The sequence below is a fragment of the Paenibacillus sp. JJ-223 genome (assembly GCF_927798175.1).
GTDB classification, from domain to species: domain Bacteria; phylum Bacillota; class Bacilli; order Paenibacillales; family Paenibacillaceae; genus Paenibacillus; species Paenibacillus hubeiensis.
Map to the genome: position 1 here is coordinate 115,344 of NZ_CAKMMP010000004.1, position 115,343 is coordinate 230,686.

Genomic DNA, 115,343 nt, shown 5'->3' on the forward strand with positions numbered 1-115,343 from the left:
TCTCCTGGACGCGTGCCACTTTCCACGATCGATACGTCCGCCACGCCCGAATCCTCGATCAGCACTTCAGCCAGATCCACGATTTTGCATGTCGGCATCGTCATCACGAAAATTTCGCCGCCCACGCTCTCCACGGATGCTTTGAACAGCAGCGAGATGGCATCCTTCAAGGTAAGGAAGAAGCGGGTCATTTTCAAGTCGGTGATGGACACCTCGCCCTTTTGGCGAATCTGGTTTTTGAACAGGTGCACCACGCTGCCGTTGGTACCGAGCACATTGCCGCCGCGGACCGTAACGAATTTGGTATTGCTGTTCAGCAGATTGGCATACACGATCAGCTTCTCGCCGATCGCCTTGGTCATGCCGTAAAAGTTGGACGGATTGGCCGCTTTGTCTGTCGAAATATAGATCACTTTCTTAACATGGTTTTCAATGGCCGCCTCAATGACGTTTTGCGTACCGATCACATTCGTTTTCAACGCCTCATATGGCTGGTCCTCGCAGACCGGCACGTGTTTGAGGGCTGCGAGGTGGAACACATAATCCACGTTCTGGCACGCCGCGCTGATCGCTTCCTTGTCGCGAATGTCACCGATCCGGAAATGAAGACGGGAATCCTCGAATTCGCGGCTCATCGCAACCTGGCTTGATTCGTTGCGGGAGTATACGACGATTTGTTTCGGCCGCTGGGGAAGCAGCTGGGCGACCAGCTCATACCCCCACGATCCGGTCCCGCCAGTCACGAGTATACGCTTATTTTCAAACATTCAATTTCCCCCCAAGCAGAAATTTGACCACAATGCCGGATACATTCTTTGCTTTATAGCCGTCGGGACATTCCCAGTCGGCTGGAAGAGCGGTCATGACTTTGACGCAATCGGCAATGCGGTCTGCATCGAGTCCGGATACCACATTGCTGCCGCAATCCACGGTTTCGGGACGCTCCGTCGTGCGGCGCATGGTGACGGTTGGCACGCCCATAATGCAGCATTCTTCCTGCACCGTCCCGCTATCGGTCAGCGCGCACCGGGCGTGCCGTTCCAGCATGACAAAGTCGAAAAACCCGAAAGGCTCATGGAATTCCACCAAGGGATGCATCTCCAATTCCAAATGCTCGGCGATCCGGATGGCCGTGCGAGGGTGAATGCTGCAAATGATGCGCTGCCCTTGTTCTTTGGCTACGCGGTTCAACCCCTTCATGATCTCCAGCAAATGCGGAGGATGGTCCACGTTTTCGGCTCGATGGGCGGTAACCAGAAAGTATTGGCCGGGTTTGAGTTTTAGCTTGTTTAGAATATTGCTCGCGCTCACCTGCCGATCATAATGTTGCATCACTTCATATATCGGATTGCCCGTCAGCACGATGCGGCGGCTCGGCACGCCTTCCCTGACGAGATGTTTCTTGCTCTGCTCCGTATAAGGCATGTTGATGGTCGATATGGCATCGATCACCCTGCGATTTTTTTCTTCGGGAACGTCGAGATCGAAGCAGCGGTTGCCTGCTTCCATATGAACGACGGGAATGCCCATGCGTTCTGCCAACACGGCGCAAAGCGCGCTGTTGGTATCGCCGAGGAGCAGCACCTTGTCTGGCTTCTCTTGGCGCAGGATATCCTCCATTTGGGTAAACATTGAGGATAACTGTCTCCCAAGCGAGGCTGCCTCATCCTGAAGCACGTAATCCGGCGCACGCAGACCCAACTCCTTGAAAAACAGGCCGCTCAGGCTTTCCGTGAAATTCTGTCCGGTATGGACCAAAACATGTTCGGCTGCATACTGGTCCAGCTTGGAGATGATGAGGCTGAGACGAATGATCTCCGGTCTTGTGCCCAGCACCGTCATGATTTTCATCGCTATCCCTGCCTTCGTCGTAAAATGGATGTCGGCTGTCAAGCCAGCCTTCGCTTACGGGTTTTAACTTTTACGGCTCGCGAGGGGCGCTTCCTTTTGCTCGCCCGCCCTTTTCTGCCTCCGGTCCTTGCTTTGCGGCCCAGCATCCTCCGTTTGGCCAAACGGTTGCCGCTTTCCCTGCGCTTTCTTCTTTTCTTGCCTCGCTTGACGGCCGCGGGATACATGAGCGGGCCATCCCCTCCCCCGCTCCCTCCCTCAATGGCAAGCGGGGGAAGAGGAGATTTGGGCAGGGCCTCGATGACGGATAGCGGGAACCGCTTTGCACTCACTCCGTTCCGTTCAGATACCAATACGGTACGAAGCCCTCCTTCTCCCCATCCATATACAGGACCCGTGGGCGACTGAATATACGGGAACCATCCGGGAAAACGCAACAACCACCGGGTCACCATCGCGTGCAGCGAGGTTCTGTACGCATCGTTTCCATACAGCCGTTCGGCCTCCGCCCGGTTTCTCCACCCCGTATCGGAAGCTAATTCCTCATTGTCGATCAGACGGGCGGCCAGCTCCGCGAGCGCCGCGCTGTCCCCTGGCGGCGCAAGAAACTCGCCGCTGCCGACGCCCTCCATCAGTTCAGCCAGCCCGCCCTGCGTGAAAGCGATGACCGGTTTGGCAAAGTGCATGCCCTCCAGCGCGGTCATGCCGAAACCTTCCTTCACCATGCTTGGAATGACCAGAATATCCATGGCAGGATAGGCCATCGAAACGTTTTCCACGAATGGGGTCATCTCGAATCGACGCTGGTAACCCGATTTTTTGACCCGCGATATGCATGCATCGTAATACTTTTTGTCCGCCGGCGTGCCGATGATCCAGAAACGGGCCCGCGGATGCGTTTCGCAGATTCGCAGGCACATATCCACGAAAGGTTTCAGTCCCTTGGCATCATGGATGAAAGAGGATATATAACCTATGCAGACATGCGACGATTTGAAGCCGAGTTCCTTCCGCTTCCGTTCCCTGAAGTACAGCCATCGGTCCGGGGCAGGCAGAGAGGAATCCCACGTAGGAGGCAGAACCGTGAGTTTGTCTTCGATCCCGGCTTCTCGAAAAGGCAAGGCCGCTGCATTGGAGATCGTAATGATCCAATCGGAGTAGCCGGCGATCAAGCGAATGGCGTCCTGCAGATGATCCGTGGACTGCATAATCTCGGTGATCTTCCAGATGACGGGGATTTGCAATGATTTCGCCGCAATTGCAGGCAGGACGTTGACGCAGGTATTGGTCAGGACGAGATCAGGGCCGGTTTCCCTGATCAGGGAAACCACGGCCTGGAATTCAGGTTTATGGCGCAGTTGTTCAGCATCGTCCCCAATGCCCTTATATGGCGTATAAACGTCATATAACAGCGGGAACTCGCAGACCTTGACCCGGATCCCCGATCTTTGGGCAAGCCCGGCAAGCTTCCCTTCACGGGGAACGACCAGCACGCAGTCGAAAATGGTGCCCATCTCCCTCATGAAATGAAGCAGGAGCTTTTCCGCTCCCGTAATGCTGCGGGTATTGCATACATGGGAGAACAACATCAATTTCGGTCTAGTCTCCATGGCCGCACGGGCCCGTGCATGTCGGCATGCAGAGCCCTATGCACACCTCCTCTAACCTGAATTTAAGAGAAGACGACGGACAGCAATTCATTGATCCGTTTGCCGTACGTGTGATCCTTCAAGGTCCGTTCGAGCCCGCGCAGCGCGATCTCTCGGCGCTCCTTCTCGTGGGTCAGATAATATTCGACCTTTTCGATCAATTCCTGCGGAGAGGCATACGTTTCGATCTCCACTCCCGGCTGGTAAAATCTCGTTAAGTCATCGCGCGCATCCGTGAGTTGGAGCGTCGCACACGCCGCAATTTCGAACGTTCTTGGGTTCGGCGAGGCCGGAGGTATCCGCAAATGGTTGTTGTTGACCGAATCGTCTTCATGCGAACGGTGCAGGTTAATGACGAGTTTGGTGCCGTTGTATACGTCGTTGGTTTCCTGGGGATTCATCCAGCGGCCAAGCTCTATTTTTTCGCCGTAAGCCTCGTAGCCGGGCAGGCGATCCCACCAAATCCCGTTAAATACCGTGTTGTGGGACATTAATTGGGCCATGATCGGATTGAAGAAATACACCCGGTTCCAATAGGCCGAGCCAATGAAGCTTACGTCGCGTTTCAGCGGGGACGGGGTAGTAATCGGAAAGTAATGCGACGTATAAGCCGCAAACGGCAGGTAATGCACCGAAGCGCAACCGTTCTGACGGTAAAGCTCCACGCAATTTAGTTCTAATGTAAAGACATGATCGAAATGCTTCGATACTTCCAGCGTCATGTCGGTGTAATAAGGATCGTCGGTCAACCAGATGGCTGTCGGTATGCCTGCCTGACGGATGGCATCGATTTGGTCCAGCGGCAGGTCCATGCCGTCCAGGGCAAGCACAAGGTTCGGACGGGTCGCCAATGCAGTTTCGGCAATGGGTTGACGCGGATCGGATAAAGTGACTTTAGCCACCATACTCTGCAAGGTTGCGGCGATCGCTTCATCCAATGGGGAATACGGGAAGCCTTTGCCCGATGAAATATACATGATATGCACGGGGCGAAAAGGAAGCGGCTCCTTAGCACAATTGACAATATAGTTTGCGCGTCCGCGCAGATAGCCTTCCTCCTTGCCAGCTTCGTATCCGGCACGCTGCCCGTTTTTGCGTGCCTGGTCAGCCAAACCGAGCACCGGGACATGAGACTGTCTGTGTTTACGGTGTTTGATAGGCATATTGCCACTCCTTTGTATGGGGATCATTCCGATCCCTGAATAAGAACCTACAGATGTTCCAGAAGCTGAGACATGCGTCTCGCAAAAGTATGGCGACTCATCGTGGTGATCAGTCCGCGCATCGCTATAGCCAGGCGCTTATCCTCGTTCTCGAGGTAGTATTGGATCTTGTACCGAAGTTCGGACGCGGAAGCGAAAGTTTCGATATCGTATCCTGGCCGGTAATATAGCGGGAGATCGGCGCGCAGGTCCGTAATTTGCATCGTTCCACACGCGCTGATTTCATAGGTGCGCGGGTTGATGGACCGGCCTTCGATCTGGTGCACATTGCGATTGTCCTCCCCGGACTTATCCGTGCGATGAACATTGATAACGATTTTGGCTCCATTGTAATAATCCACCGTCGCGTTGGGATCGATCCAACCTTCATGCAGAAAACGTCCCAACAGATCCGAGCGCTTCAGGCGATTCCACAGACCTCCTGCGATGAATACCTTTTTTCCGGCAAGAAAAGGAGCCAACTCGTCGAACAGTGCGATTCGGTTCCAGAAGCCCGTTCCAATAAAACACACGTCATACTGGTGCTGAGGCTCGGCCCTCCGCGGCTGAAACATTTCCGGATTAACCGCAAGCGGAAGATAGATGACCCGACTGGCTCCGTGTTGATGATAAAAAGCGACCGTCGCTTCCTCATGGGTGAATACCACGTCGTAATGACGGCAAATTTCCAGCGTGTCCTCGGTAAAATAAGGATCATCCACAAACCACACCGCCGTTTTGATCCCCAACCCACGTATGCCGTTTACCTGCTCCAGGTGGTCCGCAGGAAATACATGCAACCCATTCATGACCAACACAACATCCGGCCTATGCTGAGCCGCTTCCTGCAGCATCGCTGCAGGGGAACCGACGATGCATTCGCGTACCGATTGCTTCAATGCTCCAATGACGCCAGCATCGATGGCATCGAACCCCTGAGGAATGTAAAGCACCTTTATATCGCGCAATGGCGGCTTGAACCCCTCCACTCTTGCCATCACGGCCTGACAACCACCGAATCTGCGGCCTTCCGCGTATCCGCAGCGATATGCCGCTTCCGATTCCGTCAATGGCCGGTGCCTTTTTTTTGTCACATCCTTCACCCTGACTTCCTGCAGGAGAACCCGAATTGGATTCTCCCCGAGATTTGATCTTCCCTCTAAAGGATATGCCCTAGGGTCAGATGCATCATGGACGGCTGTCCTGCTGAGCGCAAAATTGGCGCATGCCCGAGCCAATAGCCTGTACGGGCATGTCCGCTCCTGCGGGGACGCAAAAAAACCCGGGGGAAATATCCCGCCGGGCAACATCATGCCGCTGGTCCGGATGAATGAGACGGTCTGGAAAATGACTCCATTAGTCTGTTACTGCGCCTTGTACGCCAGTTGATGTCCGTCCTCGAATCCCTTCGCGAAACCCGCGTTGAATCCCTCGTTGTAAGCTTCGTTGTATCCCTGGCCGTACGCATTGTCCGGATTGGGGTCGGTGGGCGTAGCCGGCGCGACCGATTGTACGGGATCTTGGCGCCGTACGGCCGTACGTTTCTTTTTTCTAAGCCACGCTTTGCGTCCCCGAAGCGTGCGTTTGCGAAGCACGGGTTTGCTTTTGGCGGCTCGCGGCTTGCGAACTTTGCGCAGACGAGCACCGCGAGCTACGAGCGCTCTTTTTTTCAACCCTACTTTTTTCTTCTTCAACATCTCAACATTCCTCCTGTATGCCCGGAACGATGCGTACTGCATATCCGGGTTCTTTGAGCCACGGCACGCTTGGCTCTCCCTGCTGAATGCGGGCCAGCCTGATTCCCGTCACCATACAGGACATTTCTTCCTGATACCGGCTCAGCAAACGAATATTCTCGGCAATACTGCGAGCGGACAGCTCCGAAATGGCGGATACGCTGGCTACGCTGTCCAGAATACGGGCTAACGCCTCCTGGCTGTGCGCAATGGATTCAATGAGAGCCAGCTTGACTTCCTGTTCACGCCTCAACAGATTCATTTTCCCATGTCCCCCATGTCCATACCGCCAAACATGCCTCCGTCCATGCCGCCTTCTTGCTCATTCTCATCCTTGACCATCAGTGCTTTCAGGTTGTTGCACAGGCCGGTCTCCATCCGTGTTAAGCCTTCCAGCACTTCAATGAGCTGATCATGTACTTTGAGCGGCTCTGCCACCTGATCACCGTGGGTCAGAAACGTGTCGCCGTTCAGATGATTCAACATCCATGTCCTCACCTTTTCGGCCTCGATCGCCTTGGCCTCCAGAATAAGCGCAATATTCCACTGCATCTTCGCTGCCGCATCCAACATCTGAATCAAGCTCTTCTCTTTGCTCATGCCCCTTCACCCGCCTTCCGGGCCCTATTCTTCTTCTTCTTGATCCGCCATTTCACGCATAACCTGGGTCAATGTTTCGGCTACCGCCTCCTCCAGATCCGCCAAGCCTCCCAAGTAGGAGATGATGCTTTTGTTGATGTTTCCCGAGCTGCCCAACAGACCCTCAACGCCATCGAGCTCCGGCTCGATATCCGGCAAATGATTGATGATTTCAGCCATGCGCACAGCGACTTGGCGCTTGGCATCCAGCACGCGTGCAAGCTGTTGGTGGGATTGTGCAATGTGCGAGAATATTTCATCGATCTTGCTCTGCATGGTTCTCCTCCTAACCGATGCGGCCTGTTCAATCCATACGAAAAACCCGGCCTATCAGCATTTGCCTGCTACAGCATATGCCGGGCCGGGATCGTCAGTTACTCCAGCTTGCGCCTATATATCGTCAAATCACATAACTCCAATCCGGCGAATACCGGCTGAGGAACTGGCGAGTTCGTTCCTGCTTGGGCCTCACAAAAATTTCCTCGGGCGCGCCTTCTTCGACAATGCTGCCTCCATCCATGAAAACGACGTGATTCGCCACCTCGCGGGCAAAACCCATCTCATGCGTAACCACAATCATTGTGATCCCTTCCTGGGCAATGGAGCGGATGACGGACAACACCTCGCCTACCAACTCCGGATCGAGGGCGGATGTCGGCTCGTCGAACAGGATGACTTCCGGATTGAGCGCCAGCGCCCGGGCAATACCCACCCGCTGCTGCTGTCCACCCGAAAGCATGCTGGGATAGGATGCGATTTTGTCCGATAAGCCCACCTGATCCAGGACGCGAAGGGCACGCTGGCGAGCCTCCTCTTTAGGGACCCTTTGGGCCACGATGAGTCCTTCCGTCACGTTCTCCAGCACCGTTTTGTGTTTGAACAGGTTATAATGCTGAAACACCATTGCCGTCTTGCGCCGAAGCTGCAATATATCCTGCTTCTTTGCATGTTTGCAATCGACGGTTAATCCGCTGATATCGACTTGCCCCTCATCTGCCCGTTCCAAAAAATTGACGCACCGCAGCAGCGTGGTTTTGCCTGAACCGCTCGGGCCGAGAATCGCCACGACGTCCCCTTGCTCCACGGTGAGGTCTATGCCTTTCAGTACCTCCTGTTTGGCAAACGATTTGCGTATGTTGGTCAACGTAATCATGAGACCCCTCCTTTGCTGTACCTTGCAACCCTGCGCTCAAGCAGCGCCGTGATCCGCTCGGCAATGATGGTCAATCCCCAGTAAATGAAAGCCGCGGCGATAAAGGCCTCCAGAAACTTCAGGCTGACCGAGGCCACGACGTCCGCCTTGCCCAAAATATCCATCTGGGATACGGTAAAGGCCAGCGTCGAGCCGTGCAAAAAACCGACAAACATGCTGCACAGATTCGGCAGCACTGCCCCGATAGCCTGCGGAATAATGATCCTCCGCAATGCCTGGAGCGTGGTCATTCCTACGGCGCGTGCCGCTTCCATCTGTCCCGGGTCCACCGCAAGAATGCCGGAGCGGATGATTTCGGACATGTAAGCTCCCGCCGTGAGAGAGAAGGCCAGCAGCACGAAAACTAGAATCGGAATCGATGCCGAATGAAACCCCCAGCCGTAACGCTCCGACAATTTGTCGATAATCATCGGGATGCCGTAATAAATGAGAAACAAATGCATCAGCATCGGTGTGCCGCGGAAGAACGATACATAGAACCCGGCCGCCCGATGAATCCATCGCACCCGGTAGATACGGATCAGCGCGGTGGCGAGCCCGATGCCCAAACCGGCGATGAGCGGAACAATCGTAATGACAAGCGTCAGCGGCAATGCCTTCAGGATCTGGAAAAAAGACGTGAATATAAAATGGAAATCAATCGACATAGGTTCACCCCGCAATCCGTTTCAGCCATTTGGCGCTGGCTGGCGGCAGGCCCGCTTCGTTTTTGCGCTCATGGCGCTGCAACCTGCGTTCCGTGCGCGCGAAGCCTTTTTCCAGCACAATGACGATGATGTAATAAATGATCGACAGGCTGATGTAAACCTCCAACGCGTGGGAGGTTGCCGAAATCAGCGTTTGGCCTCTGCCCACCATATCCATGACGCCGATGGAAAAAGCCAGCGATGTATCCTTGAGCGAACCGATCAGCGTATTGGCCATGTTGGGAAAAGCGACGACCAACGCCTGCGGTACTACGATCCGGCGAAAAGATTGAAATGCCGTCATGCCCGCAGCATAGGCTGCCTCGGTCTGTCCTTTGTCCACGCTGCGCACCGCGCCGCGGAAAATCTCCGCAAAGGATGCCGCGTCGCTCAGCGCATAAGTCACGATGACGAACAGCAGCGGATCTGCCCGCGAAAGGTCAATGCCTAGCGGCTTCAACAGTTCCGGCAAGCCGTAGTACACCAGAAACAGCTTGATCAGAATCGGCGTGCCCCGCATAAAAGAGACATATAGGGTGGCCAGCTGGCTCAGCACCGGAACCCGATACAGCCTGGGGACAGCCAGCAGCAGTCCACCGACTAATCCTAGCACGATGGAGCCGCCGAGCACGATGAGCGTAATATGCAAATATCGCAGCAGTTCAGGCACGAAGTCCAGAACAAGCGACAGATCGAACGATTTTCCCATGTCTTCCCTACGCTCCTTTAGGTCTACTCCTCAACCGTATAATCCGCGCCAAGCCATTCGGTGCTTAGCTTGCTCAACGTGCCATCCTCTTTAATAGATTTGAGCGCTTCGTCGATTTTGCTCTTCAGTTCTACCTCATCCTTGTTCAGGATGAAATACACCTTGGAATTGGATAGGGTATCCCCCACCGTTTTCAATTGCGCATCCACGGCCTTGTTCTGATAATCGATGGCAAACGGCGTGCTGATCGTTGCGTCCACCCGGCCTGTTTTGATCTGGGTTATTGTGTCTTCACCGGCACCGGAGTAAACGATGTCGATGGCGTTGTCGTGCTCCGCATTCCACTTTTCAGCCAATACCGCCGCATTGCTTGTGGCGCCTACGATCAATTTTTTGCCTTTCAGGTCGTCGATGGATTTGACGTCCTGGTTTTTCTCGCTCACGACCACTTTATTAGGGAAAATGTTATAGGCTTCGTCATTGAACAGGAACTTGGCCTGCCTTTCCTCATTCACTTCCATCTGATGGGCGATGATGTCTATTTTTTTCGTTTCGAGGCTGAGCAGCAGGTTTTTGAACTCCATCGTGCTGAATTCGAATTCGTATTCCGGCAAACGTTTGTCGATTTCACGAATCAATTCCACGTCATAACCCGTCAGCTTGCCGTTTTCGTCAATGAAGCAAACGTTGGGAAACTGCGTGCCGGTCCCGACGATAATTTTCTTTACCGTGCCCTGACTGGAATTTGCCCCAGAGCTGGCCTCATCCGCTCCTCCTCCGGCACTGCAGCCTGCAAGCACCGCCAGCATGGTGATGAACAGCATCGCTGTCCGCATCTTTTTGATCCCCTTTTGCTTACCCATTCCCGATCTCCTCCAATGGCTTTGGCGCCAAATATGATGTGTCCTCCCATTCCCCTCTTCCGATTTATATTAACAACCATTCTTACTTGTATAGTCGGAATTAGATTGAACCAAGAATATCATCGCGCCCATGTCCAGGCAATATGCCAGGCAATAGGAGATGTTGATATCGTTATAGAATTTCTCTATTCCTGACGGTGGCCCCTCGCCAAAAAAGCCGCTCCCCTTGGACTCGTCCGGGAAACGGCTTCTTTCATTCATGATGCTATGCTATCTGCGACTGGCCCATTTGATTTTGCGGGCGATCTCTTCCCGCTGCACCTGCAGCAGTCCGATCCGTTCCTCCCATTTCTCCCGCTCATCATTCGATTGAGCCACTGGGAGCTGGCCCAGCAACCCAGTCAGTCGACTGTTGATTGTCGTAAATCTCGTCCATAATTCATCTTCAGGCGATTCCTGCCGCTCCACCCCGGGCTGAAAAATTTTGAGCTGATGGATAAGGGACTGCTGCCATTCCTGATCCTGAATTTGGATGGCAAAATGCAAAAGATCCAGATAGTCGTCGATTTGCAATGATACGCCGCAATCAGGTTTCGTTCTCATAGTCGTCTCTCCTTAGTTCAGTGCTTTGGTTGGAGTCAGTCTCTTCTATTTTACAGGATGAAGGTTCGTTTAGGCGATAGTTTGCAGAAGAAAAGTTGTAAATTTTTTGTTTAATCAGATGGTGATTTGCCACAATTGGATCCGGGCTTGCCGGATGCATAGAAGCTTTCAATGAACATATAGACATAGTTTGATTCCCCCTACACCCTATGCGAACATATTCGCGCAATCTCACACCAAATAACCCGCCTCAAGGACATCTTCCCTTGGTGCGGGTTATTTTGGAATCGATACAACGTACCCTTTCAGACCTGTCTGCACAGTTCAAGAGCCGTCTCGATGAGACTGCCTCGTACATAACAGCATTAAAAACGAAATGACGATGACGGCTCCCGTCCATGCCCAGGCCATGGGCTGATTTCCCGAATCCACAGCCACATAGATCGCGGTAGGCACTGTTTGCGTTTTGCCCGGAATGTTTCCCGCAATCATTAACGTAGCTCCGAACTCCCCAAGCGCCCGGGCAAAGCCCAGGATAAAGGCCGTCATGAGCGCCCTCCCGGCGAGTGGCAACGAAATATATCGAAATACTTGCCACTCGTTCGCACCGATAGATCTCCCGGCATCCTCCAGATCGCGGTCGATTCCCGCAAAACCGGACTTCATCGTCTGATAGACCAAAGGAAAAGCCACCACAACCGAGGCGATGACCGCAGCCCACCAGGTAAAAATGACCGGAGCGGAGAAAATCGCTTCAATCCATCGTCCGAGCAAGCTTTTGCGTCCGAGCAGCACCAGCAGCAAAAATCCGACGACCGTTGGCGGCAGCACCAAAGGGAGCATAAATGCCGTCTCCAGCAACACTTTGCCCCGAAACGAACGGCGGGACATGAACCAGGCTACGGCAATGCCCAGAACGGCCGCAACGATGCTGGATAATAACGCGACCTGCAACGATAAGCGAACGGGAGGCCAGAATGCCCCCCAATCGATGGTCGTTCCGCTCATTCCGCGATGGAGAAACCGTATTTGGTGAACACGTCCAGCACCTCGGGCGTTTGCAAATAGGCATAGAATTTTTCGGCTTCCGCACGATGCTTCGTAGCTGTGATAATACCTGCCGGGTAGTTGGCTGGCGTATAGCTGGCCTTGTCCACTTCAAAGGCAATCTTTACCTGGTCGGATGTCAAAGCATCCGTTTTGTACACGAAGCCTGCATCGGCATTGCCTGTCTCCACATATTGCAGCACCTGTCTAACATCCTTGCCCTGCACCAGCTTGCTTTCCAACTGGTCCCACAGTTTGGAGTAAGTCAGGGCTTCCTTGGCATATGTACCCGCAGGCACGCTTTCCGGAATGCCGATGGCTACGGTACGGATCGCATCAGATGTCAGATCCTTTTCGCTCGCGATGTTGTTTTGGCTATCTGCGGGCACGATGGCAACGAGTGCGTTTTGCAGCAGGTTTTTCTGGTCTGCCGAAGCGATCAGCTGTTCATCGACCAGTGCGTTCATGTTTTTGGTCGCAGCGGACACGAACACATCGGCCGGGGCTCCTTGTTCAATTTGCTGCTGCAGCGCTCCGGATGCTCCGAAATTAAAGCTTAAATCGATGTTTGGATTTTCGCTCTCAAATCCTTTTTCAATCTCGCCCATGGCATCCGTAAGACTTGCCGCCGCCGAGATGGTCAATGTTACTTTTTCCTGAGGCTCCGTACTGCCTGCAGAAGCGTTATCGCCAGTCGTTGCCGTCGTCGAAGCCGCTTGGTCACCCGTGGTGGCCGATTCTGCAGCATTGCTGTTTGCTCCGCAGCCGCTCAGCACCAACGCCAATCCCAATGTCATGCTTCCCAATATGTAACCCAATTTCTTTTTCATCCGGTCTCCCCCAATGTTATGTTTCGTTATAACTAGTTATAATTAATTATAATTCATTATACATAAGATCGATCAAATGAAAAGGTGACATAAAGCACACTTGCCCTATTTTTGGCTTTCTTTATGGCTCGCTGCGTCCCTTTTGGTTTATCGCGCCCGGCAGGAATGGTATAGTACAAGAGGCACGGTAAATTGAACACGCCCCCAACCGGAAGCGGAATCGCAGCAACGAACCATAGATGACATACATGTACCTTTTTGAAGGAGGCGCTTCACCATGACAGAGGAGCAGTCCTATACCACGGAGGAAATCTCCAAGCTGTTGAAAATATCCAAATTGACCGTATACGATCTGATTAAAAAAGGGGAACTGGTCGCCTACCGCGTCGGCAAACAGATGCGTGTCGATGCCACGGACCTGGAAGCCTATAAACGTCGCGCCAAACAGCTGCAATCTTCGGGGCAACGGGGACAGGACACCGGAGCTGCAGCCCCGTCCGCTTCGAGGCTCATTCACGAACATGCCGAGATTGCTGCCCATCCTGCGGCGGCGGCATCCGGGGACCTAGCGTTTTCGGCGCCACTTGCCCCTTCCCGCCCGGAGCAGGGTCATTTGCCCGGGGCGGGAGCGGCAAGGCATCTTGTCATAACAGGACAGGACGTTAGCTTGGACATTCTCATGCGGCATATGGAGAAACACACCGGAAACCTTCGTCCCTTGCGCTCCTTTATGGGCAGTCTGGACGGTCTTGTCTCGATGTATCGGGGAGAATCCGATCTGGTCAGCACCCATTTGCTCGACGGAGATACGGGGGAGTACAACTTGCCTTATATCCGCAAAATTTTGACCGGCAGGTCTTACTTCGTGGTAAACCTGTTGTCACGCCCTGCCGGCTTGTACGTGCAGCGCGGCAATCCCCGAGGGCTCCGGAACTGGACAGACCTTGAACAGCAGGGGCTCAGGCTCGCTAACCGGGAAAAAGGCTCCGGGGCCAGGGTTCTGCTCGATGAGCAGCTTCGTTTGCACGGCATCCCCGCCTCCAGCCTCTGGGGCTACGACCAGGAAGAAACCAGCCATATGGGCGTAGCGGCCAAAGTAAGCTCTGGCGAAGCCGATGTCGGAGTCGGCATCGAGAAGGCTGCGCGGATCGTAAGCGGGGTCGACTTCGTCCCATTGGTGCGGGAACGATACGATCTCGTCATGCTCAACACGAAAGGTAACGAAGCCTGGACGGAATCGGTGCTCCGCATCCTGCAGTCCCCGGAATTCAGGCAGGAACTTCAGGCCTTTGAAGGTTACGACGTCTCCCGGACCGGCGAAATTTTATTTGAAGCATAGGGCGGCGAGGCAAACGGAAGCAACATGATCTTTCTTATGCTTCATCTCGAACCCATACTATGGCTCGGATGATTGGAGCAAGAACCGTCCGTTTGGAAGTTTGGTCCCCTGCTCGCCTCCAAACATGCAAAAAACGCCGCTGCAGCTTCTCGCTGCGCGGCGTTTTCTTCTTTGCGGGCATCATGATGTCGTAACATTTGTCGCCATCCAGCGTCTTCCCGCCGTCATTGCAAATTCGCAGGGCTCTATTCTTATCGCCAAAACAGGCCTGCTTCATCCCGCTCCACTTGTTCAAGCAAATCCTCGAAGCAGGCTTGGGGTCCAATTCCATCTACCGTATGCCATGTGCACCCGCCTTCCGCAGGCGCATACACCTTCCACTGCTCCGATTCCCAACAAAAGCGTGCAATATGCTGTTTCTCCCAAGGGGTCTGCCTGTCTACGGGACGTTCTTCCGTCAGAATCAATTCGTCATTGTTGAGCTCGTATGTCAGCTTGACCATCGTTCGAAGCGATGCGGGAATTTTGGCGTCAATGTACCCGTTCAATAGTGCCTGGATATTGTAGAGGGTGAAGTCATCCACGATTGGTCTCATCTCCCGCAGCAGTCCAAATTTTAACGATTCATGATCGTTTTTAGGTTGCAACATATGCTTCATCTCATCGCACGTTCCTCGCTGCCCGTTTCATACATGAACAGGCTTTAACAAAACATGGCCTCACCAGCTCGATTTGGTTACCCCGGGAATTTGCCCTTTGTGGGCAAGCTCTCGAAACGCAATCCGGGATACTTTGAATTTGCGCAGATATCCTCTCGGTCTGCCGGTCAGCTCGCAGCGGTTTTTCAACCGGGTCGGAGAAGCGTTGCGGGGCAATTTTTGCAGTGCTTCATAATCTCCTTTTTCCTTCAGCTCCCGGCGGAGTTCAGCGTATTTGGCAACGGTTGCCTGTCGTTTTTGTTCACGGACGATTTTCGATTTTTTGGCCATGGTTGTACATTCCTTTCTGTTATATTTAAACCGCACTATCAATCACACAAGGCCAATGCAAGTGCAGCACCTTCTTCCGATCGCCTGTTATTCCCAGATTTTTTGTTTCCCCTTTTTAAAGGAGAAAGTCCGGTGATAAGCCTATGCTTCCGATGCAGCTTTCTTTCAGAAAGCTTTTGGCGAACGCTTCGCTTCTCCAGATTGGTTCTGCCTCTCCGTTGACGTGTGTATGTTTTTTGCAGTTTATATGCATGGTTTTATTGCAACAGGGGCTGCGCGGCTTCGATCGGCCATGGCAGCGGATTATCAAACCGTGCCCAGTCCGCTTGCATTTCTTCGTCGTTCAACAAACATTGGTCCAACTCTTCTTCGATCTGCGCACGTTCCATCTCGATGCCGATCATGACCAGTTCGGTTTGGCGGTCTCCCCACTCGGCATGCCACTGCTCCATGATCTCCGGTTCGGTCTGCAAAATGGCTTCCCTGTCCGCTTCGGGCAAAGCCGCCGTCCAGTACCCTGCCGGTCCGAATTGAATGGATGGCCCGGCTTGACTGAGGCTTGCGGCGAGATCTCCCTGTGCGGCGAGCCACACCAACCCTTTGGCTCGTACCACTTCTTCCGGCCAATGGCTCATGAATGCGGCCAAACGAGCCGGATGAAACGGTTTGCGGCGACGGTACACAAAAGAGCTGATGCCGTATTCTTCGGTTTCCGGCGTGTGGGATTCCCGTGCCAGCTCCTGGATCCAACCGGCCGACAGGCTTGCTTTTTCAAAATCGAACAAACCGGTATTCAAAATTTTGGACGGGTCGATCTGCCCCTTCACGGTACGGATCAATTTGGCATTGGGCTGCAATTTGCGGATAACATGTTCCAGCTTCAGCAATTCGGCCTCGTCCACCAGATCACATTTGTTTAGCAGAAGTACATCGCAAGTCTCGATCTGATCGATCAGCAGATCCACCACATCGCGGGTATCGCCTTCATCCGTTGCTTGATCCCGGTCCAGCAAGCTTTCGCCCGAGGCAAAGTCATGCCAGAAACGGTGGGCATCCACTACCGTCACCAGACAGTCCAGTCGCGCCAGCCCTGTCAGGTCGATGCCGGTTTCCTCATCCGCATAAGTGAACGTCTGCGCCACAGGTACCGGTTCGCTAATCCCGGTCGACTCAATCAGGATATAATCGAAATCACCCTCATTGACCAACTTTTCGATCTCCTGCATCAAATCGTTGCGCAGGGTGCAGCAGATGCAGCCGTTCGACAGCTCAACCAGCTTTTCTTCCGTACGGGACAAGGCTGCTTCTCCCTTTACCAGCGCCGCATCGATATTGACCTCGCTCATGTCGTTGACGATGACGGCTACTTTAAGCCCTTGCCGATTATGCAACACATGATTGAGGACCGTTGTTTTGCCTGATCCGAGGTAACCGCTAAGAACCGTTACCGGGACTTGTTTTTGTACCATGAAATTCTTCTCCTTTTGAAACGAGTAATGAATTGTTTTATCTTTTTTTGTTTAATAGTAATTATTACGATTAACAACAATGACTATACTCTGCTTGCTTTAAGATGTCAAATCCCTTTTTCATGTAAACGTGCGGGCAACATTCCATAAAAATGTTGTGAGAAGAGCCATGAATCGGCCGATTCATGGCTCTTTGGTTCACTTTTCCTACCACGCTACATCTTTAATGCAGTACCTGTGACTGAAAATCGTCCCGGCTGGATCGACCCGCATCGTAAAAGACCACATCCCCATCCATCAAAGGCCATGTGTTTCCTTGGCCGTTCAAAGGGCGTGTATCAAAACCCTCCAACTTCCACTGATTCATCAGCGGAGCGTGGATATATTGCAAATAAGGCTCGTTCACATTGCCGTTACGCAATGTCTCGATATTAAAATTAACCACGATATACCCGTCTCGCAGAAACACGGGCGACTTTTCATCCAATGACTGCTGTCTCGCAACGGCCTCCAGATCGGTGCCTTTGGGAACGGCATATACATCGGCCGGCAGGCTGTACTCTCCATACCAACGCTGGACAGAGGCTAAGGCCCGGTCGGCATTTACGCTTGCTGGCAGATCTGTCTTGGGCCCGATCAACGTCCGGATGGAGTCAGGCAGTATCATCCAGTCGTAACGGCCGACCCACGTCTTTCGCCGCGATTCTTGTTCGGTTTGCTGGACCATATACTCGGCCAACGTCCGCCGCCCTCGTTCCTCGGCCGTGAGTTCGTTGGCATATCGATAGCGGGCCGTATCCCCAAGCTCGGTTCCGGGGACATTGCGCAGCCGTTCGTTAAGCACGACGTACCGTTTCTCCAGGTCCTGTTCGGAACCGATCCGAATTAAACGCTCCTGCCCGCGATGGTAATACAAGTCCACCTCTTGCCTCGACTTGCCATCCCGGCTCACCACGTAGAAGCTCGGCGTGATTCGGATGCCATCCTGCCCTCCAAACATGTTGCCTTTGGTTTTCAAGTCGAACCGGAAAAGGTAACCCGTTTTTACCGCTACGTTGCCAAAGCCCTGCACCGGATGACTCCCTGGACGGATTGGCAGCATATAAGGCGTCAGGTTCCCACGCGGATCGCCATCAATACCGAAGGGACCTATCCAATAGTTATTTCCCGTTGTTTCAGGACGCCCGATTTGTTTCCGAAATACATTTTCCCAATAATAATCGGCAATATCCGTTATTTTAAAATCATACACTCGACCAATCACTTGCACAGGCACTGTATTCACGGCGACATGGTTAACCAAACCCAAATTTGCCTTATCCTCGTAAGTAAAGCCTGATTCGGGCGAGTTCTCTGCAAATGAGCGATAAGAAACCGAATAATCCCCCTCATCCACCCAGGTCGGCAAATAAAAGGTGGTTTCCGTCTGTGAAACCGGAATATCGATCCACGTACTTGCCGGATAAAACGTGGTTTTATTCGCTGTATACACGTCAAACGGGAATAACACCTGTTTGCGCTTGATATACTTTGCATAATCTCTGTCCCCGTAGCCGGGAATATTGCGATGCTGTCCATTGGTGGGCAGCGTTACGGTAAAAGGCCGGTCCAGAATAAAAGCTCTGCGCGCATAATCCGGCGTCGTTCTCTGATTGTGCTCCCGGTCATCGGAAGCATCGGAATACATAACGGTCGGTGTATGCACCGTTACCGTATTAATCCCCTGAATCGGATGCTCTTGATTGGCCCCTCCATTCACATTGCCTGAAAGCAATTCATAAGAAACGTTTCCGGAACTGCCCGTGTTTTCTCTGTTCAGCAGCGTGCTGCTGATCATGTTTCCAGGTTTGTATAGTACATCCCGCCCAACCGTTGTTGGATTCGGAATATTCGATGGGTTCGGTCCATCTTTCGTATATTCGGCCCCATCCATGATCGTCTGGTTGTTAAACTTGACCAGATCATTATTCACTTTGCTTTGCGGTGTATTGGTCTCGGCCATCCCCTTAAGCAGTTCGGTGTCATCACGAACATCAGGTGGAGCGTTGAGTCCCCCGGTTAATTTGGGCGGTGTATACGATATCGCTGCCGTTTGCCCAGGACGCACGTGGCGATCGACGGCTTCTTCATGCCTCGATTCCAGCGTTGGTGCGGTGTACCCCGCTGGCATCATCGTGACCGTGCCGCCAGGCAGCGCATAATTGCTCATCGTTGCTTTGGCGAGTTTGTACACTTCCAGATTGTTAATTTTCCAGTACGAGTAGTCGCGGGTCATTTGAAATTGGTACGATTTCGTAACGGTGTCCCGCTCCGGAACAGGATCTCCATCCGTACAGTTGCCCTCTTCATCACATACTTCCGGGCCTGGAACCGTCCATTCTCTCTCATACGTAATGGAACCACTGCAATTGTAGGTCACTTTTCCGCTCATTTTGGCCCAGGCTTGCTTAAACAGGTAATTATCCGTCAACGCATTGGTATAGAGCGATTCCGAGGTCGGGATTCCCTTCGTCACATCGAATTTCTCCGCATCCCGCTGGTCCGCGCGAATGACTCCCGTCGCATTGGGATCAAGGTCGCTCATGATCATCGTTGTGCCCGCAGAAGGCGGACCGATGGCGGGAGCACACACCACGTCGCCCCCGCCTGGATTGCCACCTCCGTCATCAGTACCTTGTCCGACCACAATATTTGTTGAGGTTGTCAAATGATAGCCATCTTTTACCCATAATACCGTAATCGTCGTCGTTCCTTCGGTTAAGGCATGAACAACCCCTGAACTGCTAACAGTAGCCACAGTTGGATTGGAGGAAGTCCATGTGATATCTCCATTTCCACTGTTTACATTCGTTTCTGGGCCAAAACTGCCATCGCCGGTTTTGGACTTTACTGTTGCATTCAGTTGTTTTGTATCATTCTTGTTAAGAGACCCACCATTAGTAAGGTTTATTTCTTTGGTGACCTCGGCTCTGGCTCTCCAATATAAATCAGTGTGGAAAATATAATCCGCCGACCACTTGGGTGAATTATATTCTCTTGCATCTGTTGGAGGAATAGCTCCTCCAATTTGCATGGTAAATTTAGTATTAAGCCCATCAAAAGATTCTACAGAAACTAGTATGGGTTTTCCTGGAGTGTAGTAATGGGTGTTGTCCATATAAAATGGTTCTAAAGAGATATCAGTAAATTCAGAAAAGGGGTGATCTATCCCTAACTTATCTGTATATATTGTTGGTTTATAGACATCTCTATCTAAATTCAGATTAATGCAAACTGTCGATGACTTGGGTAAATTTGTTACAGGGTCGTTTGTAAGTTTGATATCATTGCATTGTCCATCGACTCTCCAATCTAGATCATCAACCTGATAAATATAGATACCAATGTTAGTGTTCTTCTTTCCTTCAACTGGACTAATCTTAGTTTGTGATTTTGAGGGGATTGCAGGTTCCATGTAAGGCGCTACTAGCTCAGGTTTGTTTGGGCCCGGTCCTCCACCAGCATGTATGAAACCTGTTGGATACATAATGAAACATATGAAAATAATAAAAAAAATTAGTATACTTAGTTTTGATTTAATAATTACCTCCCCCTTAATCAAATGTAGCAACTACGCTGTACGTCAAACCTTCTTTTGTGACGAGGGTAACTGGTCTAACCAAATCTTTCCGAAAGTGTAAAAGACCATCTGCCCAATAAACTGGATTTTTATCAACGAATACACCTCTGCTTTTGGTGAAATCTCCTGTTTTTGGAGCGGAGTAAGCCAAGAAAGCTTTTGAATTTGGTGAAGTCATAGGATTGATAGTTGCTGAGTTGAGCAAACTACCTGCCTGTAATTGGTTCATAGTAGAACTTTTAATATTCAGTTCAAATTCAACAAATGAGAAATATGCCCCATGATATAGAGTGTAACCTTCATCAACGAAAACAGGGTAGTAGATACTTCTATCATTTCCTTTTGCAAAAGTATTGACGATGATCCAGTTTCTCACCTTGAGGTCCGCATAGTTAGTTTCGGTAATAAGATCTTTATAACGAATTTTAGAAAAATCATCTGTAACCTCACTATAATCAAACCCATCCACAAACTTTTCTTGAGGTCTTTTCTTATACGACGGCGCAATAATACTCAAGTTCGTGCCCGTTAAACCTACCTGGCGCAACTCATTCAAACCTTTAAAATCGGACGGCTTCGCCTTTGCCACCGAAGAATAGCGTTCAATGAGGACCGCTACCTCTGCGCGTGTGGTTGTGCGATCAGTTCCGAACATTTTATCATTCGCAACGCTCATCAGCCCCGTGCCCATCGCTACTGCCACCGCATTTTTTTCGGAAGCCGCGAGTTTACCTGTAAAATATTCTTTAGCTGGTACAACGGTATTGGTAACGTCAGACAGCGCTTGCTTGTAATCGGCATCAACAGTTGCCAAACCTTGAGTAAGCCAAACTGCCATTTCCCCTCTTTTAAGGGAAGCACCGGCATCCAGTTTTCCTTTGTAATCGGATGGATCAATGAACCCTTTTTGAATAGCCAAGTCCACCCCGTCTTTCGCCCATGCAGGAATGTCTGTAAATGTATTGGTTTGATGGATTGCCGAGTTCGGCTGGTCCCTCAGCCTTCCCAAAATGCTTGCCATTTCTGCCTTCGTTACAGGCGAACCGGGTTTAAACGTTCCATCGGTGTATCCTTTTAAATATCCCTGTTCCACTGCAGCATTAATGGCTTCCGATGCCCAATGCGTTGCCGGCACATCTTTAAATTTTACCGAGGAAGCAGCCTCCGAAGAGGACCCACCCGTTCCCATAACGCCAGCTAACAAAGATAATGCCATCAATCCGGAAAACAACCTCTTTTTCATGACATGCACTCTCCTTCAATTGAATTTTTCGAATCGATACCCGAAGCGTCTTGACCCATTTTTGCTAACTCCATGCTTTACTTCCTCGTCTGCCCTCAGCCTGTTTCTATATTGCTGCATGTTCCTATGTACCTGAAAGCAGACATATTCCCTTGCTCCACTTACTCCACCACGCTGTCCTCACCATTCGAAAAATCTAATTTTGTCAGAATCACCTATATTCTACCATGCAACATGGGAGATTGGGATTATTTTTCATTAATTCCATCCGACTAAAAACGCATCCCCCTCCTCCCAAAGACCCACCTCACCTCCTGTCAAACAACAAAAAAAAGGCCACGAATCCGCAGATTCATAGCCTTATGCTTTAAGGTCGTCGTCGATCATATTTCATGCTTGCAATCAAGCATAACCGATTTCTCGGTCTTTGAACAGAGGGCAACAGGAAAATATTTCATCTAAATCGTCCCATATCAATGACTCAACCCATTAAAACGACGCTTTCGCCGCCTCCATCCGCTTCCTGCAAACGACAACCGGAATCACTGCCAACACCGACAGCAACGTACAAATCATAAACATCGCGGAATATGACGCAGCCTGCACAATCACTCCCATAACAAGCCCGCCTAATGAGAAACCAAGGTCGTACGAGGACATGAAAATGCCCATAAGCACGTATCTTGATTCTGCCGGAAGCACAAATGATAGAAACGTCGTCAACGTTGGATAAAGCAATGCTACCGCAAACCCGCTGAACACCGCAGACAAATAAACCAACGGGCCGATCATTTCCATCATCGATAGCAGCTGGGTGCCCAGCGCGGCAGACAGCAACAATCCGGCCATCAGCCACGTATTCCAACTGCCGTCCGAAGGGATCTTTTTACGCAGCACGAAGCGGCAGACAATCACCACCAGTCCCTGGAGGGTCAAGAACAACCCTGCACTAGCCCCACCGTTCGCTACCATGTACAAAGGCAAAAAGGTCGCAGTCGCGCCGAACACGCACGAAGCAAACAGCATGACCACCGTGCTCACCAGCAAAGGAGTGCTCTTCCAAACGCCGCCAAGGGAACGGAACATATCCGTTAGCGTATACGATTTGTTTTGCACCGTGCTCTCCGGCAAATCCAGACGAAATCCGAACAATAGCGGTAATCCGGCCAGAGCAGCAAGCATCAGCACAAACCAGAAGCCGCTTGCCTGTTCCCAGATTTGGATCGCCAGCACGGGAATGACCAGCGAAGGAACCATCGTAAACAATGTGTACATTGACAATCCTTGCGCCCGATCCTTGTCCTCCAGCCTCTCCACGATCCCCGCCTGCATCGTCATCGAAAAAAAGGCCGTAGCCACGCCCTGCAACGCCCGCAGCCACAGGTAACTCTCCACGCCGCCCACCATGAACAGCAGCAGCGTCGCTGCATGCAAAACAAGCAGCCCCTTCATGACGCGAAGCGGCCCGCAGCGTCCAAGAAGCTGGGCTGCGAAAGGACGCAGCAGCATGCAAGTGAACATGTACGCGCCCATCATCAGACCGATTTCGGACTGGCTCAAGCCAGCCGCTTCGCTGCGGAGCGGAAGAATGATCGTCAATGCCGAATTGGCGGCAAAAAACAAAAAAGCCAATATATAAAACCGGATAAACGATAAGGAACCCGGATTCAGTTTTTCAGATTGCTGTGCAGCTCTATTCAACAGTGCGCCCTACTTTCTCTCTTTCAAATCCCGACTCCATCTTGATGAAACCGAGAGCTTCTCATCCCCGGCTTCACCCAACGATACAATCATTTGACTTTGGAAACAAGTAGGCGGGTATAATCATGGCGTTCTGCATCATAAATCCGTTCAGTTTCAAACAGGTCAACACGTCGCCCTTTCTTCATCACCAAGATGCGATGGCTAATAGAGGCTAACGAAGCAATGTCATGCGATATAAACAGGCAACTGATGCCCAGTTCCCGGCCGAGCCCCTTCAGCATACGCAAAATTTCGGCCTGCACCGTCACGTCCAAGCTGGACGTCGGTTCATCGCAAATCAGCAGTCGGGGATTCAGCGCAATGCCGCGCGCAATCGCCACCCGCTGCTTCTGTCCGCCGCTCAGTTCATGCGGGTAACGGTCCAGATACTCCGGGGAAAGCCCGACCATATCGAACAGTTGCCCGGCACATGCCCGGCGTGAACCCCGAGCTTCGCTCAAAAACGGTGGAACGATCTCCGGAAAGTTGTCCAGCGGCTCCATGACCGAACGCCATACGGGAAGCCGCGGGCTTAACGACGATGACGGATCTTGAAACACGACTTGCATATTTTTCCGCATTTGACGAAGCGCTTTTCCTTTCAAACCAGCCAAAGATGTGCCACCAAAGACAACCTCGCCTTCATCCGGACATTCCAGACAGAGCAGGATGCGCCCAATCGTGCTTTTGCCGCTGCCGCTCTCGCCGACAATCCCCAAACACTCGCCCTGCCTAATCTGCAAAGAAACATCCTGCAGTGCTGTCACCAAGTGTCCGGCATGGCGGTAGCTTTTGCACACGCCCCGAAGCTCGGCCAGTACAGGCCGCGAAAAATCCTGAACCGCTAAGCGTTCACCTAAACGGACAGAGCTAACCATGCTTCACCAACTCCCGATCCGAACGTTCTACAGTATCTCCACGCTCTTGGTCCTCAGCATCACCAGTGGACTTATCATCCTCCACATCATCCTTTACCGGCATTTTTGGGCAGCTGTCCAACAGTTTCAGCGTATATGGATGCTTCGCTTTCATGCGAATATCCGATGCCGTGTTCTGTTCAACGATCTGCCCCTCCTTCATTACGGTAACATGGTTGGCACGTTTAAGGACCATCTGCAGATCATGGGAAATGAGCAAAATGGCGCATCCTGTCTGCCCTTGAATGTCCTGCATCAGATCAAGCACGTTCTCTCCGCTAATGACATCCAATGCCGTCGTTGGTTCATCCGCGATCAGCAGCTCCGGCTCCAGCATCAACACCGCCGAAAGCGCTGCACGCTGCAATTGCCCCCCACTCAGCTGAAAGGAATAACTGGAAAAGATTCGTTCTGCCGGCAAACCTACCTTGTCCAGATGCTCCAGCACCATTTTTTTGCATGCTTTACGCGTGTATGCTCGGTGAGCGCGAATCGCATCCATCAGCTGGCTTCCGATCGTTCTGAACGGAGCGAAGCTGCCCCGATAATCCTGGAATACGTAACCGATGGATCGGCCCGCCAGTTTCCTGCGCTGTTTGGCATGCTGCTGCAACAGGTCCTGCCCCTGGAAAATCAGTTGTCCCTGAACGACCTTTATTCCCGGCGGCATCAGACCAATAATGGCATTGGCCGTCATGCTCTTTCCGCTTCCGCTCTCGCCAACCAGCGCCAATATTTCTCCGGAACGAATGTCAAAAGAAACGTCCTTCAGGATCATCCGCCCCCCGTCAGCCGAACGAACGGATAGATTCCGTACGCTTAAAATGGGCACCGTGCCTGAATTCATGAGTATCACCTCAACTTAACCAATTCATGATCAAAGTCATCCTTGTTTGCCACGAACGTCCAACCCATCTCTCAGACCTTCCCCGATCAAATTAAAAGCAATGACCACCAGCATAATGGCCACTCCGGGATAAATCATAAGTTCCGGTTGGGTTTGGAAAAACGGCCGGCCATCGTTCAGCATCGCTCCCCATTCAGGGGAGGGCGGCTGTGCCCCCAGTCCAAGATAGGACAGGGACGAGATGACCAAAATCGTTTTGCCGATATCGAGTGCGGCATAGACGAGCACCGGAGGGAGAACTGCGGGCAATAAGTGTCGCCACAGGACGGTCCATGTGTTTCCACCGGCGACCTCAGCCGCCGTAATGTAGTCTTTTTCCCGCTCGGACAGCACGATCCCACGTACAATGCGCGCATATCCAAGCCAGTTGATCAATACGATGGACACCACCATGTTTTCCATGCTTGGCCCCAAAAAGCCGGAGATGGCAATGACCAACAGAAAATCAGGCAGCACGCTAAGCCCATCCACAATGCGCATAAGGAACGTATCCACCTTGCCGCCAATGTATCCCGAAAGCAAACCCAGCGGAATGCCGATCAACATGACCATAACGATGACCATCGACGAAATGCCAAGAGTCGAACCCGCACCCTCTACTAAACGGGAGAACAAGCATCTGCCCAGCTGATCCGTACCGAAGGGATATGCCAGGCTGGGCCCCTGCAGTCTGATCGCCATATTGACCAGATCGGGGTCATTCCGAACAAACAACGGTCCGAACACAATCAGCAATATCATCAACACAAGTATGGACGAACCAGCCACGATGCCTGGTCTGCGCAGCAGCCTTTTGAAAGAAGGAGATTTGCCAGAACTCAGAGAGCTCTTCCCACGAGCTGTAGCCATTCTCACGAGGAGACTCCCCCTTTGCGCAAACGAATTCTCGGGTCGATCCAGCCATAGAGCAGGTCTACGAGCAGATTCACCAAAATGGTAAACGCACCTGTCATCATGAGATATCCCTGTATGAGCGGATAATCCCGCTGGAAAATAGCCTCCACCGCCATGCTGCCCAATCCGGGCCAGGAGAACAGCGTTTCAACAACGACCGAGCCGGCAATCAAACTGCCAAAGGTCATTCCAAACACCGTCAGCACCGGGATACACGCCGCACGCAGCGCATATTGCAGGACGATTTTGAATTCGCCGATGCCTCGCGCCCTTGCAGAACGGACGTATTCCGTGGACAAGCTTTCAAGCATGCCGGTTTTGAGCAGCTGTGTGTGGACCGCCGCCAGACCGAAACCAAGCGTAATGGATGGCAGCACCAGATGTTTAAATTCGCCCTTGCCCATCGTGGGCAGCCAGTGCATTTTGGTTGAAAACAGGTAGATCAGAATCAGACCGATCCAGAACGTCGGCATGGATGCCCCCAGCAAAGCAAACATTTTGCCAAAATGATCAGGCAATCTTCCCGGAAAACGCGCAGCCAGCAAACCCAGCGGGACGGAAATCAGCACCATCACGGTTATGCCGCCCATCGCAAGCTGTAACGTGGCTGGCAAACGATCCAGCAATTCGTCAAGGACCGGTTTGTTCTTCAACAGCGAATCGCCGAAGTCAAGCGTCATCACATTCGTCATCCAGCTCCAGTATTGAACGGCCAAAGGCCGGTTGAAACCAAGCTCCTCGCGCAGCGCCTCTGCCTGTGCCCGGGTTGCCTGCATTTCATCCGCTCGCAGCAAACTCATCACCGGATCGCCGGGAGCAAGCTTCATCAGCACAAAAACGACAATCGATAAAACAAACAACACGATGACCAGTTGAGTCAGCCGTCGCCCTATCCATTTCAACACGTCAGTTCACGTCCATCTTATTCGTCATAAAGTAGTAGTCCTCGGCGCCCGGTTTCCAGCCTGTGACACGGTCGCTCATACCCACGATGATATTCGGATAGACGATATAAGCATGCGGCATGTACTGCTTGGAAATTTCCACCGCTTCCTGCGTCAGACGGATTCGTTCGTCCATATCGCTTGCTGCATTCAACGTGTTAACCACGCCCGACAGCTCATCGATCTCGATATCGGCTGCGTTCAGTGCCCCGCCGGGCATCAATGCCGAATTAAGGAAATATCCACCATCGCCGCGAGGCGCGGACAGATTGCTGTACGTCACGATATCCCAGTTGTTATTGTCACGGATGGCCGTGTCTACATTTTCCACCGTTCGGATGTTGATCGTTACACCGGCTTTCAGCGCTTCAGATTGAAACACCTGGGCAATAAGCGGCAGCTCCGGACGTGCCTTGTACGTCAACAATTCCAGCGTCAACGGTTGTCCGTCTTTCACCATTTTCCCGTTCTCGAGCACATAACCGGCCTCCTGCAACAGCGCTTTGGCCTGCTCGACGTTTTCCGGTTGAACGGGATCTGTGCTGCCGAACGGAAGGCTCGCATTAAACGGACCGTTGGCTGGAGCGGCATACCCCAACATGACGTCATTCGCAATGCTTTGGCGATCCAGCAGCAAATTCAGAGCCTGTCTTACTTTCAATTCCTTCGTTGCCTCCCCCGCCGGGTTAAACAACAGGAAGTGCACGCGCAATCCCGGAAGTGATTCCACATGCAAATCGGAAGACTGCTCGATCGGTTCCACGGATTCAGCAGGCAACTGCGTGGCAATGTCGACCTCGCCCGATTGCAGCGCCAATGATCGCACGTTACCATCCTCGTTGAATTTGAAATCGACCTGCTGCAGCGGGGAAGCGCCATCCCAATACCCGTCATAACATTCCAATTGAATTTGGATACCTGGCGAAAAGCTCGTTACCTTAAAGGGGCCCGTACCCACGGGCGCCAGATTGAAATTTTTCGTACCCATTGCTTTTTCCGCTTCAACGTTAATGATCGAAGCATAAGGGTTGATCAGCTCCGATACGAGGGCAGGATTCGGTTTGTTGGTCACAATGGTCAACTGCTGCCCTTGAGCCTGCATGCTTTTGATATCGAGTGCATTTTTCAATGCCCCATTCACGCTAACAGCACGCTCCAGCGAAGCTTGGACCGCCGCCGCATCAAGCGGAGCACCATCTTGGAAAGTCACGCCATTCCTGATCTCAAAGATCCATGTATCATCTCCCTGTGCTTCCCAACGGGTGGCAAGCCAAGGCTGTACGGCCAGATTCTCGTCTAACCTGACAAGGGTTTCCGTAATTCCTGCCCGTACCGCCACAAGGTCATTGGAAGGGTCAAGCATACTGCTCTTGAAATGGAACAACAACGTCATCTTTTTAACCGCAGATTCACTTTGGGATGCTGAGCCCGCGGAGGTTCCTTCACCAGACCCGCCACCTGCCTTTGCGCCGCATGAAGACAATATCATTGCCGAGGCAAGCACCGTTAGCGTCAATAACAACCATTTTTTACACAACACTCGCTTTTTGTTTTTCAATGAATGGTCAATCCTTCCTTCTGCTTCTCTTAAAACCGCAATCAAAGCTATTAAGACAGTAATTTTCACACTATCGGAGAATCCCTTTATTTCCCTGTCATATTTTCTATCATTATATGTAATTCAATCTATGTTGTACACACAAAAAAAGACTGACACCAATGTGCCAGCCCTTGCTTCATTTATATTTCATTTCCGAAGTGTTCTTTCCGTGCTTGTCTCAGTGCGTTCTCCGCGAGAGATGCAAGCAGTTCAGCCCCCAGCGGCAGCGCCCGTTCATCCAAATCAAAAGCAGGATGATGCCATTCGTGCGACCCGGAAGTACCTAAGAAAAGAAACAGGCCCGGAACCTCCCTTTGATAAAAAGAAAAATCCTCGCCTGCCGGTGACGGCAGCGGCCTGACGCCATTCAATCCTACAGCTGCGGCGGTCTGTTCCGCCAAGGCTGCAAGCGAAGGGTCATTGACCACGGCAGGAGGTCCCTGAATCCAGCGGACCGTGGCGGTGGTGCCGTATGCCGCGGCTACGCCAGCCACCACCTGGTTGAAGCGCTCCCTGATGCGTGCCCGCACCTTCTCTTCAAACGTACGAACCGTGCCGTCGAGCACCGCTTCCTCCGGAATGACGTTCCAGGCCGTGCCGCTATGGATTTTGGTCACGCTGATCACGGCGCTTTCCTGCGCTCCGACATTTCGGCTCACGATGGACTGCAAGGCCGTGACGATATGGGATGCCACCACGATCGGATCAATGCCTGCCTCAGGTACGGCCGCGTGGCTTCCTTTGCCCTGCACCTTAACGACAAAGCCGTCCGCGGCGGCCATGAGTGCACCTTCGCGGATGCCAACGCTGCCTACCTGCAAGTCAGGTTTGTTATGCAGACCGAAGATGGCTTGAACATCCTGCAGCGCACCGGTTTGAACCACTTGTTTGGCCCCCGTCGCTTTTTCTTCCGAAGGCTGGAACAGAAGGCGAACCCTGCCCGGCAGCCGCGATTCGCGTTGCTTTAACAATTCGGCAGCGCCGATCAGTATGGCCGTATGAGCGTCATGTCCGCAGGCATGCATCTTTCCGGACACCTGTGACGCATACTCCAGTTTCGTTTCTTCCTGGATCGGCAGTGCATCAATGTCGGCCCTTAACGCAACAACCGGACCTTCGCCTTCCCCGATTTCGGCAACCAGTCCGGTGCGAAGCGAGTATTCCTCGGCAATGCGAATACCTTGTTCCTCCAGCCAGCCCCGGATGGATTCCGTCGTTTCCCATTCCTCGCCCGACAATTCCGGATGACGATGCAAATGACGACGGATAGCCGTCAATCGTTCCGCGAAGGAAAGATCCTGGCCGCGATCCGCCATATCCGATAAGGATTTTGGTTCTTTAGGCGCATCCTGCGAATCCTGCGCCTCTCGCTGCTCCAATTCGCTTTTCATGAAATGGCCCCCTTGGTTCAATTTCTGATCCATCAGATCGTTATGGAACACGTCATTTCGCCATCAAAGCTGCAACTTCTCTGGTCGTGATCCGATTCGCGGTAATTTAATTTTGGCACAACAGAGGTTAGCCGACAACGGTCTGGATAGCTTCATGCTCTGCCTCAAATGCATCCAGCCCTTGCTCTACCAACGCCTCGCGCAGCAGCTCGAAGGAACGCAGTCTTTTGCCGAAATCGCGGGTTGCCGTTGTTACGATCAGTTCATCAAAGGCAAAATCCCGCTGCAGCTTGGCCACAACCCGGCCTACGCTCTCCTTGTTGCCCTTGATCGTGCTTGGTTCAAGCACCTCGATCCGGTATTTTTCATTCGATTGCTCGCCAAACTGTTCCGCTTGTTCAATCGAACCGACCGTCAGCGTTTTGCCGCCTTCCAGGTGAATTTTAACGAGTTTGTGCTCGCTGGTCAGTTCCTTGGCCTCTTCCTCCGTCTCCGCCACGATGAGCGCCGCTGCCAATGCCACGTAAGGCTCGGAACCGCCGGAACGGTCGAATTGTTCGCGATACACGCGGAAGGCCTCCTGCGCCACCTCCGTGTTGCCGTTAATGAACAGAGAAAATACATAAGGCAATCCTAACTCGGCGGCCATCGCCGCGCTATCCACGCTGGCTCCAAGCACGTAGAGCTCGGCAGGCGCATCGACGACCGGTGCGGCACGCAAGCCTGCCAGAGGATGCGTCTCGTCCGCAAGCGGTTCATTGTGAATATACCGCTTGACTTGCAGTATCTTTTCTTTTAGTGGAGCCGCATCGCTCACTCCCTCCTGCAGGGCTTGGGTGGAGCGCGGCAAACCTCCCGGCGCGCGACCGATGCCCAGATCCACCCGTCCCTGACCAAGGGCGGCAAGCACGTTGAAGTTCTCGGCCACCTTATACGGGCTGTAATGCTGCAGCATCACTCCGCCGGAACCCAAACGAATCCGCTCCGTATGGGCAAGCAGGTGCGAAATCAATACCTCGGGCGACGAGCCGGCGACATGCTCCGAATCGTGATGTTCCGATACCCACAACCGATGGAATCCAAGCCGCTCCGCCGCCTTGGCAAGCTCGATCGTATGCCGGAAAGCCTGTACCGGCGTTTCTCCTTCATAGATCGGGGTCTGATCCAAAATACCAATACGAATACTCATCCTTTTTCCTCCTTCGCATGCCAACCTGCCTTGCCTCATCTATAACTTCCGCAACAGCTCCCCGAAAGGCTCCGCAAACGGCGAATGTTGTTCTTTCAATGTCACGACGCTGATCTGTAACGACACGCCCGCGACTTCATGCACCTGGATCGGAAACAATTCCTGTTCGCCAACTTCCTTCTGCACCGTCAATCCGGGCAAAAAAGCGATGCCCGCCTTCTGAAGCACAAGCTTCTTCGCGGTTTCCGACTGATCCACATGGTAGGCGATATCCGGCGGTTGCTCCAGCGAGTCGAATGCCCGGTGAATCCGCAGCCAGTCGAGCGATCCACATTCGAAGAACACAAGCAGCTCATCCCGCAGCGCTTCCATGCTGACGTGTCCTTTTTCAATGAACGGATGTCCTTTGTACACGTAAAGTTGAATGGGATCTTCGTAAAAAGCGACCGTGCGAATGGCTGGATGCATAACCTTGCGCACAAACGCCAGATCAATTTCCTGGTTCAACAGCTTGGCAACCAGTTGGTCCGTCGTCGCCGTCGTCAATTTGACCGTTACATCCGGATAGGCTTCCCTGACCTTCGGCAGGAAATCGGGGAGGACATAGGTGGACACCGAGATGGTACTGCCGAGTCGCAGCGCATTCGGCGTCGTGCGCCGCTGCTGCAGCTTCTGTTTTCCCTTCTGGATCACCTGCAGCACCTGCTGGGCGTACGGCAGGAATTTCCTGCCTTCCTCCGTGAGCACGATCTGTTTGCCAAGCCGGTCGAACAGCTTGCAGCCGAGCTCGCGTTCCAGCGACTGAATGCGTGCCGTTACGGAAGGCTGGGACAAAAAAAGCACTTCGGCAGCTTTATTGAAGCTTCCGTAATGATTGATATATACAAATGCTTCAATGTTCTCAATGTTCATAAGCGCCTCCGTATCCTTATCCATTGACGATAACGTCAATATTGATTTAACCCATTAATTTACTTGGTTTTAGGAAATCGTAATGCTCTCCCTGCTTAATGTCAATACCAATTCTTCCAAAGCGCGATCCAAACGTGCGGCGATCTCCGCCGAGAGGGCATAGGTCCCGTCTTCCAGACGTTCAATGCCCTGATCCACGGCATATACGCCGCCAAGGATATGTCTTCCGCCGAGGGCGGCTAACACAGGTTTCAACGCGTAATCGATCGCCAGCAAATGCGCAATGGAACCGCCGATGACGAGCGGAAGCGCAAGCTTTCCTTTCAATCCCTCCTGCGGGACCAGATCCAGAAACAACTTCAGTACGCCGGAATAGGCAGCTTTGTATACCGGGGTGGACACAATCACCGCATCCGCTGCCTGCACAAGCGCAAGCGCGTCCTGAATGGCAGGACTGTCGAACTTGGCCTGAACCACATCCTCGGCCGGCAGATCAGCGACATGGATAATATTCACTGTAAGGCCTGCTTCGCCCAATTTCCCTGCACTGTAATCGATCAGTCCTGTCAGGCGGGAACGCTTGGATGGCGATCCCGCGATAATTACGACGTTTGACATTAACAATCCCTCCTCAAGCGATCTTGGTATGTGTTAAGCCGTTCCTTTGGTTTGCGGGTCCAATCGGTCGCGCAGCACGTCGCCGATCAGATTGACCGCGAGCACAAACAGCGTAATGACGAGTCCCGGGAATGTGCAAATCCACCATGCCACGGTCAGGTAGCCCCTGCCCTGTGAGAGCAGCATGCCCCAATCCGGAACTTCCTTGAGCACGCCGAGCCCGAGAAAGCTGAGCCCCGATCCCGTCAGGATGGAGGTACCTACGCCAAGCGTAGCCATAACGAGCAGCGGAGACAACGAATGCGGCAGGACATGCCTCCAAAAAATACGCGCGTTCGAACCGCCCAAGGAACGGGTAGCCGTAATGAACGGCAGCCCCTTTACCGACATGACCTGCCCACGAAGCACGCGCGCATATCCCGGAATGGCTGCGACGGCCACGGCGAGCGCGATGTTCATCAGTCCGGGGCCAAGCGCCGCCGCAACAGACAGTGCCAGCAGAATCCCGGGAACGGCCATCAGAATATCGACGGAACGCATAATGACGGTATCCACCATTCCGCCCGCGTACCCCGAAATGATGCCAAGCGCGCTCCCCACCAGTCCCCCCACCAGAACGGAGACGAGACCGATGAGCAGGGAATCCCGGCTGCCATGCACAACGACGCTAAAAATGTCGCGTCCGAAATAATCGGTGCCGAACCAGTGCGCTGCTGAAGGAGCCTGCAAAATCGCGTCCGTCATCATTTCCGTCGGAGAATAAGGAGCGATCCATCCCGGCACGATGGCACAGGCCACGATAAAAGCAACCACGACCAGTGCGGAATAATAAAACCACCGCGATATCGCAAACGATGCTTTGATGCGTTTGCGAATGCCGCCCCGCCAACGAATGCGCCCAGTGGTTCGGTTCCATGCTTTCTTTTCCTGAGCCAGCGGCTTCATGCTCATCTGCTTCTCCCCCCTGCTTCGTGCAAATGCCCTTCGATATTCCGCATATCTGCCATCGTCATGCCTTCACCGCACGCCTGATCCTTGGATCGATGTACGCGTAGGAGATGTCGACCAGCAAATTCAGGACCACGTAAATGATGGCCGTAAAAAAGACGACGCCCTGCACGACAGGCAAATCCTTGGCCATCAGCGCATCCGCGATGATTCGCCCGATGCCTTGTCTGGAGAACACCGTTTCTACCACCACGGTTCCTGCCAGCAAGTCGGCAATCATCATGCCGATGACGGTGACGGCGGGGATCAGCGCATTGCGTAAAGCATGCCCGTACATGATCGTTCGCTGCGTCAGCCCTTTGGCTCGCAGCGCAACGACAAACGGTTCGTTGATCACTTCCAGCATACTGTTGCGCACCATGCGCACGATAAATCCTGCACCTACCAGCCCAAGGGTTGCCGCCGGAAGCACCAGGGAACTGAAGCCCTCCGACCCCATGGCCGGGAACCAGCCCAACTGTACCGAAAATAACAGGATCAACAAGATTCCGGTCCAAAACGTCGGCATCGAGATGCCGAACAACCCGACCAGTCTGGCGACAATGTCAATGACGCCATTGCGATGAATGGCGGACAGTACGCCGAGCGTAATGCCAACGACGATTGCGATAATGGCGCTGAGCGCCGTCAAGGCAAGCGTAGCCGGGAAATGCTCCAGTATTTTCGGCAGCACCGGGTCGGAATTCAGCATGGACTTGCCGAAATCGCCGCGCAGCATATCGCCGAAATAGTTGGCAAACTGGATATAGAAAGGCTGATCCAGCCCAAGCTGTGCCCGCAGGTTTGCGATCATTTCCGGCGTGGCCGAGGAAGGGTCCAGCATGAGCAGGACCGGATCCCCCGGCAGAAGGTACATGATGCAGTACACCAGCACCGAAGCTCCAAAAATGACGAACAATGAGGTCGCGATCCGGGTCAGTATCGTTTGTGCCATGCCGGGACATCTCCTTCCTGAATGTAAATTCATGCATCGTCAAAATGCATCAAGCGGCGTCACTGCTGGATCCGCGCATCATTGAACAGCGGATAACCGAGCGAATCGAATTTGATGTCCTGCACGGTTTTCGATGCCGCCACCGTGTAAGGAAACACGTAAATGGGCAGAATCACAGCCTGATCAATCAAATACTGCTGAATTTGTTTGTAGATTTCCACCCGTTTCTCCTTATCGCTCTCTACCGCACCCTGCTCAAGAAGCTTGTCGATCTCCGGGTCCGACAGGCCCGACAACGTTGGGCGTTCGCCTTCGGCAGGCGTGTGGTAAAAGGCATACAGCGCATGGGGATCGGAATTAACCTGGCTGTTCCCGTACAAATCATAGTCCCAATTCTGGTAAATGACCGTGGCAACGTCCTTCGTAATCTCCACCTGCACCTCGATCCCCACTTGTTTCAACTGCTGCTGAATCATCGCCGCGATATCGTTGCGCTTCTCCCGGTTAGGCGAACCGTCTACGTACCGCAAGGTCAGCCGTTTGCCGTCCTTCTCCCGGATTCCGTCCGCTCCCTTAGTCCATCCTTGCTCATCCAGCAATTGGTTGGCTTTGGCAATATCCGGCTTGATGCTGCCTTCCAGCGAGCTGTCGTAGCCGAGGATGCCCGGGGACAAGGCGGACCATGCTCTGTCGTAAGTGCCCAGATACAACGTTTTAACGATGGCATCCACGTCCACTGCGGCTTGCACGGCCTGACGGAGCTTTGCGTCATTCCACGGTGCCCTGCGTTCGTTGAAAAAGAGCGTATACGGCAGCCCTACCGTGTTGGCTTGCAGCAATTGCTGGTTCGGATCGCTTTGGAGCGCAGCGACGTTTTGCGGAGGAACCGTCTCGGCCGCAAGCACCTGGCCGCTCTGCACGCTTCCGATCCGCGTGGCTTCTTCGGGAACGATTTTGAACGTAATCTGATCCAAATGAGGCGCACCGTCATTGTCGACCGTCTCCGGTGCCCAATGATAGTCCTTGTTTTTGGCAACGACGATGTCGGCATTTTCGGACCAGCTGACAAAGGTATACGGCCCGGTACCTACCGGATTTTTGCCCAGCTGATCGCCATACTTTTTCGCCGCCGTAGGGGACACGATGCCGAGCAGTGCCTGACTCAGGTTACCGAGGAATGCTTCAGATGGTTGGGACAGGTTAACCTTGATCGTGTACTCATCAATGACCTCGGAGGAGCTGTAGGGTCTGATCAGGGCAAGGGCGTTGGCGGCTTTGGTCGCCGGATCGATGACCCGGTCCAGGTTGTATTTGACCGCTTCGGCGTTGAACGGTGTGCCGTCATGGAACTTCACGTCCTCACGCAGCTTGAACGTATAACTTTTGCCGTCGTCCGACACCGTCCACTCCTTGGCCAGCCACGGCTTGATGGAACCGTCCGGCAGCTGCACGACCAAATTGTCGTACAAGGTTCGGATGGCCCGCACGGCCACGGCCAGGCCGCTGCGATGAGGATCAAGCGTATCGGGAGAAGTGGCGAGGGCATAGGTCAAATTGCCGCCTTCTGCCTTCGCTTGTTCCCCGCCCGACGCCTGAGCCGGGCTGCTCGCCTGATGGCCTGCACCGCAACCGGACAATACCAGCATTAAGGCCGACGCAAGCGCCACATATTTAAACCACGAAATGGACCTGATCATATCGCTTCCCCCTCTGTGTATACAGCAGTCATCAATGTTTAAATATACATTTCCTATGAGTTAACTTGGTTTTAGATTGCAACATGCGCAGCCCTAGGAAGTTTCGATACCTTGTCAGATACCAACTTCTTGACGGGCAGCCGTGTATCGGTTAACGGGAATCTTCAATCCAAGATTGCCGCGCAGCGTATCATGCTCGTAATCGGTTCGATAGATGCCGCGCTCCTGCAGAATCGGCACGACCAATTCGACGAAATCGCTCAGCCCGCTCGGAAGCTCGGAATGAATGATGAAGCCGTCGGCGCCTTCTGCTTCGAACCACGCCTGGATTTGATCCGCGACCTGCTCGGGCGTACCCAGGAACTTGCTTCGCGGTGTTGCAGCTCGAAGAGCAACCTCGCGCAAGGTCAACCCTTGCTCTTTCGCATCCTTCTTGATTTTGTCCGTGGTGCTGCGGAAGCTGTTGCTGCCGATGCCGTTCAACTCGGGGAACGGCTCATCCAGCGGATATTGGGTGAAATCGTGATGTTCGAAAAACCGGCCAAGGTAATCCAACGCTTTCTCGATCGTCACCAGACCCGCAATCTCGTTGTATTTCCGCTCAGCCTCTTCTTCCGTGCGTCCGATGATCGGATTGATGCCCGGCATGATGACGATATCGTCCGCGGAACGGCCGTAGGCCACGGCACGCTCTTTGACGTCTTTGTAGAAAGCCTGCGCATCCTCCAGTTTGTCATGCCCTGTAAAGACTGCATCGGCTTCTTTGGCAGCCAGCGTTTTACCGTCGTCCGACGATCCTGCTTGGAAGATGACCGGCTGCCCCTGTTTCGAGCGATCGATGTTGAGCGGTCCTTGAACGGAGAAAAACTCCCCTTCATGATTCAGGGTGTGCAGTTTGGAAGGATCGAAGAACACTCCGCTCTCCTTGTCTCTGACAAAGGCGTCGTCTTCCCACGAATCCCATAGCCCCTTTGTGACCTGCAAATATTCGCTGGCGATCCGGTAACGCTCCGGATGAGACGGATGATCCTTTTTGCTGAAATTTTTGGCCGAACCTTCCAGAGGGGAAGTCACGACGTTCCAGCCCGCGCGTCCGTTGCTGATTTTGTCCAGCGACGCGAATTGCCTTGCCACGGTGAACGGTTCGCTGTAGGAAGTCGACAGCGTGCCGACCAATCCGATGCGCGACGTTACGGCAGCCAGAGCGGAAAGGATGGTGATTGGCTCGAAGCGGTTCAAAAAGTGAGGAATCGATTTCTCGGTAATGTAGAGTCCGTCCGCAATAAACACGAGGTCGAACTTGCCCTCCTCGGCTTTCAACGTCTGGCGTTTGTAAAATTCGAAATTAACGCTGGCGTCCGGTAAAACCTCCGGATGCCTCCAGGTTGTCATGCTGCCTCCCACGCCATGGACGATGGCACCCAGCTTTAATTTTCGTTGCGTTGTCATATGCATTCCGCCTTCCTCGAATGGGATTGAACTGAAGTCAAAAACTTCGAAATCAACGATGAAACGAACCAACCTTGGGCAGCAAGCTGATGAAACGGAACGACAGCGATAAGATATTGACCTTAACACCAAATAATAACTATTCCTATGCGTTTGGTATGTTTTTAATTTCCACAAATCTTATCACCGCCCTCGAAACGGGTCAACCATGCTGCGATAGAACTTTTCTATAAGAACGAATCCCGGCCATCTCCAACGGAGACAGACTCGCAGCCAATGACCGGGAGACGTTGGCTTCGCTTATGCAAACGGCTTCCGGCCCACTATCAGACGGCTGCCGTTTCTCCCGGCTGTGCCAGCAAGGCTGCCAGCTTTTCCAGGTCCGGCTCCAGCAGCGCTTCGAATGTTCCGTCCACGCCGACCTCGACGACAGGCACATGCCGAATGCCGTACTTGGCTTCGAGGACGTCCCTCAACACGTCATGCCCTTGTACCTCAATGTTTTCGAAAGGCTGGTTGCGCTCATTCAGGAATGCTTTGACTTCTCCGCAAAAATGACAACCCGTTTTGCTCCATAACACGACTTTTTTGCTTGCAGCAGACATCGACATACCTCCTGTTTGTCTTCATAATAAAGGTCCGAAAGAACTGTCATTCTTAGACCATCAATTCCTACCTGTTAAATAAGAATTATGGCTTTAAATGTACTCCTCGGGCCAGGAAGCGTCAATGGAATTGCTAATAGAATAAACCTATAAGCACATAGAAAGAATGTATTCGATCTCTCGCAGCATATGTAATTGGCGAATGCGGAATGAAACCCAAGGCGGGTCTCCCTGCGATTCATTCCGCACCACGGCCGACCTCCATGCAAGCCCTCCTACAGCTGGCAGCCCAGCAATTTCGGCGGCGCTATGATCGGCCATCCTTCTTCTAGAGCATGCAGCTTTTCGTAAGGAACCCGCATGACTGCATAAGGGTAAACTCCCCAGCATTCGGCGGCGTATGCCGAAGCATATTTTCTCCGCTTTCCGCCGCTAATCTGGTACCATATCTGCGGTGCTTCATTGGCCGCAACAACGCTGCCTTCCGGCCATTCCGCCGAACTTCCTTGCAGCAGATGGGCCGATGATTGGCCGGAATCCGAAGCTTTTCCCTCGATCTGCATGGAAGAATCGATGGCGGTGCCGACCGGAATGCCCAGCAGATCGGGCTTTGCCAACCGAACGGGAGAGATGCCCCGCGGAACTGGAATTTGCAATTTACGCCGACAACCTCCAGACAAGTGATATACGTCGCCATTCACATCCGTCAAGAAGCTCCCCTCCGGATAGAAATCGCTGCTGCGCCTGAAAGGCTGGCGTCCGTCAGCGCTTCCTTCCGAGCGCTCGCCGACGTCGAACGAAGCAGGAGCCTCCTTTGCCATGCGGGCAACTTCGGCGATCAAGGCGTGGGGGTCTCCCCATTTTCGCTCATAAAATTGCTCATTGTCCTTGTTCAGAGCCGCGAATCGCTGCTCTTCCACCGCCTTCATGCTGACGCTCCCGAAATGATGGATAAAGGCATCCCCTGCCACAGCGAGCTTGTATCCCGCAAGTTTCGCACGCACGATCCAATCGTCGTCTTCGAAATTGCCTATGGCATAACCTTCGTCCAGATAACCTACCCGTTCGAACAATTCCCTTGAAAACAACCAGCAAAATCCGACGAGACGATCCGTCAGGCGGTGTTTGGACGCATCAGGCCTGTTGTAGTTTGCGGCAAATGCCCACATCCCCGATATGTCATCATATGGCACTTCAATCTGCTGTTCGCCGCCGATATAATTCGTCACCGGACCAACGACCCCGATGTCCGCTTGACTTTGAAGGCATGCCATCATGTTGTCCAGCCAACCCGGCGTGACCAGCGTGTCGTTGTTCAGCACGACGATATGTCGTCCTTTGGCCATCATGAGGCCATGGTTCACTCCGCCGGCAAATCCGCGATTGCTATCCAGCGCAGCTACCCGAACCATGCCCCCGATCCGTCTTAGCGCGTTGGCGGTGCCGTCCTGAGATCCATTGTCCACCACGATGATTTCGTAGGGAGCAGGGGTGTGCTTTTCAATGCTGGATACGCATTTCAGTACATAATCCTTCTGATTGTAAGTCGGGATGACGATGCTTACCCCGTCAAACACGGCGCCGAACGAATTTTTCCCTTGGCGCACGCCGTCCTCATACCCTCTTTTGTAGCCCTGATTGTATATCTTCATCCTTCGGACAGCCTGTTGTCCCTTCCGGCTTGCTTTGGATTTGCTTCCCTTGCCGCGGGCTGCCGCATGCAAAAAAACAGATGGGGCCGACGCCCGATTCCTGTTCCGTCGTTTTCCGGGTTTACCGGAAGAGCGCAGTCGGATGGCCTGCTTGCCTGACGTCTTTCCCAAAATCCGCGCTCGCTCCTTCGCACGGCATTCGGCCCGGCGGGAAACACCCCCGGCGAAAGCATCTTCACCGTCGTACGTTTCATCTGTTTGCCTATAAAGCTGCCCTCCGTTTGTCTCATGATCCGGTCTGCCCATACCGCTCCCTCCTTTTTTGTTCCAAAGCGCTGATGTTTTTACATAATCAAACTGGAAGCGCGTCAATATTGAAGTTCTCCCGTAACCAACTTGTTTGCCAGATGACCGAAATCGATGGCCACCTTGCCGAGTTCATCCGCAATATGACGGCACAGTACGATTGCGGGAATGCCCGCCGCCACCAGCGCCAGATCGAAATCATGCTTCCGAATTCGCTGCATGACTCGCGGAATGTCGGCATATCCGGCAACCGGTGCGATCATGCCGGCGACATACACCCCGTGGCTCTGCAGCAGCGCCCCCAGTTCGGATGCCAAATCGCCGATCACAAGCACGCGCCGGTTCTGCAGAAGGGACGGCAGCAGCCTGGAATGATGCAGGCTGTAATTGATTGTGGAGTCGGTCAACTTCAGGCTCGACCAATCGATCGCGAAATGACGAAGCACCGGAAACAGCAGGCCTTGGAACGTAGGTGCCCGCGAGATGGGCACCCCGACCCAATCGGCTCGGCGAATCGCTTCCGCCAAGGAGGCACGCACATCCGGCGTGGAGCGCGGCACTCCCGCATAAGGCAGAAAAGGGGCCAGCTCTTGCACTTCTTTGCTGGACAGCACGGTGTCCGCTGCCAGCGCAAGCAATTCGCCGTCGCCGAGGCGAATGACCGACAGCGGGCGCCTGGCGTCCAGCGCCGCATAAATGTGGGCAGCCACCTCATGCGGGCCGGCCAACCGGGTAAGGCGGGAGGCATATTGGTTGACCCCCGCCGCGATCAATTCTGCCGCGGCAACGTCCGGCAGAATATGGTTGGGCGGAATGCGCTGCTCCACCAGCGCCTCCCCGCCCGCGTACATGCCGTCGCGGAAACCGACGGCGTAGCTGCTATCCCGTGCCGCCCGCTTCGCAGCCTGCGGCGGCACGCCCTTCGCGCTGCCCCGAGCACCGGCAGCGCCTTCACCCCCCGCAGCGGCGCGGGGCCGCACCTGGCCCGCTTGCGGCGGTGCTGCGCCGACAGCGCCCGCTGGCATTGCCTGCGGTGCCGGCGAGTGCGTGCGGCGCACAGCCTTGCCCCGCTTGCCCCGGCGGCGGCCGGGCGCCGCGCTCTGGCCGCGGGCAGTGCCCGCGCGCGCTCCGGCATTAAGCTTAGCGCGCCTGTGCTTTACGCCCGCCCTTTTGCCTGCCCGGCTGCCTGGCTTCCTGCGCCCAAAGCCGGAGTGCCGGGACATTTTTCCTTTTCCGATACCATACCTCCCCCGGCGTGCAGAAATGGACACTCGCTGCTTGCAAGGCGCTATCTCGCCACTTCTGCCATTTATATCCATGGGTTCGTCGCTTTCGTTGACGATGATCTGCTCATCACTGCCCTGGTTCATTCCGACATTAAGCTGCCCGTCTTCGTTTGCATCAACAAGACGTCCCACGCGTTTAACGAATGGGTTTTGCACCGCTCTTCGGCGGGCTGCTTTATTCTTAAGCTTGGCTGCCTCTACTTCTGGACGTTGAACCTGACTTGCCATCGTTGATGGGTCCCTTTCGGGAAGCTTGCCCTCTCTCCTGCTTGCTCCGGTGTATTTCGCTGCTATCACCCCATTCCCTCCTTGCCGGCCACAGAAAGTGCCACTGCACAAAACGCCGGAGCATTGGGGCTCCAGCGCGGTTCATCCACCTGATCGAGGTGCCGCATGGCGGCAACTGTGGCTCATCGACTTATGGCAGCTGTCCTTTCATGCGGACGGCCGCTTCCTGCAACGATTCAAAGGTGCCTGCATCAGTCCAGTAATTTTGCAATATATCGTACTCCAAGCTTCCGGCGGCAGCATAATGGTTATTCACGTCGGTGATTTCCAATTCTCCGCGCGCCGACGGCGAGATGCCGGCAATGAAATTGAAAACATGATCATCATACATATAAATCCCGGTGACACAATACGAAGTTTTCGGCTGACTGGGTTTCTCTTCGATATGGGCAATCCGCTCCGGGTTCGCGGGGTCGAACACAGGCACCCCATAACGCCGGGCATCGTCCACCTCTTTCAAAAGGACCCGTGCTGTCCCTGCCGGTTGTGCCATATAGCGCTCCACATAAGGCTTGAGGTCATCGCTGAACAGGTTATCACCAAGCAGTACAACGAACTTTTCGCCGGGTGCGACGAAACCTTTGGCCAGGTTCAAGGCCTCCGCAATCCCCCCGGCCTTCTCCTGAATGCGATAGGTGAGCTTGACGCCGTACTCTTTGCCGCTTCCCAGAAATTCCGTGTACAAACCCGCAGAATGAGTGCCCATCACGATCATGATATCTTCGATTCCCGCCTGGCGGAGTCTGTCGAGTCCGTATGCGATCATCGGATGTTTGCCGACCGGAAGCAGGTGTTTGTTGATCAGGCGAGTCAAGGGATATAGTCTTGTTCCCGTTCCGCCTGCAAGAATGACACCTTTCATTCCTTATCCCTCCTTCGTCTGATGGTCAACATAGTCAAGCGGATCCACTTTCCACTTATGGATAAAAAGCTTTCTGTTCCGTTCAATCAACCGGTTCCACTGATCCCGGTCCGTTTTCTTGAAACTTGCGCTGCCCTGATGGTGGACCAGCACATCGCCGCACGCGAGCAGCCGGTAGCCTGCCAGACGGGCTCTATAGCAATAATCGTCATCTTCGTAGTGCCCCGGGGAATACGCTTCATCCAAAAGACCCACGTTCTCCATCATGTCTCGCCGAAACATCATGCATAATCCCACGATCCTTTGGACTTCTCTCCATCTGCCCGGATCGGGTTGGTTATTCACGGCGGCCAGTTCCTGAAAATGCTCCATATCCCGGAAATCCACGTTGACCTGCTGAATGCCGCTTGCATAATTGGTCATCGGACCAACGATACCGATGCCGGCATCGCTATGCAAGGCAGCATGAAGATTGCGAAGCCAGCGGGGCGTTACGGTTACGTCGTTGTTCAGCAGCAGCAGGTCATCTCCGCATGCCGCACGCATGCCCGCATTGCAAGCTGCCGGAAATCCGCGGTTGGCCGGCAAACGAACGAAACGAATCCGTTCGCTCGCGCAAAAGGAGGCCGTTCCGTCAGTCGAGCCGTTATCCGCCACGACAATTTCATACGGCGTGGCGTCGTCGGTATGCCGGCGAATGGCCGCGATGCAAGACTTCAACAGCTCCAGGCCGTTATAGGTAGGAATAATGATACTGGTCAATGTCATCTGCCGTTCCTCCTGTAGGCCACTTCGATACGCGAAATGCCCGGCGAAGCCCTCCCGCTTTCTTCCGACAATTTCAGCCAAACCGCCAACGCTTCAAGATGGTCGCCGATGATCAGCTTCGCAACCTCGTTGCCGCTGCCGATATTCGACTTGCGCAAACGATTGGTCCGGATAACGTCAACCCGTGCGGGAGCAGCTATTGCCAGACCATGATGGATGGCAAGGGTTTGCGCTTTGGGCGGCACAACGAGCGATTCCGGTTTGACGGTATCGATCATGCGGCGGGATACTGCATGGGGGACGGCGGTCATGGAGTTGGAGCCAAGATCCGGCCTTCCCAATGTACGGTTGAGGTAGGCCTTGATGCGGCTAACTTCATCCTGCCTTGCAAAAGGAGGAATCAGCGAGGAGATATCGTTCAGCGCAACATCGCTTCCACGGTCGATTTCGTACAGGAAAGGTGCAAGCTGTTCGGCAGGAAGCACCATGTCCCCATCCACGAACAGCACGGAATCCGCCATCGTCATTTTGGCTCCCAATGCCCGGCCCACGTCATGTCCGGCCCGTTCCGGTTCATACACAATTGTGATGCCTTTCTCGGAAATCACCCGTTCCAAACTGTTATCCTTCGTTCCATTCAGCACAACGATAATATCCTCCAAAGGCAAACGTTTCAGCTGTCTCAGCACTTGCGGAAGCGTCTGCTCTTCATTGCAGGCACAGACTACGGCCGCAGCCGGGCGGCGCAGCAGCAAAGGGACCAGATCGAGATTGCGGCCGGCGGCATGAGCGTATCCTTCCATGAACGCCTTGCCTGCCAAAATCGCACTATCGTACGTGGGAAACGTTCCCTCGACCGCCTTGCCGTGTTCATGCCATGACTGGAATGCATGCCTGATGAATGCCTCCCTTTCTTCGGGGGCACCCTGGCCTGCTTGTTGTCCCGCCCTTCGAAAGACATCCAAATTTACTGCGTATGGATGGATAGCCATCCCCGGACGTTTCCTTTTATGGATTCTGCGGTTCCGACGCACTCTTCTATTTATTGCGGGCCTACGTCGCCCCGTTTGCTGCTTCATGGTTTCACCTCCGACCTGCTCATCTTGCCAAAGCGCGGACACGGTTCAAATCGGGAAATCCTCCTCGTGGACCGCGATGACCCGTAATCCATCGGATCGCGGCCAGATGATCGTTCAGCACGATTTTTTCCAACGGGTCTGGCCCTGATCGCTTCAAGGCGCGCAGCCGGTTCATTTTGCCGACAGGAACATGATGCACCGCCCGTACCCGAAGTCCCGCATCCACGGCCTTTGCCAAGGCCAGCGGCGGAGTTTCCAGCGCTTCCACGCCGATGATTTCCAGTGCCTTGCGGCTCATCGCGTGAGGTATGGCAGTAAGGGAAGCTCCTTTAAGGTCCGGTCTTTCCAATATGATGTTCAATGCATGCTTAGCCTCTATGACCGGATGCACGGGATTGCGCTTTATTGGCCCGGTGTAGTCATTAAGAGCCACATCCGTTCCGTCAACAATCGCTTGCACGAAAGGTGCCATTTGTTCGGCGGGAATAACGATATCCGCATCGGTAAAGAGCAGGATATCGCCGCATGCCTCCGTTGCGCCTACGCGCCGTCCTCCGTCATGGCCGAGGGCATCGTCATGGACAAGTACTCGTGCGCCCGCGCCTGCGGCTAATGCCGCCGTACGGTCCGTAGAACCGTTGACGACAACGATCACTTCGGTGCTCGGGCTGATTCTCTTCGCTTCGCGTACCGCCCTGCGGACGGTTTTCTCCTCATTCATGGCTGGAATAATGACCGAAAGCAACGGGTTTCCTGCATTAGGCAGACCTATACGGGGCAGAACATACCTTCGGCGTTTGGATTTGTTGGAAATCCCCGTCTTTCGGACGTCTCTTCTCCGGCGATTCTTTTTTCGTCCTGCACTTGCCTTTACGACAGCACCAACCTTCCGTCTCCGATTCTGCAATATGGTCACCTCCCGTATTCTTTCATCATCCATCGCCAAAGGAACACACAGTATTCTATGTATCTGTGGAGAAGTGGAAACGGCATTCGCCCTTGAGCAGTTTTCTTCACTTATGACTTGCTCCGTCCGTTTCGACATGGATCGTTTATGGAAACAGCCGACAAAGCCGTTCCACTTGCTTTACCATTCGGTGATCCCCCCTTTGAAGCCACGTCCAAATATCCGGCTGCCAAAACTGATATCATTCAGCCTGCACTCGACTTGTATGGACCCAACTCATTCGCTGTGACAACCATTGCAAAAAGTGTTCCGGGCCGTCGGCCTCCGGGCATGGAATACGGGCATGGAATACGGGCATGACATACGGGACTGCCCCTTTATACTGACCTGGCCTTCCCTGGCGATTCTGACAGGACAATCTTTATACAGATAGTAAAAAAGGCGGCATTCCGGATTTTCCCGGATACCGCCTTTGCAGCATTAACGGCTGTTATCCCCGTTATAACGACGGACCGGCCGCGATCCATGACAACAGTCCGTACGTGTGCTTGCATCCTGCTGTACGTGTAACTTCCAACACTGCTTCGTCTTCGCTCTGGGACAAGAGCGATACCTGAAATCCCCGGTCATTGCACATCGCCACAATGACGTAGTGCTCCGATGCAAAAGCTTCTTCAAATATTACCGTCAGTTCGACCGAGGAATCTTCTTCAGGCAGGATGAAGGCTTCCATGCCGAACTGTTGAACGATCGGCTGGCGGCTGGAACTTCGCACCGGATGGAAAGATAAATGTTTTGGGGTTACGGCCCCTGCCTTCAGCTCCCGGCTACCCACCGCATCCTCGCACAGGTGATCCCCCCGAACGGAATTTTCACTGATCCGTTCTGCAGCTTCGAGGCTTTCCCTTACGTCGGCAGCCGGCTCCGGATTCGGTTGTACGTCCACCTGGTTCGAATCCTGAATCGGTTCGTCTTTTAGAGTAAATGCTGCTGCCTTTGCCGACTCTTGTTCTTCCTGCTGCTTGGCGGCAACCAATTGTTCCAACGTATCTCCGCTGAGTTGGCGAATCGCCTCCCAGACTTCCGCACTCAAATGCTCCGTCCCCACGATCCCCCCATTTAAGTGAAGGGAACTTATGCTTTGTTTGCCAAGTTTGCTGCCATCCACGCTGCCATTTGCCAGTTTTGGACCGGTAACCGATCCGTCTTGCAAGTTTAGCGTGCCGACCGCTTCTTCTTCCAAGTGCAAGCTGCCGATGCTGCCATCCAAAATGTGGTGCGATTGCACGGAACCGTCCGCCAGTTTGCTGCCGTCTACGCTGCCTGGGGCCAGCTTGGAAAGCGTGACCGCGCCATCTTGCAAGTTCAACGTTCCGACAGCTTCCTCTTCCAAATGAACACGACCAATGCTGCCATCGGAAATGTGATAGGAGAATACGGCGCCTTCGGCCAGTTTATTTTCATCAATGGAGCCATCTGCCAGTTGCTCCGAGCCGATGCTTCCCTTAACAAGTTTACTGCCATCAATGGATTCTGCCACGAGATGCTCCCAACCGACGGATCCAGCTGCGAGCTTGCTGCCTTGCACCGCACCGTTCGTCAAATGCACCGTATCGATGCTGCCTTCGGCCAGTTTGCTGCCATCCACGCTGCTTGGAGCCAGCTTGGAAAGCGTGACCGCGCCATCTTGCAAGTTCAACGTTCCGACAGCTTCCTCTTCCAAATGAACACGACCAATGCTGCCATCGGAAATGTGATAGGAGAATACGGCGCCTTCGGCCAGTTTGTTCTCATCAATGGAGCCATCTGCCAGTTGCTCCGATCCGATGCTTCCTGCGGCCAGGTTGCCGCTTCCCAGCACTTCTGCCGACAAATGCTCCAGGCCGATCGTTCCTGCTGCCAGCTTGCTGCCATCGATCGCACCTGACTTGAGATGCTCCGGACCCACAGATCCCGCTGCGAGCTTACTGCCTTGTACCGCACCGTCCGCCAAATGCACCGTGTCGATGCTGCCTTCAGACAGTTTGCTGCTTTCCAGCACTTCTGCCGACAAATGCTCCAGGCCGATCGTTCCTGCTGCCAGTTTGCTGCCATCCACGCTGCCATTGGCGAGTTTGGAGGCTGTCACTGCTCCGTCTTGCAGGTTCGCCGTACTGATCGCTTCTGCTTGCAAGTGCGCGCTGCTGATGCTGCCTTCAGACAGTTTGCTGCTTTCCAGCACTTCTGCCGACAAATGCTCCAAGCCGATCGTTCCTGCTGCCAGCTTGCTGCCATCCACGCTGCCATTGGCGAGTTTGGAGGCTGTCACTGCTCCGTCTTGCAAGTTCGCCGAACTGATCGCTTCTGTTTGCAAGTGCACGCTGCTGATGCTGCCTTCAGCCAATTTGCTGCCTTGTACCGCACCGTCCGCCAAATGCACCGTGTCGATGCTGCCTTCAGACAGTTTGTTGGTCTCCAGTACTTCTGCCGACAAATGCTCCAAGCCGATCGTTCCTGCTGCCAGCTTGCTGCCATCCACGCTGCCGTTGGCGAGCTTGGAAGCCGTCACTGCTCCATCTTGCAGATTCGCCGAACTGATCACTTCTGCTTGCAAGTGCGCGCTGCTGATGCTGTTCTCGGCCAGCTTGCTGCCATCCACGCTGCCATTGGCGAGTTTGGAGGCTGTCACTGCTCCATCTTGCAGATTCGCCGAACTAATCGCTTCTGTTTGCAAGTGCGCGCTGCTGATGCTGTTCTCGGCCAGCTTGCTGCCATCCACGCTGCCATTGGCGAGCTTGGAGGCTGTCACTGCTCCATCTTGCAGGTTCGCCGAACTAATCGCTTCTGTTTGCAAGTGCACGCTGCTGATGCTGCCTTCGGCCAGCTTGCTGCTCTCCAGCACTTCTGCCGACAAATGCTCCAGGCCGATCGTTCCTGCCGCCAGTTTGCTGCCTTGTACCGCCCCGTCCGCCAAATGCGCCGTTTCGATGCTGCCCTCGGCCAGTTTGCTGCCATCCACGCTGCCATTGGCGAGTTTGGAGGCTGTCACTGCTCCATCTTGCAAATTCGCCGTACTGATCGCTTCCGCTTGCAAGTGCGCGCTGCTGATGCTGCCTTCGGCCAGTTTGCTGCTTTCCAGCACTTCTGCCGACAGATGCTCCAAGCCGATCGTTCCCACCGCCAGCTTGCTGCCATCCACGCTGCCGTTGGCGAGCTTGGAGGCCGTCACTGCTCCATCTTGCAGATTCGCCGAACTAATCGCTTCTGTTTGCAAGTGCGCGCTGCTGATGCTGTCCTCGGCCAGTTTGCTGCCATCCACGCTGCCATTGGCGAGTTTGGAGGCTGTTACTGCTCCATCTTGCAGATTCGCCGTACTGATCGCTTCCGCTTGCAAGTGCGCGCTGCCGATACTGCCTTCAGCCAGTTTGCTGCCATGCACCGCCCCGTCCGCCAAATGCGCTGTGTTTATGCTGCCTTCAGCCAGTTTGCTGCTTTCCAGCACTTCTGCCGACAGATGCTCCAGACCGATCGTTCCCACCGCCAGCTTGCTGCCATCCACGCTGCCGTTGGCGAGCTTGGAGGCTGTTACTGCTCCATCTTGCAAGTTCGCCGTACTGATGGCTTCTGCTTGCAAGTGCGCGCTGCCGATGCTGCCTTCGGCCAGTTTGTTTTTCTCCAGCACTTCTGCCGACAAATGCTTCAGACTTATCGTTCCCGCCGCCAGTTTGCTGCCGTCGATCGCACCTGCCGCAAGATGCTCCGGACCCACGGATCCTGCTGCGAGCTTGCTGCCGTACACACTGCCCTTGGCGAGCTTGGAGGCCGTCACTGCTCCATCTTGCAAGTTCACCGAACTGATCGCTTCTGCTTGCAAGTGCACGCTGCGGATGCTTCCTTCAGCCAGTTTGTTGCTTTCCAGCACTTCTAACGACAGATGCTTCAGGCCTACCGTTCCCGCCGCCAGTTTGCTGCCATCCACGCTGCTGTCGGCAAGTTTGGAGGCCGTCACTGCTCCGTCTTGCAAGTTCACCGAACTGATCGCCTCTGCTTGCAAGTGTTCGCTGCCTACGCTTCCTTTGGCCAGTTTGCTGCCGTCGATCGCACCTGCCGCGAGATGATCCGAACCTACAGATCCTGCTGCGAGCTTGCTGCCATCAACCGCTCCGTCCACCAAATGCGCTGTTTCGATGCTGCCTTCGGCCGGTTTACTACCCTCCAACACTTCCGCCGACAAATGCTCCAGGCCGATCGTTCCCGCCGCCAGCTTGCTGCCATCCACGCTGCCCTTGGCAAGCTTGGAAGCCGTCACTGCTTCATCTTGCAAATTTGCCGAACTGATCGCTTCTGCTTGCAAGTGCACGCTGCCGATGCTTCCTTCAACAAGTTTGCTGCCGTCGATCGCACCTGCTGCGAGATGATCCAACCCCACGGATCCTGCTGCGAGCTTGCTGCCTTGCACCGCCCCGTCCGCCAAATGCACCGTGTCGATGCTGCCGTCGATCAGTTTGTGCCCATCCACGCTGCCATCGGCGAGTTTGGAGACCGTCACTGCTCCATCTTGCAAAGTCGTTGTACTAACCGATTCTTCTTCCAGATGGGCATTGCCGATGCTGCGCTCCAAAATGTGATGCGAGAGCACGGCGCCTTCCTCAATATGACGGGATTTCACTGCCCCTTGCTGCAGATGTACAGGACCTGTCGATTCCGCCTGCAAATGCAGGCTGCTGATTAGCCCAGGCTGCAAATGGACTCCCGATATCAACAGGGGTGCCAAGTGTTCTTCTTTGATCGATGAAGGCGCCAAATGCCGCGCCTTGATCTCATGGCTGGCAATGTGCTCGCCATTGATGCTTTCTACCTGCAAATGCTGTGGGCCAACAATCCGTTCGGCCAGATGATCCGAATCCACGCTGCCCGCGGCAAGATGGGCGGATTCCACTACCGAGGCCTGCAGATGTTCCTTCCCAACGGCGCCAGGCTGCAGCGCGGTGCCGGATACGGAGCCTGAAGCCAAATATTCCTCCCGAATCAGACCCGGTTGCAATTTATTGCTGGTGATGCTGCCATCGGCGAACAAATCAGGGGAACGAACCTCATCTGCCAAATGCTCCAAGGAAACCACATGCTGTTTCAAATGGTATCCGTGAATCGTACCTGTCGGAATATGTTTGGGCGCAATGCTCTCAGCCATTATTTTGGCAGAGTTCACACTGCCGTCCGCCAGTTTGGCCGACGTCACCGCCTGATCGGCAATTTTATCAGTGGACACACTTTCCGGAGACAGCTTTGGCGAAGTGACGGCATGGTCCGTCAAATGCGGAGGGAAAATCGAGCCATTTGCCACTTGTGCAGAAGCTACGCTGCCTGGTGCAAGCTTTTCTCCCGTCACGGCTCCTTTAGCCAGCGCCGACGTCTGCACGCTCCCCGGCTGCAGATGAGGGGCTCCTACAGCACGCTCGGTCAGATGCTCCGATTTTACCGTATACGGCCGTAACGCCTCTGAACTTACACTGCCTGGAGACAGGTGACTGCTCGTCACTCCGCCATTGGCAAGGTGTACTGTCGAAACGCTGCCTGGTGCCAGAACTTTGCCATTGACCGATGCCGGCCCCAGTTTGTCTGATGTCACGCTTCCTTCAGCGAGTTTTTTACCCGTGATCGCTCCGTCTTGGATTTGATCCGTTCCGACGGAGGCTTCGGACAGATGTTCGGTAGACACCGCATTCTCTGCCAATGCTGCACCCGAAACGCTGCCGTCTGCCAAATGCACAGCTTCCACGCTTCCTGAAGCGATATGAATGGAATGGATCGCGGCATTGTCGATGTGGACTGGCGTAATTCCCCGGTTGGCGATATGTTCGGCACGAATGGAAGCCTGGGCCAGATGTTTTCCCTGAATGACCTCGTCGGCGATTTTGGAGGAAACAATGCTTTGATCCGCGATTTTGGAGGCCGTCACCGCTTGTTCCAGAAGCTTTGCCGTTCCGATTGACTGATCCGCGATCTTTGAGCCGATGACGGCTCCTTCCGCCAAATGCTCGCTTTGCACTTCCCCTGGTCCAATTTGGTCCCGCCCCACCGCATAAGCACCAATCTGAATTTGGCTGATGGAACCGCTGGCCAAGTGTCTGCCGTTTAGCGCACCCGGTGCAATATGCCTCATTTCGATCGCGCCTTCTTCAATCTGCTTGCTGCCAACGCTTTCGTCCGCCAGTTGAGGTCTTCCCACCAAACCTTCGGCAAGATGACTTTGTTGAATAGCCCCTGTCTGAATGTGTGCCGACGTAATGGATTGTTCTTCGATCTTGCTGCCCGTTATCGCGCCTTCACGGATTTTGGACGTTGTAACCGCATCGTCGGCAAGCTTCGAGGTATGCACGGCCCCTCCGACCAAGTGACGGGTATCAATGCTGCTAACAGCAATCTTTTCTCCGGTGATGGCCTGATTTTTAATCAGATCCTCGGTAATGACCATGTGATTAAAATGCCTTGCACTGATTGATCCGTCCGCGATTTTGGAGGCATCGATGACCTGATTGCCGAGCTTCTGCGACGTGATGCTACCATCCCTGATTTTATCCCCCGAAATCGAGGCGTTTCGGATTTTGTGGCCCGATACGGAACCATCAATCAAATGCTCCTCCGACACGGAATTTTCGGCAAGCTTGGCGGACAGGATCGCTCCGTCAGCGATATGGATGCTCGTTACGGCATAGTCCTGAAGAGCCTCGCTTCCAACGGCACCCGGCTTCAGTTTGCTTGCATCCACGGACAGCGGGGCCAACCGGCTCTCCGTAACCGCATGCTCGCTTAAGTCATCGGTGTAAATATAATGTCCGACTTGGCCGGGCATCTGGTTTTGCCTCAACTGTTTGAGCCTTTCTCCGGCAGTGAGTCCTTCCTGCTTGTTGTCTTCTACTTCCGCGGACCATTGGGCTACGCTGCTGACTTTCATCTGATCCTTCTCGAGAGCAGTTGCCTGCGCAGCTTCCGTAACCGCAGTTTCCGGCGGCGGTTGAACGACTTCAACATGAATTTCGGGCTGCTGCGCATTTCCAGATGGTTCATCGGTTTCCGGCAATGCGGGATCGGATGGCTGTAGAGGTCCGTCCGGCTCCTTCGATGACGGAACATGGGCATTCAAACGATCATCCTTCTCGAGAGCAAAGCTTGAACGAACCGGACTCGGACTAGTGCGGCGTTCCGTCAGCTCCAGCTCCCTAAATGTGGGGCTCAGATGACGAAGTTTCGGCGTCTGGGCCTTTTTTCTCCCTTTTTTACTCATGCAGCTTGCTCCTTCCTCTAACCTTCGTCTCCGCCATCATATGCGCTGATTTGGGCATATGCCACTATCTTTGGAGACATTGGCGCAGAAAGGAGCAGCCTCTGCACGAGAAAGAGCAAACAACCTGTCCCGTATGAAATAGGCTGTCCCCCTCCATGCCGGTCAGGCGGGTGTCCAAGCATCGGTCCGGCGGCGTCATACGATATCTATATACACCGTTGGCACACACCCAAGAAACATGACTGCTGCATGTAAGCATTGCCAAAAAATAAACGTGATTCAATCTGCATTCGTTCGCCAACATATCGGCTTCGTAAGTAATACTTCTCGCATTTACTCGAAAGGGGGAATAATCAATGCCGCAAGAACTGATCGGCATTTTGCTCGATACACGGATGTACCGCGGCATACCGAATGGCAAAACCGGCCAAGAATCACTCGTCAATTATGAGATGGCAGCGGCACTCTACAATTTGGTGCCCTGTTTCCTGCGGCTGGAGGATATCCATCCCGAAAGCAAAACCTGCTTGGCCTATATCCGCATAGGGGAAACTTATGTCCGGAGGCGGATACCCCTTCCTGCGGTCATTCATAATCGCGCTTTCCAGCTGCGCCGGATGGAACAGCACAAAATTGCCCAGTTGCTGCTGCAAGGCATCCAGATTTACAACGTCCGCAACCGTTATCGCAAAGACTACATCCATGACATGTTGTTTCAAAATCCGGTTTTGCGTGAACATCTGCCTCATGCGCAAAGGGCCACGCAGCAATCTTTGGCTCATATGATGGACCAATTCGACGATCTCATTATCAAACCGTGCAGCGGAAGCATCGGCCATGGAATCATGCGTTTGTTCAAAAAAGAAGGGCAATGGCATTTAACCTGTCAATCCAAGGCTTCACGAAAGGGATGGGCTACCTTCCGCCTGCACAAGGGCCAGCTGCCATCGGCTGCGCTTCGGCGAATATTCCGCCATGCCTATTTGATTGAGGAACGAATTCCACTGCTGCGTTACAAGGGAAGGCCCGTCGACCTGCGTATATCCGTGCAGCGCGGAAAAGACGGTTTGTGGCAAGTGACCGGCATGTTTGCCAAAGCCGCTCCTGCGCATACCTTTGTCACCAACATCGCGCAAGGCGGAAAAGTCATGAAGCTCGGAGACGTGCTGGACAGCGATTCAACCACTCTGGCCCGCGCCGAGCTCGAAGACTCGATTTGTTCCATTGCGCTCCAGGTGGCCTACACCCTTTCGGCGAACCTGCCGCATTTGGCCGACCTTGGATTGGACATGGGCGTGACTGAACAGGGAAGGATCTATTTTATCGAATGCAACGGAAGAGACCAACGATACGGCTTTCGCAAAGCCGGGATGAATGAACACTGGATGGCCAGTTATCGGGAACCGATGGCCTACGGCCGTCTGCTGCTTGAACAAAACACCCGCATTTCCCGCCAAACCCAAACGTATCATAGGGGCCTGTATTGATTTCGCTTGCATTCTGTGTCAATATTATGCAGAATGGTTGGCCATTGCCGATCCTGATGTTTTGCATTAATTAAGGGGGATATTCATGGCAAAAACGCTGTTACGGTTAATGACCGAGCTTTCTTCTCGCAAATGGATCTCTCAAACCGTAGGGGGATTTTCCAAGAGCAGGATAAGCAAGGCCTTTATCCCTTATTTTGTTCGAACATACGACATCCCTTTGCATGAAGCCGAAATGGACTGGAAGGACTATCGTTCACTGAATGATTTCTTCACGCGGAAATTAAAGCCTGGCATGCGCCCGCTTGATCTTTCGGAGCATGCTCTGATCAGTCCGGTCGATGCCAAAATCACGGCCTCCGGACCCATCTCTTCGGGCACGCTCCTTAACGTGAAGGGACAAAATTATACACTTGCCGAGCTGTTGAACCATTCTCCCCACCAGGAGAAGTACAAACATGGTTATGCCTTTGTCCTTTACCTCAGCCCTCGCGACTATCACCGCATTCATGCACCCGTAAGCGGCCACAAAATCGAGACGGAGCACGTTAAAGGCAAGGTTTACCCCGTGAACGATTTCGGACTCACCCATATGCGAGCGGTGTTAAGCCGGAATGAACGGCTGATTACCTACATTGCTCACGATTTTGGCGAAGTGGCCGTCGTCAAGGTCGGCGCCATGAACGTAAGCAGCATCCAATACGCCGATGAAACAACAAGTGCCTGGGCACAAGGCGATGATTTGGCTTATTTCGAGTTCGGTTCAACCGTCGTCCTGTTAACGCAAAGTGGGACATTTGAACCTCGAACGGACTTGCAGCCTGGAGATACCGTCAAAATGGGAACACTTCTTGGACGGTTTAAACGGGTCAATCCATAACGACTGAACGCAGGCAAAAAAGGCACAGCCCCTGAACCAGGTACTGTGCCTTTTTTGGTTTGATCGGAAAACCCGTCCGCCGCATTTCTCCCATTACGTGGTGTTGAGATTGTAAACTGTCATTAACTTAACGGATCTCGGATGGGCTTTTGCCGGTGTATTGCTTGAATTGACGACTGAAGAAAAAAATGTCGCGATACCCGAGCGCATCGGCCACCTCGGTAACGTTCATGCCTGTATGCACGAGCAGATGCTCGGCACGCTCAATGCGCATGCGGATAATGTACGATTGCACGGAGGAACCGACAAGTTCCTTGAATTTGATGGAAAAATATCGCGGGGATAATCCCGCACGAGCTGCCAGATCCTCCACGCGATGGGTTATTCCGGGATGCTGCCGGACATAATTGGCGACTTCCTGGATCACATCGGAGAGCTGGTTGCTTACTTTCCGTTCGGCAGGCGGTTCCGTATCGGCCCGCAGCAGATGAATCATAAGCTGTTTCAGAATCAGCTTGCTCTCCTCTTCCCGTCCGTACACATCGGACAAAAACAGCCTCACATACCGGGCAAGCAGATGCTCAAACTCCACCGTCTCCTGTACCGTACGGTAGGGCTGCGGAGTTTCCGTAACATGCCCCTCCACATCAAAATGAATGTACGTGAGCACAAGCGGCTTTTGCCGATTATGAGTCGCACTGGTATGGTCTCCCGGCCGAAACAGGAAACAACTGCCCTTGCCCACCTCATACGGCTGATCATTGAGGACAACCGTACCTTCACCGCTCCATACATAAAACAAATCGTAATTCTGCATCGGTTTTTCCCGCTTCTGCCACTTCCAGCCCGGCTCGCAGACAATTTTGGCGACTGCGGGCAAAATAACAAAAGATGACGGCGATGCCTGCAGCATGTCGCCACTCCCCCTTGAATGTTGATCTCTCTTCATGCGTGCCATACTGTTCGTCCAACATAAAACGACGCACGGCACGCTCATCTATGGATGTCAGCTCCCTCCAGAGCATAAAACCATACAACCTTATCCTATTATACAGCGGAATTCACCGAAACGAAAATATGCACTTCTCCCACGCACGCCGCATGATGGCGATGCCTTCGGCCAATGCCTTCTCGTCGAGATGAGCAAATCCAAAGCAAACGGCAGAAGAGAACGGCTTCAAGTGATACCGGGCCGCATCACGAAATCGAACGCCTTCCTGCGCAGCCAACCGTTTGAACCGTTCAAAGGATTCGGAACTGCCGTTCCATGTCGCATAAACGTGCAAGCCTGCATCTCCCGGCTGCACCGTAAAAGCTTCCGGCAGCTGCCGCTCCAGCTCGTTCACGAAAAAATCATGCCGCTCCCCGTACAGGCGCGTCAACCTTCTCACATGCCGCAAATAACACCCCCGGGCCATGAATCGGGCCAATGCACGCTGCTCCAGCAATGCGGGGGAAACAGGTTCAAACAACGTTTTTGCCGCCAAAACCGGGCCTACGAGGCTTTGCGGCAAAACGGCATACCCCAGCCGAACCGCCGCCGGCATCGTCTGCGAGAACGAGCCGATATAGATCACTCGCTGTTCGCGATCAAGTACTTTGAGCGGTTCAATCGGCCTGCCTCCCCACCGGAATTCGCTGTCATAGTCATCCTCAATAATGACGGCATTCCGCTCCGAAGCCCAGGTTAGCAGTTTTTTCCGACGCTCCAGGCCCAGCACCGCCCCTGTAGGATATTGTCTGGTCGGCGTAACGAACAACACGCCTGCTTCCCACGCTTGCGGAATGATTCCGCCCGCATCCACGGGAGCCGGCAGGAGACGGCCGCCTCCCGCCTTTACAGCTTGGGCAATGCCCGGATAACCTGGATTTTCCAGCACAACGGAGTCTCCTTCGGAAACGAGCAGCTGGGTCAGCAGCGTTATTCCCTGCATCGACCCGCTGAACAGCACAATCTGCGAAGGATCGGCGTGTATTCCTCTCGTCCATCTCACATGCGAGGCGATGGCCTCACGCAGTTCCAGATCCCCTGCCACGCTGCTCTGCCTCCTCCAATCACTGCGCTGGGCAGCGGCAAGCGCACTTCTCCACTCGGCTTGCGGAAAATGCTCGGCAGGCATGCGCTGCATGTTGAAATCGATGACGGGCTGGCGGACGGCGTCGATGGGCACGTCCCCGTTCACCATATGAAGGTTGGCTACCCTCTTCCCCCAAGGGGACAAGCTGATCTTGGCCTCGCGCCCAGTATACTCCTTTTCCGTCAGCGTGTCTGAAACATATGTCCCTTTCCCACGGTAGGCGCGCACGTATCCGTCTGCAAGCAGCATGTCGTACACCTGGGCAACGGATCCGCGCGAAAGATTGTATTGGCGGGCCAGATCTCGCGTCGACGGCAGCCTCGTTCCGCTTGCGAGCGTTCCCGCATGGATGGCATCGCGGAGCGCGTGATACAATGCGGCATATTTGAAACGGTGCTGGCGTTCATAGCTTTCCATGGGGAGCCAAAACTCCATAACAACCATCACCTCCACGTTACCCGATTCAAATTGGCCTATAAAAATGAATGTAAATTGGATCTATTTTATTGTCAATATAGCTTATATCTTAGAAGTACGCTCTACGACGATTCAGGCCATACCAACCAAGGGGGATCTTGCAGATGAGAAGAAAAGAATTCAGCGTAAGTGAAGAACAGGAAATCGAAGCATTTTTGAACGAGGCTTCATTTGGTTTTCTGGGAACGATTGGCACGGACGGCTCACCTCGGGTAACGCCGCTGAACTTTGTTTATATGGAGGGATGCTTCTATTTCCATGGCAGTCTGGCCGGAGAGAAGATGAAACAGATCAAACAGGATTCCTCCGTCAGCTTTACGGTCGCCGAGGAGTTTTCCTTGATTCCTTCCTACTTCAGCGATCCCGAGCTCGCTTGCCCGGCAACCTCGTTTTTTAAAAGCGTCATGGCTTTCGGACAAGCCGAGGTCGTCGCCGACCTGCACACCAAAGGGAAGGCGCTGCAACGATTCATGGAAAAGCTTCAACCGCAGGGCGGTTACGTTCCCATCGATGCGAATGATTCCCGTTATGCAGGCCGCCTCAAAGCGGTCGCGGTGGTCCGCATCGTTCCCGAACGCCTCAGCGCCAAATTCAAATTCGGGCAAAACCTGGCGGCAGACCGGTTCGAGCACATTAACGGCGAACTGCAGCGCCGAGACGAAGGCCGGGATGCCGAAACCGCCGAAATGATGCGAAAGTACTGTCCTTTTCACCAGAAGTGACCGTTCATTGTATGTGAAAACAGGGAGCGCTTTTTCGTCTTTCCAAGCCAATTCTCCTCCTGCAACAACGCGGTGAAGTGTAATAACTGTCATTATGCGTAATTTCCGTGACGGGTTGCATGCAAGGTGATATAATGTTAGGCAGTTGAATCCCAAAGACTTGGAAGGATGAAAATAATGAATCCACTGGCTGAACAGTTGAACGAAAGTATTCAGGCAGGCAGCAGTCACGTCTACTCCATGCTGTCGCAGCTCGGAAAGGAAATCTATTTCCCGAAAGAAGGCATTCTGAGTCAGTCTGCCGAAGCGGCAAGCCTGGCCAAAACCTATAACGCAACGATTGGTATTGCCCTTGAAGGCGGCGTACCGATGCATCTTCCTGTCATTCAGGAGAAGCTCTCCGCATATGAACCCAAGGATCTGTATCCTTACGCTCCGCCTGCGGGCAAGCCTGAGCTGCGGAAAGTTTGGAGAGAGAAGTTGCTGAAGGAAACGCCTTCCCTGGAAGGCAAAAGCTTCGGCAATCCGATTGTAACCAATGCATTGACGCACGGACTCAGCATCGTAGCCGACCTGTTTGCCGATGAAGGGGACGCTGTGATTTATCCGGATAAAAACTGGGAAAATTATGAGCTGACCTTCGGAATTCGCCGTCACAGCCAGTTGGTTCATTATCCCCTGTTTAACGAAGACTTGACGTTCAACAGCGAAGGTCTGCTGAATGCACTTCTTGCACAGAAAGACAAGGGCAAAGCCATCGTGCTGCTTAACTTCCCGAACAATCCGACAGGTTACACGCCGGGTGCCGAAGAAGCAGACCTGATCGTGGATACGATTCGCCAGGCTGCGGAAGCAGGCGTCGATGTGGTTGCTGTTACGGATGATGCCTACTATGGCTTGTTCTTCGAAGATTCCATTCACGAGTCGTTGTTCGGTAAGCTGGCCGGCATTCACCCGCGCGTCCTTGCTGTCAAGATCGACGGCGCGACCAAGGAAGAATTCGTATGGGGCTTCCGCGTCGGTTTCATCACGTATGCCCACGAGGACGCCGGCGTTCTGAATGCGCTGGAGCAGAAGACGCTGGGCATTATCCGTGCCACGATTTCCAGCGGTCCGCATCCGTCTCAAACCTTTGTGCTGGATGCACTCAAGGCAGAAGGGTTCGAAGCCCAAAAACGGGAGAAGTTCGAAATTATGAAAGGCCGTGCCAACAAAGTAAAGGAACTGCTTGACAGCGGCAAATACGGCGATGCACTGCAATATTATCCGTTCAACTCCGGTTATTTCATGTGCCTGAAGCTTAAAGATGTCAGTGCGGAAGCACTCCGCAACCATCTGCTGCAGCAATACGGCGTAGGTACCATCGCATTGGGAGAAACGGATTTGCGCGTAGCCTTCTCCTGCATCGAGGAGTCCTCGCTTGAGGATCTGTTTGATACCATTCATCGCAGCGTTCTGGAACTGCAAGCCAATTAAATATAGGATAAAACGCCTATTCCATAAAAACGGAGACGGGGCTGCATTGCTCTCCTCATTCCGAACACCTCTCTTGAAACATGTCCGCATGCGACAAGGGAGGTGTTCTTGCGTTTACGGAAGTGCAATCCGGCGCCCAAACCTCCTTTTTCCTTTGGAAACGGGGCACTTGCCCAATCAACTTATACCCACGGCTCATAATATACGGTGTACGCAAAGGCGTGCCAACAACGAACCGAAAGGGGAATGACCATGTCTGGCGTTGAAGAAACAAGAGGCGGTTACGGATACTGTGGCGGTGGATTCACAAGTACAGGTGCTATTCTTGTACTGTTCATCCTGCTTGTGATCATTACGAAATCGTTCCTCTGTTGTTAGTACCATAACTCCGGCGCGGTATAAACGCTTCGGCCCGAACTAACGCAAAAACGGTTGACCCGGAACTTCCCCTGGATCAACCGTTTCTTCAACTCTAAGGACTGTCGCAAATGCCGTTAACCAAATAGCGAATGAGCTCTATATGTCCTCTTCTTCCTTCAACCATTTGTTTCTTTGGGATCTTCTCATCAGGTACGCAACCGCAACGCCAAGGACCAATGCTGCCCCGATGATCCCCAAACCGTCCATTCCCGCGGTGAGCATCGGCAGCCATAGCAGGAGTGCGAAACCCGCATGGAGGTGAAAAATAAAACCAAGCACCTGGGAACGACGGCTTTCTTCGGTAATCGGATAAATCATGATCCAGAACGATTCGGCATGGGCACGGCGCAACGACCCCAGCTGGACCCCGGCGATCAGCAGGAAGAACAAATACACGCCGAGGCCAAAGTAAGTGCCTGCCGTCCACCACGTCAATAACATGCCCAGCAAAATCAGACGCACCACGATCGGAAATACTTCGGTCCGAATAAACGTTTTGGTGATCAAATACCGGTAAGCCTTCTCGGGTTTCCAAGGCAAGCCGCTTCCCCACTTGCTCAACCAGCGGCGTGCGCTGACCTTCTGCCCTGAAGATGGGACATCCACAAACCATCCCAGCGTTTGCATGACTCTCGCGCTTTGGGATTGCTCCACTCGAATCAGGCGTTCCCAGGCTACCCGATGTTTATGCGGAATTCGCAATGCCACGAGGTAAAGCACGGCAAGCAGCAATTCGAACCAGATGCTTCGCTGCGGCGGATGCCACAACCAGGCGGCCACCGCCAGAATGACCACAGCCCAGCGCAGCAGCCGGTACCCTCGGGCTGCGCCGTATTGGACCATGCGGAGCTCCTGCCAAGCTCCATAGCTGGACACTCCTTTCCATGCGAGCAGCAGCAGCAAAAACCACCCGAACGGACGCGCATCCGCGTCGGCGCGCACATAGAGCGGCCATAACGTCACGTAAACGATCAGTAGTCCGATACACTTATAGATCACGCCGCGCGAGAAACTGTTTTTCAAATACTCTTGCATCCGATGCTCCTGCGGCCTGAGAAAAACGATGTCTGCCGGCTGTAAATACGTACGATATCCCGCAAAAATGGCCAGCGGGGCAAGCAAAAGCAACGCGACCCAGCGAATTGGAAAACCTGCAGGAATATGTTGTACGAAAGAGGTATACCAGGCGGAAAATGCAATGACCACAAACAGAAAGACCATGGCAACGCCGCTCTGGATCACGTAACCTATGTACGGAACGATGTTGTTCCAGAACCCTGTGCGTCTTTGCTTCCAAAGCTGTTTCAGATCCATGCCTAATCCCTGCCTTGCACGAGCGAATAGAACATTTGCTCCAGCGTGGCATCCGGCTGCCCGGACTGGTTCCGAAGCTCGCCCAGCGTGCCTTGGGCAATGACATGCCCGCGATGCAGCACCACGAAACGATCGCAGTAATTCTCGATGGTCGACAAAATGTGGGAACTCAGCAAAATGGATGATCCGGCCGCTTTCATCTCAAGCATGAAATCCAGCAGGGAACGTATCCCTAGCGGATCAAGCCCGAGGAAGGGTTCGTCAATGATATAGAGCGGCGGCCCGGCCACGAACGCACACATGATCATCACCTTCTGCCGCATGCCTTTGGACAGATGCGTGGACAAGCTGGCGCTCTTTTCGCGCATGCGGAACAAGTCCAGCAGCTTCTCCGTACGCTGCTTGAAATCGGCTTCCGATACGCCATAAGCCCGTGCCGTGAATTCCAAATGCTCCATGACGGTCATCTCATCATATAACTCCGGCGACTCGGGGACAAAAGCCATCGCAGACTGATAGATTTGCGCATCCTCTTCCCGCGTCTTGCCCATCACCCGCACATCGCCCTGCTGCGGGCTCATCAAACCCAAAATATGCTTCATGGTTGTGCTCTTGCCCGCGCCGTTCAGGCCAATCAGTCCAACCATCTCTCCGCGTCCGACCTGAAGGTCGATGCCATGCAATACAGGGCGCTTGGCACTGTAACCTCCGCTCAGGCCGCTGATTTGCAACACAGGTTCAGTGTTATTCATGCATCCATGCACCTCTTTCGTCAGCGATTATTGTTCGGAACGAGGCTTGTTCTCCTTGCTCCATTTCGGCGCTCCTTTGTTTTTTCGATCCTGTTCGCGCTCGGATCTGCCGCCGGCGGCTTTGCTGCCTCCGCGCTGGTTGGATATCGCTGCCCGCGCTCCGCTGCCACGGCTCGCCTGACCAGGTTTGCGCCCCTTGGAAAGGCCGGCAGCCCCTGCTGCTCCACGTTCGCCGCCTGAGCGTGCATCGGTATGCTTGTCGGATTCGATGACCTTGCCGCCGTATAGTGCACGTTCCTTGATGTCGATACCCAGTTCACGCGCAAATTTGCGCATGATAAACACCTGTTTCTCGTCCACGATCGACAGCACGATCCCGCTGCGTCCCATTCGCCCCGTTCGGCCCGCACGGTGGACATAATGTTCCGAATCGAAGGCCGGGTCATAGTTGATGACCATAGGCAAGCCTTCGATGTCCAGTCCTCTGGCCGCCACTTCGCTGGCGATCAGCAATTTGATTTTTCCGTTGCGGAAGCTGGACAGCACGTTGCTGCGCGTCACTTTGTCGGCATCCCCGTACAATGCGGCGGCGGACAAGCCGAGATGGTTCATTTTCGCTTCAACCTCGCCAATGTCCTCGGTTGCGTTGACAAAAACGATGGCCCGATCCGGATTATATTGTCTTACCAGACGACGCAGCAGGTCGATTTTATCCCGTTCCTCCCCGACGAAGTAATAATGCTCCAATCCTGAAGCCGTAGCTTGGTCCGGCGCAATCCCGATATGCACCGGTTCCTTCATTTCACGTTTGGCCAGCGCCGACGTATGTTCGTCCATCGTGGCCGACAGGAAGACGAGTTGACGATCCCGCAGCGCGCTTCGCAGAATGAAATCCACGTCGCTGGCTCCGCCAAGCTGGAACACCTGATCCGCTTCATCGATCACGATCGTCGATACGTTGTGCATTTTCAGCTTTTTCATCGTAATCAATTCCTTGAGCCGTCCTGGCGTACCTACGACCAATTCCGGGTGTTCACGCAATTTCTCTACCTGACGTTTAACCGCTGCGCCTCCGATGAGTCCCAGCACGCCAATGCCGCGACCTTCTCCATACCGTTGTCCCTCCCGCACGATTTGCATGGCGAGCTCTTGAGTCGGGGCGATGACCAGCTTCTGCGTTCCTTTCACGTCGCTTTTGACCGTTTGCAGCAGCGGCAGCAGATATGCCAGCGTTTTGCCTGTTCCCGTTTGGGATTTGGCCACTACGTCGCGCCCTTCCAGCATGACCGGGATCGTCTGAGCCTGCACGGGGGAAGGCTGTGTAATGTCATGGCTGGCCAGTACCGCTTCCAGGTCCTGATCCACGCCAATTGAAGCAAATGTTTCATTCGTCATGATTGTCCATCCTTATTTAAAGTAATAGTTGCGCCAGTCTATCTTCACATTACCTTTCATTATATGCGAAAAAAGTCCACACACCAAATATCGGTTTGCAAAAAGTAGCATGTTCAAAAAAAATAAAGCCCCTCGCGGAGCTTTTTCGGATGTTCCATATGATAAAACGATGGGTGCGACCTTATTTCTGATTCATCATGCCGTGGGTCAGACGGTCGGCAAGACGTGGGAACAGCTGGTACAGGCGTATGCCCGCCGACGCCAGTCGGGGCAGATTCACTTCTTCCTTGCGTTTCTTCATCGCCCGGATCATGTGCGCGGCAACATCCTCCGGCTTCAGCATCATCCAGCGCACATTGTTGACATAGTTACCGGACGGGTCGGCACGGTCGAAAAACGGCGTATCGATCGGTCCTGGATTAATCGTGGTCACCACCACGCCCGTTTTGCGCAACTCCTGGCGCAGCGCATTGCTAAAACCAAGAACGGCATGTTTCGTCGCCGTGTAGGAAGCCGACTTGGCTGTACCGATCTTTCCGGCCATAGAGGCCACATTGACGATCTGGCCCTTGCCACGTTTCAGCATTTGGGGCAGCACGGCTTTTGTACAGCGCACAATCCCCATGTAGTTGACATTCATCATCTCTTCGAACTCCTGCACCGTCATGTCTGCGATTGCCGCAAACCTGCCGTAGCCTGCATTGTTCACCAAAATGTCCACTTGGCCGTACTTCTTCATCACGCTGTCCACGGCTGCCTGAACCTGTGTATCATCGGTGACATCCAGCTCAAGCAATTCATGTCGTCCTGTTAACGAAGCTCCGATTCCTTCGAGCCTGTCCCGCGAACGGGCAGCCAAAACGGGAATGGCACCTTCTTCAATCAGCATTCGGGCACAGAGCTCGCCGATGCCGCTCGATGCGCCCGTAATGAAAACGATCTGGTCCTTCAACATATCCGAAATCCTCCCGTAATGAACGCTAATGCCCTTTCAGGCGTTTGGTTCCATTTTACGAGATCATGACTTGAATATCCATCTCACCGATACCGTCCATCATAAGCGGTATGCATAGTGCTTTCGAGGCATTGAACTCCGTCAGATGTTCCGACTTCATGACTTGTGGAGGCGTAATGTCTACAACTACGCCCTGGCTGGATAATATGGTGCTTGCATTCCCGCTGATCATGTTGCCAAGCTCCGAAATGGCGCTTTTGCTCATATCATCCATCTCCGTAATCACAAAACCGCCCATCATGGCAGAAACGATTTTGAGCGCAACCTGCTCCTGAATGCCAAATACGATGTTTCCGCTCAGCTGCCCTGTCATGCCGATCACGATCCAAACATGGTCAGCAATGTACTCCACGTTCTTCACGCCCAGATTCCCGGTGGAAGGTGAAACCTGAATGAGTTGCTCAAATACGTTTCGCGCGGATTCCAGGAAAGGATTAATCACTTCCGCTTTCACTGTTTAATGTCCCCCTTACACTGGGTTATGGGTCACACACCAAAAGTCCCATTTTCAATAATTTCATTATACTTTATCACGTCCAAGAATTCATCATGAATTCGGCAAGGCATGTGCTCTATAATTTATCGTCATTGATAGATCAAATGTTTATAGCTGTTATTGGCGAATTCTCACAGCTTTTCTCCCCTGCCGGGCAAGAATTGGCGATTCCAGGGGGTAGAACTTTGGTTTTAGGACTATTTTACCTATATTTCGATGAGCTTCGGCGGGGAAAGAGAAGAATCATGTCCAGTGATATATGTACCAACCCGTTGTACAGATTGTGCAAAAGTTGCTTCCATCTGCTTCATTGCCGTGCTGCCCCGTTTCCCATATAATTTAAAGTAACAGAACGATGACATGTTTGCGGGATTTTTTTACTCCCCCCTATATAAGTTGAACTATATATTTACACAACAACGGAGAGGACAGAACAAATCTGGAGAAGCGAAGCATTCGCCTTTATCCCCGGATTTCCCTCTTTGAGAAAAATTCAAAAAAATCTGGGGATAACAGCGATCGGAAGATGGTTCTGACCGCGCAGTGGTCCTGTGTAAAATCTTTTATTCAACTTATATAGTTGACAAGTTGATCGCAAGGAGGCCAACCATGAATATCAGCCAACTGGAAACGCTGATTACGATTTCCAAAACGATGAGCTTCCGCAAGGCAGGCGAGCTTTTGAATCTGACTCAACCTGCCGTTTCCGCCCAGATCAAAAGTCTGGAGGACGAATTCAACACCGTGCTCGTGGATCGCAATCAGCCCGTTACCCTCACGGACCGGGGGAAAGTATTTTTGGAGCATGCAGAGCGCATGCTGGATATCGTGGATGAGCTGAAGCAGAAACTATCCGACCTGGATGAGACCCCTCAAGGACATATCGTATTAGGGACAACCACTTCCATTGCCATTCAGATTTTGCCGCGCGTGCTGTCCTATTTTCAGGATCAATTTCCCTTGATCAAGACGAGCATTCAATCCATGCCCTCCTCGCAAATTTATACGCTGGTGGAGAGCGGGTTAATCGACATCGGCATCGGGTATCTGACGGAGCGCAATCCAAACCTGAATACGTCCGTGTTGTATTATGATACGTTTGAACTCATTGTTTCTCCTGCCCATCCTTTGGCCAAACTAAAACATGCTTCAGTGGACGTGCTGCGCGATATCCCGCTGATCCTGCTGTCGCCGGACACGGTTGGCCGCAAGTTTACGGAAGGCATTCTCAAAAAACACGGCATCGAACCGAATGTGGTCATGGAGCTGTCCAGCAGCGAGGAAATCAAAAGGATGGTTGAAATCAACCTCGGAGCCTCGATCATTTCCAAGCAGTCGGTCGCGCATGAACTCCGGCAAGGGACGCTGAAAATGATCCCGCTCGGCGAGCTTGAAGTCAGCCATCCCGTGGGCGTCATTTACAAAGCAAGCCGTTATCTCAACTCGGCCATGCAGCAGTTTTTGAGCGACCTCAAAGGCATGCCTGAAACGCAGTTCATCAGTTCGGAATAAGAAATTTGCCCGAGAAAGGAAGAACAGTCATGAAATTCGATCTTCATACCCACCATTTTCGCTGCGGTCATGCAGACGGAAACATTCGCGATTACATCGAAGCAGGCATCCGTGCCGGACTGCAAGCGATCGGCATCTCCGATCATACGCCGTATTTCGGCAGCGAAGAAGAGCATGCATTCCCCCGAATTGCCATGGCTAAGTCGGAATTGCGTCATTACGTGGAAGAAGTGCTTGCATTGAAAGCCGAATATGCAGGCAAAATCGACGTTCTGCTTGGCATCGAGTCCGACTTTTTCCCAGCCCATGCCGAGTTATACCGAAGCACGCTTGGTCAATATCCTTTTGATTATGTGATTGGTTCCGTCCACCATACCGAAGATGTCAGCATCTTCAACAAAACACGTTGGAAAGGACTAAGCGATGCAAGAAAGATCGAAGTCAAAGAAAAGTATTACGATTTGATCAGCCAATCTGCACGCAGCGGCATGTTCCAGATTCTCGGCCATATCGACGCCATGAAGGGCAACTATCCTCCTTTCTCGGAAATCAAGACGGATCAAGCGATCGATCATACGCTTAAAGTCATTGCCGAATGCAACGTGGCCATCGAAATCAACACTTCAGGCAAAACCAAACTGAGCGGCGGCTGGTATCCTTCGGATGCCATTTTGGAAAGAGCCCGTTTTTACGGGGTCAAAGTCACGTTCGGATCGGATGCCCACAAGCCCGCACGCGTAGGAGACGAACTCGAAGCGGTCCGCGACAGGCTGAAGCAGATCGGTTTTACCGACTGGGTATATTTCAAACAGAAGCAGATGCAGGTGGTGCCACTGTAACCATAACCCGTTGCCAAGAGCAGTGCTCTCTTCAGGCAATGGGTTTCTTTTTGTTCATGGAACCCTGATTCTGGAGGCAAAAAAAATGAACCCGTTCGCACGGGTCCCAACAGCATAATCTATTTATCAAAAAGGGGGTCATGAGATAAGTTTACCCCTTGTCTGTTAGAGTTCAATTGCAGCTATATTTCAATTGTGTAACAAATGATCGATGTTTGTTACATCCTGATGGCTAATATAAATTATGCGCTTCAGGTTTGCCGAATGCCACCGGTTGCAACGTATGCAGAAAATCTTGTTTTTGAGCGAATTCATACTGTTCCTTGCATATGCCGTAAATGTGCACGTCCAGCTCATGGCCTGGCATGGCTGCATCCGCCCGAGCCGGCCCGTATGACGCAATCGTCCGTTCCCGGCTCATCCCGAGTTTGCGCAGCACCTGAAGGGACATTTGGTTTGCTTCATAACAGCGTGCCTCCACTTTGGAGAGCTGCAATTCGCCAAAACCAAATTGCAGCAAACGGCGTACAGCTTCCGTCGCGACGCCTTTGCCCCACATCGACTTGTCCACAATGTACCCCACTTGCGCGGTTCGCCCATGTTCGTTCCAATTCTGAAAGGAAGCAAGGCCAATTACGCTTCCCGTCTCCCTCCAGCAAATGCCGTAATGAATCGAATCGAGATTGGCGCTGCTGCTGCGGATTTGATTCAGCAGTCTTCTCGCACGAATGGGTGCAGGCTGACTCCCCCTGTTCACGTACTGGATAACCTGCGGATCGGAAAGCAAATCGGCGATCATGCCGAAATCGCTCTGGCGCAATGTCCGCAAAACCAGACGCTCCGTCTGCAGCATGGGCAATCCTTCCATCAGCATGTCTCGCGTCAACATGATCATCGCTCCTTTTGCCTGTCGAATAAGGTTCCGATAAGACAAGCTTGCTCCCAAGAAATTCCGGCAGCAACCGTATGCATCGACGATCCGAATCAAAGTGTAGCTTTCCTTCAAACGCCCTTTTCTATACTGCGGCTCTATTGATCCTGCAAACCGCGATAAACGCCTGTTCGCAGCTCACGGATATAAAAATCCAGAAACGGCACATTGGCCTGCTCCGCCGCGCGCACCTCTTGTTCGATATCATAAGGGACACGCACGAATTGCAGATTAAAGGCACTTTTAACATCATTGCTGTTTTCGCCTTCGATAATGCAATAGGACGCTTGAGTCATATCCAGAGGATTGCCCACGCTTCCAACATTAAAAAGCATCTTGCCGTTCAGATGCTGCAAAAACGCATTGTGCACATCACCATAACCGACGATATCGGCTGTTCCGAATCCCGTCGCCTCTTCCGGAGCATCGAACATCGCCATTCTCTGCTCCATTTCATCCCATGGCTGCACGCGATGATATACGCTCTTCGGCGAAGCATGCACCAGACGGATGGCACGCCCGCTAAGCCGAAGCTCATAGCTGAACGGAAGATTGGCCAAATAGGCCAGGCGGTTTGCTCCCAACCGTTCTGCCTGCCAGGTGAAATTTTCATTGTCCTTGTTCACGGCCACCAACTCGTCCCAATTGCCGCGGATCACCTGCTCGCAGGTTGTTCTCACGGAATCCACAGCCTCGGCAGGTGCCGGGCCTTTGCCCACGAGGTCGCCGAGACAAAATATGCGCGTGATTCCGCGATGACGAATATTATCCAGCACTGCATTCCACGCCGTCATGTTACCATGAATGTCCGAAACGATCGCTATTCTTTCCATCCGGCTGCCCTCCTTTGCCAAAGATCATATTTATATGTTCTCCAATGAAGCGGACGATCCTGCCGTTCTTTCAGGCATCCCTTTAAGTTGAAATACCGTTAACTCCGGCCTGCACAAAAACCGGATCGGCAGCTGTGTCATGCCAAACCCTCGGTTAACGTAGACCGGCATCCGCTGCTGCCCAACGTGATACAAGCCTTTAATATACTTGCGGGAACCCCGTGGTGTCGTCATCGCCCCAAGCAAAGGAAAACGCACCTGCCCTCCATGGCTGTGTCCGGATAGCTGCATTCCAAAGCCGAGGGGAGCGGCGAAATCTGCATAATCCGGCTCATGCATCAGCAGCAGCTTCCATATTCCGTCGTCCAAGCCTTGAACTGCCTTTTGTGGATCCGGATTGCCCGTGAGCCCATCATCCAGACCGACCAACGCAATCCGGGAATTACCGTTTTGTAGCACGGCATGACCATTGCATAACAAAATAAATCCGGCCTCCTGAAGCATGGCGGCTACTTGATTCTGCTCTTTGCCCCGATAATCATGGTTCCCCAACACTGCGAATTTACCATACTTCGCTTGCATGGAGCCCAGCACGGAAATATAGTCACGCATCGGAGCGGCTTCCCGTTCGACCATATCTCCGGTAAAACAAATCACATCCGGCTGCAGCTCCCCAATTGCGGAAGCGAGCTTCTGTACCTGCTTCAGATGGGTATGGAATCCGAGGTGCACGTCACTGAACTGGACGATGCGCAGCCCGTTCCATTCCTTGGGGAATCCCGGCAAACTCAGATCGACTTTCACCACATCGAGTAAGCGAGGCTCCCATAAGGCATACCCTCCAGAGAAAATAGCGGCTATGGCCAACATCAGCCTTTTTTTGAGCCGATCACCCCATCGGGAGGCGTCATGATTTTTCTCCTCTCCGGGGAATAAAGGGGGGGCTGTGTGAAGATTCGGGATTCGAGACGACGGTTGGCTGTTTCTGTGTCCGTAGTTTCCCATTCCTGTCTCACCATCCGCTCATATTAATTCCATCAGTATATCATATTCTTTACCCATTCACGCTCCCCTTTTCTGTGTTACGGGTCGGGAGATGTATTTGTTATATTTATGCCGAATGCGTTCAAGCGAAACATGTTCAGTCGAGGAAAAAAAAGAAGCCGAATCCTCGGCTCCTTTGTTCGTGTTCGTGGTTTGTTCCTTTGGCAAAACGGAACTACATGCCCAACCAACGCTTGAACATGTGTTTCGTTGTTTGTTTGTTCATTTCTGCAATGGATGTCGTAAGCGGTATGCCTTTTGGACAGGAACGAACGCAGTTTTGCGAGTTTCCACAACCTTCGATGCCCCCGGACTCCATGATGGCGTCCAGGCGCTCCTCCGCGTTCATTTCACCTGTCGGATGAGCATTGAACAACCGTACCTGCGACAGTGGTGCTGGTCCCATGAAGTTGGTCTTCTCATTGACGTTCGGGCAAGCTTCCAGACATACGCCGCAGGTCATGCATTTGGACAATTCGTACGCCCACTGGCGTTTTTTCTCGGGCATCCGTGGTCCTGGCCCAAGATCGTATGTGCCGTCGATCGGAATCCAGGCTTTGACCTTTTTGAGTGAGTTAAACATGCGGCTCCGGTCAATGACGAGGTCCCGTACGACAGGGAACGTTTTCATCGGCTCGATCCGGATCGGCTGTTCCAATTTGTCGATCAAAGCGGCACAAGCCTGACGCGGCTTACCGTTAATCACCATCGAACAGGCGCCGCAAACCTCTTCGAGACAGTTCGATTCCCAACATACAGGGGCAATCGACTCTCCCTTGTTATTGACGGGATTGCGCTGAATTTCCATCAGGGCGCTAATCACGTTCATGTTCGGGCGATAGGGAAGCTCGAATTCTTCATTGTACGGAGATGACTCCGGACTGTCTTGACGGGTAATGATAAACTTGACGGTTTTGCTGGCTGTTGCTGTTTCCGCCATATCGCTGTCCCCTCCTTGTGGTGACGATGATTGATCGTTGCTCATTATAGGACCGATAATGTCAGCACACAGTCACTCCGCTGCAAAAGTTACTTCCGATCGCTGTTATCCCCAGATTTTCTGATTCCCTTCTCCAAAGGGAAAAATCCGGAGATAAAGGCGACCGCTTCGCTTCTTCAGTAATCTTTTGACGCTTCGTTTGATGTGCAATCCATTTCATCCTGCTAAACATCAACGTAAATAATCTTTGGGACGTATTCAGAGGAAGCGCCGCTTCTCCAGGATAATGCCGCTTCCTCCGCTACACCGTGCAGCACTGCAACGTTTTACTGAAATATTGCAATATTCATGCTGGAATATAGCATTTAAAAGCTTACTGTACGCTTCGCTTCTTCAGTAATCTTTTGACGCTTCGTTTGATGTGCAATCCATTTCATCCTGCTAAACATCAACGTAAATAATCTACTTAATCTTTAGAATAGTCGCGTACCCGCGGCGGGATCAAGGAAACGTCCACAGGCTCGTACGAGATTTGCGGGCCGTCGGCTGTCCATGTCGCGATCGTTGTTTTGAGGAACTCCTCATCGTTGCGTTTCGCAAATTCAGGCTTGTAGTGTGCGCCGCGGCTCTCGTTTCTGAGCAGCGCGCCCAGCGTCATCGCTTCGGCCAACTCGAGCATGTTCCACAGCTGACGGGTAAATGCCGCTCCCGGGTTGTTCCAGCCGGATGTATCGTACATGTTGATTTTCCGGTAACGCTCTTTCAGTTCCTTGATTTTGCCGATCGTTGCTTCGAGCTTGTCGTTGTAACGAACCACCGTCATGTTGGCGGTCATCCACTCGCCCAGCTCTTTATGGATCACGTAGGCATTTTCATTGCCTTGCATTTTCAGGATGCCTTCGTATTTGTCGGTTTGGCGCTTCGTGTATCCGTCAAACACGCTGGAACTGATGTCTGCCGACGACTTTTTGAGTCCTTTGATGTATTCAACCGCTTTGGGGCCTGCGACCATGCCGCCGTAGATGGCGGACACGAGCGAGTTCGCGCCCAGACGGTTTGCGCCGTGGTATTGATATTCGCATTCTCCGGCAGCGAACAATCCCGGAATGTTGGTCATCTGATTGTAATCGACCCACATGCCGCCCATCGAGTAGTGGACCGCCGGGAAAATTTTCATCGGGATTTTGCGCGGATCGTCGCCCATGAATTTTTCGTAAATCTCGATGATGCCGCCCAGCTTGACGTCGAGTTCTTTCGGGTCTTTGTGGGACAGGTCCAGATAAACCATGTTTTCGCCGTTAACGCCCAGCCCCATGTCCACGCACACGCTGAAGATTTCGCGGGTTGCAATGTCGCGCGGGACCAGGTTACCGTAGGACGGATATTTTTCTTCAAGGAAGTACCATGGTTTTCCGTCTTTGTACGTCCAGATCCGTCCGCCTTCGCCGCGTGCCGATTCGGACATCAGGCGCAGCTTGTCATCCCCCGGGATGGCTGTCGGGTGAATCTGGATGAACTCACCGTTGGCATAGTTCACGCCTTGTTGATACACCGCGCTTGCAGCCGTGCCCGTGTTGATGACCGAGTTCGTCGTTTTGCCGAAAATGATGCCCGGCCCGCCGCTGGCGAGAATAACCGCTTCCGCAGGGAACGTCTGCACCTTCATCGTTTTCAGGTCCTGGGCTACGATGCCGCGGCAAATGCCTTCGTCGTCAATAACGGCCTGCAGGAACTCCCAGTTCTCGTATTTTGTGACGAGTCCGGCAGCTTCCCAGCGGCGCACCTGCTCATCGAGCGCATACAGCAGCTGTTGGCCTGTCGTTGCACCCGCAAATGCGGTGCGGTGATGCTTCGTTCCGCCGAAACGGCGGAAATCGAGCAATCCTTCCGGCGTGCGGTTAAACATAACGCCCATCCGGTCCATCAGGTGAATAATGCCCGGTGCTGCTTCACACATCGCTTTGACCGGAGGCTGATTGGCAAGAAAGTCGCCGCCGTACACCGTATCGTCAAAGTGTACCCACGGGGAATCGCCTTCCCCCTTGGTGTTTACCGCTCCGTTGATGCCGCCCTGGGCGCATACGGAGTGGGATCTTTTTACGGGTACCAGCGAAAATAAATGAACATGGACTCCGGCTTCAGCCGATTTGATCGTCGCCATCAAACCTGCGAGACCTCCGCCCACGATGATTACGTTAGATGATGCCATTTCTTTCACTCCCTTATATGTCGGCATTGAGCCCAATGCTTAGATGAAAACCGATTTGACTGCTTCGATCATTGAAGTGGTCGTTTGGAAATCCACGTTACGGAACGCGATCAGCGATGCGATGAACATGATCGACACGATGCCGAACAAGCTCATGCAAATGTAGGAGGATACGCGTTGAGCACGCGGCCCGACGGTAATGCCCCAGCTGACGAGGAACGACCACAGACCGTTCGCGAAGTGGTAGGAAGCCGCGATCACGCTGATCAGGTATAAAATGAACGTCACGGGATTCGTTACGACATCATGGATGATGCCTCCAAGTTCCTCATGCGTGACCTTGCCGAGCGCAACCTGTACCCGCGTCTCCCAAACGTGCCAGATGACGAATACAAAGGTAATGACGCCGCTGACCCGCTGAAGCGTATAACGCCAGTTGCGCTCATTGCCAAAGCGGCCAACGTTGGGCTTCGCCTGATAGGCTATATACAGTCCATACACGCCGTGATAGAATAGCGGCAACCAGATCAAGAGCGTTTCAAGTACGATCACGAGCGGCAGGCTGTTCAGAAAAGCAACAGCGCCGTTGAAGCCTTCTTTGCCGCCCTCTACCGCAGAGAAGTTTGTCACCAGATGCTCAATGAAAAACAAACTGAGCGGGATGACGCCAAGCAGGGAGTGCAGCTTTCTGGAGTAAAACCCTTTCATAAAATGTCGTTCCCCTTTCGAAATAACAACGTTTTCATAAATTCGTTCACACATCCGATGAGTTGATCTCCCCAATGGGGGGATTCAAACAAATTGTTCTGTTTTATTCAGGTGTGAACAACTTGTGTCACAATTCATGTTACTCTTTTTTTTCTTATAAGGGAATTGCAATATAATTATTAAAAGATATACCCTATATGCATAAGGGATAAACGCTGATGCATCTTTTCTTACCTTAAAGGAACGCCACCATCTATGACAATCATCACTCTCACTGGAAATGGGGTCTGCCGACATGTTCGAGGAATTAAACGCATTTGCCGCAGTTGTGGAGCAATCCAGCTTGAACCGCGCCTCCAAACTGTTGAATCTGTCTCAACCTGCTCTCTCGCGCAAAATTGCCAAACTGGAAGACGAGCTCGGGGTCACTCTCTTCCATCGCCGCGGCAAACGTCTGGAGCTGACCAGCGTGGGACAGCTCGCTTACACCTTTGCCGTGGAGCAGCAGCAGCAGCAGCACAAATTTTTGACCATGCTGGCACAATATAAAGAGGAAGAACAGAGCTCAATCACGCTGGGAGCCAGTCTCACGACGCTCCAAACGACGCTTCCTCCGCTCGTAAACGCCTTCATGGAGAAACACCCCAATGCGGAAATCAAGCTGCTGACAGGCAAAACCCATGAGATCGTCTCCTTTGTCCGGGAAAGGAAGGCCGATGTCGGCATCGTTGCATCTTCCATCAATGAAGCGGGTCTGAACTGCATTCCGCTGTTCGATGACCATCTTGAGCTGGTTGTTCCGCGAACGCATTCGCTCGCCGGACAGGAGGCAGGCATGGAGCACCTTCAGGATTTGCCGATGATCATTTTTTCCAAAGGCACATGGTACCGCAAACTCACCGACGACCTGTTTCAGCGCTGCGGGGTCATGCCTGACATACGCATGGAGATCGACTCGTTCGAAGCCATCATTCGGCTCCTTCCTACGGGAAAAGCGGCGGCACTGCTGCCCAAATCCTATCTTCGCCCCCAACTGCTGGCCGACAATGACCTGGTATCCGTTTATTTGCCCCAGCTTCAGCAAACCCGCCGCACCACAAGCATGATCTACGGCGGAAAGGAATTCCTGAGCGAAACGGCAAGGCAATGGGTCAAGGAGACGGCCGCTTTATTTACGACGAAAGCGCCGTTATCCTCCAGGAGGACAACGACGCCTACGTAAAATACACGGCGATGTAGATCGCCTAAGAAGCAATACATCAGCCTTCCTGACTGACGACCTGTTCTTCGAACCGTTCAATGTCGTCATTATTGCCGATGATGACCATAATGTCTCCCAATTGCAGCGTGTCCAGCGCAGTCGGAGCAATGATGACCCCGGCTTCCTTCTGCAGCGCCACGATGCTGATATTGAAGCGGACGCGCGCATTCAGGGTGGACAAGGTCGTATTGTGCATGCAGGCTGGAACCTTCATCTCCACGATGCTGTAATTATTGGAAAGTTCAATGTAATCCATCAGGTTCGGAGTCACGAGCTGGTGTGCCACACGAATGCCCATGTCACGCTCGGGATAGACCACGCGATCGATGCCCAGTTTGTCCAGGGCGCGTCCGTGCAGCACGGAAATGGCCTTGGCCACAACGGTTTTCACGCCCAGTTCCTTCAACAGAATCGCCGTGAGAATGCTCGTTTGAATATCGTCACCGATCGCCACGATGCCGCAGTCGAAATTGCGGATGCCGAGGGAACGAAGCACTTCCTCGTCCGTGGCATCCGCAACGACGGCATGCGTGACCAATTCGCTCATATCCTCCACAACCTCTTCGTTCTTATCGATGCCCAGCACCTCATAACCAAGCTCCATTAATTCCTGCGCCAGGCTTGAGCCGAAACGCCCGAGCCCGATGACCGCAAACTGCTGTGTTCTCATCGTTTTTCACGAACCCCTTATCCAATAATCATTTTGCCCTCAGGATACCTGTACAGTTCCTTACCCTTTTTCTGCGTAAGCGCATATGCCAGCGTGACCGGACCCAATCTTCCCACAAACATTGTCAGACAGATCATCACTTTGCCAAAGGTCGTCAGCTTCAACGTAAGCCCCATGGACAGACCTACCGTGCTGAATGCGGAAGTGGTTTCGAACAGGATCATCAGGAAGCTGCTGTCCTCCGTCGTACTGAGCACCATCGTCACGCCGATGATAAGCAGCAAGGCCAGCAGCGTGATCGTCAGCGCTTTGAAAATCCGTTCCTGCACCAGCCGGTAGCGAAAAAACACGATATCTTCCCGCCCGCGCATCATCGCGATGACGGCCCCGGCCATGATGAGAAACGTGGTTGTTTTAATGCCCCCACCCGTCGAGCCGGGGGAAGCCCCGATAAACATCAATATAATGATAAAAAATTGCGTGGCCTGCCTGAGGCCGGCAATATCCACCGTGTTGGCCCCTGCCGTACGCGGGGTAACCGATTGAAAGAACGATCCCAATATTTTCCCGCCCCAGTTCAGTCCGCCAAGCGTGCGTGGATTGTTGAATTCAAATATAAAAATGACAAGCGCGCCGAACACGATCAGCAGCCCGGTCATCATGAGCACCACTTTGGTATGAAGCGAAAGCTTGCGCGTTTTGCGATATTCCGCCAGATCGGACAACACGACGAACCCGATGCCGCCGGACACGATCAGGAACATCGCCGTAAAATTCACCATTGGATCATACACATACCCCGTCAGGCTGCGGAAATCCCCGAATAAGTCGAACCCTGCATTGTTGAACATCGAAATTGCATGCCAGTAGCCGTAATATGCCGCTTTTCCCAGCGGCATGTCGAACGCCCAACGTATGGCGAAAAGGGTCCCGCAAGCTGCTTCGAGAATAAGGGAGTATGCCACGACTTTGCGAATTAACCGCACGATGCCTTCCATCGTGCTCTGGTTCATCGCCTCCTGCAGGATCAACCGCTCGCGCAGCGAGATTCGCCGTTTGAAGGCAATGGCCACAAGCGTTGACATCGTCATGAATCCCAGCCCGCCGATCTGGATCAGCACGGCAATGATCACCTGGCCGAACACCGAAAAGTGCGTGCCTGTATCCACGACGACCAGTCCTGTGACACATACTGCGGAGGTTGCCGTGAACAGCGCATCGATAAACGGCAGGCTCTCCCCGTTTCTGCCAGATAGCGGAAGCATCAGAATGAACGTGCCGAGCAAGATAATGCCCGCAAAGCCCAAAACGAGAATACGCGGCGGAGATTGCAGCAGCGATCGAAACATCGGTTTCACTTGGTTATCAACCCCCTTTGCCGAAATGAAAATGACTCCAAGATGGAGTCGTGTCCGAAGTCACGCAAGGCATACCCATGGTGGATGCGCTAACAGGCGTCTATTCGGCTCATGATGAATATATCGTGTTTCTGTATCATTTCCCGTAACGCCGCATATAGTGCTTGGCGGGTTATTTTTATTCGTTCCCTTGTTTGGCCGAAGGCATGCGATTTATACGCATTGGCATCAAAAATTATAAGCGTTCCGCTTCTTGCAAACAAAACGGCTTTTCCCGGAAATAGCATCGAATTTCGCCGAATTGGGAAAAACTCTGATATGTGGATGAATGAAACCAACTGTTTCGATCGTTTTCATTCATTTTCAGGGATTTGCACCCGTTCTCGTTCCGGGATTGGCGCTCCATATCCACCCTATGATATCTTTACTGTTATAACACATGATTAAAGGAGGAAACATATTCAATGAATCCCTTAGGGCAGCCTCTGCGGGTTAAGGCCAATTTCAAGCGCTTGGGGTTGCTTGCGGCGATCGGTCTGATTTTATTTGCGGTGCTGCAGATTTTCCCTTCCACCTCAACACAAACAACGGATATCCAGTCTGCACCTATTATTACCAAGGCACAGGCGGTGCAATCTGCCCGATCCTTCGCGGCGTCCCTGCCGGACTATTCTCTTCCTGTCGACGAGGACGATGTGCTGGTCACTTACCAGACCCATTCCGATGTGTACGGGTATATGGCCAAAACCAAACAGCTGAACGATTACAACCGGAAATGGGAAGAACAATACCCTTATGACGTGTTTCGGGTCCGGCTGCCCGATGAAGTCAAAGGCGGTTATCTGCATGTTGACGTACATATGAGAACAGGTAAAGTTGTAGCTTTCAAACACGAGCTTCCTTCTTCATTATACGCATCCATCGAAGCGGAACCGGACAAGAGCAAAACCAACTCCGCCTTGCGGCTGGCTGAAGACAATATGACGTTGGAGCAAAAAGTGCAAAGCGCTGCAGGCATTGTAAAAGAGTTCGGATACGATGCTTCGCAATTGGAACTGGAAACCGGAGAAAACGACGGGGGGCTTGTATACTCCGATCCCACGAAACAAATTGGCGATTCCCGGCTTGAACTCCGCTTTACCTTCCAAAATGAAGAAGTCCGTTCGTTTGACGCCGTCTTCTCCGTACCTGAAGCGCACAATGCATATGTAAACCAACAGACTCGTCAGGCCAACTGGATGACGTACGCCGGCTATGGATTTCTAACGTTTGTCCTTGGCGTGCTCGCCATCATTTACAGCATCCTGACCCGGTCCCATACGTCGTTCAAACGGGGCTTTGTGCTGGCACTGGTGCACTTCGCCGCTTCCGTCATCGGCACGCTGAATATGATGCCGCTTTTCGAAGCCCAAGGATTGTCCAGCTTTATGCTTATGTTTCTAATGGTCATTCAACTGGGCGTCAATCTGGTCATGAGCGCAACGATCTACTTGTCACTCGTGGCCGGCGACGGCATGTGGCGAAAAATCGGTTATAATCCTTGGCCTCGTGCCAAAGAACCCGGTTACGGAAAATACGTGCTGGACAGCATGGTTGTCGGTTATTTGTGGGCCTTCATTCTGCTCGGCGTGCAGTCCATTTTGTTTCTCGTTCTGGAAAACAGCATCGGGACCTGGTCAACCACCTCGGCAGACCAATCCACGTATAATATGACATACGCATGGGTTTTCCCGATCATGGCATGGATGGCAGGGATCGGCGAAGAAGCGGTATATCGCCTGTTCGGCATACGCATGATGCAAAAAATCGTGCGCAATACGTTTATCGCCTGCTTGATCCCTACGCTGATATGGGCGCTCGGACATACCCTGTATCCGATTTATCCCGTCATTACGCGTCCGATCGAACTGACGGTCATCGGTTTGTTGTTCAGTCTGATTATGCTGCGGCACGGTTTTATCGCGGTCGTATTCAGCCACGTCATTTTCGACAGCTTGTTGATGGGTCTTAGCCTGATATTCATGGGAGACGTACTGAACGTTTCTGCCGGGATATTCTGGATCGTGCTTCCAGCCATCGTAGGTTACGTGATCTATCGTTTCAATCCACGCAAAAAAGAGAAGCCGTATGTTACGACTCCTCATCACGAAGCGCTGCAATAATTTGTTTGGCGAGCTTGTCGCCGATCGAGAGAGGCCGGAAGTCTTCGACGCTGGCCTCTTTGATTTTGCGCAAAGACCCGAAATGCTTCAGCAGCAGCTTGCGCCGCTTCTCTCCAATACCCGGAATCGAATCGAGCTTGGAGGTAACCATCGATTTGCCGCGCTGCTCGCGGTGAAACGAAATGGCGAAGCGGTGAACCTCCTCCTGAATGCGCTGCAACAAATAAAATTCCTGGCTGTCGCGCGGCAAAGCCACGACTTCCGGCGGATTGCCGATCATGAGCTGCGACGTTTTGTGCTTGGCATCCTTGACCAGGCCGCATACGGGAATGTACAGCCCGAGTTCATTTTCCAGCACGTCCACGGCTGCCGAAATTTGCCCTTTGCCGCCATCCACCACGATCAGGTCCGGCATGGTCAGGTTTTCCTTCAGCACGCGTTCATAACGCCGCCGGATAACCTCTCTCATCGTTTCGTAATCATCCGGTCCTTCGACCGAACGTATTTTGTACTTGCGGTATTCCTTTTTGTCCGGTTTGCCGTCGGTAAACACGATCATGGCCGAAACCGGGTTCGTGCCCTGAATGTTGGAGTTGTCGAACGCCTCGATCCGGCGCAGCTGGTCCAGACCGATCCAACGTCCCAAACCTTCCGACGCTTTGGATGTCCGTTCCTCGTTGCGTTCGATCAGCCTGAATTTTTCTTCAAGCGCAACCTTGGCATTGTCGACGGCCATTTTGATCATTTGCCGTTTCAGTCCGCGCTGCGGCACATAAACCTTGATGTCCAGCCATTCCTGCAATGCCGCGGCAGCCTGTGCCGGCTCTTCCAATCCGGACAACGGCTGGTCGGCCGGCTCCATTACCGATGCGGCAGACTCATCCTGCGGATGCATCGAAGGTTCGCCCGTTTCCCCGAGATCGCCGGACGGCGCATAATCTTCTCTGGATTCGGCCACCAGCAGCTCTTGCCCGGCATCCGATTCACGGAAAGACGTTTCCGTTTCGACCGTTTCGGCCGTTACCGCAGCCGCCGTGTCGCTATCCGGTTCCCCGGCCTCTACATCGTTCAATTCGAGCAATTCCTGCGGCATCTCCGGCAAAAGGATTTCTTGAGGCAATGCAGGGTTGTCGCTGTAGTACTGCGTCACGTAAGTCATGAAGTCGCTGTACGCATCCCCATAAAAAGGGAACGTCGACACATGGCGTTCGATCATTTTGCCTTGGCGGACGTACAAAATTTGAACGCACATCCAGCCTTTGTCGATCGCGAAACCGAATACATCCCGGTCCCTGGCATCCGCCATCGTGATTTTTTGCTTTTCCATAATGGCGTCGATGGCAATGATCTGGTCGCGCAGTTCCTTGGCCCGTTCGAAGTAAAGGTCTTCTGCAGCCTCCTGCATTTTGCGCTGCAGGTCTTTTTTGATTTCCTCATGCCCGCCGCCCAGAAAGGACGCCATTTCCTGGGAGATCTGCTCATACTGCTCCTTCGGCACTTCCTGCACGCAAGGCGCCAGACATTGGCCCATATGATAATACAGGCAGACTTCCTTCGGCATCACGCCGCATTTGCGCAAAGGATACATCCGGTCCAGCAGTTTCTTCGTTTGATGGGCTGCATATGAGTTAGGGTATGGGCCAAAATACTTCGCTTTATCTTTAAGCACCCGCCGGGTGACCTCCAAACGCGGATGCTGTTCATTCGTAATTTTGAGGTAAGGAAACGTCTTGTCGTCCTTGAGCAATACGTTGAAACGCGGCATATGTTTTTTGATCAGGTTGCACTCCAAAATGAGCGCCTCCATGTTGCTGCCGGTCACAATATATTCGAAATCGCGGATTTCGGAAACGAGCCGCTGTGTTTTCCCGTTGTGGCTGCCGATAAAATAGGAGCGGACACGGTTTTTCAACACTTTTGCCTTACCGACGTAGATGATGGTTCCTTCGCCATTTTTCATTAAATAACAGCCTGGCAGATCCGGCAGCAAAGCCAGCTTGTGGCGAATCCGTTCCAGTGCTTCTTCTTGTGCTTGTACCGTATTGATAAATTGTTCCATGCTTCAGCGGGTCCTCCCTCCCGATGAATTGTGACGCAAAACGCCCCCGGCGCATAACCGGAGGCGTATGTGTGTAACCCATGAATTATTGATGTTTTTCAATGATCCCTTTGAGAGCTTCTTTGGAGTTCAGACCAACCACTTTATCCACAGGTTGACCGTCTTTGAAGAAGATCAAGGTAGGAATGCTCATTACGCCAAAGCGGGAAGCAGATTCCGGGTTTTCATCCACATTGACTTTTGCGATTTTGACGGAATCGCCAACTTCGGAAGCCAGATCCTCCAGGATTGGAGCGAGCATTTTGCAAGGACCGCACCAAGGCGCCCAAAAATCAACAAGAACCGTTCCTTCGCCTTCGACTTCGGCGTTAAAGGATTGATCGGATACGTTAACAATAGCCATGATATTTGTCCTCCTTATATATGCTTTACGGTTAATATAACCTGTAACGTCGTGAACGACACTGCCATTATAACACAGGAGCGTTAATGTTGTGAAACCAACTTGGAAATGTTCATCTCGCGAACATCAAATCTTCATTTTCCACCTTTAATGGACCAAATGCTAAATCTTTACAAACGCTTTCTTTTCCAAGTATACTAAAAGCACTTCGGGCTCAGCCACCATCGCGGCAGGCTGCTCATCCCAAAGGAGGCAATAACATGGACACCAATGTGAGAATCAGCGACCCGCGCGAACATGTCAATGAGGAGCCCCGCAACGACCTGTTTGATCTGGTTGCGGGCGTAACAGGCATGTTTGGCCTGATGACCGTCATCTTTTTCGGTATGGTGATCTTTAAGTTTTTGACCGAATAAGAGCCGTCTGCACGCAGGGACCCAAAAAGCCCGGTTTTCGCAGCTTGCGAAGACCAGGCTTTTTGGGCTTATCGCTGTATCCGGGGTCCTGTGTCCCCTATAAGCACATCGGCACCGATTCCCACCTTAAAGGTTAGTCTTGCTTGCCTCGTTGGTTTTCACCGCGAACGGCCACGACATCCACAAACGGGCGAATACGGTCCATCAATCGCTGCCCCTTGTTCGTATCCTCGCCTTCCCTGCTCGTAAAACTCAGATGCTTTTCCAGACCATCCAAGTTGTAATTGGACGTATAAAAGGTAGGCTTGCGGTTCATGCGGTAGTTCAAGATGGATCCCATTACGTGATCCCGTACCCAAGGATTCAGGTTTTCCGCGCCGATATCGTCAAAGATGAGCACATCGCAATTTTTGAGGATTTCCGTCGTTTCCTTCAACTTCTGGCCCTCGGTGATCATGGATTTGAGGTCTTCCACGAAATCCGGCATATAAATGATGACCCCGGTATAACCCGCGATGGCCAGTTCATGCAGCAAGTAACACATCAAGAACGTTTTCCCCGTTCCGAAGGAACCCTCCAGGTATAAACCTCGCGTTGAAAGCCCGTTAACCTTTGCCTCATTGACATAACGCAGTACCTGGTTGACCGCAGGCGCACGCATCCGATCCCTGCCCATGATTTCCACGTCGTTGTATCCTGCATTCAACGCACGCTCGTCCACATAGAAACTGCGGATCCGTTTGCGGATACTCTGTTCGTTTTGCCAGGCCAGATGTTTGGCGCAAGGCGCCTTTTTATCTATGATTTCGGGTTTGCCGTTAAAATTCTCTACTTCCAGCTTGCAAAAGTGCCCCTGAAAATCGTTCGGACAGTTGTCCAATCCCGGGCAATTCGCGCAGTTTTTCGAATCCCTCGCAAATTGGTACAGTTTGCTCAGGTCGGTGATCAGGTGCGCGTCCTGCAATTCGGGATGCTTTGCGCGGAATTCCCGCACGTACGGGTCCTGAATCAACTGCTCCGCGATCCGCCGGGACTGCTCGCGAAAGGAAGGGTTCAGCTGCTGAAGCAGTCCTCCCAAGGATTCCATGGCTTCAAGCCCCCTTGTATATGCATTGTTGGAATTCACGATTAATGTTGCCTGCCCTTGAGACCATCCGCATTAAAACCTCGACGAGCGCATGGATCGGCACATCGGAAGGCAGCATTCGATTGAATGAAATCCTAACCTTCATTCTATAATAAGTTCGGGGAACAACTCAACCGCTTCGTTCGTCAATTTTTTGCCAGTTATTCATTCGATTCGACGTGTAGAATAGCGAAAATGCCTTCTCATGTAGAGTTTCTCGGTTGTTGATCTGGTCAAACCATCCGAAAGAAAAAGTGTTTACTCTATTTACAAACCAATGGTCTGTTTGTAAAATAAACATAATCATTAAAATATAAAAAGCTTTGCAGCTATAAAACAAACCGCTTGTCGGTTTATTATATACTTTTGGACGACCCGCACAGAAACCTAAGGAGGAGAAACTCTTGAAAAATGAAGACCGCAGAAAACAGACCATCGCCCAGCTTCTGGGATCCACAAAGGAATTGCTGCAGGATAAGGGATGCCATGCCATCACTTTAAAAGAAATTATGCAAAAATCGGGACTTTCCAAAGGCGCCATCTTCCACTATGTGAAAAGCAAGGACGAAATCTTCGTCTGGATTCTGAACGAACATTTGGAAAAGATACACGCTTCCTTCCTCGCCACAGTCCATCACGCCAAAGTAAAAACGTTCCAGGAACCGATGGATATCATCCGTTTGAATCTAACAGGACTCGAAGAAAAGGAAAATATCACCAACAAAATTTTATTGTATTTATTCGGGAAAGAAGAGGATGCCCCTCTGGTTTCTGAAGCACTGCAGCAATTTCACGAGAAATCGGTCAGTTATTCAAGGCAATGGATCGAGCTTGGGCAAGAGCATGGTGTCATCTCTAAATCGGTTCATGCGGAACAGATGGCAGAATTGTTCGTGCTGCTCTCCTTGGGAATGCGAATAAAAAGCTCGTATGGTTCGAAAGACACATCAAGCTTGGGCTCTAACGAAGTATCCCAATTTATAGCCCGCATGCTGACGCAGCAGGATTAATCGGAAAGCGATCGGTTTTTTCGGCTGATCATTATTCAAACCATGCGCGTCATTATTGAAGATAAACAACGATAAGGAGGAAATTACATGGCACCCTTATTGACCCTCTGTACCACTTTTTTGCTGCTTCGCGGACTTGGTTGGATCGGAGTACCTATGCTGGATCATTGGCATCCTGCCCTCCAAGGGGGCGTTGCCTGCATGTTTCTGCTGACCGCTTCTGCGCACTGGGGGAAACGAAGACCCGACTTGGTACTTATGGTGCCTCCGGGTTTGCCATATAAGGAAGGCATCGTGACTTGGACGGGAGTCCTTGAGATTGCGGGCGCCATCGGCATTCTTATTCCCGGCACCGCCTGGCTGGCTTCCAGCGGTTTGCTCTTAATGCTCCTGTTGATGTTCCCGGCAAATGCATATGCGGCTCGAAAAAAAATGTCCATACACGGAAAGCCCGTATGGCCGTTCTGGCCCCGTTTAATGCTCCAATTGATCTTCATCGCGGCTGTTATATTAGCTTCCCCCCTGTTCCTGGAAGGCGCTTAACAGCGCAGTACGCTCTTTAGAAGCATTCTTGCAGGTGAAGAGGAAGAGGCGAGCCGCCAGGATTCGGCGGCCCGCCATGATGTTTAATGCGCATGGTTTCGGGAAACCATAACCATGCTTCCTTCGTTTTTTATCGCCGGATCCCGATCGTTATGATTTCGCAAGGCCCCGCTGACACCAGCCAGCTTTCTCTTAACATGGACGTGCCTTCCTTCTTCTCCGGTGCGTGCGCTCCGATTGGAGCCACTGACTCGCCCGGGATCTCCAATATGTTGCTTTTGTACAGTGCTGCTCGGGGTTGGGCATCCGCCTTAGGGAGCGTCACCTTCAATGCCGTGCCTTCACCCGTCATGTTGTACCATCGCAGCATCAGGTCACCCGTCTCTTCGTTCACTTTCAATGAAGAAAAAGCAACCCCTTCTCCATGCCAATCAAACGGAGCGTGGCAAGATGCAAGCGTGCCCGGATGAACCCCGGTTTGTGCCGCCGTCCACGGAATCTGGAATTGGTATGCCGTTCTGTACGCACCGTTTGTCGCTCCATTCCCGTCATGAGGGATCAAGCATAAATGAAATTCATGCTCTCCTTGGCACTGCGCCTCCGGTGTCGGAAAGTATCCCCAGTCGCCGAGCTCGCCTACGGCACGCAGCAACGTCACGGCAATCGTATTGCGTTCATCCCGCAGCACTTCATACTCGTTCAACCCAAGGTTCGCAACGGTAAGTCCGGCCTGTTCTCCACCAACATCGACAAAACATTGCTGATGCTGGGTATTGCTCGGGTTTTGCCATTCGGAAGCCGGTATGTTGTCACGCGTTGCGATTTCGAAAATCGAATCGACGCGGTGCACGTCAGCCTCAAGATCGGTCGGGAAAAGCACGCGAACCCGATGATCGCGAGCATGATTGTCCAACTTGACCGCCATTTCAACGCCTTCGCCATTCCGTTCAAGCGATACGCGGGTACGGATCGTAAGAACTGTGGTCTTGTTGGAGCGATTGGCTTTCCGATTAGGGTAATAGACCAATTCTCGCTGTTCCTCATCCAATTTGGCATCGGCAGATTCCGGTATGCTCCATTGATGAACGATCTCATAAGCGGCCCGATAAGGGGTGTCTTCCACGACATGAATATCTGCACGCAGATCCCGAGTCGTCAGCGGAGCTTCTCCATCCGGCTGGCGGAACATGTACTCGTTGCCGATATCCCCGGTATTTTCGAAAATGCCCTGATCGTTATAGACTTGGCCGGTGCGTTTATCCTGAATCGAAAATGAACCGTTGTCCGCAATGCGTACGATGAATTTGTCGTTTTCCATCCCACGGTCATGGCGCAGCAAGCTGGATTCGCCGTTCAGGCTTCGGTCTGCCGTCGCCCTGCCACGCTCATCTCGTTCTGCACGGTCGGCTTTCACCAAAGCATACGTTTTCCATCCCAAGGCGGGAACCTGCCCGGCTTCGAACGTCAATTTGACGCGCCGGCTGCTGTACGGCTGGCGGAACCGGTCATCGGGCAGGTCATACCCGAATTGCAGCCCCATATCCTCCAGCGTGCAGTCTACTTGGCCTCCCTGATCATCTACCAATAGATATCGGGACAGATCAATGGATTTCATGCGGGACGCATTTTCTTCCAGACCAAGCCCATCCCTGAAATAAAGCCGGGCTGCGTCCATTTCCATCTGCACGACACCGCTGCGCACCCACCCCGACGTGTTGAACACGACCAGTGGACGAGCATCGTTTCCGTATTCGCCGAACCGGCGGGTGTCTACGGCTTCCGCAATAGCCCTTGAGCTGTCTTCAATCAGCGCTTCCGCCGCATGGCGACTCTTGTCAAAACGCGTGACCATCTCGCGATGCACTTCGTCCACGCTGCAGCCGCAAATGCTGTCGTGCGGATGGTTCTGCATCAGCATTTTCCAGGCATAGTCCAACTGATCATGCGGGTAAGCATGGCCCAGCGTGTAAGCAATGGATGCCAGCGGCTCGGCTACCTTTTCCAACAATGCCTGCCCCTTTTGGTTCATTTGCTTCAAATACACGCGTGCGGAAGCGGTATTTACGAGCGTTCCCCAGCCGTCGGTGCGCTGGCTGCGCAGCTCGCCTTTGACGACGGACAGCTCGCGGGTCGAGGATGCCTTCAGCGCATCCAAATAATCCTCCAGGCTGGAATGCACGAATTCAACGTCAGGGTGCAGCTTGCGGGCTACACGCAGCGCTTCGGGCAAATCCAGCTGGATCGGTTGATGGTCACAGCCGTTCATGTATAACAGCTCGTCGGTGGACGCATACTTCACCGCATCGGCAAGCTTGGTATGCCAATACGAGCGGGCCGATGCTTCGTCTGCCGGAATCTCGTTGCCGTTGGAATACCAGTTGGCAAACAGGATGCCGAGCACCTGCGAGCCGTCCGGACCCTCCCACGTCAACTCCGAATAGCTGGACTCATACCCTTCGTCGGACACGGTATTGTTGAAGCCCGTCGGTTTGACGCCTCGCCCGAAAAAAACGTTGTCGATGCCGGATTGCCGCATCAGCTGCGGCGTCTGGCCGACCAGTCCGAACGTGTCGGGGAAATACCCGATTTTGGCCGGCATCCCGTAACGTCTCGCATCACGGTGCCCGGTCTGCATATTGCGCACATGGGCTTCGCCGCTCGTCAAAAAGGCATCCTGCAAAATATACCATGGTCCGATGATGATCCGGCCGCTGCGGATATGGTGCTCCAGCCGCTCTCTCTGCCCTGGGCGTACCTGCAAATAATCCTCGATGATGATCGTCTGCCCGTCCAAATAAAAGCTGCGGAACTCCGGCTCTTCGTCCAGCCGATCCAACAGGGAATCCATCAGGCGCACGAGGCGCATGTGATGTTTTTCGTAAGGCAAATACCATTCGCGGTCCCAGTGCGTGTGGGAAATGATGTGGGCTCTTTTGGATGTAGTCATGTGGTCTGTCTCACCTCGGCATCAAGTTGTGTAATTTCGACTTCTTCAGGACGGTAAACCGCCTGTAACTGACCGGATGCATCCGCGGCAAACAGGACGCTGCGATTGCTCTCCAGCACGAAGGAATACGTGGCTCCCGTGCGGGCATCCCGCACGCAAACTTCGGCATCCCGGCCATACTCGGAAACAAACACATACAGGCTTCCTTCCGCAAATGTCAGCTTACGGCCATACACCCCGGCAAGTTCGCCTCCGGTCAGCCATTCCATATCGGAAACGATCCCCGCCGTATGCATGGCATACCGATACATGGCCGCGAGCGCTTCTTCCCGTTCGTTCAGCTCCAGCGGCAGCGGGCACCAGATCAGCTTTCCTTGACCCAACGTCACCTTTGTAATGGAGTCTAGCTTTGCTTTGCTTCCATCCGTTTGATTATGACCGTTCCCGTTCACGAGGACCTCTTTGCACACTTCGGCAATACGGCGGCGACCATAGGCAAGCGCATAAGAGGTTCCGTCGATATCCAGCATTTCTTCGCGCTGCACGTTACGCTGCTCACGTTCGCCGACGAGGAGGTCTGCACGATCCGTCTTCTTCCAGTAGGCATCCAAGCCGAGCGGCCCGGTAAACAGCAGCGTGGCCCCTGCCTTCTCCGTGAACGATAGCAATCGTTCCAAAGCACCGCTGTCCATATTGTGCGGACTCGGCACGATGATCAGCTTCGGCGGTTGTTCTTCCAAATGCGCCAGATGGTACTCGGACATGGCCCTGAACGGTTGTTTCAGCTGATAGGCCAACACTCTCGTAAGCTTGGTCGTGGCATCATAGGCAAGCGCGCGATTGGAAAAATCGTTGGAATAAGGGAATACCACCGCGATATCCTCCAGCTCACGTTCCCGGAAAAGATCGCGAATGCCGCCCATGAAACGGCCGAAATCATAGGATACGTCCGCCTCCGGCTTCTCTGTGCCATCCGCCCTGAGCGCACCGATATGGGATTCGTTGGCATTGTCCATGTAAAAATTCGTGTTCCAGATCCATTGCACGGCCCCCGCGCCGCCTGTGGAAAAAGCATACGCGTATTTCCGTTCCAGGATGCTGCGCAGTTCCTCCTCCGTGCGTTTGGCCCGGCCGTCCGGCGTTTCGACGTACATTATGCCCGTTTCCTGGATCAGGTTCGGTTTATGCGGCGTTTTCGCAAAAATGCCATCCCATACGAGATCGTCGTTGAGCCACCAGGAATGCACGGTCGTATAGTCCACTTCGCTTTCATAGAAAAACGGAGAGGGCCGCTGTGCGCCCAGCGCTTCATCTTGTCCCATCGTCACGAGGTGATCGGGCACCAGATCCTTGATCGTTTGCACGAGTTCCCGCGCCCAACGGTTGTGCATCTCCATCGAGAACAGGCAATAATCCAGCCAGCGGGTTCCCTTTTTGGCCTGATGCATGTCCTGCACGTCGAAATTGATCTCTTCGGCTTCGGGGATGCGAGCGGCTTCAAAGTTCGGCAGCTGCGCCGGAGACATGTTCCACGCTTCCTGCAACACCTCGATCGTGTCATGACGTTCACGCAGCCATTGCACAAACGCCTGCTGTTCGTGCAGATCCCTAGATGAGCGTGGCCCGCTGGAGAAAATGCGCGCCGGATCGAACATCGAAGGTTCGTTGATCAGGTCCCAATCTACATGCGTCGCATGGGTATAACGACTGACGATGCTGCGAATGAAGCGTTTCTGGGCTTCAACGCTTTGCGGATCCAGATACGGATTCGTCCCTTCCCATGTCTCTGGCGTAAATGAAAAGAAGGTAAACGTCACGCGCAACCGGTGGCGCTTCGCCGTGAGCAGGAAGGCGTCGATCGATCGCAGCACCTCTTCCGACATGTGGCCGTCCACCTGCATCATGTTGCGGTAAGCGGTCCAAATGCCGGTGCGAATCCAGTTGATGCCCGCTTTGGCCATCTGGGCCATGTCCCGGTCCCATACCTCGGCGTTGGGCAGGAACAGGAACTTTCGGGCCACGTCGGATGCCATGTACGTCATGCCCACTACGGGAAGCGGGCGACCGCCCTGCAGGAAGTAATCCCGGCCGCGAGTCAGCAGCTCCCCTGCTGCGAGCAATTCAGCATCCTGTCCCCAGAAGCCTTGGCGAAGCATGCGTGTTTCGCCATCCGGTCCCGAAGCCTGGCACACGATCCGATAAAGCCCGTTTTGAATCTCAAACGGGAGAGGAATTCGCGCAAAACGCTGTTCCCCCGTCAATGCCAGCTCCAACTGGTGATGCCATACTTGTTCAGCCTGACCATTTTCAGGGTCTGCCCGCTCTACTGCAAGTTTAAATATCCATGTTTCCGCCGTATCCATGCCAACGCTGCCGCGGGCTCTATGCTGCAAAATTTGTCCTTGCAGCGTCAGGATCGCCCGTTCTCCGGGTTCATACGAAGCATAGTTCGGCTTCAGCGAAAGCTCGGTCACACCTTTGGCGCAAAACTTCGCCCACCTTACGATCTCTTCCACTCCGTCCTGCTGCCAGAATAAATCGGTTAAGGGTGCATGAACGAATAGCCAGCGCGAGCCGGCAAACGTACCGCGGGAATTTTCCCACAAGACGACAGGGGCTGACACGCTGCGGCCATCCGTGCTGATTCCTTTGAGCAGGGGATAAATCTGGGTGCTCATCGGACCGGCGGAACCCATCTGGTGGGGCAAATCGCTTGATTTTGTCGTATGCGGAACCAGATTCCACGTCGGCGCAACAGGAAACAATCCTTGTCGTCCCTCCAGCAATGGCATGCTCGTGGACGGCTGCAAGCTAGCCACATTGTCCCCCGATACGCGCAGCGTTTCATGGATATAAAGCTCCTGATGATATGCCGTCTGTTCCGGCTCCGCCACCCATGCATCATGCTCGCGCCGAACCGGCCGCTTGAATGGTGCGCCGCCGACGCTGACCAGGCTTCCTCCTTGATGAAGGAAATCGCAGATCGCCTTCCAGGCTGACTTCGGAAAATAAGGCGCATGCAGATTCACCAAACAACCTTGCCCATTCATCGATTCCAAGGCAGCTGCTAATTCATCCGCACGGACGACCAAAATGCCCTCCGTTTCCGGCCAGTTCTTTTGCTCTTCCGGCGCAGGCAGAGCGATCTCGGCCGGAAAGCCGGGATCGCACAACATGACGATCGGTGAGGCGGATTTACGTTTTTGCGCATCGTTCAGGCTCATAACAACCCATCCTTCATCGCTTTATAGACCAGCTGGGAGAACAAGCTGTTGGACCAGGCAAACCATTTCCGCGTAAACACCGTCGGATCATCGGCATGGAAGCCTTCATGCATATATCCCGTATCCGCATCCGTCGCTTCCAGCAATCGAATCATCTCCAGCTTCTCTTCGGCCGAGGTGGCCGTCAGTCCTTGCATGGACAATCCCATATGCCAAATATAATCCGGCGGCGTATGCGGGCTGCCGAGGCCCTTCGCCACTTTGCCTTCATAATAGAACGGATTTTCTTTACTGAGGGCAAAGCGCCGCGTATTCTGGTACACCGGATCATCCGCAGTTACGTAGCCGAGGTACGGAATGGACAGCAGGCCAGGCGTGCCGGCGTCGTCCATCAGGCAATAATTGCCGAACCCGTCGGTTTCGTAGGCATAGATCGGGCCGAATTCGGGATGGCGGTAAATGCCGTACAGCTCGATGCCATGGCGCACTTCCTGCTCCAGCTGTTTCAGCTCTTTCAGCAAAGCCATGTCACGGAACACCCACTCGGCGAATTCCTGCATCTGGCGCAGCGCTACGACGGCGAACATGTTGCCTGGAATGTTGTAGTGGAAATCGCAAGCGTCATCGCTGGAACGGAAACCGGACCAGATCATGCCCGTGTAATTGACCGGCATGCCTTGCCCGTTGTTGCGGATAGAGTCCGTCGGAATGCCATTATCCCTCGTGAAGCGATATGGAGACTGCTCCATATGCCGCTGCTCCGTTTTGAACAGGTCCACGATTACACGCACGGCTGCTTTGAAGCTGGCATCGAAAATGTCGGTCAGCTCCGTTTCTTTCCAATACAAATAGGCGAGCCGAATCACGAAACATAACGAGTCGATCTCGAACTTGCGCTCCCACACCCAGGGGGACATTTCCGTTTCATCCGTCGTGTTCCAATGCCAGTCATTGGCCGATTCGTTGAACGCGTTGGCATACGGGTCGATCTGCACGTACCGGATGTGGCGTTTGATCAGACCGCCGATGATTCGCTGCAGCTCCGGATCTTCCTTTGCAAACGGCACGTAATGGACCACCTGTTCCACCGAATCGCGCAGCCAGCAGGCAGGAATATCACCCGTGATGACAAAGGTCGTGCCATCGTTCATCAGTTTAGTCGTCGTTTCCAGCGTATTCGGGAAGCAGTTTTTGAACAGCTGGAGCAGCTTCGGTCTGTGAGCCAGCTTGTCGTCCGCCTCGGCGAGTACCGCTTGAACCGATTGCGGCAAGGCAACCGGAGGCATCGGTATTTTGGGTAATCTGAATTGTTCCATGGTCGCTTCTCCTTTAATCTTTTTCCGTTATTTAAGCCGGACTAATGAATCGCACCAGGACACTTCGAGTGCAGTACCATCTTCCGATCACCGTTATCCCCGAATTTTTTGAACCCCCTTGTCAAGGGGAAAATCCGGTGATAAGACTACGCTTCCGATGGAGCTTTCTTTCAGAAAGCTTTTAGGACCGCTCCGCTTCTCCAGATTGGTTCTACCTCTCCGTTGATGTGCTTATCTCAGTTCCTCTTATATATCGCGCAAAAGTACGGTTTTGATTTCGTACGGTGCGAAATGCAGTTCAATCTGCCGGTCGTTGGCTTCAAGCGGCTCTCCAACCTCTTCCAACGCATTGGAGAGATAAGCCTGCCCGAAGGCATGAGGCCATCTCAGGACGATCCGCTCGCGCGAGCCCGCCGATTCATAAAACCGGAGCACCGTGCCGTTGCCATCCTCAGCCGTTTTGACCGTATCCAGAATGACGTGTTTGCTGTCCAGCCGAATCCAAGCATCCCTGTCAGATGATGGACTTAACGCTGTATTTACCGCGCCATCCTTGTCTTCTCCTTCGATCCGCATTACGGCTGCTTCACTGTTTAGTTCGGATGCCCGGCGCACCGTATGCGCGCTTCGCCAATCCCCTTCATGTGGATACAACGCATACGTAAAGTGATGCTCGCCCAGGTCTGCCGTTCGGTCGGGCCATCTTGGCGCGCGCAGCAATGAAAGCCGGATGGTGCTTCCCTGCACGTCGTATCCGTATTTGCAATCATTCAGCAAACTGACGCCGTACCCGTACTCGGACACGTCCACAAAACGGTGCCCGCATACCTCATACTGGGCTTGTTCCCAGCTCGTATTGCGATGCGTCGGCCGCTCCAGCGCGCCGAACGGGATTTCGTACGTCGCCTTGGACGTCACCACGTCGATGGGAAAGCCCACTTTGAGCAGCTTGTGCTCTTCCTTCCAGTTCACCTGTGTTTTGAAATCGATGCGGCGGTCATGATGGTAGAACACGATGTCCTGCGTAATGAACGAATCATGCAGCCGCCAGCGGAAACGCAGCACGTCCTTCGTCCGGCCAGCGAGTACCCACTTTTGCTCCAGCAGCTCGGCTTCGCCAGCAACTTGATGTTCATAACGGCTGTCGATATCCCAAGCATCCCAGAGCGTCGGACGGTCATGGAAAAAATAAAACCGATTGCCTCCCTCCCCGGGCTTGAGGACGTTGCGCTTCGCCGTTTTGTCCCATAAGCGGATGATTTCGCCATTGGCATTGAAGCGTACCTGATAGAACGGGGTTTCCCAGGTATCCACGAATTCGCTGCATCCTGGGCTCGGGTCAATCACTTGCTGTGAATTGTCTTCTCTCGGTTCAGCATGTGTTTCCATCGACGCGGCCAACTCCGCCATAGGTTGTTGCCGGGAATCACTTTCCGCCAACGCATCTTGATTCATGCCGTTAACCGTTCCAGCATCCCGCTGGCCATCTGTGCCGTAATGGGCTTGCACATCGCAGGCCGTTAGCCAGATGACGCGATATCCGAAGGCCGGAATATCCTCGACGCGTACAGAAATGCCATCTTCTCCAACATCCATAGGCAATTCCTGTCCGGCACCGTCTGTGACGACATAGACTTTTGTTTTTGCCTGTACATCTATATCGTGGCTGTCCGTTCCCGGCAGCTTCACCACCGGGCTGCGTTTCCAGCCGAAGCCGTTGAACACCGCGTATGGCACGCCGTCCCCCGGCCTGTTCACATCCATGCCTGCGGCCAGCCAATGCAGTCCTTGTGCAAGCCCCTGTTCTCCCAGCTCCATAACGCGCACATACTCCTGCTCGGAAGTCACGTAAGACTCGGTAATGGCCGAACCTGGGATGATGTCGTGGAATTGGTTAAGCAGGATCAACTTCCAGCCATCATGCAAACTCGAACGGAGCGAGGCATCGCTTTGCTCATCCAATTCCGGCCGAGCCAATACATGCCACAGCTCCGCTTCCCGGTACAGATTCTCAGCCCGGCGATTGTGCCGCTTGTTGCGGGCGTGCGTGGTGTATGTGCCCCTGTGCAGCTCCAGATACAGGTCGCCATGCCACGCCGGAAGCTCCGGCCCCCGCTGTTCGATCCCTGCGAAAAAAGTAGCTGCCGTGCTGTAACGCTGGCTCGGCTGGCCGACCATCAGCTCGGTGCGCTGCACGTACTCCAGCATTTCCCGGGTTACGCCGCCCCCGCCGTCTCCATGCCCGTACAGCAGCATCTGCTCGGGATGTTCGGCTTTTTGGCGGTACGACTGCCAATGGTCGTGAATGTCCTTGGGCAGCGTGTGCTCATTGACGCCATGATTGAGGTAGGACAAAATAGCCGTGCCGTCAATCCCTACCCAATGGAACAGATCATGCGGAAACACATTGGTATCGTTCCAGCCCAGCTTGGTCGTCATGAAGTAATCCACGCCGCCATGCTTCAGGATTTGAGGCAATGAAGCGCAATACCCGAACGTATCCGGCAGCCATTCGATCCGCGACGTCTTGCCGAATTCCTCCTGATAGAAACGCTGGCCGTACAGCATTTGGCGCATCAGCGATTCGCCGCTCGGAATGTTCAGGTCAGGCTCCACCCACATGCCGCCAACGAGCTCCCAGCGCCCTTCGGCAATCCGGGCTTTGACCCGTTCGTACAATTCGGGATCGTTCTCCTTCAGGAAGGCATACAGCAAAGGCTGGCTTTGCGTATACATATAATCGGGATATTCGTTCATCAGAGCATCGACGGTGGAAAAGGTGCGGCTGGTCTTGCGCACCGTTTCCCGCACGGGCCATAACCAGGCAATGTCGATATGGGATTGGCCGATCATATGCTCCAGCCCCTCCGCATTGCCGCCGATGCCGCGCACGTTCGTACGCAATTGCTGCTCAATCGCTCGGATGCCTTCACCCTGCTCGATCTCCTGTTTCGTCATGCCCACGAATGCATCCATGCCCTGGTGCAATGCTTCCAGCAAACGCACCCGGCGCAGCTCAGCTTCCGGCATTAGCGCCGCCGAATCACGCACGATGGTGACCGTGTACATCAAACTGCGCACCGCCTCGTTCGGTCGGACCAGCAAACTTGTCACGGACGTAATCGGCGGTTGGATCACCGCTTGATGGTTGAGCGGATCGACGGGCTCCGGCACAGGATCGAACAGTTCGATTTCCAGCTCGGGACGATCCCCGATCCGGGAGGCATCCAGCGTCACGTAGGTATGATTGCGATCCAATCCTTGATAAGAGCGCCCATTAACCCTTAACAGCCCTTCTCCTCCAGACTCGAATACAAGCCCGAAGGGAGCATCCCTCCAAGATTCCGGAATTTCCAGTCGTGTCCGAAAAAAATACGTCGTGCCCTGCACGCTGGGGAAAACATCCAAGCCTTCGCCCTCGGTATACGCCGTCTCTTCCTCGTATTGTCCCGGCAAAACATAATTGGCGCGGCGGATCTCCCAGCTGCGCAATTCCCGCTGTTCCAGCCATTGATGCCGGGACAGCTCGGCGATCCATCGTTTGATACGTTCCATTTTCCTATCCCTCCCTTACGTGCAGTTCCGCATATTGCGTATCGTTCACGTTTCTGCCGATATGGACGCGAAACAGCCCTGGCTCGACAACACGCTGCAGATGCCGCCCGATGTATTGCAGCTGCTCCGCCCCGACGCAAAAGCTAACCGTCTTCGTTTCGCCGGGCTCCAGCATGACCTTTGCGAATCCCTTCAGCTCCTTCGCCGGACGGGTCATCTCGCTGGTGACGTCGGTGACGTACATCTGCACCACCTCGGCACCGCTTCGCGGCCCCACGTTGGTTACCTCTACCGATACCGTAACCGTTTCGTGCAACGTAATGGATGCGGCATCGAGCTTTGGCACGCCATACTCGAAGGTGGTATAGCTAAGCCCGTATCCGAAAGGATACCGCGGCTCCAGGTCTTCCTCCAGATACCGTTTGCCGCGCGAACGTTTGCCGTTGTAATAGACCGGCAGCTGGCCGACATGCTTCGGAATGGAGATCGTCAGCCTGCCGGACGGATTCACGTCGCCGAACAGCACGTCGGCGATGGCATGGCCGCCTTCCTGACCGGGATACCAGGCCTCCACGATAGCATCGGCGTGTTCATCCACCCATGGCTCCGCGATGGGACGGCCGTTGATATACACCACGATCAGGTTTTTGCCCAGTTTGCCGATCTCCTGCATTAACTGCAGCTGCACGCCGGCCAGTCCCAACGTCATGCGGTCGATGCCTTCCCCGCAGTCCATGTCGTTCCACGAATCGCCTGATACGACAGAAGCTCCTGTTCGAAGGTCGATCGTGCCCTCGCCGAAGTCGCGCGCGCTGGAGCCGCCCATCACCATGATGACCGTATCTGCGGCTTCCGCCGTGGCGATCGCATGCTCGAAGCCTTCCGCAGCCTCGCCTTTGATGCGGCAGCCTGGCGCATACAGGACCCCGTCGTCCTGTTTCGCCAGCTCATCTTTCAGCGCCTCGTGCGAGGCGGCCACTTTGGCGCGAATGCCGTCCAGTACGGTGACGACTCGCGATCTTGGCTGGGGCGATGTATAGTCCCCAAGCTGGTTGTATGGCTGATCGGCGTTCGGCCCGATCACTGCGATGCGTCCTGCCGAAGCCGTGGACAACGGCAGCGTCTTATGCTCGTTTTTGAGCAAAACGATGCCCTCTGCTGCCAGCTGGCGAGCCAGCCGCACATGTTCTTCGCTGCCGATCACGTCAGCGGCCCGGTCCGCATCCGCATAAGGATGTTCGAACAGGCCCAGCCTGAATTTCAGCGTCAGCACCCGGCTTACGGCCTGGTCCAGCTCATGAGGCTCGAGCTTGCCTTCCTGGACGGCCTGCATCAGATATTGCCCGAACATCGTGCCGGACATCTCCATGTCGATCCCGGCCCGCAAAGCCTGCACCGCTGCATCCATGCCGTCCGCCGCCACGTCATGACCGCTGGCAAGCATGTCGATGGCGCCGCAGTCCGTAATGACCAGACCGTCGAACCCCCATTGCTCGCGAAGAACGCCATCCAACAGTTCCCGGTTTACCGTGCAAGGCGTACCATCAATTTCGTTGTAAGCCGGCATCACCGATTGCGCGCCAGCCTGCACCGCTTTCCGGAACGGGTACAAATCAACCTCCAGCAGCTCGCGCCACCCCATATGCACCGGTCCGGCATTGCGCCCGCCTTCCGAGCTGCCATAACCCACGAAATGCTTAAGCGTGGCTGCGAGTGCATCTTCCGCGTCGAGCCGTTCGCCTTGCAGCCCCTCCACGGAAGCGACCGCCATTTCACCGATCAGGAACGGATCTTCGCCAAAACATTCCTCCGTGCGTCCCCAGCGCGGGTCGCGAACCACGTCCAGCACCGGGGAATACGTTACGGCTCCCCCCTGTGCCCGTGTCTCCCTCGCAACGGCACGGCACATCTTCCGGTAAAGATCGACGTTCCATGTGCTGCCGAGCAGCAGCGGGACCGGAAATACGGTACCGCCAATCGCCATGTGGCCGTGCGAGCATTCTTCCCCGATGAGCAGCGGAATGCCGAGCCGGGAATGCTCCACGGCGTATTTCTGGATCAGGTTGATCGCTTCGGCTCCTTCCCGTGCGGACAATCCGGTGTCTAAGGTCACTCCTGTCCACGGGTCGGCGCGCAGGGTGCCGTACAGCGAGCCGACGCCTCCGCTTGCGATCTGATCCTTGAATGCTTCGGTCAGCGTGATCCGCCCTGCCTCATGGCTGTACACTTGCCAGCCGAAAGGCTGGACAAGCTGGCCTACCTTTTCTTCCGTCGTCATCAGGCTCAGCAGGTGGTTCACCCGCTCTTCAACCGGTTTGCTGGGATCCTTGTAGATCATCATTGTGTGAACCGCTCCTTCCATCGATTATCCCGATTAGCTCTTATGCTTTCTCTCTCGACCCTATTCTTTGACGGCTCCGACCGTAAGTCCCTGCACGAAATAACGCTGGAAGAACGGATACGCGAAAATGATCGGCAGCGTCGCCAGCACAACCATGGCCATCCGCGACGTGTCTTGCGGAATCGACTGCATTGCCGCCAGGCTCATCGAGCTGTTGGCCGAATTTTGCTGGATGAACTGAATGCTGGATTCGATTCGCATCAGCATCGACTGCAGCGGCACCAGGTTGGGGTTATCGATATACAGCAGCGCGTTGAACCAGTCGTTCCAGTAACCGAGCGTGCTGAACAGCCCGATCGTGGCCAGTCCCGGCAGGGACAACGGAAGCACGATTTTCAGGAACACGTAAAATTCGCCCGCACCGTCGATTTTCCCGGATTCGATCAACGCGTCGGGAACGCTGGTGGAATAAAACGTACGCAAAATCATGATATAAAAGGCATTCATCGCCAGCGGCAAAATCAGCGCCCATATCGTATCCTTCAATCCGAGCAATTGGGACACGACCATGTACGTCGGGATCATGCCTCCGTTGAACAGCATGGTCAAAATGGCGAGCACGGAAAAAAATCGGCGGTATCGGAAGCTTTTGCGGGAAACGGCGTAGGCGTACAGCGACATCAGAATCAAGCTGATGATCGTGCCCAGCACCGTTACCAGAATGGTGACGCCGTACGCACGCAGCAGCGTATCCCCGCTCTGCCAGATAAATCGGTATGCGGCAAAGCTCCATTCGGACGGAATGACCCGGTACCCTTCGCTCGCCAGCACCTTCTCGTCGGTAAGCGAGATGATGACCACAAACACGAACGGAAACACGCAGATCAAAGCGAACAAGCCGGCCACAATATTCAAAATGACGTTCCAGCCGCGGGATACGTGGTGGAAGTCGCGTTTTTTAACGAGTTGTGCCAAGGTGAATCTCCCCTTTCCTTTGCGTCAGAACAGGCTGCTGTCCTTGTCGATTCTGCGGACGACGTAGTTGGAAATGATGACAAGCACGAAACCGACGACGGATTGATACAAGCCTGCCGCAGTGCTCATGCCGATCTCTCCGCTGACCTTCAGACCACGGTACACGTATGTGTCGATCACGTTGGTCACGGCGTATAACGTTCCCGAGTCGCGCGGCACCTGGTAGAACAGCCCGAAGTCCGCATAAAAAATGCGACCGACCGCAAGCAGGGTCATGATGATAATGATGGGAGACAGCATCGGGATCGTAATGTTCCGAATCTGCTGCCATTTGCTCGCGCCGTCGATCATCGCGGCTTCATAGAGTGAACGGTCGATACCCAGAATCGAGGCCAGGTAGACGATGCTGTTGTAACCCACCGTTTTCCATAGAGCGACGAGAATCAGGATGTATGGCCAATACTTCGTTTCCGAATACCACTGAACCGGTTCGGCTCCAAACCAGCCCAAAATCTGGTTCAGCATGCCGCGGTCCATGCTCAGAAAGCTGAACACGAAATAACCGACGATGACCCAGGACAGGAAATACGGCAGGAACATGGCCGTTTGATACGTTTTCGCCAGCCGTTTGTTCACAAGCTCGGATAACAGAACGGCAAGCCCGACCGCAAATACGAGGCCCAGAAAAATGATGGCAACGTTGTACAGCAGCGTGTTGCGCGTGATCAGCCAGGCATCGTTGGTGCTGAACAAAAATTTGAAATTGTCCCAGCCTACCCATTCGCTCTTGATCAGGCTTGCCCAAAAGCCTTCGCGGCTGAATCGGTACTCCTTGAACGCGGCGATGGTGCCTACGAGCGGCAAATACGAGAAAAATAGAAACCAGATGGCGCCTGGCAGCACCATGAACAGCAAAACCCGGTTTTTGAACAGGTTTTTCAAAAATGCAGTCATCAAAATCCTCCCCCTTCAGGCATGAATGGAAAAGGACCGGACGCAAGCATGCAGCCGCCCGATCCTTTCTCCGTTAATCCTATTGATTCGCCGCTCTCCACGCGTCCAGCTGCGTTTGCGCTTCGGCCATCACCTTCTCCAGCCCGGCCTGATTGAACTTCTCGATCACTTGGTCCAGGTTGGTTTCCGGGTCGAGCGTGCCGGTCATCAGTGCCGCCCAGTATTGTTCCTTCACGTTTTGCACGGCCGTCAGTTCGGCGGACACGTTGCTTGCATCGAAGTTGAAGCTCAGAATCGGAGAGTTGACCCCTTCTTCGTTGAATTTTTTGAATTGATCCCACTTGTCGTCCGGATCGTTGCTGTTCAGGTTGAGCAGCATGTTGTTGCCGAGCGAGTAGGAAGGCATGTCGTAATTTTTGGACTCAGGCAGATTTTCCATATGCAGGTCATCCACCATTTTGTAATGGACGCCTTCGATGCCGGAATCCACCATGTTGCGCAGAACAGGGTCCGTATTCAGCAGGTTGAGGAATTCCATCGCTTTCTCCGGATATTCGGAATTCGCGGAGATGGCCATGATCGAACCTTGAACGGATGTGTTCGTAATGATCGCGTCACTTGCCGGCGTCGAAACGACCGGGTAACCATAGCTTGCGGACCACAGGTTGTCGGCAAGCGGCTGCGTCTGCGCCCGATCCAGGAACCATTTGCCCGACGTTGTCAGGTCATTGGTTGAACCGGTGGTTGCCGCTTCCGGCGAAATGTAACCAGCCTTGTAGTATTTGCGCATCGTCGTGAGCGCTTCCTTCATTTCCGGCGTCTCCAGAATATTCACGATTTTGTAATCCGTCGTATCCAATTTGACGGCCATCGGCAGGTTTTGAATGACGTAGTCATACGGAACGTATGGCACGTAGTTTTTGTCCATGGCAAACGGTGTGATGCTCGGTTCCTTTTCCTTGATGACTTTCAGCAGCGGCTCCAAACTCTCCAGGCTGCGAACGCCGGAAATGTCCAGGTTATATTTATCCAGCAGCGTTTGGTTGAATCTCCATACTTCCTGCTGCGGAAGCTCTTTGTTCGCCGGAATGCCGTAGTTGTGCCCGTCCACCTTCGACCCTTCCAGGAAAGCAGGGTTGATCGTTGCTGTCAGGTTCTTGCCGTACTCGGTAAGCAGATCGTCCAGCTCCAAGAAGGCGCCTTTTCTGGCGTTTTGCACGTAATCGAATCCGCCCGAAGCGGTAAACAGAATGTCCATCGGTTCACCCGAGGCGACGTTAACCTGCATTTTTTGCGGGTAATCGCCCCAGTCCACCATTTTCATCTTTACCGTGGCATTGATTTTTTCTTTGGTATATTTGCTGACTTCCTCCATGACCTTGTCGACGTCTTTTTGCGGCGTGCCGATGGTGTACCAGATCAGCTCTACCGGCTTGTCATCCGCATTGTCCGAATCTCCCGGTTCTGCGGCGTTGTTGCTCCCCCCGCACGCTGTCAGAACAAGCGTAAAGGCCATGAATAATGCAAGGATGTGAGAAAAACGTCTTCTTTGTTTACTCATTTCTAATCCTCCCTTTTTGAGTCGTTGTATGATGCCCGCAAATGGTGCTGCATTGTTCGACCTGCTTTAACCTTAACGAATGAAAGCACTTTCAAATAGAAGATAAACTTAATATTTCGAGGTACAAATTAAATGGATGTATCCGATTGCCCCTAATCCGGCATGCCTTTTAGCCCAAATCCTTACAGCAAAAAGACATGCAGCGTCACATGAAGCTTCCTTTCCGGAAGGCCTTTGTTCATCTGCATGCCTGTGCCGACGTCACCTGCCCATCTGTAGCTACCCCATCACTTTGAAATCGGTTGGCGATATGCCCACGTATTTGCGGAACTGTTTATAAAAATATCCTGTCTCCCAATACCCTACGTTTCTGGCGATCTCATGCACTTTCCGGTTGGAGCTTCTCAGCTGCTCCTTGGCGCGTTCGATCCGGTATTTGTTGATGTATTCGGCAAACGTTTCGCCCGTCTCTTTCTGAAACAGCTGTCCCAAATATACCGGATGAAGATGATATTTGGCACCCAGAAGCTTCAACGACAGCTCCTCTGCATAATGTTCGTCGATATGCTGCAGCACTTGCGCAACGATCGGGTTTTTCATGTCCTGCTGCAGGCAGCGGATCGCCTCCGTTCCGACCTGCTGCAAGGCACTTACCAAGTCGTCGAATGTCTCACTCTCCGTAATGCGGCGGAGGGCCTGTTCGAAGAGGGGCAGTTCTTCCGCATGCCGGATGCTCTCCAGTTCCATTTTGAAACGAATGACCAGCTCCAAAGCGGTGCTGCGCAGAACGGCAGGCGTCGCCCTCTCCCTGTAATGTTCGAAATCGGCGCGTATCGTATCTGCCAGCTGCATCGTATTCCGGGCCAGCATCAGTTTGGCGTATTCCTTCCAATCGAGCGAAAAAGAAGAGCGTCCGCCTTCGGCGGACACGTGTGCGGCTGCCAATTGCGCGTGGTCAATCACCCGCAGTTCGGGATAGATCATGACATATTGGAGCGCCCTTTTCGCCTCCTGATAGCTGGTAGATGCCTGATCCAACCCGGCAACAAGACTTCCCGCTCCGATCAACAGCGAGGGATGTGTGCGAATCAGGCGTTCCGACAGCTCCGTCATACGATTCACAAAAGCCTGCTGCGCAGCCTGCGTCTCGTTCAGGTTTGCAATGACAACGACATCCCCATCCTGATCGCGAAACGTGTGAAGATGTTCTTCATTCGCCAGCTGCTCGACCGTTCGAGCGAACAAGCCGGATTCTTCTCCCTTCGCACGAAGAATGGCCACGGCAAAATGCGATGCCGGCAAAGAGAGATTCATCGTTCGGGTCCGTTCCTCGAACTCCCGTATGGCGATCTGCCCGTTCAGCCAGCGATGAAAAATGTTGTCCTTCAAAATTTGCATGCCGTATGCATCGTAAGGCGTATCCGCCGCCGAAACGTGATGAAGCTTGGAGACGGCATTCCGCAGCGTCGATTCGAGTTCTTCCACATTGATCGGCTTGAGCAAGTAATTTTCGATGCCAAGCTTCATGCCTTCTTTTAAATATTCGAATTCGTTGAATCCGCTAAGGATGATGACCTTCAACTCCGGCTGTAACCGTCTTGCCTCCCGGATCAGCTCAAGCCCGTCCATGACCGGCATCGAAATGTCCGTGACCAGAATATCCACCCGCTGCTCCGCAAGCACGTCCAGCGCGGCCTTTCCATGACTTGCATGCCCCACGATTTGAAGACCGAATGCGGGCCAATCCACCAGATCGTATAACCCCTCAATGATAAACGGCTCGTCATCCACAATGCACACGTTGTACATATCATGCACCTTTCCCTTCTGTATAAGGATATCGCACCTGAATGAATGTCCCTTCCCCAACGATGCTCTGCACCCGAATCCCGAATCTCGGACCGTACAGGAAACGCAGTCGGCTGTGAACGCTGCGCAGTCCGAACATCTGGCCCGACTCCTCCGGCCGCTCCAATTCCTCCGCAATTTCCGTCAACCGCTCGGGCGTGATGCCTTTGCCATTGTCCCTAATGTCCACCTGAATGACGTCATTGTCCCGTTTGACCACGATCGACAGCTTGTTGTCCGAGCATTCGGTCCGCATGCCGTGCACCACATAATTTTCGACGATGGGCTGCAGGGAAAGCTTGACCGCAGGAAGTGCATACAGTTCGGGATCCAATTGGATCGTATAGATGAAATTGTCTTTGTACCGGATGCGAAACAGCTCCAGATACAATCGGCAGGCTTCCATCTCGTCCCTGAGCGTATAGTTTTTTTTCTGCTGCACCAGGCTTTTGAACAGTACGGACAGGCTGTAAATCATTTCGCCGACGTCCCTCGCCCCCTGCGACACGGCTCTCATGCGGATGACCTCCAGCGTGTTATACAGGAAATGCGGATTGATTCGCGCCTGCAATGCCACCAGCTCCGTTTCCTTCTGCCTGATCTCGGCTTTATAAACGCGTTCAATATACAAGTTCAGCTCATCCAGCATGTCGTTGAAGCTATGCGAGATTTGACCCAGTTCGTCGTCGCGCGGATCGTCGATTCTCGCCTTCAGGTTACCGTATTTCACCATTTGCGTGAACCTGATGATTTTGCGCGCACGCTTCGCGAAGTTGATGATGAAAAAAGCCGGAACCAGCACCGCGAACAAGATACAGATCGTGCTGATCATCAGGATGGTGTTGCGAATGCCTTGGTAAGCCTCGGCCATCTCCGCCGCGGGAATGCTGCCAACGACGACATATCCCTGGTCGGCGGAAACGAACTTGTTGATATACCTGTTGCGTTCTTTCTTCATCGAGTCCAGATCGGTCTGCTCGAAGAGGGATTCAACGACATTCAGGTAGGGGTAGGATTTTCCGTAAAATTCGTTCTTCGAGTCAAACAATACGTTGCCCTTGGCCGACAACACGACGATTTCGCCCTTAAGGTTGTCTTCGTAGCTTGCCAGTGAGCTGGCAATGTCCGCCGAGTCGAGAAACACGAGAAATTGTCCCATATTTCTTAACGTTTGCGGGTCGTTCAGCGGTACGCGGATCGAATACAGCGCAGGATCAAGCTCGTTTACCGCTTTGCGGATCCACGGATTCGGCGCTCCGATGCTGGGCGACTCCATTGCCATCACGTCGGGAATGTACGAATGTGCCGAATTGGCGTCCAGCTTGCGGAACGGCCTGCCGTTGCCAAAGGTGGACATGTCCTGACGCTCCGCGCTGTAAAGGATCACCTGTTTCATATCCGGATTGCGATCCATCGTGTTCTGAAAATGCTTCAGCACGTCAGCCGAATAATCATCCTGGTTCGCGTAATACCCGTTCGTCAGATGCTGCACGTAATCGGCATAATCATGGTTCATCAGGTAAACGACATTGGACAGCAGCGCTTCATTCTGATGGATGTCCCTGACCATGTTTTGCACCGATTCGGCCTTGAGGCGAAGATAACGGTCCACGCTTTCCATCGCCGCTTTCTGGATATCCAATTCCCGGCGGATGATGGAATCCGATACGGAAAGGTAGATGATGTAGGACAGCGTGATCACCGTGACAATGGAGATGACCGAAAAAATCAGCAGCATTTTCATGAACATGTTGTTGTGGAAGAATTTTTTGTAAACGCTAACAATTTTCAAGTCGCAGACTTCCTCTCCTTGCCGTTTTGCTGTCTCGATTATAGCATTAGCACTTTGACATGAACGTGCCGCACCAACATTTTCTTTAGTTTGTACCTGCCAATCTTTAATTTGGCCCTATTTGAAAACGATTTCATATATTATGTTAGCCATACCTGTTATCCCCAGATTTTTTTTGGATTCCCCTTATTAAGGGGAAAATTTGGTGATAAGCCTATGCTTCCGATGCAGCTTTCTTTCAGAATGCTTTCCGGCGAACGCTTCGCTTCTCCAGATTGGTTCTGCCTCTTCGTTAACGTGTGTATGTTGTTTGCGGTTTATATATTTTCGATTTTACGATGTAATTGCGTGTTCATAGCATGACAAAGGCGAGCCCCTTCACTAGGGAAGCTCGCCTTTGATTTATATAAGCTGGTTGCATTCGCATAAGGTCACTTTGTGCAAGACGCGATCGATGCGACGAACGGTACTCGGCGGAACATTCATATACTGTGCTCGGCACGTTGCCTTTGGCAGCCCTCATTCCCCTTGCGGCGCTAACGAACCTCTCACACCCTATTCCGGGTTATAGTACCGCCTTGGGATCCTAACGAACCTCAGGCACGCTATTCGGGCAACCGACGCTACTTTGAGGCCAAATAATGCCAAATAGCGGCGCTCATGTTCGTTAGAAATTTCAGCGCACCTACAACCTGCAAATAAGACGTCTCATGTTCGTTAAACGTTATGCGGTTAAGCGTTAGCGTTGTGCGCTAAGCGTTTAGCGTTAAGTGTTGACGTTCTGCGTCAGCTGTTAGCGTTAGCTGTTAGCGTTAAGCGTTTTTGCGTTAGCCCTCCGCGTAAGCTTTCTGCGTTAAGCTTCAGCGCTTAGCATTCGCATCCAGGCACTGCCCTTTACATAAGCTTGGCACACTATGTCCCTCTTGCATAACGCCCTCGCCTAACCATTTCCCAATCTATGATGTCCCTTGCTGTTTGCTGGCCTGCATCTGCTGCGCGAACCGCATCATTTCCTCGAACTCTTCCTCGGATATGGCGTCGCTGTCCGCCACGGCATCCTGTACGATCGGAATTTCCGGTTTAGGTTTGGTGCCCTTGCCGTATGTACGCGTGCGTGTTCCGGCTGCACCGGCAGCCTGCTTGCCTTTGACCTTGGATTGGTCACGTATATACTGAACGGCCTTCTCGTACGTGTTGACTTGTTTGAGCAGCATGTTGGACGCGATCGCTTCGACGAAATTGCGGTTGATCCGCTGCTCGCTGCCGGAAACCATCAATGCCATCAAATAATGAATGAGCACGTTAATGACTTCGCCCGGCAATTTGTAGCTGAGATCGATTTTCTCGAAGATGTCGATCAGGTTGTCCGGCACAGCCCCGGGGAAAAAGGTCTGCAGCAGCCGGGTATACGGCTCGTTGCGCAGCATCATGTTGTACTGATGAATGTCGCATTTGCTCGCAAACTGCGGAGGCACCTCGACGTAATACTCCATCTGCACCACATGCTCCACGGGCGGTTCCGCATCCGCCTGCTGCGCCGATTCATCCATAGTCTGCCTTAGCGCAACCACTTTCGCCGCCTGCACGGTCTGTTGGTCCCGGCGCCGTTTCGTTTGCCGCGACAACAGACTTGCATTGCGCTGCAGCTCGTCCAGCAGCAGTTCGCCCTGCGGCGTAAAGATATCGTCTTCGTCCAGCAAACGGCATACGTCCTGCACGCTGAGATTGAATTTGTTCACCACGTAGTTGACGCTGCCCAGCTGCTCATGGTCAAAACGAAGCTTTTCCACATGGCGGCGATTCGCCGACTCGCGCGGAAAACGCAAAATGATGTCGGCATAATTCAATGTCGGTTCTTCCATGCCAATCTTCGCGACCCCGCGCTGAGCCGACGTCGACACCTCGGACAGCGCCTGCTCCAGCTCATAATCGATCACATGGGTGTTCAGCTCGAAAATCTCGTAAAATGGAACCGAAATGTTTTCCTTGTTCGCCGCTGCCGGATATGGCGCCTCGCCGCTCTCCAGGGCAGAAAAACCGGCACGAAGGGACAGAACGGCGAATTTGCCGATTTTGTCGCGAAGCAGCAGCGTCAGATGCTGGGTCCTGAAAAATTCAGCCGGAGACAGCGGTGCCTGCAGCTCGTATTCGTAGATGTAATCGTCGTTTTCCGGAATATACAAGCGCGAAGTCTGAAGGAGCCCTACTGCTTCCAGTTTGGACGCTTGCTCCGCCAAATATTTACGCCCTTTTTCGCTAGGCTCAAGCCCTAACGTCATAAACAGCCTGCGCTGCTGCTCCAGTGGTGAATATCCGACCTGTTCTCCGGGGAGATGCTGGAATAGCAGCCGATAAAGACCAATCGCAAATGCACCCACCATAGGCTGGTAAGCCCCTGTCAGCATACGGTCGTCCAGGGCGCTAAGCCCAAACTCCCTGTATACGCAATAGCGGTGATGTTCGGTAAAATGCAGCAAATTGTTCATGCGCATGGCCAGTATCTCCTTCTCCCCAAAAGTTTGTTTATCTATTCTATCACAAATGCCCGATCCTCAAATGCCCAAAAACAGGCGAAAAAAAGGTCCGTTCTCGCTCCGTTTCGTCCTAGGTCGACAGCATTCACGTTTTCGCAAAGTTGCTAGAATACTATAAAAGCTGCGGCACCGAAATACAAGTGAAACTATTGAGAAATAGAGGATCTTTATGGAAAATACGCTTGTTTCCCTATGCTATGCAGCCTAATTGCAGCAACATTCCTTTTTTGGACATAAAAAAAGAAACCCTGTTCTCGCCCCATTCCGCAAAAAGCGGAAAAGAAGGCACAAGGCTCCCCTTATTTAACGGCTGTTGCTTCAATCCAACTGCTGTCTGTTTCAAAACATTTTGTAACCGCCAAGCCTGAGTTTCCGAATAGCCCAGCCGCTGATGACGGCTCCGGCCAGGCCGGCCACACCCGTGAGATAGTCAACGATCTGGAATGAAGCCAGATGAGACATGAGGGTGCTCGCATGATCCCATAGCGAATAAACCACGACAGGCAAAATCACGATCACGAATAGATAGGAAGGAAACCATGTCGTTTTCATTAACATATTCAAAATGAAACCGATACCAAACATCATTACAAAAAACAAAACCATCAGCACCAGCACAGGGATAAACTGCATCGGGCGACGTTCACCTCTTCCTTCCGCTCTCGGGCATCTCTTCCGGTTCGTAGTTAGTTTACCGTAAAAAATGTGGCGAAGCAACGAACTTTCTGGATAAAATCCCCTTTTGTTTGCCGCGAATCATTTGCCCTTCCGCTTCCGATTGGGATACAATGAAAACGGTATTGTCACTAACCCGTCCCGTTCGCGGGATTCGGAAAATATAAACCTCAGGAGGAACAAGTCAATGAACGAAGCAGCATCAACGCTGGAGGGCTGGTATGCCCTGCACGATTTTCGGTCGATTAACTGGGCAGCCTGGAAAGCAGCCGACGATGAGGAACGCGCCGTAGCGCTGGACGAGCTGCAGGAATTTTGGAAAGAGTGGAAGGACGTTGAGGAATCCTCCAAAGGAAGCACTGCGGTATACACCATCGTCGGCCAAAAAGCCGATTTCGTCATGATGCATCTGCGCGAGACGCTGGAAGATCTGAAAGCCGTCGAGAACGCGTTCAACAAAACGATGTTTGCCCAATATACAACCAAAGCCTACTCCTATGTAAGCGTGGTCGAGCTCAGCAACTACCTGGGCAAAGACGGTGGAGACCCGATGCAAAATCCGGAAATCGTCGCTCGCCTCAAACCGGTATTGCCTCAAAAACAATACATTTGCTTCTATCCAATGAACAAAAAACGGGACCTGGCCGACAACTGGTACATGCTGTCCATGGACGAGCGCCGTTCATTGATGCGCAGCCACGGCCTGATCGGCCGCAGTTATGCCGGCAAAGTAAAACAGATCATCACGGGTTCCGTCGGTTTCGACGACTGGGAATGGGGCGTTACGCTCTTCGCGGACGATGCGCTCCAATTCAAGAAGCTCGTGTACGAAATGCGTTTCGACGAAGTCAGCGCCCGCTACGGCGAGTTTGGTTCCTTTTATGTGGGAAGCTTGCTGAACGAAAGCTCGATGGAAGACATGCTGAAGCTGTAGCAGCGCCGTCCAATCCAAGGCACAAAGCAAGACCAAAAAGCACCGAGCAACATCCATCCCCGGATGCCTGATCGGTGCTTTCTTTCTATGCTATTCATCTTCGGCGTCTACCGCTTTCAACGATTCCAAAAATTCGGCTGTAGCACGGTCCCTGTCCCGGCTCTTCTCCTTCAATCGCTCGATGGCAGGCAAAATAAGAATGTCGACCTCTTTTTGCACGATGTAGGCGAGGTCGTACTGATTTTGGTCCTCCAGATAGCCGCCGACCTTCATCAGATCGTTGTACCGGTCAAGCTCATCACGCGTCAGCAATCCCCGAACCTGAACACTGCAGTGTCTCATCCAAAAAACCGTCCTTTCTTCAGCACGAGAGGAATGCCTCCAATAATGAACAGATAACGAAGATCCACCAGCTTTTTCAACTGAGCCGCCTTCCAGCCCTTGTATTTCTTGCCGTTGACCACGGCGATGGCTTCTCCTTTTCCAAGCGAAGCTACCGTACCTTTGCTGGCAAATGCAAAAGACTGCGGCGCTTTGCCGCGAATGTCGGCCACGATGTTTTTGGCACAGTTGACGCCTTGCTGCATTGCGATCTGGGCCGTAGGCGGATACGGTCTGCCTTCAGGGTTAAATACGATCGAATTGTCGCCGATGACATAAACGTGCTCATGTCCGGGCGCACGCAAAAATTCGTCCACCTTCACGCGGCCCCGCATCACTTCCAGTCCGGCCTGCTCCAACAATCCATTGCCACGAATGCCGCCGGTCCATACCACGGTTGCAGCTTCGATTTTTTCCCCTTCGCCCACAATGACGCCATCCGGCAAACATTGTTTGATCGGAACGCCGATTTTGAAAGTGACGCCTTTTTTCTTCAGCACGCCCATGGCATGTTCAACCAGTTCGGGATCAAAGCCCGGCAGCGCCGACGGGGCAGCCTCCACATTATAGATGCGCACTTTTTTGGGATTCACGTCGAACTCCTTGCATAATTTCGGAATGCGATCGGCAAGCTCTGCTACAAATTCGATGCCGCTGAATCCTGCCCCGCCGACGACAAATTGGATCCGGCTAGCTTTATTGTCGCTTTTATATAATGCAAACTGATATTCGATATGCTCCCGAATCAATCTGACCGAATTGATGCTGCGAATGGTCATCGCATGTTCCTGCATGCCCGGAATGCCAAACGTCTCGGGTTCCCCGCCAAGCGCGATAATCAAATAATCATAGGAAAGTGTGCCGTCTTCCAGAATGACCTTGCGATCTTGAAGTCTGATTTCCTTGACGGAAGATTTGACCAAGTCGATTTTGAACTCGTCAATCAGCTTCGAAATCGACACCCGCGAATTTTCGATCGTATCCGTGCCTGCTGCCGGCATATGTAGGTGAGTCGTAATATAATGATAATCATGCCGATTCACCAAAGTGACGTCGGCTTCATTATAGTTCAGTTCTTTCTGCAGCCTCTGGGCCGTCAATACTCCGCCATACCCTGCCCCGAGGATGACGATCTTGGGAATGCTGCTCATGTCTTTACCCCTTCCGGTTTCGCTTGCATCCACCATATGTCTGAATGGCTGCAACTTGCATTTACTTACAACTATTGAACAGGTCTTATCCATTATGACAACAAATGTAAAGTCGAAAAAGTTTGATGGTTTTTAGGAAATCGTTTTACGTTTTACGTTCTACATTCATCCAAACTCCGCTTGCGGAATGCATCCGTGTTAAACGTTCGGTGGAATCGCATGCATAATATGAAAGAATCGTTTCGAATCTATATTTGTCCCGTTGGAGGGCCGCACGCTCATTGCAACGCAATTCAACTGTGAAATTGGACACATGTATGCCTAAAGTATGGATGCTGTCCTCCTCCGCCAAAAAGGAAAGGATTCTGACAAAAAAACACATAGTACAGGACAAGAATAGCTGTAATCCTAGTAAATATCAAGGCTTTTTTGCCACTTTTCATAACCTTTCATTTCCAATTTCATCCTTTTCTCACCGGATCTTCATCAATTATTCCCATATTCAGCGAATACGCAACTTTGCAACCCCGTTTTCAACGTTTATAATTGAGAAGGATATTCAGTTACGCGTACGGATACGGTTCGATCCGTCCATTTTTTTTCGGTAACTACCTATATAAACTAGAAAGGTGTTGTTGATTGTTGACTGCACAAACGAACGGTCATGAGATGACCGATTTGCTTATTATCGGCGGTGGACCTGCGGGATTGTTCGCTGCGTTCTATGGCGGAATGCGCCAAGCGTCCGTTACGCTGGTAGAGAGCATGCCGCAATTGGGCGGACAGCTGGCCGCACTCTATCCGGAGAAATACATCTATGATGTTGCCGGATTCCCGAAAGTGACTGCACAGGAACTGGTAAATAATCTGATCGAGCAGATGAGCCACTTCAACCCGAATATTCGTCTGGAGGAAAAAGTCGTTTCGGTCGAGAAAAAGGACGAGCGCCACTTCATCGTCAAAACCGATGCAAACGAATACCATGCCCAAGCCGTCATTATTACTGCGGGCGTCGGCGCATTCGAACCTCGCCGTCTGGAACTCGAAGGCGCGGACAAGTTCGAAAAAACGAACCTTCATTATTTCATTAGCGATCTGAACGCGTTTGCCGGCAAAAAAGTGCTGATCAGCGGCGGCGGCGACTCTGCGGTAGACTGGGCGCTGATGCTTGAGCCGATTGCCGAGCAAGTGACGCTCGTTCATCGGCGGGATAAATTCCGTGCGCATGAGCATAGTGTCGAAAACCTGATGAATTCGAAAGTCAATGTCGTGACGCCGACCGAAATTTCGGAAATTCACGGTGACGACCGCATTACCAAAGTCACGCTGTCCCATGTCAAAACCAAAGAAACACAAGAGATTGAAGTCGATGAGGTCATTGTCAACTTTGGATTCGTTTCCTCGCTTGGACCGATCTCCGAATGGGGAATCGCCATCGAAAACAATTCCATCGTCGTGGATTCCCGGATGGAAACGTCTATTCCTGGCATTTTCGCTGCCGGCGACATTACGACCTACCCGGGCAAGCTGAAGCTGATCGCCGTAGGTTTCGGAGAAGCGCCTACCGCCGTCAACAATGCCAAAGTATACTTTGATCCGGATGCGAAATTGTCTCCGGGACACAGCAGCAACATGAAGCGTTAATCGGCTGCCAAGCCCCTTCATAAAAGACACAAAAAAGGGTATCTTACTCCTGAACAACGATCTTATCCTTCAGGAGGGATACCCTTGTCTTATATATGCCCGCTTTGTAATGGCCTTATTGTTCCGGCGCAGGCTTGTCCCCACTGCCTTCAGGGGCTGTCGGAATGCGGCAAATTGGACGATTACACCGGTCCTTACAGCCCCTATACTTCCGGCATCACTTCTACCGGCGATGCGGAGGAGGCAGGAAGCGGTTGCATACATGTGCTGTACTGCGACCATTGCCAGACCCGTACGTTATGGTCCGAACCTCTATGGGACATATCCGGAAACCTGTAGCCTTGCCTGCAGTGAGGAGTTCTTTAGTGAAGAATGGCAGAAGCATTGGTATCCAGTTTGCGCTTATGGATTTCAGCCAAGAGCAGGGCGATGAAATCTCTCTCGAGATTGAGCTCAATCGCTTGATGGTAAGAATCCAATAACATCTCATCGGATAACATAGCCATTTCCACCCACAACCTTTCCTTTTTTTTCCTCGAAACTATCATATCAGAGATCCATAAAGAGAACAAGCGTTCTGTTATCCACAACAATTTGTGGAAATCCTGTGCATAGTTTGTTGATAAATGGCAAGAATGTTGACTATCCAACGTGGATAATGTGGACAGAATTTATGCACAGGATTTGTGGATATAACGATAGGCGATATATTAAAATTTTTTTTGCATGATTCATAGTTTTACAGGCCGATACGTCTTATTACCCTATGCACCGCGGATTAAACCTGACCTGATCCTGACCTGCTTTCTTTTATTATCGGCTGGCATTCGGATTTGTTTAAGCTTTTCATGCGTTTTATTGGGGTCTGGTGTTCACTTCCAAAATCCATATTTTCCCTGAATAATCCAGGCCGTAGTCAAATCCAAGCTCTCCTATTCCTGGAAAGCGGCTCTCCATGATTTGGGTACAGGTCAGTGTAAGCGAGCGCATTTCCCGCCGTTTTCGTACAGTGGACACATGCGGCAAGGAGTGCTTCAAAGCCGTTCTTCCATTTAGCATAGTTCCACCCCTGCTCAGATTGGTCACGCACAGGCCGCGCCGGGCCCATCGGCCCACCATGGAACGAAACGTCCATCCACGCTCGGTTTTGACGACCTTCACCCTGTAGTCCACGGCTCTTCCATGAATGGTAGCGAGGTGAATACCCTGTTGAATCAAATATTTTCGTTTAGCCTTTACCCGCAAAAGCGAACGGTACATCCTTTTGTAGCTTGAATAAGAACGTGTCGTTCTCTTATATTTATAACGGTATACGCCCCCGTGTGCGGACACCCGAATGACGCCGTAGCCCCCTGCCCCCACGATCGGTTTCACATATACCATTCCATACGTTCGGAGCATCTGTCGCAAATTCGGGGCATTGAACGCTACGGTCCGGGGGATGTGCGCAGCAGCAGCCGGATACTTCAACAGCGTTTCTGTTTTCAACCATTTGCTTGCAAGTTGTCTCGACATGATTGATCTCCTTTCGTGAACAATGGTCCTTCCTTATACATACTCAGCAGAAACCTCCCATTCTTGGATGTTTGTCCAAGGCCAGGACCCATTTCCTTGGGGGCCGTTCCCTTATGGGCTTGTTTGTCCGAAGGTCAAGTGCAGTTTGTTCGCCGCCTGCGTCACGTTGCTTTTCAAACGCTTTAATCTGTAATATGCTACTTAAGAATATATGGGTAATAGGATCAATAAGAGGACCGAAGGAGCGTTCATTATGGAATCGTTTTTCAAGTCATTGTACGGCATCGCCTATGTCGCCATGTTTATTGTGCTCTTGGCTGTCACTGTGCTGCTTTTTGTTACGGGAGTACGGCTGTTCATCCAAAAGCGGAACCGCGGATTCGCCGTAAGCTGTATTTTGTTCGCTTGTTTTATCACGTTCATCGTTGTTGTCATGCTGACAACCCCCTTCTCCCCGCTTCCGGATTCGTCCGGAGCGATGGCCGCACTGTTGCAGTTTGGATAGATCACCCTGCGTAGAAGGAGATAAGTATGAATCAAAAAGGAACTCTCGGCA

Annotated in this window: 96 protein-coding genes (2 of these 96 cut by a window edge); 18 read left to right on the top strand and 78 right to left on the bottom strand. The window is 53.0% G+C overall.

From position 1 onward, the window contains the following. The 16 genes from L6H98_RS09075 to modA all read right to left on the bottom strand — a co-directional run. Window positions 1-767: the 5' portion of a polysaccharide biosynthesis protein gene (locus L6H98_RS09075; protein WP_236414503.1), read on the bottom strand. The gene continues 220 nt to the left of window position 1, outside the view; the window shows 767 of its 987 coding nt (coding positions 1-767); its start codon is at window positions 765-767; its stop codon lies off the left edge, out of view. Beyond that, on the bottom strand, window positions 760-1,851 hold the full coding sequence (wecB, locus tag L6H98_RS09080; protein WP_236414505.1) for a UDP-N-acetylglucosamine 2-epimerase (non-hydrolyzing): 1,092 nt from the start codon (window positions 1,849-1,851) through the stop codon (window positions 760-762). The genes L6H98_RS09075 and wecB overlap by 8 nt, the downstream gene beginning before the upstream one ends. Window positions 1,852-1,889: 38 nt before the next feature. Next, entirely contained in the window at window positions 1,890-3,458 is a 1,569-nt protein-coding gene (locus L6H98_RS09085) for a glycosyltransferase family 4 protein (RefSeq protein WP_236414507.1), read from the bottom strand. Window positions 3,459-3,520: 62 nt separating this feature from the next. Further along, window positions 3,521-4,660: a glycosyltransferase gene (locus tag L6H98_RS09090; protein WP_236414509.1), complete on the bottom strand. Its 1,140-nt coding sequence runs from the start codon at window positions 4,658-4,660 to the stop codon at window positions 3,521-3,523. Between the two features lie 47 nt (window positions 4,661-4,707). Then, complete coding sequence (locus L6H98_RS09095; protein WP_236414511.1) at window positions 4,708-5,802, bottom strand: DUF3880 domain-containing protein; 1,095 nt, start codon at window positions 5,800-5,802, stop codon at window positions 4,708-4,710. A gap of 261 nt (window positions 5,803-6,063) precedes the next feature. After that, window positions 6,064-6,396, bottom strand: a complete 333-nt coding sequence (locus L6H98_RS09100) for a hypothetical protein (protein ID WP_236414513.1) — start codon at window positions 6,394-6,396, stop codon at window positions 6,064-6,066. 1 nt (window position 6,397) lies between these two features. Beyond that, window positions 6,398-6,697 carry a hypothetical protein gene (locus L6H98_RS09105; protein ID WP_236414515.1) on the bottom strand — a complete coding sequence of 100 codons (300 nt, stop codon included), beginning with the start codon at window positions 6,695-6,697 and terminating at the stop codon, window positions 6,398-6,400. Then, window positions 6,694-7,035: a restriction endonuclease subunit S gene (locus L6H98_RS09110; RefSeq protein ID WP_236414517.1), complete on the bottom strand. Its 342-nt coding sequence runs from the start codon at window positions 7,033-7,035 to the stop codon at window positions 6,694-6,696. The genes L6H98_RS09105 and L6H98_RS09110 overlap by 4 nt, the downstream gene beginning before the upstream one ends. 24 nt (window positions 7,036-7,059) lie before the next feature. Then, complete coding sequence (locus tag L6H98_RS09115; protein WP_236414519.1) at window positions 7,060-7,350, bottom strand: nucleoside-diphosphate sugar epimerase; 291 nt, start codon at window positions 7,348-7,350, stop codon at window positions 7,060-7,062. 124 nt (window positions 7,351-7,474) lie between these two features. Continuing rightward, a complete protein-coding gene (locus L6H98_RS09120) occupies window positions 7,475-8,227 on the bottom strand; it encodes an amino acid ABC transporter ATP-binding protein (protein WP_236414521.1) in 753 nt (250 codons plus the stop codon). After that, complete coding sequence (locus L6H98_RS09125; RefSeq protein WP_236414523.1) at window positions 8,224-8,934, bottom strand: amino acid ABC transporter permease; 711 nt, start codon at window positions 8,932-8,934, stop codon at window positions 8,224-8,226. The genes L6H98_RS09120 and L6H98_RS09125 overlap by 4 nt, the downstream gene beginning before the upstream one ends. Window positions 8,935-8,938: 4 nt before the next feature. Beyond that, window positions 8,939-9,682 (bottom strand): amino acid ABC transporter permease, encoded by a 744-nt coding sequence (locus L6H98_RS09130; protein WP_236414525.1) that lies wholly within the window; start codon window positions 9,680-9,682, stop codon window positions 8,939-8,941. A gap of 23 nt (window positions 9,683-9,705) precedes the next feature. Then, complete coding sequence (locus L6H98_RS09135; RefSeq protein WP_290371436.1) at window positions 9,706-10,506, bottom strand: transporter substrate-binding domain-containing protein; 801 nt, start codon at window positions 10,504-10,506, stop codon at window positions 9,706-9,708. Between the two features lie 309 nt (window positions 10,507-10,815). Then, entirely contained in the window at window positions 10,816-11,148 is a 333-nt protein-coding gene (locus L6H98_RS09140; RefSeq protein ID WP_236414530.1) for a hypothetical protein, read from the bottom strand. 324 nt (window positions 11,149-11,472) lie between these two features. Continuing rightward, window positions 11,473-12,156 (bottom strand): molybdate ABC transporter permease subunit, encoded by a 684-nt coding sequence (modB, locus tag L6H98_RS09145; RefSeq protein WP_236414532.1) that lies wholly within the window; start codon window positions 12,154-12,156, stop codon window positions 11,473-11,475. Further along, on the bottom strand, window positions 12,153-13,025 hold the full coding sequence (gene modA / locus L6H98_RS09150; RefSeq protein WP_236414533.1) for a molybdate ABC transporter substrate-binding protein: 873 nt from the start codon (window positions 13,023-13,025) through the stop codon (window positions 12,153-12,155). The genes modB and modA overlap by 4 nt, the downstream gene beginning before the upstream one ends. Window positions 13,026-13,302: 277 nt before the next feature. Here modA and L6H98_RS09155 point away from each other — a divergent pair, with 277 nt between their 5' ends. Further along, window positions 13,303-14,364, top strand: a complete 1,062-nt coding sequence (locus tag L6H98_RS09155; RefSeq protein ID WP_236414534.1) for a helix-turn-helix transcriptional regulator — start codon at window positions 13,303-13,305, stop codon at window positions 14,362-14,364. 34 nt (window positions 14,365-14,398) lie between these two features. Here the strand turns inward: L6H98_RS09155 and L6H98_RS09160 are convergent, their stop codons facing one another. The 28 genes from L6H98_RS09160 to L6H98_RS09295 form a co-directional block, all read right to left on the bottom strand. After that, window positions 14,399-14,659, bottom strand: coding sequence for a hypothetical protein (locus L6H98_RS09160; protein WP_236414888.1), 261 nt, complete (start codon window positions 14,657-14,659; stop codon window positions 14,399-14,401). Next, window positions 14,616-15,014, bottom strand: coding sequence for a DUF3024 domain-containing protein (locus L6H98_RS09165; RefSeq protein WP_236414535.1), 399 nt, complete (start codon window positions 15,012-15,014; stop codon window positions 14,616-14,618). Before L6H98_RS09165 ends, L6H98_RS09160 begins: the two co-directional genes overlap by 44 nt. Window positions 15,015-15,083: 69 nt before the next feature. Further along, window positions 15,084-15,353, bottom strand: coding sequence for a 30S ribosomal protein S14 (gene rpsN / locus L6H98_RS09170; protein WP_236414536.1), 270 nt, complete (start codon window positions 15,351-15,353; stop codon window positions 15,084-15,086). Between the two features lie 257 nt (window positions 15,354-15,610). Continuing rightward, the gene (locus L6H98_RS09175) at window positions 15,611-16,822 is read right to left on the bottom strand and encodes a GTP-binding protein (RefSeq protein WP_236414537.1); all 1,212 of its coding nucleotides are present in this window, start codon (window positions 16,820-16,822) and stop codon (window positions 15,611-15,613) included. Between the two features lie 223 nt (window positions 16,823-17,045). Further along, window positions 17,046-19,895, bottom strand: coding sequence for a DUF5704 domain-containing protein (locus L6H98_RS09180; RefSeq protein WP_236414538.1), 2,850 nt, complete (start codon window positions 19,893-19,895; stop codon window positions 17,046-17,048). 520 nt (window positions 19,896-20,415) lie between these two features. Then, a complete protein-coding gene (locus tag L6H98_RS09185; protein ID WP_236414539.1) occupies window positions 20,416-21,684 on the bottom strand; it encodes an S-layer homology domain-containing protein in 1,269 nt (422 codons plus the stop codon). Between the two features lie 489 nt (window positions 21,685-22,173). Next, window positions 22,174-23,385, bottom strand: a complete 1,212-nt coding sequence (locus L6H98_RS09190) for an MFS transporter (protein ID WP_236414540.1) — start codon at window positions 23,383-23,385, stop codon at window positions 22,174-22,176. Window positions 23,386-23,474: 89 nt separating this feature from the next. Continuing rightward, window positions 23,475-24,305 (bottom strand): dipeptide/oligopeptide/nickel ABC transporter ATP-binding protein, encoded by an 831-nt coding sequence (locus L6H98_RS09195; protein ID WP_236414541.1) that lies wholly within the window; start codon window positions 24,303-24,305, stop codon window positions 23,475-23,477. After that, window positions 24,298-25,191 (bottom strand): ABC transporter ATP-binding protein, encoded by an 894-nt coding sequence (locus tag L6H98_RS09200; RefSeq protein ID WP_236414543.1) that lies wholly within the window; start codon window positions 25,189-25,191, stop codon window positions 24,298-24,300. The genes L6H98_RS09195 and L6H98_RS09200 overlap by 8 nt, the downstream gene beginning before the upstream one ends. 36 nt (window positions 25,192-25,227) lie before the next feature. Next, window positions 25,228-26,100 (bottom strand): nickel transporter permease, encoded by an 873-nt coding sequence (gene nikC, locus L6H98_RS09205; protein ID WP_236414855.1) that lies wholly within the window; start codon window positions 26,098-26,100, stop codon window positions 25,228-25,230. A 2-nt stretch (window positions 26,101-26,102) separates the two neighbouring features. Further along, a complete protein-coding gene (nikB, locus tag L6H98_RS09210; protein ID WP_236414545.1) occupies window positions 26,103-27,050 on the bottom strand; it encodes a nickel ABC transporter permease in 948 nt (315 codons plus the stop codon). A 1-nt stretch (window position 27,051) separates the two neighbouring features. After that, window positions 27,052-28,647, bottom strand: coding sequence for a nickel ABC transporter substrate-binding protein (gene nikA / locus L6H98_RS09215; protein WP_236414547.1), 1,596 nt, complete (start codon window positions 28,645-28,647; stop codon window positions 27,052-27,054). Between the two features lie 182 nt (window positions 28,648-28,829). Further along, entirely contained in the window at window positions 28,830-30,005 is a 1,176-nt protein-coding gene (locus tag L6H98_RS09220; RefSeq protein WP_236414856.1) for an amidohydrolase, read from the bottom strand. Window positions 30,006-30,207: 202 nt separating this feature from the next. After that, window positions 30,208-31,269, bottom strand: a complete 1,062-nt coding sequence (locus tag L6H98_RS09225) for an LLM class flavin-dependent oxidoreductase (RefSeq protein ID WP_236414549.1) — start codon at window positions 31,267-31,269, stop codon at window positions 30,208-30,210. Between the two features lie 39 nt (window positions 31,270-31,308). Further along, window positions 31,309-32,181: a LysR family transcriptional regulator gene (locus L6H98_RS09230; protein WP_236414550.1), complete on the bottom strand. Its 873-nt coding sequence runs from the start codon at window positions 32,179-32,181 to the stop codon at window positions 31,309-31,311. A gap of 69 nt (window positions 32,182-32,250) precedes the next feature. Beyond that, the gene (ssuE, locus tag L6H98_RS09235; protein ID WP_236414552.1) at window positions 32,251-32,799 is read right to left on the bottom strand and encodes an NADPH-dependent FMN reductase; all 549 of its coding nucleotides are present in this window, start codon (window positions 32,797-32,799) and stop codon (window positions 32,251-32,253) included. A 33-nt stretch (window positions 32,800-32,832) separates the two neighbouring features. Beyond that, window positions 32,833-33,750: an ABC transporter permease gene (locus L6H98_RS09240; RefSeq protein ID WP_236414554.1), complete on the bottom strand. Its 918-nt coding sequence runs from the start codon at window positions 33,748-33,750 to the stop codon at window positions 32,833-32,835. A 58-nt stretch (window positions 33,751-33,808) separates the two neighbouring features. Next, the gene (locus tag L6H98_RS09245) at window positions 33,809-34,741 is read right to left on the bottom strand and encodes an ABC transporter permease (protein ID WP_236414556.1); all 933 of its coding nucleotides are present in this window, start codon (window positions 34,739-34,741) and stop codon (window positions 33,809-33,811) included. 59 nt (window positions 34,742-34,800) lie between these two features. After that, on the bottom strand, window positions 34,801-36,438 hold the full coding sequence (locus L6H98_RS09250) for an ABC transporter substrate-binding protein (RefSeq protein WP_236414558.1): 1,638 nt from the start codon (window positions 36,436-36,438) through the stop codon (window positions 34,801-34,803). A 114-nt stretch (window positions 36,439-36,552) separates the two neighbouring features. Then, on the bottom strand, window positions 36,553-37,887 hold the full coding sequence (locus L6H98_RS09255; RefSeq protein WP_236414560.1) for an LLM class flavin-dependent oxidoreductase: 1,335 nt from the start codon (window positions 37,885-37,887) through the stop codon (window positions 36,553-36,555). 326 nt (window positions 37,888-38,213) lie between these two features. Continuing rightward, window positions 38,214-38,492, bottom strand: coding sequence for a glutaredoxin family protein (locus tag L6H98_RS09260; protein ID WP_236414561.1), 279 nt, complete (start codon window positions 38,490-38,492; stop codon window positions 38,214-38,216). Between the two features lie 275 nt (window positions 38,493-38,767). Next, window positions 38,768-40,450: a glycosyltransferase family 2 protein gene (locus L6H98_RS09265; protein ID WP_236414562.1), complete on the bottom strand. Its 1,683-nt coding sequence runs from the start codon at window positions 40,448-40,450 to the stop codon at window positions 38,768-38,770. Between the two features lie 62 nt (window positions 40,451-40,512). After that, window positions 40,513-42,033, bottom strand: coding sequence for a GT-D fold domain-containing glycosyltransferase (locus L6H98_RS09270; RefSeq protein WP_236414563.1), 1,521 nt, complete (start codon window positions 42,031-42,033; stop codon window positions 40,513-40,515). A 121-nt stretch (window positions 42,034-42,154) separates the two neighbouring features. Further along, entirely contained in the window at window positions 42,155-42,886 is a 732-nt protein-coding gene (locus tag L6H98_RS09275; RefSeq protein WP_236414565.1) for a sugar phosphate nucleotidyltransferase, read from the bottom strand. A gap of 3 nt (window positions 42,887-42,889) precedes the next feature. Beyond that, window positions 42,890-43,654, bottom strand: coding sequence for a glycosyltransferase family 2 protein (locus tag L6H98_RS09280; protein WP_236414567.1), 765 nt, complete (start codon window positions 43,652-43,654; stop codon window positions 42,890-42,892). Then, on the bottom strand, window positions 43,651-44,646 hold the full coding sequence (locus L6H98_RS09285) for a glycosyltransferase (protein ID WP_236414569.1): 996 nt from the start codon (window positions 44,644-44,646) through the stop codon (window positions 43,651-43,653). Before L6H98_RS09285 ends, L6H98_RS09280 begins: the two co-directional genes overlap by 4 nt. Before the next feature lie 106 nt (window positions 44,647-44,752). Beyond that, entirely contained in the window at window positions 44,753-45,640 is an 888-nt protein-coding gene (locus tag L6H98_RS09290) for a glycosyltransferase (protein ID WP_236414571.1), read from the bottom strand. Window positions 45,641-46,139: 499 nt separating this feature from the next. After that, window positions 46,140-52,904, bottom strand: a complete 6,765-nt coding sequence (locus L6H98_RS09295; protein WP_236414573.1) for a WIAG-tail domain — start codon at window positions 52,902-52,904, stop codon at window positions 46,140-46,142. Window positions 52,905-53,260: 356 nt separating this feature from the next. Here L6H98_RS09295 and L6H98_RS09300 point away from each other — a divergent pair, with 356 nt between their 5' ends. Then, entirely contained in the window at window positions 53,261-54,391 is a 1,131-nt protein-coding gene (locus L6H98_RS09300; protein WP_236414575.1) for a YheC/YheD family protein, read from the top strand. Window positions 54,392-54,476: 85 nt separating this feature from the next. Beyond that, the gene (gene asd / locus L6H98_RS09305; protein ID WP_236414578.1) at window positions 54,477-55,271 is read left to right on the top strand and encodes an archaetidylserine decarboxylase; all 795 of its coding nucleotides are present in this window, start codon (window positions 54,477-54,479) and stop codon (window positions 55,269-55,271) included. A gap of 127 nt (window positions 55,272-55,398) precedes the next feature. Here the strand turns inward: asd and L6H98_RS09310 are convergent, their stop codons facing one another. Then, window positions 55,399-56,184: an AraC family transcriptional regulator gene (locus tag L6H98_RS09310; RefSeq protein WP_236414579.1), complete on the bottom strand. Its 786-nt coding sequence runs from the start codon at window positions 56,182-56,184 to the stop codon at window positions 55,399-55,401. 148 nt (window positions 56,185-56,332) lie between these two features. Next, complete coding sequence (locus tag L6H98_RS09315; RefSeq protein WP_236414580.1) at window positions 56,333-57,784, bottom strand: PLP-dependent aminotransferase family protein; 1,452 nt, start codon at window positions 57,782-57,784, stop codon at window positions 56,333-56,335. A gap of 146 nt (window positions 57,785-57,930) precedes the next feature. Between L6H98_RS09315 and L6H98_RS09320 the strand changes: the two genes are divergently transcribed. From L6H98_RS09320 to L6H98_RS09330, 3 genes are all read left to right on the top strand, one after another. Then, on the top strand, window positions 57,931-58,548 hold the full coding sequence (locus tag L6H98_RS09320) for a pyridoxamine 5'-phosphate oxidase family protein (RefSeq protein ID WP_236414581.1): 618 nt from the start codon (window positions 57,931-57,933) through the stop codon (window positions 58,546-58,548). Between the two features lie 177 nt (window positions 58,549-58,725). After that, complete coding sequence (locus L6H98_RS09325) at window positions 58,726-60,024, top strand: aminotransferase class I/II-fold pyridoxal phosphate-dependent enzyme (protein WP_236414582.1); 1,299 nt, start codon at window positions 58,726-58,728, stop codon at window positions 60,022-60,024. A gap of 252 nt (window positions 60,025-60,276) precedes the next feature. Then, entirely contained in the window at window positions 60,277-60,402 is a 126-nt protein-coding gene (locus L6H98_RS09330) for a YjcZ family sporulation protein (protein WP_236414583.1), read from the top strand. Between the two features lie 138 nt (window positions 60,403-60,540). Here L6H98_RS09330 and L6H98_RS09335 read toward each other — a convergent pair whose 3' ends face one another. The 5 genes from L6H98_RS09335 to L6H98_RS09355 form a co-directional block, all read right to left on the bottom strand. Next, window positions 60,541-61,758, bottom strand: a complete 1,218-nt coding sequence (locus L6H98_RS09335) for an ABC transporter permease (RefSeq protein WP_236414584.1) — start codon at window positions 61,756-61,758, stop codon at window positions 60,541-60,543. A 2-nt stretch (window positions 61,759-61,760) separates the two neighbouring features. After that, window positions 61,761-62,510 (bottom strand): ABC transporter ATP-binding protein, encoded by a 750-nt coding sequence (locus L6H98_RS09340; RefSeq protein WP_236414585.1) that lies wholly within the window; start codon window positions 62,508-62,510, stop codon window positions 61,761-61,763. 27 nt (window positions 62,511-62,537) lie between these two features. Next, complete coding sequence (locus tag L6H98_RS09345) at window positions 62,538-63,905, bottom strand: DEAD/DEAH box helicase (RefSeq protein ID WP_236414586.1); 1,368 nt, start codon at window positions 63,903-63,905, stop codon at window positions 62,538-62,540. Between the two features lie 181 nt (window positions 63,906-64,086). Beyond that, on the bottom strand, window positions 64,087-64,860 hold the full coding sequence (locus L6H98_RS09350) for an SDR family oxidoreductase (protein WP_236414587.1): 774 nt from the start codon (window positions 64,858-64,860) through the stop codon (window positions 64,087-64,089). A gap of 55 nt (window positions 64,861-64,915) precedes the next feature. Beyond that, entirely contained in the window at window positions 64,916-65,374 is a 459-nt protein-coding gene (locus tag L6H98_RS09355) for a chemotaxis protein CheX (protein WP_236414588.1), read from the bottom strand. A gap of 651 nt (window positions 65,375-66,025) precedes the next feature. On the opposite strand from L6H98_RS09355, the gene L6H98_RS09360 reads away from it, so the two are divergent. Then, window positions 66,026-66,928 carry a LysR family transcriptional regulator gene (locus L6H98_RS09360; protein WP_236414590.1) on the top strand — a complete coding sequence of 301 codons (903 nt, stop codon included), beginning with the start codon at window positions 66,026-66,028 and terminating at the stop codon, window positions 66,926-66,928. A 29-nt stretch (window positions 66,929-66,957) separates the two neighbouring features. After that, the gene (locus L6H98_RS09365; RefSeq protein WP_236414592.1) at window positions 66,958-67,767 is read left to right on the top strand and encodes a histidinol-phosphatase; all 810 of its coding nucleotides are present in this window, start codon (window positions 66,958-66,960) and stop codon (window positions 67,765-67,767) included. 232 nt (window positions 67,768-67,999) lie between these two features. Here L6H98_RS09365 and L6H98_RS09370 read toward each other — a convergent pair whose 3' ends face one another. The 6 genes from L6H98_RS09370 to L6H98_RS09395 all read right to left on the bottom strand — a co-directional run bounded on the left by L6H98_RS09370 (window position 68,000) and on the right by L6H98_RS09395 (window position 74,432). Continuing rightward, a complete protein-coding gene (locus L6H98_RS09370; protein ID WP_236414594.1) occupies window positions 68,000-68,656 on the bottom strand; it encodes a GNAT family N-acetyltransferase in 657 nt (218 codons plus the stop codon). A 140-nt stretch (window positions 68,657-68,796) separates the two neighbouring features. Continuing rightward, window positions 68,797-69,531, bottom strand: coding sequence for a metallophosphoesterase family protein (locus tag L6H98_RS09375; protein WP_236414595.1), 735 nt, complete (start codon window positions 69,529-69,531; stop codon window positions 68,797-68,799). A gap of 30 nt (window positions 69,532-69,561) precedes the next feature. Continuing rightward, on the bottom strand, window positions 69,562-70,338 hold the full coding sequence (locus L6H98_RS09380) for a metallophosphoesterase (protein WP_236414598.1): 777 nt from the start codon (window positions 70,336-70,338) through the stop codon (window positions 69,562-69,564). Window positions 70,339-70,750: 412 nt separating this feature from the next. Continuing rightward, window positions 70,751-71,515 carry a succinate dehydrogenase iron-sulfur subunit gene (sdhB, locus tag L6H98_RS09385; RefSeq protein ID WP_236414600.1) on the bottom strand — a complete coding sequence of 255 codons (765 nt, stop codon included), beginning with the start codon at window positions 71,513-71,515 and terminating at the stop codon, window positions 70,751-70,753. A gap of 466 nt (window positions 71,516-71,981) precedes the next feature. Further along, window positions 71,982-73,724: a succinate dehydrogenase flavoprotein subunit gene (gene sdhA / locus L6H98_RS09390; protein WP_236414602.1), complete on the bottom strand. Its 1,743-nt coding sequence runs from the start codon at window positions 73,722-73,724 to the stop codon at window positions 71,982-71,984. 39 nt (window positions 73,725-73,763) lie between these two features. Further along, complete coding sequence (locus L6H98_RS09395; protein WP_236414604.1) at window positions 73,764-74,432, bottom strand: succinate dehydrogenase cytochrome b558 subunit; 669 nt, start codon at window positions 74,430-74,432, stop codon at window positions 73,764-73,766. 295 nt (window positions 74,433-74,727) lie between these two features. Here L6H98_RS09395 and L6H98_RS09400 point away from each other — a divergent pair, with 295 nt between their 5' ends. Next, window positions 74,728-75,654 (top strand): LysR family transcriptional regulator, encoded by a 927-nt coding sequence (locus tag L6H98_RS09400; RefSeq protein WP_236414606.1) that lies wholly within the window; start codon window positions 74,728-74,730, stop codon window positions 75,652-75,654. A gap of 37 nt (window positions 75,655-75,691) precedes the next feature. On the opposite strand, the gene L6H98_RS09405 is transcribed toward L6H98_RS09400, so the two are convergent. Together L6H98_RS09405 and L6H98_RS09410 are read right to left on the bottom strand one after the other, a co-directional pair. Continuing rightward, window positions 75,692-76,363 (bottom strand): TrkA family potassium uptake protein, encoded by a 672-nt coding sequence (locus L6H98_RS09405; RefSeq protein ID WP_236414608.1) that lies wholly within the window; start codon window positions 76,361-76,363, stop codon window positions 75,692-75,694. A 17-nt stretch (window positions 76,364-76,380) separates the two neighbouring features. Beyond that, on the bottom strand, window positions 76,381-77,712 hold the full coding sequence (locus tag L6H98_RS09410) for a TrkH family potassium uptake protein (RefSeq protein WP_236414857.1): 1,332 nt from the start codon (window positions 77,710-77,712) through the stop codon (window positions 76,381-76,383). Window positions 77,713-78,185: 473 nt separating this feature from the next. On the opposite strand from L6H98_RS09410, the gene L6H98_RS09415 reads away from it, so the two are divergent. Beyond that, the gene (locus tag L6H98_RS09415; protein ID WP_236414610.1) at window positions 78,186-79,883 is read left to right on the top strand and encodes a type II CAAX endopeptidase family protein; all 1,698 of its coding nucleotides are present in this window, start codon (window positions 78,186-78,188) and stop codon (window positions 79,881-79,883) included. Here the strand turns inward: L6H98_RS09415 and uvrC are convergent. Both uvrC and trxA read right to left on the bottom strand, forming a co-directional pair. Then, complete coding sequence (gene uvrC / locus L6H98_RS09420; protein ID WP_236414612.1) at window positions 79,852-81,942, bottom strand: excinuclease ABC subunit UvrC; 2,091 nt, start codon at window positions 81,940-81,942, stop codon at window positions 79,852-79,854. The genes L6H98_RS09415 and uvrC overlap by 32 nt on opposite strands. Before the next feature lie 85 nt (window positions 81,943-82,027). After that, window positions 82,028-82,345, bottom strand: coding sequence for a thioredoxin (gene trxA, locus L6H98_RS09425; protein ID WP_236414614.1), 318 nt, complete (start codon window positions 82,343-82,345; stop codon window positions 82,028-82,030). A gap of 260 nt (window positions 82,346-82,605) precedes the next feature. Here trxA and L6H98_RS09430 point away from each other — a divergent pair, with 260 nt between their 5' ends. Then, entirely contained in the window at window positions 82,606-82,761 is a 156-nt protein-coding gene (locus tag L6H98_RS09430) for a YqzM family protein (RefSeq protein ID WP_236414616.1), read from the top strand. A gap of 133 nt (window positions 82,762-82,894) precedes the next feature. Here the strand turns inward: L6H98_RS09430 and dnaI are convergent, their stop codons facing one another. After that, on the bottom strand, window positions 82,895-83,848 hold the full coding sequence (dnaI, locus tag L6H98_RS09435) for a primosomal protein DnaI (protein ID WP_236414618.1): 954 nt from the start codon (window positions 83,846-83,848) through the stop codon (window positions 82,895-82,897). Between the two features lie 443 nt (window positions 83,849-84,291). Here dnaI and L6H98_RS09440 point away from each other — a divergent pair, with 443 nt between their 5' ends. Together L6H98_RS09440 and L6H98_RS09445 are read left to right on the top strand one after the other, a co-directional pair. After that, the gene (locus L6H98_RS09440; RefSeq protein ID WP_236414620.1) at window positions 84,292-84,897 is read left to right on the top strand and encodes a TetR/AcrR family transcriptional regulator; all 606 of its coding nucleotides are present in this window, start codon (window positions 84,292-84,294) and stop codon (window positions 84,895-84,897) included. Between the two features lie 87 nt (window positions 84,898-84,984). Continuing rightward, entirely contained in the window at window positions 84,985-85,440 is a 456-nt protein-coding gene (locus tag L6H98_RS09445; protein WP_236414622.1) for a DoxX family protein, read from the top strand. 130 nt (window positions 85,441-85,570) lie between these two features. Here L6H98_RS09445 and L6H98_RS09450 read toward each other — a convergent pair whose 3' ends face one another. The 12 genes from L6H98_RS09450 to L6H98_RS09505 all read right to left on the bottom strand — a co-directional run bounded on the left by L6H98_RS09450 (window position 85,571) and on the right by L6H98_RS09505 (window position 109,120). Continuing rightward, window positions 85,571-88,387: an alpha-mannosidase gene (locus L6H98_RS09450; protein ID WP_236414624.1), complete on the bottom strand. Its 2,817-nt coding sequence runs from the start codon at window positions 88,385-88,387 to the stop codon at window positions 85,571-85,573. Continuing rightward, a complete protein-coding gene (locus L6H98_RS09455; RefSeq protein ID WP_236414625.1) occupies window positions 88,384-91,611 on the bottom strand; it encodes an alpha-amylase family protein in 3,228 nt (1,075 codons plus the stop codon). The genes L6H98_RS09450 and L6H98_RS09455 overlap by 4 nt, the downstream gene beginning before the upstream one ends. Next, window positions 91,608-92,927: a glycoside hydrolase family 125 protein gene (locus tag L6H98_RS09460; RefSeq protein ID WP_236414627.1), complete on the bottom strand. Its 1,320-nt coding sequence runs from the start codon at window positions 92,925-92,927 to the stop codon at window positions 91,608-91,610. Before L6H98_RS09460 ends, L6H98_RS09455 begins: the two co-directional genes overlap by 4 nt. A gap of 246 nt (window positions 92,928-93,173) precedes the next feature. Beyond that, window positions 93,174-96,482, bottom strand: a complete 3,309-nt coding sequence (locus tag L6H98_RS09465; RefSeq protein ID WP_236414629.1) for an alpha-mannosidase — start codon at window positions 96,480-96,482, stop codon at window positions 93,174-93,176. A 4-nt stretch (window positions 96,483-96,486) separates the two neighbouring features. Beyond that, on the bottom strand, window positions 96,487-98,823 hold the full coding sequence (locus L6H98_RS09470; RefSeq protein ID WP_236414631.1) for a glycoside hydrolase family 3 N-terminal domain-containing protein: 2,337 nt from the start codon (window positions 98,821-98,823) through the stop codon (window positions 96,487-96,489). Between the two features lie 60 nt (window positions 98,824-98,883). Next, on the bottom strand, window positions 98,884-99,798 hold the full coding sequence (locus L6H98_RS09475; RefSeq protein WP_236414632.1) for a carbohydrate ABC transporter permease: 915 nt from the start codon (window positions 99,796-99,798) through the stop codon (window positions 98,884-98,886). A gap of 24 nt (window positions 99,799-99,822) precedes the next feature. After that, a complete protein-coding gene (locus L6H98_RS09480) occupies window positions 99,823-100,752 on the bottom strand; it encodes an ABC transporter permease subunit (RefSeq protein ID WP_236414633.1) in 930 nt (309 codons plus the stop codon). A 79-nt stretch (window positions 100,753-100,831) separates the two neighbouring features. Continuing rightward, a complete protein-coding gene (locus L6H98_RS09485; protein WP_236414634.1) occupies window positions 100,832-102,313 on the bottom strand; it encodes an ABC transporter substrate-binding protein in 1,482 nt (493 codons plus the stop codon). 279 nt (window positions 102,314-102,592) lie between these two features. Next, window positions 102,593-104,122: a response regulator transcription factor gene (locus L6H98_RS09490; RefSeq protein ID WP_236414635.1), complete on the bottom strand. Its 1,530-nt coding sequence runs from the start codon at window positions 104,120-104,122 to the stop codon at window positions 102,593-102,595. A gap of 1 nt (window position 104,123) precedes the next feature. Beyond that, the gene (locus L6H98_RS09495; RefSeq protein WP_236414858.1) at window positions 104,124-105,911 is read right to left on the bottom strand and encodes a histidine kinase; all 1,788 of its coding nucleotides are present in this window, start codon (window positions 105,909-105,911) and stop codon (window positions 104,124-104,126) included. A gap of 998 nt (window positions 105,912-106,909) precedes the next feature. Further along, complete coding sequence (locus L6H98_RS09500; RefSeq protein WP_236414636.1) at window positions 106,910-108,445, bottom strand: DnaD domain protein; 1,536 nt, start codon at window positions 108,443-108,445, stop codon at window positions 106,910-106,912. Window positions 108,446-108,826: 381 nt separating this feature from the next. Beyond that, window positions 108,827-109,120, bottom strand: coding sequence for a YuiB family protein (locus L6H98_RS09505; protein WP_236414637.1), 294 nt, complete (start codon window positions 109,118-109,120; stop codon window positions 108,827-108,829). Window positions 109,121-109,349: 229 nt separating this feature from the next. Here L6H98_RS09505 and hemQ point away from each other — a divergent pair, with 229 nt between their 5' ends. Further along, window positions 109,350-110,096, top strand: coding sequence for a hydrogen peroxide-dependent heme synthase (hemQ, locus tag L6H98_RS09510; RefSeq protein WP_236414638.1), 747 nt, complete (start codon window positions 109,350-109,352; stop codon window positions 110,094-110,096). 90 nt (window positions 110,097-110,186) lie between these two features. Here hemQ and L6H98_RS09515 read toward each other — a convergent pair whose 3' ends face one another. After that, complete coding sequence (locus L6H98_RS09515) at window positions 110,187-110,438, bottom strand: hypothetical protein (RefSeq protein ID WP_236414639.1); 252 nt, start codon at window positions 110,436-110,438, stop codon at window positions 110,187-110,189. Continuing rightward, the gene (locus L6H98_RS09520) at window positions 110,435-111,628 is read right to left on the bottom strand and encodes an NAD(P)/FAD-dependent oxidoreductase (protein ID WP_236414640.1); all 1,194 of its coding nucleotides are present in this window, start codon (window positions 111,626-111,628) and stop codon (window positions 110,435-110,437) included. Before L6H98_RS09520 ends, L6H98_RS09515 begins: the two co-directional genes overlap by 4 nt. 642 nt (window positions 111,629-112,270) lie before the next feature. Here L6H98_RS09520 and L6H98_RS09525 point away from each other — a divergent pair. Together L6H98_RS09525 and L6H98_RS09530 are read left to right on the top strand one after the other, a co-directional pair. After that, window positions 112,271-113,272: an NAD(P)/FAD-dependent oxidoreductase gene (locus L6H98_RS09525; protein ID WP_290371431.1), complete on the top strand. Its 1,002-nt coding sequence runs from the start codon at window positions 112,271-112,273 to the stop codon at window positions 113,270-113,272. 84 nt (window positions 113,273-113,356) lie between these two features. Next, window positions 113,357-113,611 (top strand): hypothetical protein, encoded by a 255-nt coding sequence (locus tag L6H98_RS09530; RefSeq protein WP_236414642.1) that lies wholly within the window; start codon window positions 113,357-113,359, stop codon window positions 113,609-113,611. A gap of 23 nt (window positions 113,612-113,634) precedes the next feature. Here the strand turns inward: L6H98_RS09530 and L6H98_RS09535 are convergent, their stop codons facing one another. Further along, entirely contained in the window at window positions 113,635-113,778 is a 144-nt protein-coding gene (locus L6H98_RS09535; protein WP_236414644.1) for a sporulation histidine kinase inhibitor Sda, read from the bottom strand. A 349-nt stretch (window positions 113,779-114,127) separates the two neighbouring features. Beyond that, window positions 114,128-114,790: a YheC/YheD family protein gene (locus L6H98_RS09540; RefSeq protein ID WP_236414863.1), complete on the bottom strand. Its 663-nt coding sequence runs from the start codon at window positions 114,788-114,790 to the stop codon at window positions 114,128-114,130. Between the two features lie 250 nt (window positions 114,791-115,040). Between L6H98_RS09540 and L6H98_RS09545 the strand changes: the two genes are divergently transcribed. Both L6H98_RS09545 and L6H98_RS09550 read left to right on the top strand, forming a co-directional pair. Further along, window positions 115,041-115,292, top strand: a complete 252-nt coding sequence (locus tag L6H98_RS09545; protein ID WP_236414646.1) for a hypothetical protein — start codon at window positions 115,041-115,043, stop codon at window positions 115,290-115,292. Window positions 115,293-115,318: 26 nt separating this feature from the next. Beyond that, on the top strand, window positions 115,319-115,343 hold the beginning of the coding sequence (locus L6H98_RS09550; RefSeq protein WP_236414649.1) for a Ppx/GppA phosphatase family protein. 1,502 nt of this gene lie beyond the right edge of the window; 25 of the gene's 1,527 nt are visible here — the first part of the coding sequence; it begins with the start codon at window positions 115,319-115,321; its stop codon lies off the right edge, out of view.

What these genes read in the sequence shown, in the direction of transcription:
- wecB (WP_236414505.1), bottom strand. Translation starts at nt 1,851, where the DNA reads ATGAAAATCATGACGGTGCTGGGCACAAGACCGGAGATCATTCGTCTC.
- L6H98_RS09085 (WP_236414507.1), bottom strand. Translation starts at nt 3,458, where the DNA reads ATGGAGACTAGACCGAAATTGATGTTGTTCTCCCATGTATGCAATACC.
- L6H98_RS09090 (WP_236414509.1), bottom strand. Translation starts at nt 4,660, where the DNA reads ATGCCTATCAAACACCGTAAACACAGACAGTCTCATGTCCCGGTGCTC.
- L6H98_RS09100 (WP_236414513.1), bottom strand. Translation starts at nt 6,396, where the DNA reads ATGTTGAAGAAGAAAAAAGTAGGGTTGAAAAAAAGAGCGCTCGTAGCT.
- L6H98_RS09105 (WP_236414515.1), bottom strand. Translation starts at nt 6,697, where the DNA reads ATGAATCTGTTGAGGCGTGAACAGGAAGTCAAGCTGGCTCTCATTGAA.
- L6H98_RS09110 (WP_236414517.1), bottom strand. Translation starts at nt 7,035, where the DNA reads ATGAGCAAAGAGAAGAGCTTGATTCAGATGTTGGATGCGGCAGCGAAG.
- L6H98_RS09115 (WP_236414519.1), bottom strand. Translation starts at nt 7,350, where the DNA reads ATGCAGAGCAAGATCGATGAAATATTCTCGCACATTGCACAATCCCAC.
- L6H98_RS09120 (WP_236414521.1), bottom strand. Translation starts at nt 8,227, where the DNA reads ATGATTACGTTGACCAACATACGCAAATCGTTTGCCAAACAGGAGGTA.
- L6H98_RS09125 (WP_236414523.1), bottom strand. Translation starts at nt 8,934, where the DNA reads ATGTCGATTGATTTCCATTTTATATTCACGTCTTTTTTCCAGATCCTG.
- L6H98_RS09130 (WP_236414525.1), bottom strand. Translation starts at nt 9,682, where the DNA reads ATGGGAAAATCGTTCGATCTGTCGCTTGTTCTGGACTTCGTGCCTGAA.
- L6H98_RS09135 (WP_290371436.1), bottom strand. Translation starts at nt 10,506, where the DNA reads ATGCTGTTCATCACCATGCTGGCGGTGCTTGCAGGCTGCAGTGCCGGA.
- L6H98_RS09140 (WP_236414530.1), bottom strand. Translation starts at nt 11,148, where the DNA reads ATGAGAACGAAACCTGATTGCGGCGTATCATTGCAAATCGACGACTAT.
- modB (WP_236414532.1), bottom strand. Translation starts at nt 12,156, where the DNA reads ATGAGCGGAACGACCATCGATTGGGGGGCATTCTGGCCTCCCGTTCGC.
- modA (WP_236414533.1), bottom strand. Translation starts at nt 13,025, where the DNA reads ATGAAAAAGAAATTGGGTTACATATTGGGAAGCATGACATTGGGATTG.
- L6H98_RS09155 (WP_236414534.1), top strand. Translation starts at nt 13,303, where the DNA reads ATGACAGAGGAGCAGTCCTATACCACGGAGGAAATCTCCAAGCTGTTG.
- L6H98_RS09165 (WP_236414535.1), bottom strand. Translation starts at nt 15,014, where the DNA reads ATGTTGCAACCTAAAAACGATCATGAATCGTTAAAATTTGGACTGCTG.
- rpsN (WP_236414536.1), bottom strand. Translation starts at nt 15,353, where the DNA reads ATGGCCAAAAAATCGAAAATCGTCCGTGAACAAAAACGACAGGCAACC.
- L6H98_RS09175 (WP_236414537.1), bottom strand. Translation starts at nt 16,822, where the DNA reads ATGGTACAAAAACAAGTCCCGGTAACGGTTCTTAGCGGTTACCTCGGA.
- L6H98_RS09180 (WP_236414538.1), bottom strand. Translation starts at nt 19,895, where the DNA reads ATGCAAATTGGAGGAGCTATTCCTCCAACAGATGCAAGAGAATATAAT.
- L6H98_RS09185 (WP_236414539.1), bottom strand. Translation starts at nt 21,684, where the DNA reads ATGAAAAAGAGGTTGTTTTCCGGATTGATGGCATTATCTTTGTTAGCT.
- L6H98_RS09195 (WP_236414541.1), bottom strand. Translation starts at nt 24,305, where the DNA reads ATGGTTAGCTCTGTCCGTTTAGGTGAACGCTTAGCGGTTCAGGATTTT.
- L6H98_RS09200 (WP_236414543.1), bottom strand. Translation starts at nt 25,191, where the DNA reads ATGAATTCAGGCACGGTGCCCATTTTAAGCGTACGGAATCTATCCGTT.
- nikC (WP_236414855.1), bottom strand. Translation starts at nt 26,100, where the DNA reads ATGGCTACAGCTCGTGGGAAGAGCTCTCTGAGTTCTGGCAAATCTCCT.
- L6H98_RS09220 (WP_236414856.1), bottom strand. Translation starts at nt 30,005, where the DNA reads ATGGCGGATCGCGGCCAGGATCTTTCCTTCGCGGAACGATTGACGGCT.
- L6H98_RS09225 (WP_236414549.1), bottom strand. Translation starts at nt 31,269, where the DNA reads ATGAGTATTCGTATTGGTATTTTGGATCAGACCCCGATCTATGAAGGA.
- L6H98_RS09230 (WP_236414550.1), bottom strand. Translation starts at nt 32,181, where the DNA reads ATGAACATTGAGAACATTGAAGCATTTGTATATATCAATCATTACGGA.
- ssuE (WP_236414552.1), bottom strand. Translation starts at nt 32,799, where the DNA reads ATGTCAAACGTCGTAATTATCGCGGGATCGCCATCCAAGCGTTCCCGC.
- L6H98_RS09240 (WP_236414554.1), bottom strand. Translation starts at nt 33,750, where the DNA reads ATGAGCATGAAGCCGCTGGCTCAGGAAAAGAAAGCATGGAACCGAACC.
- L6H98_RS09245 (WP_236414556.1), bottom strand. Translation starts at nt 34,741, where the DNA reads ATGGCACAAACGATACTGACCCGGATCGCGACCTCATTGTTCGTCATT.
- L6H98_RS09250 (WP_236414558.1), bottom strand. Translation starts at nt 36,438, where the DNA reads ATGATCAGGTCCATTTCGTGGTTTAAATATGTGGCGCTTGCGTCGGCC.
- L6H98_RS09255 (WP_236414560.1), bottom strand. Translation starts at nt 37,887, where the DNA reads ATGACAACGCAACGAAAATTAAAGCTGGGTGCCATCGTCCATGGCGTG.
- L6H98_RS09260 (WP_236414561.1), bottom strand. Translation starts at nt 38,492, where the DNA reads ATGTCTGCTGCAAGCAAAAAAGTCGTGTTATGGAGCAAAACGGGTTGT.
- L6H98_RS09265 (WP_236414562.1), bottom strand. Translation starts at nt 40,450, where the DNA reads ATGGGCAGACCGGATCATGAGACAAACGGAGGGCAGCTTTATAGGCAA.
- L6H98_RS09275 (WP_236414565.1), bottom strand. Translation starts at nt 42,886, where the DNA reads ATGAAAGGTGTCATTCTTGCAGGCGGAACGGGAACAAGACTATATCCC.
- L6H98_RS09280 (WP_236414567.1), bottom strand. Translation starts at nt 43,654, where the DNA reads ATGACATTGACCAGTATCATTATTCCTACCTATAACGGCCTGGAGCTG.
- L6H98_RS09285 (WP_236414569.1), bottom strand. Translation starts at nt 44,646, where the DNA reads ATGGCTATCCATCCATACGCAGTAAATTTGGATGTCTTTCGAAGGGCG.
- L6H98_RS09295 (WP_236414573.1), bottom strand. Translation starts at nt 52,904, where the DNA reads ATGAGTAAAAAAGGGAGAAAAAAGGCCCAGACGCCGAAACTTCGTCAT.
- L6H98_RS09300 (WP_236414575.1), top strand. Translation starts at nt 53,261, where the DNA reads ATGCCGCAAGAACTGATCGGCATTTTGCTCGATACACGGATGTACCGC.
- asd (WP_236414578.1), top strand. Translation starts at nt 54,477, where the DNA reads ATGGCAAAAACGCTGTTACGGTTAATGACCGAGCTTTCTTCTCGCAAA.
- L6H98_RS09310 (WP_236414579.1), bottom strand. Translation starts at nt 56,184, where the DNA reads ATGCTGCAGGCATCGCCGTCATCTTTTGTTATTTTGCCCGCAGTCGCC.
- L6H98_RS09315 (WP_236414580.1), bottom strand. Translation starts at nt 57,784, where the DNA reads ATGGAGTTTTGGCTCCCCATGGAAAGCTATGAACGCCAGCACCGTTTC.
- L6H98_RS09320 (WP_236414581.1), top strand. Translation starts at nt 57,931, where the DNA reads ATGAGAAGAAAAGAATTCAGCGTAAGTGAAGAACAGGAAATCGAAGCA.
- L6H98_RS09325 (WP_236414582.1), top strand. Translation starts at nt 58,726, where the DNA reads ATGAATCCACTGGCTGAACAGTTGAACGAAAGTATTCAGGCAGGCAGC.
- L6H98_RS09330 (WP_236414583.1), top strand. Translation starts at nt 60,277, where the DNA reads ATGTCTGGCGTTGAAGAAACAAGAGGCGGTTACGGATACTGTGGCGGT.
- L6H98_RS09335 (WP_236414584.1), bottom strand. Translation starts at nt 61,758, where the DNA reads ATGGATCTGAAACAGCTTTGGAAGCAAAGACGCACAGGGTTCTGGAAC.
- L6H98_RS09340 (WP_236414585.1), bottom strand. Translation starts at nt 62,510, where the DNA reads ATGAATAACACTGAACCTGTGTTGCAAATCAGCGGCCTGAGCGGAGGT.
- L6H98_RS09345 (WP_236414586.1), bottom strand. Translation starts at nt 63,905, where the DNA reads ATGACGAATGAAACATTTGCTTCAATTGGCGTGGATCAGGACCTGGAA.
- L6H98_RS09350 (WP_236414587.1), bottom strand. Translation starts at nt 64,860, where the DNA reads ATGTTGAAGGACCAGATCGTTTTCATTACGGGCGCATCGAGCGGCATC.
- L6H98_RS09360 (WP_236414590.1), top strand. Translation starts at nt 66,026, where the DNA reads ATGAATATCAGCCAACTGGAAACGCTGATTACGATTTCCAAAACGATG.
- L6H98_RS09365 (WP_236414592.1), top strand. Translation starts at nt 66,958, where the DNA reads ATGAAATTCGATCTTCATACCCACCATTTTCGCTGCGGTCATGCAGAC.
- L6H98_RS09370 (WP_236414594.1), bottom strand. Translation starts at nt 68,656, where the DNA reads ATGTTGACGCGAGACATGCTGATGGAAGGATTGCCCATGCTGCAGACG.
- L6H98_RS09375 (WP_236414595.1), bottom strand. Translation starts at nt 69,531, where the DNA reads ATGGAAAGAATAGCGATCGTTTCGGACATTCATGGTAACATGACGGCG.
- sdhB (WP_236414600.1), bottom strand. Translation starts at nt 71,515, where the DNA reads ATGGCGGAAACAGCAACAGCCAGCAAAACCGTCAAGTTTATCATTACC.
- sdhA (WP_236414602.1), bottom strand. Translation starts at nt 73,724, where the DNA reads ATGGCATCATCTAACGTAATCATCGTGGGCGGAGGTCTCGCAGGTTTG.
- L6H98_RS09395 (WP_236414604.1), bottom strand. Translation starts at nt 74,432, where the DNA reads ATGAAAGGGTTTTACTCCAGAAAGCTGCACTCCCTGCTTGGCGTCATC.
- L6H98_RS09400 (WP_236414606.1), top strand. Translation starts at nt 74,728, where the DNA reads ATGTTCGAGGAATTAAACGCATTTGCCGCAGTTGTGGAGCAATCCAGC.
- L6H98_RS09405 (WP_236414608.1), bottom strand. Translation starts at nt 76,363, where the DNA reads ATGAGAACACAGCAGTTTGCGGTCATCGGGCTCGGGCGTTTCGGCTCA.
- L6H98_RS09410 (WP_236414857.1), bottom strand. Translation starts at nt 77,712, where the DNA reads ATGTTTCGATCGCTGCTGCAATCTCCGCCGCGTATTCTCGTTTTGGGC.
- L6H98_RS09415 (WP_236414610.1), top strand. Translation starts at nt 78,186, where the DNA reads ATGAATCCCTTAGGGCAGCCTCTGCGGGTTAAGGCCAATTTCAAGCGC.
- uvrC (WP_236414612.1), bottom strand. Translation starts at nt 81,942, where the DNA reads ATGGAACAATTTATCAATACGGTACAAGCACAAGAAGAAGCACTGGAA.
- trxA (WP_236414614.1), bottom strand. Translation starts at nt 82,345, where the DNA reads ATGGCTATTGTTAACGTATCCGATCAATCCTTTAACGCCGAAGTCGAA.
- L6H98_RS09430 (WP_236414616.1), top strand. Translation starts at nt 82,606, where the DNA reads ATGGACACCAATGTGAGAATCAGCGACCCGCGCGAACATGTCAATGAG.
- dnaI (WP_236414618.1), bottom strand. Translation starts at nt 83,848, where the DNA reads ATGGAATCCTTGGGAGGACTGCTTCAGCAGCTGAACCCTTCCTTTCGC.
- L6H98_RS09445 (WP_236414622.1), top strand. Translation starts at nt 84,985, where the DNA reads ATGGCACCCTTATTGACCCTCTGTACCACTTTTTTGCTGCTTCGCGGA.
- L6H98_RS09450 (WP_236414624.1), bottom strand. Translation starts at nt 88,387, where the DNA reads ATGACTACATCCAAAAGAGCCCACATCATTTCCCACACGCACTGGGAC.
- L6H98_RS09455 (WP_236414625.1), bottom strand. Translation starts at nt 91,611, where the DNA reads ATGAGCCTGAACGATGCGCAAAAACGTAAATCCGCCTCACCGATCGTC.
- L6H98_RS09460 (WP_236414627.1), bottom strand. Translation starts at nt 92,927, where the DNA reads ATGGAACAATTCAGATTACCCAAAATACCGATGCCTCCGGTTGCCTTG.
- L6H98_RS09465 (WP_236414629.1), bottom strand. Translation starts at nt 96,482, where the DNA reads ATGGAACGTATCAAACGATGGATCGCCGAGCTGTCCCGGCATCAATGG.
- L6H98_RS09470 (WP_236414631.1), bottom strand. Translation starts at nt 98,823, where the DNA reads ATGATGATCTACAAGGATCCCAGCAAACCGGTTGAAGAGCGGGTGAAC.
- L6H98_RS09480 (WP_236414633.1), bottom strand. Translation starts at nt 100,752, where the DNA reads ATGACTGCATTTTTGAAAAACCTGTTCAAAAACCGGGTTTTGCTGTTC.
- L6H98_RS09485 (WP_236414634.1), bottom strand. Translation starts at nt 102,313, where the DNA reads ATGAGTAAACAAAGAAGACGTTTTTCTCACATCCTTGCATTATTCATG.
- L6H98_RS09490 (WP_236414635.1), bottom strand. Translation starts at nt 104,122, where the DNA reads ATGTACAACGTGTGCATTGTGGATGACGAGCCGTTTATCATTGAGGGG.
- L6H98_RS09495 (WP_236414858.1), bottom strand. Translation starts at nt 105,911, where the DNA reads ATGTTCATGAAAATGCTGCTGATTTTTTCGGTCATCTCCATTGTCACG.
- L6H98_RS09500 (WP_236414636.1), bottom strand. Translation starts at nt 108,445, where the DNA reads ATGCGCATGAACAATTTGCTGCATTTTACCGAACATCACCGCTATTGC.
- L6H98_RS09505 (WP_236414637.1), bottom strand. Translation starts at nt 109,120, where the DNA reads ATGCAGTTTATCCCTGTGCTGGTGCTGATGGTTTTGTTTTTTGTAATG.
- hemQ (WP_236414638.1), top strand. Translation starts at nt 109,350, where the DNA reads ATGAACGAAGCAGCATCAACGCTGGAGGGCTGGTATGCCCTGCACGAT.
- L6H98_RS09515 (WP_236414639.1), bottom strand. Translation starts at nt 110,438, where the DNA reads ATGAGACACTGCAGTGTTCAGGTTCGGGGATTGCTGACGCGTGATGAG.
- L6H98_RS09520 (WP_236414640.1), bottom strand. Translation starts at nt 111,628, where the DNA reads ATGAGCAGCATTCCCAAGATCGTCATCCTCGGGGCAGGGTATGGCGGA.
- L6H98_RS09535 (WP_236414644.1), bottom strand. Translation starts at nt 113,778, where the DNA reads ATGGCTATGTTATCCGATGAGATGTTATTGGATTCTTACCATCAAGCG.
- L6H98_RS09545 (WP_236414646.1), top strand. Translation starts at nt 115,041, where the DNA reads ATGGAATCGTTTTTCAAGTCATTGTACGGCATCGCCTATGTCGCCATG.